The sequence below is a fragment of the Micromonospora sp. SCSIO 07396 genome, assembly GCF_053667945.1.
This window is the reverse complement of record NZ_CM132210.1, coordinates 284,724-398,590: the sequence shown is the minus strand read 5'-3', so window position 1 is coordinate 398,590 and position 113,867 is coordinate 284,724. Positions and strand designations below refer to the sequence as shown.

Annotated in this window: 101 protein-coding genes and 2 pseudogenes (2 of these 103 cut by a window edge); 47 read left to right on the top strand and 56 right to left on the bottom strand. The window is 73.9% G+C overall.

Features of this window, described 5'->3' with window-relative positions; all coding sequences use genetic code 11:
- On the top strand, positions 1 to 826 hold the 3' portion of the coding sequence (locus tag ACWCHM_RS01845; RefSeq protein WP_454221337.1) for an aminoglycoside phosphotransferase family protein. It extends 41 nt beyond the left edge of the window; the window shows 826 of its 867 coding nt (coding positions 42–867); its start codon lies beyond the left edge, outside the window; it ends in the stop codon at positions 824 to 826.
- Between the two features lie 76 nt (positions 827 to 902).
- Here the strand turns inward: ACWCHM_RS01845 and ACWCHM_RS01840 are convergent, their stop codons facing one another.
- Entirely contained in the window at positions 903 to 1,709 is an 807-nt protein-coding gene (locus ACWCHM_RS01840) for an Fpg/Nei family DNA glycosylase (protein ID WP_454221336.1), read from the bottom strand.
- Between the two features lie 219 nt (positions 1,710 to 1,928).
- On the opposite strand from ACWCHM_RS01840, the gene ACWCHM_RS01835 reads away from it, so the two are divergent.
- The 3 genes from ACWCHM_RS01835 to rocD all read left to right on the top strand — a co-directional run bounded on the left by ACWCHM_RS01835 (position 1,929) and on the right by rocD (position 5,141).
- The gene (locus ACWCHM_RS01835) at positions 1,929 to 2,759 is read left to right on the top strand and encodes a thrombospondin (protein WP_454221335.1); all 831 of its coding nucleotides are present in this window, start codon (positions 1,929 to 1,931) and stop codon (positions 2,757 to 2,759) included.
- Positions 2,760 to 3,114: 355 nt separating this feature from the next.
- Positions 3,115 to 3,930 carry a dimethylargininase gene (ddaH, locus tag ACWCHM_RS01830; protein WP_454222993.1) on the top strand — a complete coding sequence of 272 codons (816 nt, stop codon included), beginning with the start codon at positions 3,115 to 3,117 and terminating at the stop codon, positions 3,928 to 3,930.
- Complete coding sequence (gene rocD / locus ACWCHM_RS01825; RefSeq protein WP_454221334.1) at positions 3,927 to 5,141, top strand: ornithine--oxo-acid transaminase; 1,215 nt, start codon at positions 3,927 to 3,929, stop codon at positions 5,139 to 5,141. Before ddaH ends, rocD begins: the two co-directional genes overlap by 4 nt.
- A gap of 94 nt (positions 5,142 to 5,235) precedes the next feature.
- On the opposite strand, the gene ACWCHM_RS01820 is transcribed toward rocD, so the two are convergent.
- The 5 genes from ACWCHM_RS01820 to ACWCHM_RS01800 all read right to left on the bottom strand — a co-directional run bounded on the left by ACWCHM_RS01820 (position 5,236) and on the right by ACWCHM_RS01800 (position 12,687).
- Positions 5,236 to 6,387, bottom strand: a complete 1,152-nt coding sequence (locus ACWCHM_RS01820) for an FHA domain-containing protein (protein WP_204957952.1) — start codon at positions 6,385 to 6,387, stop codon at positions 5,236 to 5,238.
- A 114-nt stretch (positions 6,388 to 6,501) separates the two neighbouring features.
- On the bottom strand, positions 6,502 to 10,416 hold the full coding sequence (locus ACWCHM_RS01815) for an SCO7613 C-terminal domain-containing membrane protein (protein ID WP_454221333.1): 3,915 nt from the start codon (positions 10,414 to 10,416) through the stop codon (positions 6,502 to 6,504).
- A 48-nt stretch (positions 10,417 to 10,464) separates the two neighbouring features.
- The gene (cutA, locus tag ACWCHM_RS01810) at positions 10,465 to 10,785 is read right to left on the bottom strand and encodes a divalent-cation tolerance protein CutA (RefSeq protein ID WP_204957950.1); all 321 of its coding nucleotides are present in this window, start codon (positions 10,783 to 10,785) and stop codon (positions 10,465 to 10,467) included.
- 52 nt (positions 10,786 to 10,837) lie between these two features.
- Positions 10,838 to 11,857 (bottom strand): 1-acyl-sn-glycerol-3-phosphate acyltransferase, encoded by a 1,020-nt coding sequence (locus ACWCHM_RS01805; protein WP_454221332.1) that lies wholly within the window; start codon positions 11,855 to 11,857, stop codon positions 10,838 to 10,840.
- Positions 11,857 to 12,687, bottom strand: a complete 831-nt coding sequence (locus ACWCHM_RS01800) for a patatin-like phospholipase family protein (protein WP_454221331.1) — start codon at positions 12,685 to 12,687, stop codon at positions 11,857 to 11,859. The genes ACWCHM_RS01805 and ACWCHM_RS01800 overlap by 1 nt, the downstream gene beginning before the upstream one ends.
- 194 nt (positions 12,688 to 12,881) lie before the next feature.
- Here ACWCHM_RS01800 and ACWCHM_RS01795 point away from each other — a divergent pair, with 194 nt between their 5' ends.
- Complete coding sequence (locus ACWCHM_RS01795) at positions 12,882 to 14,561, top strand: serine/threonine-protein kinase (protein WP_454221330.1); 1,680 nt, start codon at positions 12,882 to 12,884, stop codon at positions 14,559 to 14,561.
- A gap of 28 nt (positions 14,562 to 14,589) precedes the next feature.
- Here ACWCHM_RS01795 and ACWCHM_RS01790 read toward each other — a convergent pair whose 3' ends face one another.
- The 9 genes and pseudogenes from ACWCHM_RS01790 to ACWCHM_RS01750 all read right to left on the bottom strand — a co-directional run bounded on the left by ACWCHM_RS01790 (position 14,590) and on the right by ACWCHM_RS01750 (position 23,431).
- Positions 14,590 to 15,699 carry a glycosyltransferase family 4 protein gene (locus ACWCHM_RS01790; RefSeq protein WP_372445961.1) on the bottom strand — a complete coding sequence of 370 codons (1,110 nt, stop codon included), beginning with the start codon at positions 15,697 to 15,699 and terminating at the stop codon, positions 14,590 to 14,592.
- Positions 15,700 to 15,889: 190 nt separating this feature from the next.
- Positions 15,890 to 17,503 (bottom strand): S1C family serine protease, encoded by a 1,614-nt coding sequence (locus ACWCHM_RS01785; protein ID WP_281894277.1) that lies wholly within the window; start codon positions 17,501 to 17,503, stop codon positions 15,890 to 15,892.
- A gap of 84 nt (positions 17,504 to 17,587) precedes the next feature.
- Positions 17,588 to 18,838 (bottom strand): annotated as a pseudogene (locus tag ACWCHM_RS01780) (sensor histidine kinase); the annotation flags it as partial.
- A 137-nt stretch (positions 18,839 to 18,975) separates the two neighbouring features.
- Positions 18,976 to 19,141: pseudogene (locus ACWCHM_RS01775) on the bottom strand (two-component sensor histidine kinase); the annotation flags it as partial.
- Positions 19,138 to 19,839, bottom strand: coding sequence for a response regulator transcription factor (locus ACWCHM_RS01770; RefSeq protein ID WP_204957945.1), 702 nt, complete (start codon positions 19,837 to 19,839; stop codon positions 19,138 to 19,140). The gene ACWCHM_RS01770 and the pseudogene ACWCHM_RS01775, both read right to left, overlap by 4 nt.
- Positions 19,840 to 19,948: 109 nt before the next feature.
- Positions 19,949 to 20,566, bottom strand: coding sequence for a PadR family transcriptional regulator (locus ACWCHM_RS01765; RefSeq protein ID WP_204957944.1), 618 nt, complete (start codon positions 20,564 to 20,566; stop codon positions 19,949 to 19,951).
- A complete protein-coding gene (locus tag ACWCHM_RS01760) occupies positions 20,563 to 21,393 on the bottom strand; it encodes a DUF4097 family beta strand repeat-containing protein (RefSeq protein WP_204957943.1) in 831 nt (276 codons plus the stop codon). The genes ACWCHM_RS01765 and ACWCHM_RS01760 overlap by 4 nt, the downstream gene beginning before the upstream one ends.
- 308 nt (positions 21,394 to 21,701) lie before the next feature.
- Positions 21,702 to 22,655 (bottom strand): lysophospholipid acyltransferase family protein, encoded by a 954-nt coding sequence (locus ACWCHM_RS01755; RefSeq protein WP_454221329.1) that lies wholly within the window; start codon positions 22,653 to 22,655, stop codon positions 21,702 to 21,704.
- Positions 22,652 to 23,431 (bottom strand): GNAT family N-acetyltransferase, encoded by a 780-nt coding sequence (locus tag ACWCHM_RS01750; protein WP_281894265.1) that lies wholly within the window; start codon positions 23,429 to 23,431, stop codon positions 22,652 to 22,654. The genes ACWCHM_RS01755 and ACWCHM_RS01750 overlap by 4 nt, the downstream gene beginning before the upstream one ends.
- Positions 23,432 to 23,631: 200 nt before the next feature.
- Between ACWCHM_RS01750 and ACWCHM_RS01745 the strand changes: the two genes are divergently transcribed.
- The 5 genes from ACWCHM_RS01745 to ACWCHM_RS01725 all read left to right on the top strand — a co-directional run bounded on the left by ACWCHM_RS01745 (position 23,632) and on the right by ACWCHM_RS01725 (position 30,563).
- Complete coding sequence (locus ACWCHM_RS01745; protein WP_204957940.1) at positions 23,632 to 24,297, top strand: hotdog family protein; 666 nt, start codon at positions 23,632 to 23,634, stop codon at positions 24,295 to 24,297.
- 150 nt (positions 24,298 to 24,447) lie between these two features.
- On the top strand, positions 24,448 to 25,380 hold the full coding sequence (locus ACWCHM_RS01740; RefSeq protein ID WP_454221328.1) for an ABC transporter ATP-binding protein: 933 nt from the start codon (positions 24,448 to 24,450) through the stop codon (positions 25,378 to 25,380).
- Complete coding sequence (locus ACWCHM_RS01735; RefSeq protein ID WP_454221327.1) at positions 25,377 to 26,201, top strand: ABC transporter permease; 825 nt, start codon at positions 25,377 to 25,379, stop codon at positions 26,199 to 26,201. The genes ACWCHM_RS01740 and ACWCHM_RS01735 overlap by 4 nt, the downstream gene beginning before the upstream one ends.
- A 300-nt stretch (positions 26,202 to 26,501) precedes the next feature.
- Positions 26,502 to 30,305, top strand: a complete 3,804-nt coding sequence (locus ACWCHM_RS01730; protein WP_454221326.1) for a multifunctional oxoglutarate decarboxylase/oxoglutarate dehydrogenase thiamine pyrophosphate-binding subunit/dihydrolipoyllysine-residue succinyltransferase subunit — start codon at positions 26,502 to 26,504, stop codon at positions 30,303 to 30,305.
- A gap of 78 nt (positions 30,306 to 30,383) precedes the next feature.
- The gene (locus ACWCHM_RS01725; protein WP_088645992.1) at positions 30,384 to 30,563 is read left to right on the top strand and encodes a DUF6104 family protein; all 180 of its coding nucleotides are present in this window, start codon (positions 30,384 to 30,386) and stop codon (positions 30,561 to 30,563) included.
- 51 nt (positions 30,564 to 30,614) lie between these two features.
- Here ACWCHM_RS01725 and ACWCHM_RS01720 read toward each other — a convergent pair whose 3' ends face one another.
- A complete protein-coding gene (locus tag ACWCHM_RS01720) occupies positions 30,615 to 32,825 on the bottom strand; it encodes a bifunctional polysaccharide deacetylase/glycosyltransferase family 2 protein (RefSeq protein ID WP_454221325.1) in 2,211 nt (736 codons plus the stop codon).
- On the bottom strand, positions 32,818 to 33,420 hold the full coding sequence (locus ACWCHM_RS01715) for a hypothetical protein (protein WP_454221324.1): 603 nt from the start codon (positions 33,418 to 33,420) through the stop codon (positions 32,818 to 32,820). Before ACWCHM_RS01715 ends, ACWCHM_RS01720 begins: the two co-directional genes overlap by 8 nt.
- 249 nt (positions 33,421 to 33,669) lie before the next feature.
- Between ACWCHM_RS01715 and pta the strand changes: the two genes are divergently transcribed.
- The 4 genes from pta (at position 33,670) to ACWCHM_RS01695 (ending at position 38,871) form a co-directional block, all read left to right on the top strand.
- The gene (gene pta / locus ACWCHM_RS01710; RefSeq protein WP_204957934.1) at positions 33,670 to 35,745 is read left to right on the top strand and encodes a phosphate acetyltransferase; all 2,076 of its coding nucleotides are present in this window, start codon (positions 33,670 to 33,672) and stop codon (positions 35,743 to 35,745) included.
- Positions 35,742 to 36,863, top strand: a complete 1,122-nt coding sequence (locus ACWCHM_RS01705; RefSeq protein WP_421490177.1) for an acetate/propionate family kinase — start codon at positions 35,742 to 35,744, stop codon at positions 36,861 to 36,863. The genes pta and ACWCHM_RS01705 overlap by 4 nt, the downstream gene beginning before the upstream one ends.
- Positions 36,864 to 36,951: 88 nt before the next feature.
- Positions 36,952 to 37,854, top strand: a complete 903-nt coding sequence (locus ACWCHM_RS01700) for an alpha/beta hydrolase family protein (protein WP_421490176.1) — start codon at positions 36,952 to 36,954, stop codon at positions 37,852 to 37,854.
- 39 nt (positions 37,855 to 37,893) lie between these two features.
- Positions 37,894 to 38,871: an alpha/beta hydrolase family protein gene (locus ACWCHM_RS01695; protein ID WP_454221323.1), complete on the top strand. Its 978-nt coding sequence runs from the start codon at positions 37,894 to 37,896 to the stop codon at positions 38,869 to 38,871.
- A gap of 8 nt (positions 38,872 to 38,879) precedes the next feature.
- Here ACWCHM_RS01695 and ACWCHM_RS01690 read toward each other — a convergent pair whose 3' ends face one another.
- From ACWCHM_RS01690 to ACWCHM_RS01680, 3 genes are all read right to left on the bottom strand, one after another.
- Positions 38,880 to 39,842, bottom strand: coding sequence for a zinc-binding dehydrogenase (locus ACWCHM_RS01690; protein WP_204957930.1), 963 nt, complete (start codon positions 39,840 to 39,842; stop codon positions 38,880 to 38,882).
- A gap of 64 nt (positions 39,843 to 39,906) precedes the next feature.
- Positions 39,907 to 41,085, bottom strand: a complete 1,179-nt coding sequence (locus ACWCHM_RS01685) for an NAD(P)-dependent malic enzyme (protein ID WP_454221322.1) — start codon at positions 41,083 to 41,085, stop codon at positions 39,907 to 39,909.
- Positions 41,086 to 41,232: 147 nt separating this feature from the next.
- Complete coding sequence (locus ACWCHM_RS01680) at positions 41,233 to 41,583, bottom strand: S24/S26 family peptidase (protein ID WP_372445956.1); 351 nt, start codon at positions 41,581 to 41,583, stop codon at positions 41,233 to 41,235.
- A gap of 84 nt (positions 41,584 to 41,667) precedes the next feature.
- Between ACWCHM_RS01680 and sodN the strand changes: the two genes are divergently transcribed.
- The 3 genes from sodN to ACWCHM_RS01665 all read left to right on the top strand — a co-directional run bounded on the left by sodN (position 41,668) and on the right by ACWCHM_RS01665 (position 43,033).
- Positions 41,668 to 42,072, top strand: a complete 405-nt coding sequence (gene sodN, locus ACWCHM_RS01675) for a superoxide dismutase, Ni (RefSeq protein ID WP_088645999.1) — start codon at positions 41,668 to 41,670, stop codon at positions 42,070 to 42,072.
- A 65-nt stretch (positions 42,073 to 42,137) separates the two neighbouring features.
- A complete protein-coding gene (locus ACWCHM_RS01670) occupies positions 42,138 to 42,629 on the top strand; it encodes a GNAT family N-acetyltransferase (RefSeq protein ID WP_374759999.1) in 492 nt (163 codons plus the stop codon).
- The gene (locus ACWCHM_RS01665; protein ID WP_454221321.1) at positions 42,626 to 43,033 is read left to right on the top strand and encodes an ATP-binding protein; all 408 of its coding nucleotides are present in this window, start codon (positions 42,626 to 42,628) and stop codon (positions 43,031 to 43,033) included. The genes ACWCHM_RS01670 and ACWCHM_RS01665 overlap by 4 nt, the downstream gene beginning before the upstream one ends.
- A 36-nt stretch (positions 43,034 to 43,069) precedes the next feature.
- Here the strand turns inward: ACWCHM_RS01665 and ACWCHM_RS01660 are convergent, their stop codons facing one another.
- Positions 43,070 to 43,459: a hypothetical protein gene (locus ACWCHM_RS01660; protein ID WP_204957928.1), complete on the bottom strand. Its 390-nt coding sequence runs from the start codon at positions 43,457 to 43,459 to the stop codon at positions 43,070 to 43,072.
- A 42-nt stretch (positions 43,460 to 43,501) separates the two neighbouring features.
- On the opposite strand from ACWCHM_RS01660, the gene ACWCHM_RS01655 reads away from it, so the two are divergent.
- Both ACWCHM_RS01655 and ACWCHM_RS01650 read left to right on the top strand, forming a co-directional pair.
- Positions 43,502 to 44,452, top strand: coding sequence for a diacylglycerol/lipid kinase family protein (locus tag ACWCHM_RS01655; RefSeq protein ID WP_204957927.1), 951 nt, complete (start codon positions 43,502 to 43,504; stop codon positions 44,450 to 44,452).
- Positions 44,453 to 44,897: 445 nt separating this feature from the next.
- Entirely contained in the window at positions 44,898 to 45,155 is a 258-nt protein-coding gene (locus ACWCHM_RS01650) for a WhiB family transcriptional regulator (protein ID WP_067311984.1), read from the top strand.
- A 144-nt stretch (positions 45,156 to 45,299) separates the two neighbouring features.
- On the opposite strand, the gene ACWCHM_RS01645 is transcribed toward ACWCHM_RS01650, so the two are convergent.
- Genes ACWCHM_RS01645 through ACWCHM_RS01630 form a run of 4 tightly spaced genes read right to left on the bottom strand, consistent with a single transcriptional unit; the run spans position 45,300 to position 48,773 of the window.
- Positions 45,300 to 46,076, bottom strand: a complete 777-nt coding sequence (locus ACWCHM_RS01645) for a sirohydrochlorin chelatase (RefSeq protein ID WP_239485182.1) — start codon at positions 46,074 to 46,076, stop codon at positions 45,300 to 45,302.
- A 59-nt stretch (positions 46,077 to 46,135) separates the two neighbouring features.
- Positions 46,136 to 46,900 carry a phosphoadenylyl-sulfate reductase gene (locus ACWCHM_RS01640; RefSeq protein WP_204957926.1) on the bottom strand — a complete coding sequence of 255 codons (765 nt, stop codon included), beginning with the start codon at positions 46,898 to 46,900 and terminating at the stop codon, positions 46,136 to 46,138.
- Complete coding sequence (locus ACWCHM_RS01635) at positions 46,897 to 47,055, bottom strand: IS1 family transposase (protein WP_204957925.1); 159 nt, start codon at positions 47,053 to 47,055, stop codon at positions 46,897 to 46,899. The genes ACWCHM_RS01640 and ACWCHM_RS01635 overlap by 4 nt, the downstream gene beginning before the upstream one ends.
- A complete protein-coding gene (locus ACWCHM_RS01630; RefSeq protein ID WP_204957924.1) occupies positions 47,052 to 48,773 on the bottom strand; it encodes a nitrite/sulfite reductase in 1,722 nt (573 codons plus the stop codon). The genes ACWCHM_RS01635 and ACWCHM_RS01630 overlap by 4 nt, the downstream gene beginning before the upstream one ends.
- A gap of 916 nt (positions 48,774 to 49,689) precedes the next feature.
- Here ACWCHM_RS01630 and ACWCHM_RS01625 point away from each other — a divergent pair.
- The gene (locus tag ACWCHM_RS01625) at positions 49,690 to 51,249 is read left to right on the top strand and encodes a glycosyltransferase family 39 protein (protein ID WP_454221320.1); all 1,560 of its coding nucleotides are present in this window, start codon (positions 49,690 to 49,692) and stop codon (positions 51,247 to 51,249) included.
- A 15-nt stretch (positions 51,250 to 51,264) separates the two neighbouring features.
- On the opposite strand, the gene ACWCHM_RS01620 is transcribed toward ACWCHM_RS01625, so the two are convergent.
- The 5 genes from ACWCHM_RS01620 to ACWCHM_RS01600 form a co-directional block, all read right to left on the bottom strand.
- Positions 51,265 to 52,803, bottom strand: coding sequence for a glycosyltransferase family 39 protein (locus ACWCHM_RS01620; protein WP_204957922.1), 1,539 nt, complete (start codon positions 52,801 to 52,803; stop codon positions 51,265 to 51,267).
- A complete protein-coding gene (locus tag ACWCHM_RS01615) occupies positions 52,800 to 53,798 on the bottom strand; it encodes a glycoside hydrolase family 26 protein (protein ID WP_454221319.1) in 999 nt (332 codons plus the stop codon). Before ACWCHM_RS01615 ends, ACWCHM_RS01620 begins: the two co-directional genes overlap by 4 nt.
- A complete protein-coding gene (locus tag ACWCHM_RS01610) occupies positions 53,795 to 55,447 on the bottom strand; it encodes a glycosyltransferase family 2 protein (protein WP_454221318.1) in 1,653 nt (550 codons plus the stop codon). The genes ACWCHM_RS01615 and ACWCHM_RS01610 overlap by 4 nt, the downstream gene beginning before the upstream one ends.
- Before the next feature lie 261 nt (positions 55,448 to 55,708).
- On the bottom strand, positions 55,709 to 57,232 hold the full coding sequence (locus tag ACWCHM_RS01605) for a sensor histidine kinase (protein ID WP_204957919.1): 1,524 nt from the start codon (positions 57,230 to 57,232) through the stop codon (positions 55,709 to 55,711).
- A 52-nt stretch (positions 57,233 to 57,284) separates the two neighbouring features.
- Positions 57,285 to 58,316 (bottom strand): SIS domain-containing protein, encoded by a 1,032-nt coding sequence (locus ACWCHM_RS01600; protein ID WP_454222992.1) that lies wholly within the window; start codon positions 58,314 to 58,316, stop codon positions 57,285 to 57,287.
- 189 nt (positions 58,317 to 58,505) lie between these two features.
- Between ACWCHM_RS01600 and ACWCHM_RS01595 the strand changes: the two genes are divergently transcribed.
- The gene (locus ACWCHM_RS01595; protein WP_204957918.1) at positions 58,506 to 60,347 is read left to right on the top strand and encodes a tetratricopeptide repeat protein; all 1,842 of its coding nucleotides are present in this window, start codon (positions 58,506 to 58,508) and stop codon (positions 60,345 to 60,347) included.
- A 163-nt stretch (positions 60,348 to 60,510) separates the two neighbouring features.
- Here ACWCHM_RS01595 and ACWCHM_RS01590 read toward each other — a convergent pair whose 3' ends face one another.
- Positions 60,511 to 62,100 (bottom strand): MDR family MFS transporter, encoded by a 1,590-nt coding sequence (locus tag ACWCHM_RS01590; RefSeq protein WP_454221317.1) that lies wholly within the window; start codon positions 62,098 to 62,100, stop codon positions 60,511 to 60,513.
- A 116-nt stretch (positions 62,101 to 62,216) separates the two neighbouring features.
- Between ACWCHM_RS01590 and ACWCHM_RS01585 the strand changes: the two genes are divergently transcribed.
- On the top strand, positions 62,217 to 62,783 hold the full coding sequence (locus ACWCHM_RS01585) for a TetR/AcrR family transcriptional regulator (RefSeq protein ID WP_204957916.1): 567 nt from the start codon (positions 62,217 to 62,219) through the stop codon (positions 62,781 to 62,783).
- Between the two features lie 4 nt (positions 62,784 to 62,787).
- On the opposite strand, the gene ACWCHM_RS01580 is transcribed toward ACWCHM_RS01585, so the two are convergent.
- A complete protein-coding gene (locus ACWCHM_RS01580) occupies positions 62,788 to 63,042 on the bottom strand; it encodes a flavin reductase (protein ID WP_281894213.1) in 255 nt (84 codons plus the stop codon).
- Positions 63,039 to 63,326, bottom strand: a complete 288-nt coding sequence (locus tag ACWCHM_RS01575; protein WP_454222991.1) for a hypothetical protein — start codon at positions 63,324 to 63,326, stop codon at positions 63,039 to 63,041. The genes ACWCHM_RS01580 and ACWCHM_RS01575 overlap by 4 nt, the downstream gene beginning before the upstream one ends.
- 406 nt (positions 63,327 to 63,732) lie before the next feature.
- Between ACWCHM_RS01575 and ACWCHM_RS01570 the strand changes: the two genes are divergently transcribed.
- From ACWCHM_RS01570 to ACWCHM_RS01555, 4 genes are all read left to right on the top strand, one after another.
- Positions 63,733 to 64,485, top strand: a complete 753-nt coding sequence (locus ACWCHM_RS01570; RefSeq protein WP_204957915.1) for a DUF5753 domain-containing protein — start codon at positions 63,733 to 63,735, stop codon at positions 64,483 to 64,485.
- A gap of 2 nt (positions 64,486 to 64,487) precedes the next feature.
- Positions 64,488 to 64,673, top strand: a complete 186-nt coding sequence (locus tag ACWCHM_RS01565) for a DUF397 domain-containing protein (protein WP_204957914.1) — start codon at positions 64,488 to 64,490, stop codon at positions 64,671 to 64,673.
- A 176-nt stretch (positions 64,674 to 64,849) separates the two neighbouring features.
- Positions 64,850 to 65,041 carry a DUF397 domain-containing protein gene (locus ACWCHM_RS01560; protein WP_281894210.1) on the top strand — a complete coding sequence of 64 codons (192 nt, stop codon included), beginning with the start codon at positions 64,850 to 64,852 and terminating at the stop codon, positions 65,039 to 65,041.
- Positions 65,042 to 65,153: 112 nt separating this feature from the next.
- Positions 65,154 to 65,339, top strand: coding sequence for a DUF397 domain-containing protein (locus ACWCHM_RS01555; protein ID WP_281894294.1), 186 nt, complete (start codon positions 65,154 to 65,156; stop codon positions 65,337 to 65,339).
- A gap of 180 nt (positions 65,340 to 65,519) precedes the next feature.
- On the opposite strand, the gene ACWCHM_RS01550 is transcribed toward ACWCHM_RS01555, so the two are convergent.
- A complete protein-coding gene (locus tag ACWCHM_RS01550; RefSeq protein WP_281894291.1) occupies positions 65,520 to 66,050 on the bottom strand; it encodes a GNAT family N-acetyltransferase in 531 nt (176 codons plus the stop codon).
- Positions 66,050 to 66,265 (bottom strand): biotin/lipoyl-binding carrier protein, encoded by a 216-nt coding sequence (locus ACWCHM_RS01545; protein ID WP_145921537.1) that lies wholly within the window; start codon positions 66,263 to 66,265, stop codon positions 66,050 to 66,052. Before ACWCHM_RS01545 ends, ACWCHM_RS01550 begins: the two co-directional genes overlap by 1 nt.
- 234 nt (positions 66,266 to 66,499) lie before the next feature.
- Here ACWCHM_RS01545 and ACWCHM_RS01540 point away from each other — a divergent pair, with 234 nt between their 5' ends.
- Positions 66,500 to 66,574, top strand: coding sequence for a 50S ribosomal protein bL37 (locus ACWCHM_RS01540; protein ID WP_369700219.1), 75 nt, complete (start codon positions 66,500 to 66,502; stop codon positions 66,572 to 66,574).
- A gap of 129 nt (positions 66,575 to 66,703) precedes the next feature.
- Here ACWCHM_RS01540 and rsrA read toward each other — a convergent pair whose 3' ends face one another.
- The 5 genes from rsrA to ACWCHM_RS01515 form a co-directional block, all read right to left on the bottom strand.
- Positions 66,704 to 66,991, bottom strand: a complete 288-nt coding sequence (gene rsrA / locus ACWCHM_RS01535; RefSeq protein WP_454221316.1) for a mycothiol system anti-sigma-R factor — start codon at positions 66,989 to 66,991, stop codon at positions 66,704 to 66,706.
- 1 nt (position 66,992) lies between these two features.
- A complete protein-coding gene (locus ACWCHM_RS01530; protein WP_204957910.1) occupies positions 66,993 to 67,814 on the bottom strand; it encodes a sigma-70 family RNA polymerase sigma factor in 822 nt (273 codons plus the stop codon).
- Positions 67,815 to 68,029: 215 nt separating this feature from the next.
- Positions 68,030 to 68,683, bottom strand: coding sequence for an alpha/beta hydrolase family protein (locus ACWCHM_RS01525; RefSeq protein WP_454221315.1), 654 nt, complete (start codon positions 68,681 to 68,683; stop codon positions 68,030 to 68,032).
- 32 nt (positions 68,684 to 68,715) lie between these two features.
- Positions 68,716 to 69,108: a WhiB family transcriptional regulator gene (locus tag ACWCHM_RS01520; RefSeq protein ID WP_204957908.1), complete on the bottom strand. Its 393-nt coding sequence runs from the start codon at positions 69,106 to 69,108 to the stop codon at positions 68,716 to 68,718.
- 200 nt (positions 69,109 to 69,308) lie between these two features.
- Positions 69,309 to 70,007 carry an SOS response-associated peptidase gene (locus ACWCHM_RS01515; RefSeq protein WP_454221314.1) on the bottom strand — a complete coding sequence of 233 codons (699 nt, stop codon included), beginning with the start codon at positions 70,005 to 70,007 and terminating at the stop codon, positions 69,309 to 69,311.
- A 103-nt stretch (positions 70,008 to 70,110) separates the two neighbouring features.
- Between ACWCHM_RS01515 and aroA the strand changes: the two genes are divergently transcribed.
- Both aroA and rsgA read left to right on the top strand, forming a co-directional pair.
- Positions 70,111 to 71,412 carry a 3-phosphoshikimate 1-carboxyvinyltransferase gene (gene aroA / locus ACWCHM_RS01510; protein ID WP_204957906.1) on the top strand — a complete coding sequence of 434 codons (1,302 nt, stop codon included), beginning with the start codon at positions 70,111 to 70,113 and terminating at the stop codon, positions 71,410 to 71,412.
- A 204-nt stretch (positions 71,413 to 71,616) separates the two neighbouring features.
- Positions 71,617 to 72,510, top strand: coding sequence for a ribosome small subunit-dependent GTPase A (gene rsgA, locus ACWCHM_RS01505; RefSeq protein ID WP_239484980.1), 894 nt, complete (start codon positions 71,617 to 71,619; stop codon positions 72,508 to 72,510).
- A gap of 3 nt (positions 72,511 to 72,513) precedes the next feature.
- Here the strand turns inward: rsgA and ACWCHM_RS01500 are convergent, their stop codons facing one another.
- Positions 72,514 to 73,170: a TetR/AcrR family transcriptional regulator gene (locus ACWCHM_RS01500; RefSeq protein ID WP_281894188.1), complete on the bottom strand. Its 657-nt coding sequence runs from the start codon at positions 73,168 to 73,170 to the stop codon at positions 72,514 to 72,516.
- Positions 73,171 to 73,228: 58 nt separating this feature from the next.
- On the opposite strand from ACWCHM_RS01500, the gene ACWCHM_RS01495 reads away from it, so the two are divergent.
- The 4 genes from ACWCHM_RS01495 to ACWCHM_RS01480 all read left to right on the top strand — a co-directional run bounded on the left by ACWCHM_RS01495 (position 73,229) and on the right by ACWCHM_RS01480 (position 76,822).
- Complete coding sequence (locus tag ACWCHM_RS01495) at positions 73,229 to 74,059, top strand: SDR family NAD(P)-dependent oxidoreductase (RefSeq protein ID WP_204957904.1); 831 nt, start codon at positions 73,229 to 73,231, stop codon at positions 74,057 to 74,059.
- A gap of 250 nt (positions 74,060 to 74,309) precedes the next feature.
- Positions 74,310 to 74,633, top strand: a complete 324-nt coding sequence (locus tag ACWCHM_RS01490; protein ID WP_454221313.1) for a nuclear transport factor 2 family protein — start codon at positions 74,310 to 74,312, stop codon at positions 74,631 to 74,633.
- Between the two features lie 456 nt (positions 74,634 to 75,089).
- On the top strand, positions 75,090 to 75,908 hold the full coding sequence (hisN, locus tag ACWCHM_RS01485; protein WP_454221312.1) for a histidinol-phosphatase: 819 nt from the start codon (positions 75,090 to 75,092) through the stop codon (positions 75,906 to 75,908).
- A gap of 59 nt (positions 75,909 to 75,967) precedes the next feature.
- Positions 75,968 to 76,822 (top strand): hypothetical protein, encoded by an 855-nt coding sequence (locus tag ACWCHM_RS01480; RefSeq protein WP_239485170.1) that lies wholly within the window; start codon positions 75,968 to 75,970, stop codon positions 76,820 to 76,822.
- A gap of 22 nt (positions 76,823 to 76,844) precedes the next feature.
- Here ACWCHM_RS01480 and ACWCHM_RS01475 read toward each other — a convergent pair whose 3' ends face one another.
- Entirely contained in the window at positions 76,845 to 78,167 is a 1,323-nt protein-coding gene (locus tag ACWCHM_RS01475; RefSeq protein WP_204957900.1) for a glycosyltransferase, read from the bottom strand.
- A 254-nt stretch (positions 78,168 to 78,421) separates the two neighbouring features.
- On the opposite strand from ACWCHM_RS01475, the gene ACWCHM_RS01470 reads away from it, so the two are divergent.
- Positions 78,422 to 79,345: an ATP-binding protein gene (locus ACWCHM_RS01470; RefSeq protein ID WP_454221311.1), complete on the top strand. Its 924-nt coding sequence runs from the start codon at positions 78,422 to 78,424 to the stop codon at positions 79,343 to 79,345.
- Positions 79,346 to 79,418: 73 nt separating this feature from the next.
- Positions 79,419 to 79,991, top strand: a complete 573-nt coding sequence (locus ACWCHM_RS01465) for a DUF5709 domain-containing protein (protein ID WP_204957897.1) — start codon at positions 79,419 to 79,421, stop codon at positions 79,989 to 79,991.
- Between the two features lie 26 nt (positions 79,992 to 80,017).
- On the opposite strand, the gene ACWCHM_RS01460 is transcribed toward ACWCHM_RS01465, so the two are convergent.
- Both ACWCHM_RS01460 and macS read right to left on the bottom strand, forming a co-directional pair.
- Positions 80,018 to 80,686 (bottom strand): response regulator, encoded by a 669-nt coding sequence (locus ACWCHM_RS01460; RefSeq protein ID WP_454221310.1) that lies wholly within the window; start codon positions 80,684 to 80,686, stop codon positions 80,018 to 80,020.
- The gene (gene macS, locus ACWCHM_RS01455) at positions 80,683 to 81,813 is read right to left on the bottom strand and encodes a MacS family sensor histidine kinase (protein WP_454221309.1); all 1,131 of its coding nucleotides are present in this window, start codon (positions 81,811 to 81,813) and stop codon (positions 80,683 to 80,685) included. Before macS ends, ACWCHM_RS01460 begins: the two co-directional genes overlap by 4 nt.
- Positions 81,814 to 81,933: 120 nt before the next feature.
- Here macS and ACWCHM_RS01450 point away from each other — a divergent pair, with 120 nt between their 5' ends.
- Positions 81,934 to 82,368 carry an ATP-binding protein gene (locus ACWCHM_RS01450; protein WP_204957894.1) on the top strand — a complete coding sequence of 145 codons (435 nt, stop codon included), beginning with the start codon at positions 81,934 to 81,936 and terminating at the stop codon, positions 82,366 to 82,368.
- Positions 82,369 to 82,382: 14 nt separating this feature from the next.
- Here the strand turns inward: ACWCHM_RS01450 and ACWCHM_RS01445 are convergent, their stop codons facing one another.
- A complete protein-coding gene (locus ACWCHM_RS01445; protein WP_204957893.1) occupies positions 82,383 to 83,321 on the bottom strand; it encodes a ribose-phosphate diphosphokinase in 939 nt (312 codons plus the stop codon).
- A 63-nt stretch (positions 83,322 to 83,384) separates the two neighbouring features.
- Here ACWCHM_RS01445 and glpK point away from each other — a divergent pair, with 63 nt between their 5' ends.
- From glpK to ACWCHM_RS01405, 8 genes are all read left to right on the top strand, one after another.
- The gene (gene glpK, locus ACWCHM_RS01440; RefSeq protein ID WP_204957892.1) at positions 83,385 to 84,869 is read left to right on the top strand and encodes a glycerol kinase GlpK; all 1,485 of its coding nucleotides are present in this window, start codon (positions 83,385 to 83,387) and stop codon (positions 84,867 to 84,869) included.
- A 72-nt stretch (positions 84,870 to 84,941) separates the two neighbouring features.
- On the top strand, positions 84,942 to 86,579 hold the full coding sequence (locus ACWCHM_RS01435; RefSeq protein ID WP_454221308.1) for a hypothetical protein: 1,638 nt from the start codon (positions 84,942 to 84,944) through the stop codon (positions 86,577 to 86,579).
- Positions 86,580 to 86,677: 98 nt separating this feature from the next.
- Positions 86,678 to 88,345: a right-handed parallel beta-helix repeat-containing protein gene (locus ACWCHM_RS01430; RefSeq protein ID WP_454221307.1), complete on the top strand. Its 1,668-nt coding sequence runs from the start codon at positions 86,678 to 86,680 to the stop codon at positions 88,343 to 88,345.
- A gap of 5 nt (positions 88,346 to 88,350) precedes the next feature.
- Positions 88,351 to 89,916, top strand: a complete 1,566-nt coding sequence (locus ACWCHM_RS01425) for a glycosyltransferase family 39 protein (protein ID WP_454221306.1) — start codon at positions 88,351 to 88,353, stop codon at positions 89,914 to 89,916.
- A complete protein-coding gene (locus ACWCHM_RS01420; RefSeq protein ID WP_421490158.1) occupies positions 89,913 to 91,685 on the top strand; it encodes a glycosyltransferase family 2 protein in 1,773 nt (590 codons plus the stop codon). Before ACWCHM_RS01425 ends, ACWCHM_RS01420 begins: the two co-directional genes overlap by 4 nt.
- Entirely contained in the window at positions 91,682 to 92,680 is a 999-nt protein-coding gene (locus ACWCHM_RS01415) for a glycoside hydrolase family 26 protein (protein ID WP_204957887.1), read from the top strand. Before ACWCHM_RS01420 ends, ACWCHM_RS01415 begins: the two co-directional genes overlap by 4 nt.
- Positions 92,681 to 92,791: 111 nt before the next feature.
- Positions 92,792 to 94,027, top strand: a complete 1,236-nt coding sequence (locus ACWCHM_RS01410; RefSeq protein ID WP_454221305.1) for a type VII secretion protein EccE — start codon at positions 92,792 to 92,794, stop codon at positions 94,025 to 94,027.
- Positions 94,024 to 95,133, top strand: coding sequence for a hypothetical protein (locus ACWCHM_RS01405; protein WP_454221304.1), 1,110 nt, complete (start codon positions 94,024 to 94,026; stop codon positions 95,131 to 95,133). The genes ACWCHM_RS01410 and ACWCHM_RS01405 overlap by 4 nt, the downstream gene beginning before the upstream one ends.
- Here ACWCHM_RS01405 and ACWCHM_RS01400 read toward each other — a convergent pair.
- Together ACWCHM_RS01400 and eccCa are read right to left on the bottom strand one after the other, a co-directional pair.
- Positions 95,084 to 95,842: a hypothetical protein gene (locus ACWCHM_RS01400; RefSeq protein ID WP_454221303.1), complete on the bottom strand. Its 759-nt coding sequence runs from the start codon at positions 95,840 to 95,842 to the stop codon at positions 95,084 to 95,086. The two genes, ACWCHM_RS01405 and ACWCHM_RS01400, sit on opposite strands and share 50 nt — an antisense overlap.
- 259 nt (positions 95,843 to 96,101) lie before the next feature.
- Positions 96,102 to 100,049: a type VII secretion protein EccCa gene (gene eccCa / locus ACWCHM_RS01395; protein ID WP_454221302.1), complete on the bottom strand. Its 3,948-nt coding sequence runs from the start codon at positions 100,047 to 100,049 to the stop codon at positions 96,102 to 96,104.
- Between the two features lie 185 nt (positions 100,050 to 100,234).
- Here eccCa and eccD point away from each other — a divergent pair, with 185 nt between their 5' ends.
- Entirely contained in the window at positions 100,235 to 101,644 is a 1,410-nt protein-coding gene (gene eccD, locus ACWCHM_RS01390) for a type VII secretion integral membrane protein EccD (protein WP_454221301.1), read from the top strand.
- 7 nt (positions 101,645 to 101,651) lie between these two features.
- The gene (eccB, locus tag ACWCHM_RS01385) at positions 101,652 to 103,046 is read left to right on the top strand and encodes a type VII secretion protein EccB (protein ID WP_281894317.1); all 1,395 of its coding nucleotides are present in this window, start codon (positions 101,652 to 101,654) and stop codon (positions 103,044 to 103,046) included.
- Positions 103,047 to 103,070: 24 nt separating this feature from the next.
- Here the strand turns inward: eccB and ACWCHM_RS01380 are convergent, their stop codons facing one another.
- The 3 genes from ACWCHM_RS01380 to ACWCHM_RS01370 are packed head-to-tail and all read right to left on the bottom strand — an operon-like array spanning position 103,071 to position 106,274.
- Entirely contained in the window at positions 103,071 to 104,342 is a 1,272-nt protein-coding gene (locus tag ACWCHM_RS01380; RefSeq protein ID WP_421490151.1) for a S8 family serine peptidase, read from the bottom strand.
- A gap of 19 nt (positions 104,343 to 104,361) precedes the next feature.
- Positions 104,362 to 105,342 (bottom strand): SMI1/KNR4 family protein, encoded by a 981-nt coding sequence (locus ACWCHM_RS01375; RefSeq protein ID WP_307821104.1) that lies wholly within the window; start codon positions 105,340 to 105,342, stop codon positions 104,362 to 104,364.
- Positions 105,339 to 106,274 (bottom strand): SseB family protein, encoded by a 936-nt coding sequence (locus ACWCHM_RS01370; RefSeq protein ID WP_454221300.1) that lies wholly within the window; start codon positions 106,272 to 106,274, stop codon positions 105,339 to 105,341. Before ACWCHM_RS01370 ends, ACWCHM_RS01375 begins: the two co-directional genes overlap by 4 nt.
- Before the next feature lie 128 nt (positions 106,275 to 106,402).
- Between ACWCHM_RS01370 and ACWCHM_RS01365 the strand changes: the two genes are divergently transcribed.
- Positions 106,403 to 106,873: a hypothetical protein gene (locus ACWCHM_RS01365; RefSeq protein ID WP_454221299.1), complete on the top strand. Its 471-nt coding sequence runs from the start codon at positions 106,403 to 106,405 to the stop codon at positions 106,871 to 106,873.
- Between the two features lie 20 nt (positions 106,874 to 106,893).
- Here ACWCHM_RS01365 and ACWCHM_RS01360 read toward each other — a convergent pair whose 3' ends face one another.
- The 6 genes from ACWCHM_RS01360 to ACWCHM_RS01335 form a co-directional block, all read right to left on the bottom strand.
- Positions 106,894 to 107,442 (bottom strand): hypothetical protein, encoded by a 549-nt coding sequence (locus ACWCHM_RS01360; protein WP_281894330.1) that lies wholly within the window; start codon positions 107,440 to 107,442, stop codon positions 106,894 to 106,896.
- Positions 107,439 to 107,999, bottom strand: a complete 561-nt coding sequence (locus ACWCHM_RS01355) for a hypothetical protein (protein WP_204957877.1) — start codon at positions 107,997 to 107,999, stop codon at positions 107,439 to 107,441. Before ACWCHM_RS01355 ends, ACWCHM_RS01360 begins: the two co-directional genes overlap by 4 nt.
- Positions 107,996 to 108,226 carry a hypothetical protein gene (locus ACWCHM_RS01350; RefSeq protein ID WP_204957876.1) on the bottom strand — a complete coding sequence of 77 codons (231 nt, stop codon included), beginning with the start codon at positions 108,224 to 108,226 and terminating at the stop codon, positions 107,996 to 107,998. Before ACWCHM_RS01350 ends, ACWCHM_RS01355 begins: the two co-directional genes overlap by 4 nt.
- Before the next feature lie 103 nt (positions 108,227 to 108,329).
- A complete protein-coding gene (locus ACWCHM_RS01345; RefSeq protein WP_454221298.1) occupies positions 108,330 to 108,992 on the bottom strand; it encodes a hypothetical protein in 663 nt (220 codons plus the stop codon).
- A 104-nt stretch (positions 108,993 to 109,096) separates the two neighbouring features.
- Positions 109,097 to 109,864, bottom strand: coding sequence for a hypothetical protein (locus ACWCHM_RS01340; protein ID WP_454221297.1), 768 nt, complete (start codon positions 109,862 to 109,864; stop codon positions 109,097 to 109,099).
- 2 nt (positions 109,865 to 109,866) lie between these two features.
- Positions 109,867 to 113,867: the final stretch of a WXG100-like domain-containing protein gene (locus ACWCHM_RS01335; RefSeq protein ID WP_454221296.1), read on the bottom strand. 5,866 nt of this gene lie beyond the right edge of the window; only the last 4,001 of its 9,867 coding nucleotides appear in the window; the start codon falls outside the window, past its right edge; its stop codon occupies positions 109,867 to 109,869.

Genomic DNA, 113,867 nt, shown 5'->3' with positions numbered 1-113,867 from the left:
GGAGGGGCGGGAGTGGCTGGCCACCCTGCCCCGGTGGCGGGACGAGTGCGCGCAGCAGTGGTCGCTGCGGCTCGGGCCGCCCTACCCGTACGCGTTCGCCTCGCTGGCGATGCCCGCCGACCTGCCCGACGGCACCCCGGCGGTGCTCAAGTTGCAGTATCCGGCCCCGGACAGCCGGCACGAGGCCGACGCGTTGGCGCACTGGGACGGCGAGGCGGCGGTCCGGCTGCTCGCCCACGACCCGCAGCGGCGGGCGCTGCTGGTGGAGCGGTGCCGGCCCGGTTCACCCCTGCACGAGTTGCCCGCCGACGAGGCGGTGGACGTGGTGGCCGGCCTGCTGCCCCGGCTGTGGCGGCGGGTACCCGGGCCGTTCACCCCGCTCGCCGAGGAGGCGACGGGCTGGCGGCACCGGCTGCCCGAGCAGTGGGAACGGGCCGGCCGGCCGTACGGGCGGCGGCTGGTCGACGCGGCCCTCGACCAGCTCGACCGGCTGGTCGACACCCAGGGCGAGCAGGTGCTGGTCAATCAGGACCTGCACGCCGGCAACGTGCTGCGGGCCACCCGCGAACCGTGGCTGGTGATCGACCCTAAGCCGCTGCTGGGTGAGCGGGAGTTCGCGGTGGTGCCGATCGTGCGCGGCGTCGAGCTGGGACACTCCCCGCAGGCGGTACGGCGTCGGCTGGATCGGGTCACCGGTGCGCTCGGCCTGGACCGGGACCGGGTGGCCGGCTGGACGGTCGCGCACTGCCTGGCCTGGAGCCTGGACGGCGACACGGTCTTCCCCAACCAGGTCGAGGTGGCCCGCTGGCTGGTCGACGGCGCGTAGGTGCCCCCGCCGGCACGGCCGGGCGGGCAAGTGCGGCAGGTGGCGGTACCGGCCGGTGGGCAGGGCCCACCCACGCTCAGCGTTGGCAGGTGGGGCACCAGTAGAGGTTGCGGCCGGCCAGCTCGCCCCGGCTGACCGGGCCGCCGCAGACGTGGCAGGGCGCGCCGGCGCGGCGGTAGACGTACACCTCGCCGCCGTGCCGGTCGACCCGGGCGGGGCGGCCCATCGCCTCGGGCAGGTGGGCGTCGCGGACGGTGTCGATCCGGCCGCTGCCCACCGCCCTGGTCATCAGCGCCACCAGGTCGGCCCAGAGCGCCGTCCAGCCGGCCGGGGTGAGCTGCCGGCCGGGCAGCGTCGGCCGCAGGCCGGCCCGGAACAGCGCCTCGGTCACGAAGATCAGCCCGGTGCCGGCCACCACCGACTGGTCGAGCAGCAGCGCGGCGAGCGGGGTGGGGCTGCGGCCGATCCGGGCGTACGCGCGGTCGGGGTCGGCGTCGGCGCGCAGCGGGTCCGGGCCGAGCCGGTCGCGCAGCGCCGCCACCTCGGGCGGGGTGAGCAGGTCACAGGCGGTGGGTCCGCGCAGCTCCAGCCAGTGCCGGTCGCTGGCCAGCCGCAACCGGACCTGCCCCACCGGTACGGGCGGCTCGCCGTCCCCGTCGGTGAACCTGCCGTACAGGCCCAGGTGGACGTGCAGGGTGCGCTCGTCGGCGTAGTGGTGCAGCAGGTGCTTGCCGTACGCCTCGGTGCCGTGCAGGACGGTGCCGGAGATCAGCGCGGCGCCCTCGGTGAAGCGGCCCTGTGGGCTGCCGGCGGTGACCTTGTCGCCGGCGAACAACTCGGCGTGCCGGGTCGCGAGGCGGTGGATGGTGTGTCCCTCTGGCACGGGTACCAAGGGTAGTCAGGCGTCGTGGAGCGCCGAGCTCGGGCCGGATGGGCGGTCGAGCTCTCCGGCCAGCCGACCACCGGGCTCACACCGCCCCCGCCAAGCACGCACCCCCCGACGGTCGGCGTGTGGTCGATCGACGCACGGGGTACATACCGGTCGTTCCCGCGTGGCGGCCACCGACCCTTCCGAGGCTGCACGCATCGACAAGGAGGTGTGGTGGTGAACGTTCCTTCGCTCCTGCGGCGTCGTACGGCGCAGGACAGCAACGGCGACGGGGTGGTCGACGCGCGCGACGGCCAGCCGGTGGTGACGGACCGGGACGGCGACCGGACGACGTACCGCAGCGGGTCGCCGACCGCCGACGGCCAGCGCGATGCCGACCTGCCGCGGCGCACCGCCGAGAGCCGGGCTGCCAGCGACGGCGATGCGGAGCAGCGGGCGGCGGAGCGTGCCGCGCTGGCGCGGGCGGCGACCGCCCGCAGCGCCGTCGACGGCACCCGCAGCGCCGCCGCCGCCCGGTCGACGACCGTCGACGACGAGCCGCGCACGCCGACCGACCCGATGCGGGTCCCCGACCCCGCGCCGCGTCCGGTGCCGGACCGGCCGGTCGACCGGGACCGGACGCCCGTCGCGCCGACCCCGCCCGCCGACACCCGCCCCGCCGACCGGGACCGGGTGACCACCGACGGGGCCCGCCCGGAGCCGCCGGTGGTGGCCGGACCGAAGCCGAGGACCAGCCTGCTCGCCACCCTCGGCCTGATCGTCTCGGTGGTGGGTGCGGCGTTCGTGCTCACCGGCACCCTGGCCGGGTACGGCATCGCCCTCGGCGCGCTCGGCGCGGTCTTCGCGGTGCTGGGCCTGGTCGCGACCCGGCGTCGGCACGTGGCCGGCACCACTGACGCGTTGCTCGGCGTGCTGGTCGGCCTGACCGCGGTGGTGCTGGGCGTGCTCGCCTTCACCGGCCAGTTCGACTGGCCGACCACCGACGGCGACTGGGTGGCCCGGTTCCGGGAGTGGCTTGACTCACAGTTTGTGGACCGGTTCTGAGGGCACATTTGATCTCGCCGGCGGTTCGCCGGCGATGTTGGACCAGCCGGCTCGCCGGCACCGCCCGACCAGCTCTGGTGGTTCACCAGCCGGGCACCCACTCGTTCGGGGGCAGCGGTTCGCCGCCACCGATGCGCACAGGGGCCGTCACCTCCCGCCGGGGTGGCGGCCCCTTCGCGGTTCGCCCTCACGCAACGGATCGCCGTCGCGGTCGGGTCACACGCAACGAACCACCGCCGGACGCACGGTTCGGCGGTGGTTGTCGTACGGCCGGGCCGCATACCGTTGAGCCACGGCGCCAGCCCGTGGGCCACGGAGGCCGGGCGCGCCCGACCCCGGGAGCAGGACAATGACGATGGACGCCACCAGCCAGCGCTTCCTGATGTGCCGGCCGACGTACTTCGCCGTCGACTACGCCATCAACCCGTGGATGGATCCGACCGCGCCGGTCGACGCCGCGCTGGCGATCCGGCAGTGGGAGCAGCTCCGCCGCACCTACCTCGACCTCGGCCACACCGTCGAGCTGATCGACCCGGTCCCCGGCCTGCCGGACATGGTCTTCGCCGCCAACGGTGGCACGGTCATCGGCGACCGGGCGATGGCCGTGCAGTTCCGCGACCCGCAGCGCGCCGACGAGGCCCCCGCCTACCGGGCCTGGTTCGAGGCCGCCGGCTTCGAGGTGTACGACCCGAAGCACGTCAACGAGGGCGAGGGCGACGTGCTGCTGGTCGGCGACCACCTGCTCGCCGGCACCGGGTTCCGCACCGCGCACCCCTCGCACGCCCAGTTGCAGGAGGTCTTCGGCTACCCCGTGGTCACCCTGCAACTGGTCGACCCGCGCTTCTACCACCTGGACACCGCGCTGACCGTCCTCGACGAGCGGACCGTGGCGTACCTGCCGGAGGCGTTCTCCCCCGGCAGCCGGGCGGTGCTGCGCCGACTCTTCCCGGACGCGGTCCACGCCACCATGGCCGACGCGGAGGTGCTCGGCCTCAACGCGGTCGGCGACGGCCGGCACGTGGTGCTCCCCGCACAGGCCACCGGGCTGGCCGCGCAGCTGCGCGACCGGGGCTACCAGACCATCGGTGTCGACCTGTCCGAGCTGCGCAAGGCCGGCGGCGGACCGAAGTGCTGCACGTTGCGACTCCGTCAGGGAAAGGCGAGCCAGTGATCGAGGACATGCTGCGGACCCCGTCCGCCGTGCGGGACGCGGAGCGGTACACCGCGCACAACTACCACCCGCTGCCGGTGGTGATCTCGTCGGCCGAGGGCGCCTGGCTCACCGATGTGGACGGTCGCCGCTACCTGGACTTCCTGGCCGGCTATTCGGCGCTGAACTTCGGCCACCGGCACCCGACCCTGGTCCGGGCCGCCCACGAGCAGCTCGACCGGCTCACCCTCACCAGCCGGGCGTTCATCCACGACCAGTTCGCCGACTTCTGCCGGGAGCTGGCCGCGCTCTGCGGCAAGGACCTGGTGCTGCCGATGAACACCGGCGCGGAGGCGGTGGAGACCGGCATCAAGGTGGCCCGCAAGTGGGGCTACCAGGTCAAGAAGGTCACCCCCGGGCAGGCGAACATCATCGTCGCCGACGGGAACTTCCACGGCCGGACGACCACCATCGTCAGCTTCTCCACCGACGACGACGCCCGCGCCGACTTCGGGCCGTACACGCCCGGGTTCACCGTGGTGCCCTACGGCGACCTGGCGGCGCTGGAGGCGGCGATCGACGAGAACACCGTCGCCGTGCTGCTGGAGCCGATCCAGGGCGAGCAGGGCGTGGTCCTGCCGCCGGAGGGCTACCTGCCTGGCGTACGCCGGGTCTGCACCGACCGGAACGTGCTGTTCATCGCCGACGAGATCCAGTCCGGCCTGGGCCGGACCGGGCGCACCTTCGCCTGCGACCACGAGGGCGTCGTACCGGACATGTACCTGCTGGGCAAGGCGCTCGGCGGCGGCATCGTGCCGGTCTCCGCGGTCGCCGCGGACGCCGACGTGCTCGGGGTGCTCCGGCCGGGCCAGCACGGCTCGACCTTCGGCGGCAACCCGCTCGCCTGCGCGGTCGCCACCGAGGTGGTCCGGCTGCTGGCCACCGGCGAGTTCCAGCACCGCTCCGCCGAGCTGGGCGAGCGGCTGCGCGCCGGGCTGGAGGGTCTGCTCGGCAGCGGGCTGGTGGCGGTACGGGTGCGCGGGCTGTGGGCGGGTGTCGACATCGACCCGGCGCTGATGACCGGGCGGCAGGCGTGCGAGCGGCTGATGGAGCGGGGCGTGCTGGCCAAGGACACCCACGGTTCGACCATCCGGCTGGCCCCGCCGCTGGTGATCACCTCCGACGAGATCGACCACGCGGTGGCACAGGTCGCGGCGGTGCTGGCCGGCTGAGCCTCGTGGGGACGGCGGGCGTCGGGGTCGACGCCCGCCGTGCCGGCCGCCGGTCGCGGTGAGCCGGTGACCGGCCGGTCCGGGCGACCACCGCTCAGTTGCGCGGCAGCCGCATCGCCATGGTGGGTGCCTCGGCCATCACCGACGTCGGGGTGAACGCCGCACCGGTGGGCAGTTCCCGGGCCCGGCCCACCTGCACCCCCGGGTACAGCTCCACCATGTCCGCGCCGCCGAGCACCCGGGACTGCTTCGGGGCCAGCGGGACGCGGTCGGCCTCGGTCATCGAGCCGTTCGGCCGGATGCCGGAGCCGTTGGTGCTGACGTCGGTGACGATGACCTCGCCGACGCGCAGCTCGAACCGGACGTGCGCCCGGCTGATCCAGCGCCGCGCCTCGTCGTTGAGCCACTGCCCGAGCATCACGCCCCCGGTCTCCTCGGGGGCCCGGCCGACCGTCACCGGCTCGTCCTCGGTGAGGACGAAACGGCGGCGGATCAGGCCACCGATCCGGATCGCCAGCACCTCGCTGCGCGGGCGCGGCCCGGCGTCGGAGAGCCGGGCACCGTGCCGGGGGCAGGTCGGCACGCCGTGGCGCAGGGCCGGCGGCGGCTGACCGGCCGGGGCGCGGTCCACCCGGGCCAGGTCGGCGAACGCCCCACCGCCCCCGCCACCGCCGAACAGCGCGCAGCCCGGCTCCGGGCAGCGCCACCTGCGGGCCAGCAGTTGCCCGCCGACCGGGGACCGGTCGCCCTCGACCGGGGTGTGCCCGCCGCCGACGTGTGCGACGAACGCCGGGCCGCCCGCGCCGGGCACCGGGGCGACGACCCGCCCCGGCTGTTCCACCAGCCACGGGAACCGGCCGCGCAGGCCGTCGAAGCGGACCCGGCTGACCACCGGCAGACCGAGCAGGTCGGCCACCTCCAGCATCCGGTCACCCGGGTTGTCGAGCACCTCGACCAGGCCGTCGTCGGCCCAGCGGCGGACCACCATCCGTTCGTTCGAGGTGAGGTCGGCGTCGGAGAGCAGCGCCCGGTGCACGATCGCGTAGACCGGGACACTGTCCTCGGCCAGTTCGCGGGAGAGCGCGTCGATCACCATGCCGAGCCGCAGCAGGCTGGCCGGGCGGCCACCGTCGAGATCCTGGTAGCGGATCACCTCGGCCAGGTCGAGTACGGCTCGGGCCAGGGACGGGTCGGTGCAGACCCGCCCCTCGATGGCGTCCAGCACCTTGCTGATCTCGAATCTCATCGCGCGCTCCGGAGGATGTCGTCGATCGGCCGGGCCGCCACCACCGGGCCCGGTCGGCGCCTGCCCGCCGGGGTGAACAGGCGCTGCCCTGGCACGACCCTACCGGTGCCCGGGTCAGCCCATCCGGCCCACCGCCGCGCGCAGCCGGGCCACGTCGCGCCGACGCCGCTCGTAGGTGGCGGCGAGGGTGATCAACGCCAGCCCGCCGACGGCCAGGTAGATCCAGCGGGGCAGCAGGTCCCAGCCCCGGACCAGTTCGTGCAGCGCGAGCAGGACGAGGGCACCCCCGCCGAGCACCACCGGCGCCTGCCAGCGGCGGACCGCGCCGACCAGCACCACGGCCAGGGCGGCACCGCCCAGCAGCAGCCGTCGCCACGGCTGCGGGTCGGCGGCCACCAGCACCGACACCAGGCTGGGCAGCAGAGCGGCGGCGAGCCCGGGGCCGAGGGCGAGCCAGCTGGTCAACCCGGGTCGGGCGCGCAGCGCGAGCAGGCCGGCCACCAGGGTCAACCCGGCCGCCGGCAGGGTGTACGCCTCCAGCAGCACCACCTCGCCGCTGATCAGCAGCAGCCACGCCCCGAGCAGTTCACTGCCGCCGGCCACCGCCCCGAACGCCCACCGCCGGCCGGCCGACTGGCCCGGGTACAGCACCCGCAGTGCGGCGGCGGCCCCCCAGAGCACGCAGATCACCGCCGCGTACCGGATCGCGCCGACGGTGAGCAGCAGGGCGAGCACGGCCACCGCCTGCGCGGCAACCTCCAGCGCCCGTACGGTGAACGAGCCGCGCCGGGCCAGCGCGGGTGCGCCGAGGAGCACCGCCACCGCCACCCCGAGCACCGGGAAGCCGGCGGTACGCAGCGGCAGGTCGGCGGCCAGCGGCGCGGTGAGCGCGAACCCGGTGGCCGCCGCGACGGCGGTCAGGAAGCCCAGCAGCCGTATCTCGGCCCGCCTGCCGATCGCGCCGACCACCGCCGCCGCGACCACCAGCAGGGCGAGCCCGGCCAGCGTGCCGGCCCGGGTGGCGAGCAGCCCGACCAGGCCGGCGACCGTCCACAGCAGACCGATCGGGGTGGTCACCGGCACCAGGAGCGCCCGGCCACCCCGGTGGGCCGGTGCCGGTGCGGCTCCGGGAACTGCCGGGACGGCCCCGTGGGGAACGCCCCCGCCCGGGGCGGCCACGCCCGGGGCGGCCACGCCCGGGGCGGCCACGCCCGGGGCGGCCACGCCCGGGGCGGCCACGCCCGGGGCGGCCACGCCCGGGGCGGCCACGCCCGAAACGGCCGCGCCCGGGGCGGTGGGCCGGGTCGGGCCGGTGAGCGTGGCGGTGAGCAGGGCGGCGACCCCGACGAGCAGCACCGCCGCCGGCACCACCGGCCAGGGGGCGGCCACGCCGATCAGCAGCACGGGCAGCGCCGCCGCCCCGAACGGCAGCGCGGCGACGGCCGCCCCGGACCGGTCACCGGTGTGCCGGCGGACGACCAGCGCGGCCGTACCGGCCAGGACCAGCAGCGCCGCCCCGACCGTGGGGGCACCGAGCGGACCGTCCCCGGTCGGCACCCCCGACCAGGGCCGCACCGGCCCGCCGTAGGGGGCGACGAGCGCGGCCAGGGTCACCGGCGCGGCGGCGACCAGCGCCAGGCCGGCCAGCACCGCACCGACCACCCGGCCGGGAGTGACCAACGCGGTCCGCCGGTCGGCCGGCACCAGCGCGACGACCGCGAGCGCCGCATAGAGCGCGAGCGGCTCCCCACCGGGTACGACGGTCGGCGCGACCACGGCGGCGAGCGCCAGGGCGAGCGCGGTGCCGGCGTACCCGTCGAGGTCGGGGCGGCGGCGACGCAGGGCGAGCAGCGGGACCAGCAGCAGCACGGCGGCGGCGAATCCGGCCCGCAGTTGCCACCAGGGTGGTGCCCCGGCGGCCCGCAGCGCGACCGAAGCGCCGGCCGGCACGGTGAGCAGCGCGACCGTCAGCGCGATCCCGGCGACCCGGCCCGCGACGTCGCTCGCCGGGCGGCCGGGCAGCGCCACCGCCAGCCCGGCGACCAGCACCACCCCGAGCGCCACCAGCATCCCGACCGGGGCGGCCGAGGCCACCAGCAGGCCGTGCCCGAGCAGCACCGCGGCCCCCGCCGCGCCGACCAGCACGGTCGGGGTGCGCCGGCCGCGCAGCACCGCGACCGGCAGCAGCGCCGCCCCGACGACCAGGTCGACGGCGAGGGTGGCCGGCCACGGGGTGACCGTCACCGCCGGCAGTGCCGCAGCCGTGACCACCACCGCCAGCAGTACGGTCACCGGGCGGGCCGCCCTCGGCAGCAGCAGGAGGCCGGCACCGGCGGTGAGCAGAACGACGAGCGGCAACTGCCAGCCCCAGGCGAGATCGGGCCCGGCGGCGGCGCCCTGCCAGGCGGGCAGTGACCGGTCCACCGCGAGCGCCGCCACGGCACCGGTGGCCAGCACGACGACCTGGGCCGCGCCGCCCGCGACCAAGAGTGCGCCGACCCGGGGGCCGGTACGGTGCCGAAGCGGCAGCAGCCGGACGGCACCGGCAAGGGCGGCGGCCACCAGGCCGACGGCGAGCAGCAGGAACCCGGCCCGCAGTTCCGCGACCGGCCGCAGCACCGCGACGGCCAGCAGCGGCACCAGCAGCCCGGCGGTGATCTGCCGGAACACCGCTGCTGCGGCGACCCGGGCCGCACCGGCCAGGACCAGGCCGACGAGGAGCAACGGCAGGCCGGCGAGCAGCGGCAGACCGGCGGCACGGCCCAGCGCCAACGGCACCAGGGCGCAGCTCGCGGCGACGGTCGACGCGGCACCGAAGCCGAGCCAGCCGAGCAGCAGTCCGGCGAACACGGCACCGGACGGCCCGGCGACCGGCCCCCCGCCGGCCGCCGGACCCCCGTCCGCCGGGGCGGTGGTGGTGCCCGACCCCCCGGCGGGCACCACCACCCCTCCCCCCGGACCCGCGACGGCCACGGCCGCTGCGGGTGACGCCGCTGCGGCCGGAACCGCAGCGGCGGGATCAGGCCCGGCCGGGGCCGGGGAGCGGCGGCGCAGCACGACCACCACCGCGAGGTCGAGCAGCGCCACCCCGAGGAAGGTCAGCGTCCAGCCGGTCGCCCCCGGACGGGACTGCGCCACCGTGAGCGGCAGCACCGGCTGGACCACGAGCAGCGCCGCGAACCACGGCACGGTGAGCCGGCTGAGCAGGGCGTACCCGGCGGCGATCCCGGCGCTGACGCCGGCGACCAGGGCGGCGTAGCGGGTGCCCGGCCAGTCGGCGCTGCCGAGCAGGTTCACCGACCAGGCGGCGTACCCGTCGAGGATCACCAGCAGCAGACCGACGGCGGCGAACGTCTCGGCGGTGCCGCGCAGGCCACGCCACTTCGCCACCAGCGGCACCGCCAGGGCGAGCGCGGTGAACGCGGCCAGGATCAGCGCCCGGCCGGCCACCCCCACGGTGGCCCAGGCGACGGCGGTGAAGACCACCGCCGCGGTGCCGAGCAGCAGGCCACCAAGGACGAACAGCAGCCACTGGATGGTTCTGGTGGACGTCTCCGGGCGACCCGGAACGTCCGGCCCGGCCGGCGGCACCGGACCGACGAACGCGCCAGGGGGTACCGGCGTCCCCGGGCGCACCGGCGGCGCGACCGGACCGGCCGGCACGGTGGGAAGGGCGGCCGGCGCGGCGGGACGGGCGGCCGGCGGGGCGGGACGGGCGGCCGGCGCGGCGGGAGGCGCGGCCGGCGCGGGTGGGTGGACCGCCGCGCCGACCGGGACCGGCGCGGGGATCTCCCGTCGGATGCGGGCCGCCACTTCCGCCCGTCGACGCTGCGTCGCGAGCAGCCGGGAGCCGAGCCCCTGGTACACCTGCCGGGCCTGCTCGACCTCCCGGCCGAGGGCGGCGATCTCCCGGTCCAACCGGACCACCTCGGCGGCGGGCGGGTACGGCCCGAGCCCGCAGCCGGCGCACCCACGGGTCAGCTCGGCGGGTGCTCCGCAGCGGGGGCAGGGGTAACCGGTGTTCTGCACCCGGCCATCCTGCCGGTGGGCCGCAACCGGAGGCCAGAGTGCCCGTACCTAGGTACGGGTGTTCTCGTTCACCCAGGCGGCGTACGCCGGGTCGCCGCACTGGGCCTGGGTGACCAGGATCTCGGGCACCTCGTACGGATGGCTGGCCCGGATCTGGGCGACCAGCGCCACGGCCCGGTCGGGGGCGGTCTTGAACTGCACCGACCATTCGGTGCTGGTCTCCACCCCGGCCCGCCACCAGTACGTGCTGTCGACCTGACCGCCGACCTGGGCGCAGGCGGCCAGTCGCCCGGCCACCGCGGCGGCCGCCATCAGGTCCGCGGCGGAGCGCGAGTCCACCACCGTCGTCACCACGCAGATCTGGTCCACCTGCGCACCTTACGCGGGAATGGCGGTGAACCTGTCGACCGTCACGGTGCGTTCACCCCGCCGTCACGCCGTCCCGGTTGTCGGCGATCCACCTGTCGATCCGGTCCCACCAGTCGAACAGCCAGTCGATCCGCTCCTGCCGGCCGGTCGGGACGTCCTCTGGCGGCACGGACCAGAACCGCATCACGATTCGTTTGTCCATCGGCAGTTCGCGCCACACGTCGGCGACGGTCAGCATCCGGTCCAGACCGGTGTGCGCCACGAAGATCACGCCGGCCTCCGGGGCGGCGTCCAGGGCGGCGAGCACCCCGCCTGGCTGCGGGGCGAGCACGTGCTGCATCCGCTCGGCGCGGACCGCCATCCGTTCCAGACCGAGCGCGCGCAGCTTGGCGATGGCCCGCAGCCGCCGGCCGGGGGTGAAGTTGCCGCCCTCCGGGAAGATCACGAAGGCGTCGTCGTCGTCCAGTCCGGTGGCCAGGTGACCGATCTGCCGGACCGCCGACCCCTTTCCGTCATCGGCGGCAATGAACCGGTTGGGCAGGCGGTTGAGCAGCACGTCGATCGCCGGATCCCACTGGAGCGCCTCCTTGAGCACGATCCGGGGCTCCCGCTGGAACCAGTTGACCAGGGAGTGGATCAGGATGAACGAGTCACCCGGGCCGGCGTGCCGGCAGAGCACCAGTTCCGGCCGGCCCGGCAGGGCGGTGTCCGGGTCGGTGCCGACCACGTCGATGCTCAGCCGCAGCGTCCACCGGGCCTGCCAGAACAGCACCCGCAGGAACCAGCCGGCGAGCACGTAGTGCGCCCGCTGGAAGGCAGGCGTGCGCTTCCACCTGCCGAACCCGCAGGCCAGCCAGAGCACGAAGAGGGCGACCAGCGCGGCGGCGTCCCAGACCAGGTAGACGCAGCCGATCCAGAGCAGCCGCAGCGGACGCAGCCGACCCGGCACGAACGGCGACGCGGCCAGCGCGAGCAGCGCCCAGACCGGCACCGTGGTCAGCACCATGACCGCGAGCAGGATCACCCCGGGCGCGAACAGCAGCCGGCGTACCCACCGAGGGGGCAGCGGCATCAGCGGTCCAGGTTCGCCAGATAGTGCCGGGAGGCGGTGTAGGCGCGGCTGATCCGCCGCCCCACCGCCGCCATGTCCCGGTACGCCCACGGGCTGTCGTCGCGCGGTTCCAGCCCGCCGGTCGGCAGCACGTGCACCCGTACCCCCTCGGGCAGGGCGGCCATCTCCCGGGCGAACCGGTGCCGGCGGGCGATCTCGAACGCGACCTGGGCGATCTCCCACGGCCGGCGGGGCGGCGTCAGCTCCCGTTCGATCCGCCCCACCTGGAGGACGAAGATCTGCGTCGCGCCGACGGCGACCGCCTCGCCGATCGGGATCGAGTTGACGATCCCGCCGTCTATGTAGTGCTGGCCGTCGATCTGCGCCGGCGGCAGCAGCCCCGGCACGGAGGCGGAGGCGAGCACCGCCGACACCAGGGGTCCGGTGTGGAACCAGTGTTCGGCGGCCCGCTCGATGTTGGCCGCGCAGCAGCGGAACGGCACCTTCAGGTCGGCGAAGGTGGTGTCCGCGCCCAACTCCCCCTCCAGCAGCTTGCGCAGCGGCCGGGGCGAGTGCAGATGGGTACGGGCGGCGAACCGGCGTAGTTGCCGGGCGACCGAGTCGCCGTAGACCTCGCTCGCCTCCGGGGAGGCCCAGAGCCGGACCAACCGGTCGGTGACCGCCTCGGACGGGTCGGCGGCGACCAGCGCGCCGTTGACCGCGCCGATCGAGGTGCCGAGCACGACGTCGGGGCGGATCCGGGCCCGGAACAGGGCACGCAGCATCCCCACCTCGACCGCGCCGAGCACTCCCCCGCCGCCGAGCACGAACGCCACCGGACCGCCACTCATGCCGTTCATCCTGGCACGCCACCGCCCGTGACCGTGGCGCAGCCGCTGGTCACCGCCGCACGTGCCCCGGCACCGGTGGCGGTGGGCGAACACACCACTGCGGAGGGTCATCGGGCAACTGGACAACCGTTGACAGGGGGGACACATTCCCGCAACCTGACACCACCCCGAACCCCAGGCAGGTGCGAACACTGATGGCAGCCCTGAACGCCGGTAGGTTGCTGGCCCGCAGGTACCGGCTCCTCGACAGGATCGGGGCCGGCGGGATGTCGGTGATCTGGCGGGCCCGCGACGAGGTGCTCGACCGGGTCGTCGCGGTCAAGGTGCTCGCGCCGTCGCTGGCCGCCGACGCCCGGTTCCGGGACATGGTGCGCGAGGAGGCGCGCTCGGCCGCCCAGCTGGTCCACCCGCACGTGACCGCGGTGCACGACTACGGCGAGGCGCTCGCCCCGGACGGCGAGATCACCTCGTTCGTGGTGATGGAGCTGCTCACCGGCGAGGAGTTGGAGCACCGGCTGAGCGAGGGGCCGTTGCCCTGGCCGGAGGCGGTCGAGATCGGTGCCCAGGTGGCCGAGGCGCTGGCGGCGGCGCACCGGCTCGGCATCGTGCACCGGGACATCACCCCGGCGAACGTGATGATGACCCGGGTCGGCGCGAAGGTGCTCGACTTCGGCATCGCCACCCAGGTCGGCACCCCCGACGACGACGAGGACGGCGGCACCTTCGGCACCCCGGCGTACGTCGCGCCGGAACGGTTGGACGGTGCGCCGGCCCAGCCGTCGACCGACGTCTACTCCCTCGGCGTGCTGCTCTACGAGACGCTGACCGGGCAGCCGCCGTACCTGGCGGAGACCTGGGAGCAGCTCGCCGCGGCGATCGCCGACGAGCGGCCGCCGGTGCTGGACGGCGTACCGGGGCTGCCCCCGGTGGTGGTCGATGTCTGTCTGCGCTGCCTGGCCCGGGATCCGCAGGAACGGCCGACCGCGCACCAGGTCGCCACCGCCCTGCGCGACCAGTTGCTGCCGGGTGATCCGCAGGCCGCCACGATGCTCTCCCCGACTGTCACCCTGCCCGCCGTCGCCGGGGCCGACGCCCCGGGCGACCGGCCCACCGCGCCGGTCGCCGGGACCGGCCTGGCCGCCGCCGGCGCGGCAGCGGCGGGCGGTGCCGGATCGGCGGGTGCCGCCACGGCGGGCCCCGGTGACGGCAGCGCGCCGGCCGGCCGGGCCGCGGTCGGTCGTGCGGCCGGGGCCGGGGCGACGACGGGCACCGGTACCCCGGACGCCCGGCACGCGGGCCCGGGCGGTCCGGGTGACACGGCCGCCGAACCGGAGCTGCTGCCGCCGTCGCGCCGCCCGCTGGTGGCGGTGGGGGTGCTGGTGGTGCTGACCGCGGCGGCGGTCCTTCTGCTCGCCCCGCTGCTGGAACCCGGCACCCACTCCCCGCCGGTGGCCGGGCGGACCGAGACCCCGGCGGGCGAACCGACACCGTCGCGTACCCAACCGGCGGCGGACCCCACCCCGCCACCGGCGCCCCGACGGGCCACCACCGCACCCGCACCGTCGCGTCCGCCGGCCACCACCCCGGACGGGGGCCAGGGCGGCGGCGGGTTGACCGAGGCCGCCGACCGGCTGCGCCGGCTGATCGACGACGGGGTCCGCACCGGCGAGGTCCGCGAGGACGTCGGTCTGGACCTGCGCAACGTGCTGGCGAACCTGACCCGGTCGGCCGCCGCGGGCAGCTCCGACGTGCCGGCGCAGGTGACCGCGCTCCGCGAGAAGGTCACCCGTCGCGTCGACGAGGGGGGCATCACCCAGGCGTACGGCCGGCAGCTCGACGCCGCCGTGCGGGACCTGGCCGCGACCACCGTCTGAGCCTGCGCGCCGTCGGGTCGCGCGCCCGTCAGCGGGTACGCAGCCCGACGGGCCGGCGCACGGTCGGGGCGGTGCCGAACGCGACGGACCGGTAGACCGCCTCGTAGCCGAGGGCCATCCGCCCGGTGGAGAAGTGCTCGGCCACGTGCGCGGTGCAGGCCGCCGGGTCGAGCCGGACCACCTCGCGCAGGGCCGCCGGCAACTCCCGGGCGTGGTCGCGGACCAGCCCGGTCACCCCGTCCACCACCACCTCGGGCACCGCGCCCCGGCGCAGCGCCACCACCGGCGTGCCGGTCGCCATGGCCTCCACCATCACCATGCCGAACGGCTCCTCCCACTGGATCGGCATGATCAGGCAGCGGGCGTCGACCAGCAGCCGCAGCGTCGCCTCCCGGTCGGCGTTCATCACCACGTCGACGTCGTGGCCGAGCATCGGCTGGACCACCTCGGCGAAGTACCGGCGTTCGGCGGGCTCGTTGCACTTGCCGGCCAGGGTGAGCGGGAGGCCGGCCGCCCGGCAGGCCCGGATCGCCGTGTCGGGGCCCTTGTCCGGGCTGAACCGGGCCAGCCAGAGCACCGGACCCCGGCCGGGCGCCCGCTTGACCGGCACGTCCCGGCTGTCCAGCGCGTTGTGCACCGTACCCACCCAGGGCAGGGTGGGGTTGGCCCGCCGTTGGGCGTGCGAGATGGCCACCAGGCCCACCCCGTGGTCGGTGTCGCCGAGCACCGCCCCGTACTCGCCGACCGGGTTGCCGTGCACGGTGGCCACGGTGGGCACCGCGCGGCGGCCGGCCACCAGCGGCCCGATCGTGGTGTGGTCGTGGATGACGTCGAAGTCGGCGGCGGAGACCAGCCGGTTGATCCGGGCCAGGTGGGCCAGCTCCGGCAACGACTCACCCAGCCGGTCGTACTGCAACTCGTCAATCGTGGAGACGAAGTCGGCGGTGGTGCCGTGCTGCCGGCCGGCCCCGAAGAGGGTCACCCGGTGGCCGTGCCCGACCAGCGCGTCCACCAGCCCGTGCACCACCTGCTCCAGCCCGCCGTACCCCGGTGGGGGCACCGACAGCCAGGGTGGCACGAGCATCGCGACCCGCAGTGGCGGCCCGGACGGCGGACGTTCCGACGGACGGTGGGTCACTGCCACGAATCCTCCCCCGTTGTCCCGGTCCGGCAGGCGTGTCCGGCGGGATCGGCGGCGATTTCCCCCTGGCCGGACACGCAAACGCGCCCCGGCCGGGTGGGGCCCGTCCGGGGCGCGTGCGGCGGCGGGCGGTGGAGCCAACCCCCTTGGCTCCGCCGCCCGCCGCCCGGAGGAGGCAGGTATCTGGTTACGACGTCTCGGCGAGCGTCACGGTTGCAGTCGCCTCGGCACCATTTCGCTTGTAGGTCACCTGGACCCGGTCGCCGACCTTGCCGGCCTGCACCGCACCGACCAGATCGTTGGAGTCGTTGATCACCGTGTCGCCGAACTTGGTGATCACGTCGCCGCGCTGGATGCCGGCCTTCTCGGCGGCGCTGCCCCCGGTGACGGCGGCCACCAGCGCCCCGCCGTCCTCGGCCGCGTTGACGCTGACCCCCAGGGACGGGTGGCTGATCTTCTCGCCGCGCTGGAGCTTCTCGGCGACGTCCTTGGCCTTGTTGCTCGGGATGGCGAAGCCGACCCCGATGTTGCCGGTGCTGCCCTGCCCGGCGGTGGCGATGGCGGTGTTGATGCCGATCACCTCGCCCCGGGTGTTGACCAGCGCGCCGCCGGAGTTACCCGGGTTGATCGGGGCGTCGGTCTGGAGCAGGCCGGAGATCGAGCTGGCGCCGCCCTGCGGAGACTGCTGCGGGCCGTCGCCGCTGCCGGCCTGGATGGTGCGGTCGCGGGCGCTGAGGATGCCGGCGGTCACCGAACCCTGCAGGCCGAGCGGGCTGCCCAGGGCGAGCACCTGGTCGCCCACCTGCATGGCGTCGCTGTCGCCGAACTTCGCCGCCTTGAGGTTGTCCAGGCCGCTGGTCTGGACCACCGCGAGGTCGGTCTTCGGGTCGGTGCCGCGGATCTCGGCGGGGGCGGACTTGCCGTTGGCGAACACCACCCGGACGGTCTTGCCGGAGGCGGACGCGACCACGTGGTTGTTGGTCAGCACGAAGCCGTCGGCGCTGAGGATCACACCCGACCCCTCACCGTTGTCGGTGATGATCGAGACCACGCTGTCCTGCACCGACGCCGCGATCTTCGGCAGGTCGGCGCTGTTGATCACCGGCGCGGCCGAGTAGTTGCGGGTGATGCCACCCCGGTCGCCGTCGACCGCCAGGGCGAGCGCGCCACCGGCCACGCCGGAGCCGAGCATCAGCGCGAAGACCGCCACCCCGGCTCCGACGAACTTGGCCACCTTGCCGGCCTGCGGCGCCGGGGTGGGCGTCCACGGGGTCGGCTGGCCGGGGTGCTGCGGACCGCCCTGCCCCGGGTAGCCGGCGGACGGCTGGCCCGCGCCGGGCTGACCGTAGCCGACACCTGGCTGACCGGGGTAGCCGGCCGACGGGGTGGCCGCACCCGGCTGGCCGGGACGGTGCTGGCCGGGGTAGCCACCGGCCCACCCGGACTGCTGCTGGCCGGGCTGGTAGCCGGCCGACGGGTACTGCCCCGCCGGGGCGTGGCCCGGGTAGCCGGAGGACCCGGAATAGCCGGGCCGGTACGCCTGGTCGCCGCCACCGGACGGGTACGGGGAGGACTGCGGATACCCGGCGGCGGGCGGCGCGTACGGCGACGCGGGCGGCGCGTACGCCGGTCCGGGGTTGGCCGTGCCGGCCGGCTCCCCCGCGGTGCCGGCGGCCTGACCGGGGGTGTTGGGGGTGTCGGACTCGCCGCGCGTGGCGCGGGACGGCTCGGCGGAGGGGTGCGACGGCTCGGCGTCGGAGGAAGCCGGCCGACGCTGCGGGTCGGTCTCGAACTCGGTCATGCCCCCTAGTTTTCCCCGTCGCACTGTCACCCACCTGGAACCCGCCTGGAAGTTTTCTGAAAGTCACCACGGGGTCGGTGAGGGTTACTCCGGGTCGCCGTCGACCACGGGCAGCAGGGGCAGCCGGACCCGGAAGGTGGCCCCGCCGCCCGGGGTCTCGTCCACCTCGACGGTGCCCTGGTGGGCGGTGACCAGTGCCGCGACGATGGCCAGGCCCAGTCCGGTGCTGGTGATCCCGCTGGCCCGGCGGGTCCGGGCCGCGTCGGCGCGGTAGAACCGCTCGAAGACCCGTTCGGCCTGCTCCGGGGCGAGTCCCGGCCCGGTGTCCACCACTTCCACCACTGCCGTGTTCCCGTCCTCGGAACACAACCGCAGGGTCACCGACGCCTCCGGCGGGGTGTGCGTCAACGCGTTGGTCATCAGGTTGCCGATCACCTGGCGCAGGCGGGCGTCGTCGGCGTACACCACCAGCGGGCCCGAGTTCGGGGTGATCTCCAGCTCGATGTGCCGTTCGGGGGCGACCACCCGGGCCGCCTCGACCGCCTCGGAGGCGAGCACCGGCAGCTCCACCGGGGCCAGCGACAGCGGGCGTTCCCGGTCCAGCCGGGCGAGCAGCAGCAGATCCTCCACCAGCAGCCCCATCCGGGCCGCCTCGTCCTCGATGCGGCGCAGCAGGTCGGCGGTCTGCTCGGGGGCGCGGGCCGCGCCCTGCCGGTACAGCTCGGCGAAGCCCCGGATGGTGGTCAGCGGGGTACGCAGTTCGTGCGAGGCGTCCGCGACGAACTGCCGCATCCGCTCCTCCGACCGCCGGGCGCGGGCCTCGGACGCCAGCGCGGCGTGCGCCGCGTCCCGGGCACCGGCCTCGGCCGTACGGGCCGCCATCTCCGAGGCGGCGCGGGCGGTGAAGGCGGCCTCGATCTGGGCCAGCATCGCGTTCAACGCCCGGGAGAGCCGGCCCAGCTCGGAGGTGGCGCACTCCTGCCCCTCCTCCGGGTCGGGCACCCGGCGGGTCAGGTCACCACCGGCGATCGCGGCGGCCGTCCGTTCGATCTCCACCAGCGGTTTCAGGCTGGTCCGCACGATGGCCGCGCCGATCGAGGCGAGCAGGATCAGCACCGCCCCGCCGACCAGCATGTCTATCCAGATCAACCGCTTGACGGCCAGGTCGACGTCGGTGAGGTGCTGCCCGACGGCGAGCACCCGGCCGTCGGAGAGTTCCCGGTAGAGCATCCGCCACCGTTCCCGGCCGTCCTGGGACCGGACCGTGAACGGTTCGCCCTCGTCGGCCCGGAAACCGGGCAGGTCAGCCGGGACCGGAGGAAGGTCGTCCGGTTCGAGCGCCGGATCGTACCCGATGAACCGGGAGGTGTCCTCGTCGGCGAGCGCGACGACGTAGTCGGTGGGCAGCGCGGCCTTGACCCGTCCGCTCTCCAGGTCCGGCAGCGCCCGGCCGACCTGGACGCTGGCCGACTGCAGCTCGCCGTCGACCTGCCCGATCAGGTACTCCCGCAGGAAGTACGTGGTGAGCGAGCTGATCACCACGAGGGCGACGGCGACCAGGGTGAGTACCGCCGCGACCAGCTTGACCCGTAGCGGAACGCTCCGGATCCGTCCCTTCGCCTCGTCGAGCGGGCTCACGCCGCCGGCTTGCGCAGGACGTAGCCCACGCCGCGCAGGGTGTGGATCAGACGGGGCTGGGTGTTGTCGACCTTGCGGCGCAGGTAGGAGATGTAGGACTCGACGATGTTGTCGTCGCCCCGGAAGTCGTAGTTCCACACGTGGTCGAGGATCTGCGCCTTGGACAGCACCCGGTTGGCGTTGAGCATCAGGTACCGCAGCAGCTTGAACTCGGTCGGCGAGAGCTGCACCCGCTGGCCGGCCCGGTGCACCTCGTGGGTCTCCTCGTCCAGCTCCAGGTCGGCGAAGGTGAGCCGGGAGGGGGCGTGCTCGCCGGTGGCCGTACGCCGCAGCACCGCCCGGATCCGGGCGGTCAGCTCCTCCAGGCTGAACGGCTTGGTGACGTAGTCGTCGCCGCCCAGGGTGAGCCCACGGATCTTGTCGTCGGTGGCGTCCCGGGCGGTCAGGAACACCACCGGGGTACGCGTGCCGCCCTCGCGCAGCATCCGGATGACCTCGAAGCCGTCCAGGTCGGGCAGCATCACGTCGAGCACCACCAGGTCGGGACGGTGGTCCTTGGCCGCGTTCAGGGCCGCGCTGCCACTGGTGGCGGTCGCCACGTCGAACCCCGCGAAGCGGAGGCTGGCGGAGAGCAGTTCGAGGATGTTGGGGTCGTCCTCGACGACGAGCAGTCGCGCCTCGGTCTGGGTAGCGGCCATGCTGGCCATCATCCGTGACGTCGCTGCGCCGGCGCTGGACGGTTCCTGCAAAAAACCTGTGAAGCCGTCCACGCCGGCCGGGGTGACGGTCGGTGCCCGGCGGTGGCCGTCACCGCAGCAGCCGACGCAACCCGTCCAACGCACCGTCGAGCACCCGGATCGCCGTGCGCAGCTGGGTGTCGCTGAGCCGGCCGGCCCGGACCAGGGCCCCGACCTCGACGGTGAACTCGGCCAGCCGCTTGTCGAACTCGGCCAGCAGGGGCGGGCCGCCGGTGGTGGGGGTCGCCGGGCCGGGCGGGCCGGAGGCGGCCGGACGGTCCCAGCGGGTCTGCCGGGTCTGCCGGGTGGCCTCGCGCAGCTCCCGTTTGAGGTCACGCACCGAGCCGCGTACCTCGGTCTGGATCTCCCCGGCCAGCGCGGAGAGATCCTGCACCGAGGCCGAGATGTCGGATTCCAGGGCGGTCAGCTCGTCGGCACGCTGCCGCAGCTCGGCCCGGCCCCCCTCGGTGATCTCGTAGACCTTGCGGCCACCGGCGGCGGTGTGGGTGACCAGCCCGTCGGCCTCCAGCCGTTGCAGCCGGGGGTAGATGGTGCCGGCGCTGGGGGCGTACAGGCCGAGGAAGCGCTCCTCCAGCAGCCGGATCAGCTCGTAGCCGTGCTTGGGGCCGTCGTCGAGCAACCGGAGCAGGTAGAGCCGCAGCCGCCCGTGACTGAACACGGCGGTCACGGCAGCTCCTCCTGGTCGGCGTCCACCGGCCGGGCGAGCAGCGCGATGCTGCCGGAGGTCGCGGACACCCAGAGCTTACCCGCGCCCGCGCCGAGCACTCCGTGGCTGTCCTTGACCGGTCCGACGCCGACCCCGCCACTGACCTGGGGGAAACCGCTGGTGATCCGGCCCGAGGTGGTGTGCAGGTGGACGGCGAGGTCGCTGTCCTCGCGGACCCGTACGGTGATCGGCCCGGAGATGGTGGTGAGCCGGATGTCGCTGTGCCGGGGATTGTCCAGGTCGCAGGTGATCGCTCCGGAGACGGTGGTGGCGTGCACCCGGCCGGCCGCGCTGTCGGCGAGGGTCACCTCGCCGGAGACCGTGTTCAGCAGGAGGTCGCCGGTGACGCCGAGCGCCTCGACCGGGCCGGAGACGATTCGCGCGTCGGTGCGCCCGGCCAGGCCCATCAGGGTGATCTGCCCGGAGGTGACGTCCACCGTGGTGTCGTGGGACAGCCCGGAGGCGACCAGCGTGCCGTCGACCAGGTGCAGGTCGGCCAGGGTCCCGGTGGGGACGGCGATGGACACCTCGGCCCGGAACCGGCGGCCGAGCTGACCGAGCCACCAGAGGAACCCGGGCCGGCGGGGTGGCCGCTCGTGCCCGATCCGCAGGACGCCGTCGCGGTGCTCGACGATGACCGGCCGGCTGCTGACCCGGGTGACGTCGACCCGGGCCGGGCCGTCGGTGCCGACCACGTTGAGCCGCCCGGTGATCAGGCGTACGTCGAGCCGGGTGACCGGGCCCTCGACGGCGATCCGTTGTGGTCTGTCGAGCTTCCAGCTGGCCATGACGTCTCCCTCCGGGGGCCACGGCCGACGGCCGCGCCACTGCACGGAGGAAGCGTAACGCGATACATCGCGATAGAACAAGACTGTCGCGACCAACGCCGAAGGGACCTCCCGACACGCTGCCGGGTGGTCCCTTGCGTGTTTCTGCGGGCAGCCTGATCCGGAGTCGGCGGGGGAGCTTCACTCCGGCGACGGGTATTCCTGTCCGTCATATTTATGCCACAGCGTCATACCTTCCTCCCTCGGTAAGTAGATCCGTCGGGGTCACCTCGCGTAACGGAGTGGGAAGGGCCGCCTCCGGCGGTCCCTCAGGCGGCCAGGCCGAGCCCCGCCCCGGCGGCCACCGGGCCGGGCACGGCCACCGGGCCCGGCACGGCCACCGGGCCCGGCACGGCCACCGGGCCGACGGCAGCCAGGGTGGGACGGCTGACGACCGGGCGGGGCGGCAGCAGGTGCACTGCCGACTCGGCGGCACGGGCCAGCACCCGGCGGTCCGCGCCGGGGACCGGGTGCAGGGCGGCGGTCACCGCGACATCGACGACCAGGTCGCGGGCGGCCAGCACCCTGCGTACCGAGCGCCACAGCGTCTCGTCGCCGAGGAAGGCGGCGGTGGTGGTCGTCGCCCCGGTGGCAGCAGAGCGGTAACTGATCCGCACCGGCACGACGGGGGCGCCGGCGTCGACCGCCGCCTGGAAGACCGCCGGCCGGAAGCCCCGCCGGGGCCGACAGTCGGCCGGCGGGACGACGCCGCACCAGGTCGTACCCTCGGGAAAGACCGCGACCGGGTGACCGGCGCGCAGGGTGGCCGCGAGCCGGGCCACCGTGCCCGGCAGGTCCCGGGGCCGCGACCGGTCGACGAAGACCGCGCCACCGGCGCGCGCCAGCAGCCCCAGCACCGGCCAGTTCCGCACCTCCCGCTTGGCCAGCAGCCGGGCCGGCGCGACCGCCAGCACCGCGAGCACGTCCAGCCAGGAGACATGGTTGGCGACCAGCAGCGCCCGTCGTCGGGGCAGCCGCCCACGCACCACCAGCCGTACCCCGAGCACCCCGGCGGTCCGCCGGGCCCAGGCCCGCAGCACCGCCGCCCGCCGCGCCACCGGCAGCACCGGCAGCAGTACGGCCATGCCGGCCCCGGCCAGCAGCATCCCGAGTACGCCCAGCAGCCGGGCCACCTGCCGCACCGGCGACGCCCCGGCCCGCCCCTCCCCCGGCAGGCAGTCCGGCCCGCAGCCGGCGGTCGGTCGCCACAACTCGGCGCTCACCGGGCCTGCCCGCCCAGGAAGTGCCGGCGGTAGCGCGGGTTCATCCGGTCCAACGAGAACAGCAGGTAGAAGTCGGCACAGCGGAAGTCCGGGTCGTACGCCGGTTCCCCGGCGATCCACGCGCCGAGCCGCAGGTAGCCGCGGACCAGCGGAGGGATCAGCGCCCGCCCGGCGGGGTCCCCGGTGGCCGACTCCGGTGCCACCGCGCCCGGCTCGGCGAACCACGGCCGCAGCGGGCGGACCCGCATCAGCGGGGGTGCGAGGTGCCCCGCCCGGCCCAGCGCCCACGTCTCGGCGACGGCACGACCCCCGTCGCCGACCGGCACCGAGGCGCAGCCGCCCAGCCAGTTCACCCCGCGCAGGTGCAGGTAGCGGGTCAGTCCCGCCCACATCAGGTTGAGCACCGCGCCGGTGCGGTGCTCCGGGTGCACGCAGGAACGACCGGTCTCGACCAGCAGGTCGCGCAGCGGGTCGAGCGGGGTCAGGTCGAACTCGCCGGCGGCGTACCGGCGGTCGGTGCGTCCGGGGGGCAGCAGCCGGTAGGTGCCGACCACCGCGCCGGTGCGCTCCTCGCGGACGATCAGGTGGTCGCAGTGCACGTCGAGGTCGTCGGTGTCCAGCCCGGCGGCACCCGGGCGCAGGGTCGCGCCGAGTTCGGTGGCGAACACCTCGTGGCGCAGGCGTTGCGCGGCCGCGACCTGGGTCGGGTCGTCGGCGATCAGCAGGGTGTATCCACTGGTCGTCAGGGGTGCGCCAGCGGCATGCAGAACAGCCATGGGACCTGTGTAGGTGCCCCGGGTTGCCGGGCTCCCGGGGACGGGTGTCGATCCGGTGAACGCCTGCCGGCGGGACCGGGCCCGGTGTGACCGGGGTGGCCTACGGGGCCGGCGGGGCGGTTGGGTGGCATGGCCGGCGCGTGCGAGGCTGCCTGCGGGCGCCCGGTGGTCGGTCCGGGCCGACGACCGGCGGAGGGGCGATGATCATCGAAGCGCGGTACCAGGGGCCGGCCGGCACGGGCAACGGCGGCTGGAGCGCGGGGATCTTCGCCGGGGCGTACGGCGTGGACGGTCCGGTCGAGGTGACGTTGCGTCGTCCGCCGCCGCTGGACACCCCGCTCACCCTCGCCGACGGCGACGTGCTCGACCCCGACGGCCGGCTGGTCGCCGAGGTACGCCCGGCCGGCACCCCGCCCGCCCCGGTGCCCCCGGTGGATCCGGCGACCGCACGGGCCGCCTCGGCCGGCTACCCGGGGCTGGTGGACCACCCCTTTCCCGGCTGCTACGTCTGCGGCCCGGAGCACCCGGACGGCCTGCGGATCCACCCCGGGCGGCTGCCCGACGGCCGGACCGCCGCGCCGTGGCGGACGCCCGCGCGGGTGACCGCACCGACGGTGTGGGCGGCGCTGGACTGTCCCGGGGGCTGGGCGGTGATCGCCCCGGGCCGGCCGTACGTGCTGGGCCGGCTCGCCGTCACGCTGGACGCGCTGCCCGAGCCGGGCGGGGAGTACGTGGTCACCGGGGCGGTGGACACCGTCGAGGGACGCCTGGCGGTGGTGCGTACCAGCCTCTACGACGGCGTCGGTGGGCTGCTGGCCCGGGCCCGCGCCACCTGGGTCGCGCTGCCTGCCGAGCCTCGTCCCTGAGGACGACCCGCTCCTGCCTGAGTCGGAGCATGACCTACCGACCGGGACTGATGGCGTAGCTTGACCTGACCAGCAAGGCTGGCAGCGGCGCATTCCGCAACGGCGTCGCAGATCGCGGTGCCCCGCGCGCCGCCGCACGGGAGGAGAACGATGTCCGACGGGCAGTGGAGCCCCAGCACCGGCCAGATCGTCGTGTCCGGTTTGACCAAGCAGTACAAGAACGTACGGGCTGTCGACAACCTGTCCTTCTCGGTCGAGTCCGGTCGGGTGACCGGCTTCCTCGGCCCGAACGGGGCAGGCAAGACGACCACCCTGCGGATGCTGCTGAACCTGGTCACCCCGAGCGGTGGCACGGCGACCATCGGCGGCCGGCGGTACGCCGACCTGACCGACCCGCTGCGGCACGTGGGCGCGGTGCTGGAGGCGTCAAGCGCGCACAGGGGCCGCACCGGCATCAACCATCTGCGGGTGATCTGCGCGGCGGCCGGCCTGCCCCGCAGCCGGGCCGACGAGGCGCTGGCCCTGGTCGGGCTCACCCCGGCGGCGAAGCGCAAGTTCAAGGGCTACTCGCTGGGCATGAAGCAGCGGCTCGGCATCGCCGCCGCGATGCTCGGCAACCCCCAGGTGCTGATCCTCGACGAGCCGGCCAACGGTCTGGACCCGGAGGGCATCCGCTGGATGCGTGGCTTCCTCAAGGGGCTGGCCCACGAGGGGCGTACCGTGCTGGTCTCCAGCCACCTGCTGTCCGAGATGCAACTCCTCGCCGACGACGTGGTGATCATCGCGGCAGGCAAGCTGATCCGGCAGGGGCCGGTGGAGCAGGTGCTCGGCTCGATGGCGCAGGGCGGCCGGGTACGGGTGCGCACCCCGCAGGCCGAGGAGCTGACCGTGGCGCTGCGTGAGCAGTCGGCGACGGTGGAGACCGACGAGCACGGCGTACTGCTGGTCAGCGGGGTGGACGCGCCGGTGATCGGGCGGGTCGCGCTGGCCGCCAAGGTCGAGCTGCACGAACTGACCCCGGAACGACCCGACCTGGAACGGGTGTTCCTGGAGCTGACGGCCGGGAAGGCGGGCATCCGATGAACCTGGTCCGATCCGAGCTGTTGAAGATCCGTACCACCAGCACCTGGTGGATCTTCGGGCTGATCACGGTGCCGCTGTGGGCGCTCACCGCCCTGATCAACTGGTTGCAGACCGACGCGCTGGCCAGCAATGACTTCGGCGACGTGCCGGCCGACCAGGCCGACCAGATCCAGGCCGTGCAGTCGGTGGACAGCCTGGCCGCCAACGTCTACACCAACGGCCAGTTCTTCGGTCTGATGATCGTGATGCTGCTCGGCATCATCGTGGTGACCAGCGAGTTCTTCCACCAGACGGTCACCACGACCTTCCTCACCGTGCCGCACCGCACGGCGGTGATGCTGGCCAAGCTGGCCGCCGCGGCCGTGCTGGCCGTGCTGTTCTGGCTGGTCACCACCGTGTTCAACCTGGCCTTCGGGGCACTGGTGATGAACAGCGTCGACCTGGGCTCGCAGCTGGGCAACGGCGCGGTCTGGCGGGCCACCGCGCTCAACGGCCTGGCGTACCTGCTCTGGTCGGTGCTCGGCGTCGGGATCGGGGTGCTGATCCGCAGCCAGATCGGCGCCACGGTCACCGGCATCCTGCTCTACCTGGGCGGGGCGGTCGGCGCGGCCATCGCGATCAACATCCTGGCCGCCCGCTGGGGTGACTGGATCAACGACCTCCAGGTGCTGGTGCCGTCGCTGGCGTCGTCGCTGATGGTCAGCGGTACCGAGATCCCGGGCAACCCGCCGCGCTGGGCGGGTGCGGTGGTCCTCATCGGCTACGCGGTGGTGGCCGGCGCCATCGGCACGCTCACCATGCGGCGACGGGACATCTCCTGACCCGACCGGTTCTCCGGCCCGGCCCGGCGCGACGACCCGTCGCGCCGGGCCGGCGTCGTTCCCGGGCGGTCCGGCCGGGGCGACGCTCCGCCGGCACCCGCTCCGGTACGGAGTCGGCGGAACACGAAGAGCTGATTGACTTTCGACATCTTCTGTGAAACCGCCCACCCCTTGGAGGTGGAAATGCCTATCGTATTTGCACGGCGTAGCCTGGGAGCCGTCTCCCGTCCACGCGTACGTACGGACGACGGCGGACACCGCGTGACACACAAACCCGCGTGAAAGAGGCGATTACCGGCCGTGTCGACCCAGCAGACTTCGCAGGAGAACCCACTGGCGGGTTTCGGCCCGAACGAGTGGATCGTCGAGGAGATGTACCAGCGCTACCTCGCCGACCCGTCGAGCGTCGACTCGGCCTGGCACGACTTCTTCGCCGACTACCGACCCACGCCCGGCACGGCGACCCCGCGCCCGGCTGACGGCAGGGCCGCGACGCCGGACCAGGCCGGGCAGCAGGAGCCGGCCGCCCCCGCCGCGACCGGGTCCACCGCGAAGGCGACGACGACCGACGCCGAGCCGCCCGCCACGAAGCCGGCCACCGTCACCAGGTCGGCGACCACCGCGAAGCCGGCGACCAGCGCCAAGTCGGCCACCGCGGCGAAGCCGGCCACCGCGAAGCCCGCCACCAGGTCCGCCACGAAGCCGGCGGCCACCGAGAAGGCCGCCGCGCCGAAGGCGCCGACGGCCAGCGCCGCCGGCACCACGCCGCTGCGCGGGGTCGCCGCCCGGATCGTGCAGAACATGGACGCCTCGCTGTCCGTGCCGACCGCCACCAGCGTGCGCGCGGTCCCGGCCAAGCTGCTGGTCGACAACCGCATCGTGATCAACAACCACCTCGCCCGGGGGCGCGGCGGCAAGGTCAGCTTCACCCACCTGATCGGGTACGCGCTGGTCCGGGCCGTGGTCGAGCACCCGGAGCTGAACAACTCGTACGCCGAGGTCGACGGCAAGCCGGCGATGGTCCGCCCGGAGCACGTCAACCTGGGCATCGCCATCGACCTGACCAAGCCCGACGGCACCCGCAACCTGGTGGTGCCGTCCATCAAGGGCTGCGAGCAGATGGACTTCAGGCAGTTCTGGCAGGCGTACGAGGACGTGGTCCGGCGGGCCCGCCGCAACGAGCTGACCATGGAGGACCACTCCGGCACGACGATCTCGCTGACCAACCCCGGCGGCATCGGCACGGTGCACTCGATCCCCCGGTTGATGCAGGGGCAGAGCGCGATCATCGGGGTCGGCGCGATGGAGTACCCCGCGCCGTACCAGGGGATGAGCGAGGCCACCCTGGCCGAACTGGCGGTCAGCAAGATCATCACGCTGACCAGTACGTACGACCACCGGATCATCCAGGGCGCGCAGTCCGGCGAGTTCCTCAAGGTGATGCACGAGCTGATGCTCGGTGAGCGCGGCTTCTACGACGAGATCTTCACCTCGCTGCGCATCCCGTACGAGCCGGTGCGCTGGGTGCGGGACGTGGCCGTCGACTCCGAAGGCCAGATCAACAAGACCGCGCGGGTGCACGAGCTGATCCACGCCTACCGGGTCCGGGGCCACCTGATGGCCGACACCGACCCGCTGGAGTTCACCATCCGCAAGCACCCCGACCTGGACGTCCTCCAGCACGGGCTGACCCTGTGGGACCTCGACCGCACCTTCCCGGTCAACGGCTTCGCCGGCAAGCAGCGGATGAAGCTGCGCGAGATCCTCGGCGTGCTGCGTGACTCGTACTGCCGTCGGCTCGGCATCGAGTACATGCACATCCAGGACCCGGAAGAGCGCCGCTGGATCCAGGAGCGGATCGAGCGCCGCTACGAGAAGCCGGCCGCCGACGAGCAGAAGCACGTGCTCAACCGGCTCAACGCCGCCGAGGCGTTCGAGACCTTCCTGCAGACCAAGTACGTCGGCCAGAAGCGGTTCTCGCTGGAGGGCGGCGAGTCGCTGATCCCGCTGCTCGGCGAGGTGCTGGAGGCGTCCGCCGAGGACGGGCTGGACGAGGTCGTCATCGGCATGGCGCACCGGGGCCGGCTCAACGTGCTGGCCAACATCGTCGGCAAGCCGTACGAGAAGATCTTCTCGGAGTTCGAGGGGCACCTCGACCCGCGGTCCACCCAGGGCTCCGGCGACGTGAAGTACCACCTGGGCCAGAACGGCAAGTTCACCACCCCGGACGGCGACCACTCGGTCAAGGTGTCGGTGGTGGCCAACCCGTCGCACCTGGAGGCGGTGGACCCGGTGCTGGAGGGCATCGTCCGGGCCAAGCAGGACCGGATCGACCTCAAGCTGGAGGGTTACACCGTGCTGCCGCTGGCGGTGCACGGTGACGCCGCGTTCGCCGGCCAGGGGGTCGTCGCCGAGACGCTCAACCTGTCCCAGCTGCGCGGTTACCGCACCGGCGGCACCGTGCACGTGGTGGTCAACAACCAGGTCGGGTTCACCACCGCCCCGGAGTACAGCCGTTCCAGCCTCTACAGCACCGACGTGGCCCGGATGATCCAGGCACCGATCTTCCACGTCAACGGCGACGACCCGGAGACCGTGGTCCGGGTGGCCCGGCTGGCCTTCGAGTACCGGCAGGCGTTCAACAAGGACGTCGTGATCGACATGGTCTGCTACCGGCGGCGCGGGCACAACGAGGGCGACGACCCGTCGATGTCCAACCCCCAGATGTACAAGATCATCGACTCGAAGCGGTCGGTCCGCAAGCTCTACACCGAGGAGCTGATCGGCCGGGGCGACATCACCGTCGAGGACGCCGAGGAGCTGCTGCGCGACTACCAGGCGCAGCTGGAGCGGGTCTTCAAGGCCACCCGGGACGCCGCCACCACCCCGCGCCAGGCCGGCCGGCCCAGCCGCGCGGAGGAGCCGGAGCCGCAGGTGCAGACCGCCACGGACGCCGCCGTGATCAAGGCCATCGGCGAGGCGCACGTCAACCTGCCCGAGGGCTTCACCCCGCACAAGCGGATCCAGCAGTTGCTCGACCGGCGGGCCAAGATGTCCGTCGAGGGCAACATCGACTGGGGGTACGGCGAGATCATCGCGTTCGGTGCGCTGCTGCACGACGGGATCACCGTCCGGCTCGCCGGCCAGGACTCCCGCCGGGGCACCTTCGTCCAGCGGCACGCCTCGATCGTCGACGCCAAGACCGGCGAGGACCACCTGCCGCTCAAGTCGCTCACCGCCGACGGCGAGCGGTCCCGGTTCTTCGTGCACGACTCGCTGCTGAGCGAGTACGCCGCGATGGGCTTCGAGTACGGCTACTCGGTGGAGAACGTCAACGCGCTGGTCGCCTGGGAGGCCCAGTTCGGCGACTTCGTCAACGGCGCCCAGTCGGTGATCGACGAGTTCATCTCCTCCGGCGAGGTGAAGTGGGGCCAGCGTTCCGCGGTCACCCTGCTGCTGCCGCACGGGCACGAGGGGCAGGGCCCGGACCACACCTCCGGCCGCCCGGAGCGGTTCCTGCAGATGTGCGCCGAGGACAACATGCGGGTGGCCATCCCGACCACCCCGGCGAACTACTTCCACCTGCTGCGCCGCCAGGCCCTGTCGCCCAAGCGCAAGCCGCTGGTGGTGTTCACGCCGAAGTCGCTGCTGCGGCACAAGCTCTGCGTCAGCCCGGTGGAGGACTTCACCACCGGCACCTTCGCCCCGGTGCTGGCCGACACCGCCGCACCGGCCCCGGAGCAGGTCAAGCGGGTGCTGCTCTGCTCGGGCAAGGTCTACTACGACCTCTTCTCCGCCCGGCAGGAACGCGGCGTCACCGACACCGCGATCGTCCGGATCGAGCAGCTCTACCCGCTGCCGGTGCAGGAGATCCGGGACGCGCTGGCGGCGTACCCGAACGCGGAGGACTTCGCCTGGGTGCAGGAGGAGCCGGCCAACCAGGGGGCGTGGAGCTTCGTCGCGCTCAACCTGCTGGAGCACCTGGCCGACGTCCGGCTGCGCCGCATCTCCCGCCCCGCCGCCGCCGCACCGGCGGTCGGCTCGGCCAAGATGCACGAGGTGGAGCAGACCGCGCTGATCGACGCGGCCCTCCCCCGCCCCTGACCCGACCCGTCACGACCCATCCGGCCCGCCCCCTGTCAGGGGGCGGGCCGGGCCCGTCAGCAAGGAACGAGGAACCCGGTGTACTTCACCGATCGTGGCATCGAGGAACTGGTACAGCGGCGCGGCGACGAGCAGGTCACCCTGGAGTGGCTGGGCGAGCGGCTGCGCGACTTCGTCGACCTCAACCCCGAGTTCGAGACGCCCGTCGAGCGGTTCGCCACCTGGCTGGCCCGCCTCGACGACCTCGACGAGGACTGATCGGGGGCGGCGGACGCGTACCCGCACGGCCGCCCCGCACCCCGGAGGCGGTCAGCGGTTGCGCACCGCCGGTTCCAGGCCGGTACGCCGCAGCTTCTGCCAGCCCAGTCGGCCGCCGGTCAACGCGGTGACCACCGCCTGCACCATCACCAGGTACATCAGCTGCCGGTAGACGAACTGTTGCAGGGGCAGCACCCACAGCACGCCGAGCTTCTCCCGGTCCAGCCGGAACGCCACCACGGCGGTGAGGGTCTGTACGCCGAGCATGACCAGCCAGGCGACCGCCGTGGCCCGGCGGTCGAGGAAGAACAGGCCGTACAGGGCCAGCAGGTCGATCACCGGTGCGAGCAGCGGCAGCAGCACCCCGAAGAGGCTGAGGAAGAACAGGCAGCGCCTGGTGAACCGGCCGGACGCGCCCCGGTCGAGCACCGAGCGCCGGTGCTTCCACATCGCCTGCATGGTGCCGTAGCTCCACCGGTAGCGCTGTTTCCAGAGCTGTCCCATGGTCGCCGGGGCCTCCGTCCAGGCGCGGGCGGTCTCCTCGTAGACCACCTTCCAGCCGGCCCGGCCCAGGGCGATGGTGATGTCGGTGTCCTCGGCCAGGGTGTCGTCGGTCATCCCCCCGGCGTAGCGCAGCGCCTCCCGCCGGAACCCGCCGATCGCGCCCGGCACGGTGGACATGCAGCGCAGCGTCTCGTAGAGCCGCCGGTCGAGGTTGAACCCGATGACGTACTCGATGTGCTGCCACTTGGCGATCAGGCTGCGCCGGTTGCCGACCTTGACGTTGCCGGCCACCGCGCCGACCCGCGGGTCGGCGAAAGGCTGCACCAGCCGGCGGACGGCGTCGGGCTCGAAGACGGTGTCCCCGTCGACCATCACGATCAGGTCGTGCCGGGCCAGCGCCAGGCCGGTGTTCAGGGCGCTGGGCTTGCCGCCGTTGGGTTTGCGCACCACCCGCACGTTGGGCAGGCCGAGCGCGTCGACGATGTCGGCGGTGCCGTCGGTGGAGCCGTCGTCGACGACGATCACCTCGATCCCGCCGGGATGGTCGCCGCCGGCCAGCGAGCGGACCGCCGCGGCGATCCCCTCCTTCTCGTTGTACGCCGGGACGATCACCGAGACCGGGTCGGTGACCGGCGGGCCCCAGCTCCAGTCCCTGGCCCGCCGCCGTCGGGCGTGCCGCCCGGCCAGCACGAACAACACCAGGGTACGACCCACGGTGAGCACGCCGACGACGACGAAGAGCACACCGAACACGGTGAGCGTGCTGTCGGCGCCCTGGACCGCCCAGATCAGCATCCGGCCGCGCCACCGTTCCCCGGTGCCGGCGGGGGTGTCGGCGTCCATCCGGTGGTCGACCCCGGCGGCGGCGAAGGCGAGGTTCAGCCCCTCGGTCGCGGTGACGAACCGGTACCCCCGTTCCTTCATCATCGGGATGAACCGGTCAAGGGCCGCGACGGTCTGTGACCGGTCACCGCCGGCGTCGTGCCAGAGGGTGACCGCACCGGCGTCCCCGTCGGGGGCGGCGTTCTCGACGATCCGGTCCACTCCGGGCAGCGACCAGTCCTGGCTGTCGGTGTCGTTGAGGAAGGTCAGGTAGCCCAGGTCACCGGCGGCGGTGACCACCGGCCAGTCCCGGTTGTCGATCGCGCCCGGGTGCGACGAGTACGGGAAGCGCACCAGCGAGGTCCGCATCCCGGTGGCACCGGCCACGGCGAGCTGGGTCTGGGCGTACTCCAGGCGTTGCCGCCACGACGGCAGCTCGGCGAGGTCGGGGTGGGTGAAGGTGTGCACGCCGAGCTGGTGTCCACCGGCGGTCAGCTCGCGGGCCACCTCGGGGTGCCGGGCGACCTGCGAGCCGAGCACGAAGAACGTGCCCTTGACCTGGTGGGCGTCCAGGACCTTGAGCACCTCGCGGGTCCAGACCGGGTCCGGGCCGTCGTCGAAGGTCAGCGCGATGGTGCGCGGTGGCAGCCGGTAGGAGCGGACCAGCTCGCTGCTGGCGCTGATGATCGGTCCGCCGGTCACCACCGAGGTGGGCACCTCCCGCTGCCCGGCGACGCTGTCCCGGCGGTCCGGGGCGAAGGAGGCGTTGGCGTACGCGCCGACCAGCAGCACACCGGCCAGCAGCGCGAGCACCGTGCCCAGCAGGATTCCGCTCGGCTGCGGCACCGGCCGACGCCGCCGGGTCGGGCCGGGTGCGCGGCGACGGGTCGGCCCGGGGACACGCCGGCGGGTGGTCGGGCCGGCCGGCTCAACCATCGACGCGGACGCCCTCGGCGTCGCCGGGGAGCGGATCGGGCAGGACGGGCGGCTCGTCGGTGGGCGTCGGCGGGTTCGGCGTCGTGGCCGGCGGCGTCGACCGGGTCGGCCGGGGCGACGCCGTGGCGGTGGCCGGGCTGCGGCTCGGCGACCGGCTGGCGCTCGGCGACGGCGAGGGGCTGGCGCTGCCGCCGGTGGCGGACGGGGTGACCGGGGCGACGGCCGGCCCGCTCCCCCGGGGTGACCGGGGGGCGGCGGTCGGTGCCACGATGCCCGTGGTCGGGGTGGGGGCGGCCGGGGTGGTGGTGGCCGTCCGGGTCGGCGCGGACCGCTCGGGCTGCGCGACCTCGTCGACGAAGGGGAGCACCGAGTGCGGGGCGATGCCGCCGACGAAGCTGACCCCGACCAGCCCGGAGTAGATCAGGACCACCGCCCCCAGGGCGTACGCGAGCCAGCGCAGCCGGGAGTGGCGTCGGCCGCTGGGGTCGACGAAGACGGGGACGGGCGGGGGCACGGCGGCGATCAACGCGGTGGGGTCGTCGGTCGGGCCGGCGGTGCGGTCGAGCACCACGGTCGGCCCATCGACTACCGTCACGCCATCGATACAATGTGGATCGGCAGCCGATCGAACACCGAGCGCGCCCACGGTCTTCGATCCCTCGGGAGGCGCATTTCTCCTGCTCAGGCGGTCGCCAGTCATGGGATGCGAGTTTAGGCACGAGGATCACTCAGCTTCCAGCTCGTCCCACGAATGAGACTCGGGTCGCACCGGCGGGCACCTGCCGGCGACGGTTCAGGGCGAAGGTCCCGGGCGGGACGCGACGTGATCTCCTAGGGTGGTGCCGTGGCCCGCAGCGTCTACCTGACCAGCGTGGGGTCCGGCGGGGGTAAGTCGACCATCGCCCTCGGCCTCGCGGAACTCCTCTCCCGGCAGGTCGAACGGATCGGCGTGTTCCGGCCGCTGGTCTCCGACGCCGGCCCCGACCCGATCCTCGCCCTGCTGCACGACCGCTACCGGATCGACCTGCCCGGGGCCGACCTGACCGGCGCGACGTACGCCGAGGCCGCAGCCCTGGTCGCCGACGGCCGGCGCGAGGAGCTGATCTCCCGGATCGTCGAGCGCTACCGGGCGGTGGAACGGCGCTGCCCGGCGGTGATCGTGGTGGGCAGCGACTTCGCCGACGGCGGGGACACCGCCGGGCCCCGTGAACTGGCGTTCAACGCCCGGTTGGCCACCGAGTTCGGCAGCGTGGTGGTGCCCGTGGTGGACGGCTTCGGGCAGCAGCCGGAGGCGGTCACGGCGGCGGCGCGGGGGGCCTACCACGATCTGGCCGACCTGGGCGCGACGGTGCTGGCGGTGATCGCCAACCGGGTGACCGGGGCGCTGACCCTGCCCGAGCTGCCGGTCCCCGCGTACGCCATCCCGGAGGTGCCGAGCGTGTCCGCGCCGACGGTGGCCGAGGTGGCGGCGGCGCTCGACGCCACCCTGTTGGCCGGCGACGACGCCGCCCTCGGCCGGGACGTGCTCGACTACGTGGTCGGCGCGGCGCACGTGCCGACCCTGCTCGACCACCTCACCGAGGGGGCCCTGGTGATCACCCCGGGTGACCGGGCCGACCTGCTGGTCGCGGCGGCCACCGCGCACGTCGCCGGGCAGGTCTCGCTCGCCGGGGTGGTGCTCACCCTCGGCGAACAGCCCGACCCCCGGGCGATGCGCCTGGTCGAACGGCTCAACACCGGCTTCGCCGTGCTCTCGGTGACCAGCGACAGCTACGACACGGTCGAGGCGTCCAGCCACATCGAGGGCCGGCCCGGCCCGGCCAACCCGCGCAAGGTGGAGGCCGCGCTCGGCGCGTTCGAGGGCCACGTCGACACCGTCGACCTGGCCCGCCGGCTGCGGGTCAGCCGCTCCGAGCGGGTCACCCCGCTGATGTTCGAGTACGACCTGATCGACCGGGCCCGCGCCGACCGCCGCCGGCTGGTGCTGCCCGAGGGCACCGACGAGCGCATCCTGCGGGCCACCGAGATCCTGCTCCGCCGGGGGGTGGCCGAACTGACCCTGCTCGGCCGCCCCGACGAGGTGGCCCGCCGCACCCGCGAGCTGGGCATCGACCTGGGCGGCGCGGAGGTGGTCGACCCGGCCGGCAGCGCCTGGCGGGACGAGTTCGCCACCCGGTACGCGAAGCTGCGCGCCCACCGGGGCGTCACCGTCGAGCTGGCGCACGACATCGTGGCCCAACCCAACTACTTCGGCACCATGATGGTGGCCACCGGACACGCCGACGGGATGGTCTCCGGGGCCACCCACACCACGGCCGCCACCATCCGCCCCGCCTTCGAGATCATCCGTACCGTGCCGGGCGTCTCGGTGGCGTCGAGCGTGTTCTTCATGCTGCTCGCCGACCGGGTGCTGGTCTACGGCGACTGCGCGGTCAACCCCGACCCGGACGCCGCCCAGCTCGCCGACATCGCCATCTCCTCGGCCGACACGGCGGCCCGGTTCGGCATCGAACCCCGGGTGGCGATGCTGTCCTACTCGACCGGGGACTCCGGCGCGGGCGCCGACGTGGAGAAGGTCGCCGCCGCCACCAGGCTGGTCCGCGAGCGCCGGCCCGACCTGCTGGTCGAGGGGCCGATCCAGTACGACGCGGCGATCGACCCGCAGGTCGCGGCGACGAAGCTGCCGAGCAGCACGGTCGCCGGCCGGGCCACCGTGTTCATCTTCCCGGACCTCAACACCGGCAACAACACGTACAAGGCGGTGCAGCGGTCGGCGGGGGCGGTGGCCGTCGGCCCGGTGATGCAGGGCCTGCGCCGACCGGTCAACGACCTGTCCCGGGGTGCGAAGGTCGCCGACATCGTCAACACGGTGGCGATCACCGCCATCCAGGCGGCCGGATCGTCGGAGGAGGGGTCGTGACCGACCGGGTGCTGGTGCTCAACTGCGGGTCGTCGTCGGTGAAGTACCGGCTCTACGCCGGGGAGTCGAGCGTCGACTCCGGCACCGTGGAGCGGGTCGGCGAGCCGGGTGGCGGCCCGCCCGACCACGCCACCGCCGTCCGGGACGTCCTCGGCCGGCTCGACCTGACCGGGCTGACCGCGGTGGGGCACCGGGTGGTGCACGGCGGCCGGCGGTTCAGCGCGCCGGTGCGGATCGACGACGCGGTCGTCGCCGCGATCGGGGAGCTGGTGCCGCTGGCACCGCTGCACAACCCGGCCAACCTGGCCGGCATCGCGGTCACCCGGGAACTGCTGCCGGACGTCGCCCAGGTGGCGGTCTTCGACACCGCCTTCCACCACACCCTGCCCGAGTCCGCCGCCACGTACGCCATCGACCTGGACACCGCCCGCCGGCACGACATCCGCCGGTACGGCTTCCACGGCACCTCGCACGCGTACGTGTCGCGGCGCACCGCGGAGCTGCTCGACCGGCCGTACGACCGGCTGCGCACGATCAGCCTGCACCTGGGCAACGGGGCGAGCGCCTGCGCGGTGGACGGCGGACGCAGCGTGGCCACCTCGATGGGGATGTCGCCGCTGGAGGGGCTGGTGATGGGCACCCGCAGCGGGGACCTCGACCCGACGGTGATCTTCCACCTGCGCCGGGAGGGTGGGATGGGCGTCGACGAGATCGACGACCTGCTCAACCACCGCAGCGGCCTGCTCGGGCTGACCGGGGCCAACGACATGCGGGAGGTGCAGTCCCGCCGGGCCGCCGGGGATCCCGCCGCCGTCCTCGCCTTCGACGTCTACTGCCGGCGGATCACCGGCTACGTCGGGGCGTACCACGCGCTGCTCGGCGGGGCGGATGCGATCACCTTCACCGCCGGGGTGGGCGAGCACTCCCCCGAGGTGCGGGCCGCCGCCCTGGCCGGGCTGGACCGGCTCGGCATCACCGTCGACCCGGAGCGCAACGCCGGCACCGGTGACCGGGTGATCTCCCCGGCCGGTGCGGCGGTCAGCGTCTGCGTGATCGGCACCGACGAGGAACGGGAGATCGCCAGGCAGACCCGGGCCGTGCTGGCCGACGCCCGCTGAGCGGTGGAGGGCGCACCGACCGGGGTGGCGGCCGGCGTCGTCCGGACGGCCGGGTCGGACCGGGCCGCCGACCACCTACCGTGCACTCATGGGGGTGAGGTGGCTGTGCGCCGTGGTGCTGGCCGCGCTGCTCGCCGGTTGTGCCCCGGCCACCGCCGCCACCGACGCACCGCCACCGACGCCGGCCCGGCCCGCCCCGGCGCAGGCCCTGCCGGTCGCGGTGCGGACGCTCACCGTCGACCCGACCGGGCCGCGCCCGCTGCCGGTGACGATCTGGTACCCGGCCGAGCGGGGCCGGGTCGCCCCGGGCCGGTTCCCGGTGGTGCTGCACAGCCACGGCCTGTTCAGCCTTCCCGAGCTGCACGCCGCGCTGGCCGTCCGGTGGGCCGCCGCCGGTTTCGTGGTGGCCGCGCCGACCTACCCGCACACCAACCGGCGGGCGGCCCGGTTCAGCCGCGCCGACGTCCGCAACCAGCCCGCCGACGGCTGGCGGGTGATCAGGCACCTGGTCCGCCTGGACGCCCGCGCCGGTGACCCGCTCGCCGGGCACCTGGACGTCGGCCGGTTCGCGGCGACCGGGCACTCGGCGGGCGGCTTCACCACCGCCGGCATGTTCACCTCCGGGCACCCGGCCCGGCTGCGCTCCGGCGTGATCATCGCCGGAGGCGGGTTGGCCGGCGCGTTCGCCGGACCGGCCGCCCCGCTGCTGTTCGTGCACGGCACCGCCGACCCGGTGGTGCCGCTGACCGTCGGCCGGGCCGGCTACCGGCGGGCGTCCGGTCCGAAGGCGTTCCTCAGCGTGCTCGGCCAGGGGCACGGCGAATACCTCACCCCGGGCCGGCCGGGCTTCGACCAGGTGTTCGCCACCGTCACCGACTTCCTCCGCTGGACCCTCTACGACGACCGGGAGGCCGGCCGCCGGCTGCGTGCCGACGCCACCCGCCCCGGGGTCACCACCCTCGACGACCGGTTGGCCGCCGCCGGGCCGTAGCCGCCCGGGCCACCGCGACGGGCGGGCACAATCGTTCTCATGTTCCGTCGTCGTGTCCCGGCCCTGCTGACCGTCGCCCTGCTCACCGCCGGCCTCGTCGGCTGCTCGGCGGCTGCGCCCGAGCGCCCCGCCGCCCCGGCACCGACGCCGCAGGCGAGCACGCCGGGGGCCGCCATGCCGGCACCGCGCGTGCCCGCCGGGACCGCGCCGACGCAGGCGTTCGCGGTAGGCGTACGGCAGCTCGCGCTGAACCGGGGCGGCGACCGCCCGCTGCCGGTGACCCTGTGGTACCCGGCCCGGGGCAGCTCCGGTGGGGCGGCGCAGCGCGACGCCACCGTGGCGGCCGGACGCTTCCCGGTGGTGGCGTTCAGCCACGGCCTCGACGGGCGCCCCACCGACTACCGGGCGCTGACCACCCGCTGGGCGGCGGCCGGTTTCGTGGTGGCCGCGCCGATGTTCCCGCACACCGGCAAGGGCACCGACGGCAGCGTCCTGGACGTGCTCAACCAGCCCGCCGACGTGTCGTACGTGCTGGACAAGGTGCTGGCGCTGGACGCGAAGGCGGGTGATCCGCTGCGCGGCCGGCTGGCCACCGACCGGGTGGCCGCGGCCGGGCACTCGGCCGGCGGGGTGACCACCATCGGCCTGTTCACCACCGGCCGGGACGAGCGGCTGCGCGCCGGGGTGGTCCTCGCCGGGACCGGGCTGGGCGTGGGCACCGCCTTCGCGGGGGCCGCCGCCCCGCAGCTCTTCGTGCACGGCCGGGCCGACGAGGTGGTCGACTACGCCGCCGGCAAGGCCGTCTACGACGCGGTGCCGTGGCCCAAGGCGATGCTCAGCCTGACCCGGGGCGACCACGGCCGGGTCCTGCTCGGTGACGACACCGCCCTGGGGGTGGTCGCCGACACCACCATCGAGTTCCTCCGCTGGACGCTCTACGGCGACGCGGCGGCCCGGGACCGGCTGCCCGCCTCGGCCACCCGGGGCGACGTCGCCACCCTCGACGACCGCCTCTGAGCCACGGGTCAGGCGGTGTGGTCGACCACGACCTTGCCGAAGACCTCGCCGGAGTGCAGCCGGGCGAAGGCGTCGGCCACCCGGCTGAACGGGACCACGCTGTCCACCACCGGGCGCACCTCGTGCTCGGCGCAGAACGCGAGCAGCTCGGTCAGCTCGTCCGGGGTGCCCATCGAGGTGCCGAGGATCTCCAGCTGCATGGCGAAGACCCGGCGCAGGTTGACCGGCGGCAGGTGACCCGAGGTCGCGCCGGCGACCACGATCCGGGCCATCGGGGCGGCCGACTTCAACGAGTGGTCGAAGGTGGCCGCGCCCACCGTCTCGATCACCACGTCGACCCGCTCCGGCAGCCGGGCACCGGGTTCCAGCGCGGTCGCCCCCAGCGCGGCGATGCGGTCCCGCTTGGCGGCGTCGCGGCTGGTGGCGTACACCCGCTTGCCCAGTGCCAGGCCGAGCGCGACGGCGGCGGTGGCGACCCCGCCGCCGGCCCCCTGCACCAGCACCGCCTCGCCGTCGGCGATCCGGCCCCGGGTGGTGAGCATCCGCCAGGCGGTGAGCCAGGCGGTCGGCAGGCAGGCCGCGTCGGTCGCCGACAGGCCGGTCGGCAGCGGCAGCAGGTTCATCCGGGGTACGGCCACCCGCTCGGCCAGGGTGCCCTGGTAGTGCTCGGAGAGGATGGAGACGCCGCGCGGGTCGCCGGGGGTGGGCAGCACCGGGTAGATGACCACCTCGTTGCCGTCCGGGTCGGTGCCGGCCGCGTCGCAGCCGAGGATCATCGGCAGTTGCCCGTCGGCGAGCCCCACCCCGCGCAGCGACCACAGGTCGTGGTGGTTGAGCGAGCTGGCCCGCACCTGCACCGTCACCCAGTCGTCGTCGAGGTGGGCGGGCTCGGGACGGTCGCCGACGGCGAGCGCGGCGAGCGGGTTGTCGGCGTCGAACCGGGAGGCATAGGCGGCACGCATGATCCGCACCGTAACAGCGGAACGATCGTTCAAGAAGGGTCCGGGCCGGCCGGCCCGGACCCTTCCCACCCGCTCAGGCGCGGGCGACGCCGTCGTGCCGGGCCGCCTGGGCCACCGCCTCGGCCACCGCCGGGGCGACCCGGGGGTCGAGCGGGGACGGCACGATGGCGTCCGGGGTGAGCGCCCCGTCGACCACCCCGGCGATCGCGTCGGCGGCGGCCACCTTCATCCCGTCGGTGATCCGGGTGGCGCGGGCGTCCAGCGCGCCCCGGAACACCCCGGGGAAGGCGAGCACGTTGTTGATCTGGTTGGGGTAGTCGCTGCGCCCGGTGGCGACCACCGCCACGTGCCGGGCGGCGACCTCCGGGTCCACCTCGGGGGTGGGGTTGGCCAGCGCGAAGACGATGCCGCCCGGGGCCATCCCGGCGACCGCCGCCTCGGGGATCCGCCCGCCGGAGACGCCGATCAGCACGTCCGCGCCGCGCAGCGCCTCGGTGACGTCACCGCGCCGCCCCTGCGCGTTGGTGGTCGCGGCGAGGTGCGCCTTGGTCTCGGTCAGGTCGTCGCGGTGCCGGCCGATGACGCCCCTGGAGTCGCAGACCACCACCTGTTCGGGGTCCACTCCCCCGGCGACGAGCATGTGGGTGACCGCGACCCCGGCCGCGCCGGCCCCGCTGACCGTCACCCGCAGGTCGCCGAGCTTGCGGTTCAGCAGGCTGGCCGCGTTGCGCAGCGCGGCCAGCACCACGATCGCGGTGCCGTGCTGGTCGTCGTGGAAGACCGGGATGGGCAGCGCCTCGTCGAGCCGCCGCTCCACCTCGAAGCAGCGTGGGGCGCTGATGTCCTCCAGGTTGATCCCGCCGAACGAGGGGGCGAGGGCCCGGACCGTCGCCACGATCTCGTCGACGTCCTGGGTGTCCAGACAGACCGGCACCGCGTCGACGCCGGCGAACTGCTTGAACAGCACCGCCTTGCCCTCCATCACCGGCAGCGCCGCGCGCGGGCCGATGTTGCCGAGGCCGAGCACGGCGGAGCCGTCGGTGACCACGGCGACGGTGTGCGACACCCAGGTGTAGTCGTCGACCAGGGCGGGGTCGGCGGCGATCGCCTCGCACACCCGGGCCACCCCCGGGGTGTACGCGAGCGAGAGGTCCTCGCGGCTGGTCAGCGGGACGGTCGAGGCGACGGCGAGCTTGCCGCCGAGGTGCAGTCGGAAGACGGGATCGGCGGGATCCACGGTGGACGCAGACATGGTGACTCCAGGATCTGTCGAGCAGACGGAGCGGCCGGCGCGAGGGCGCGAGGTGAGGCGGAGCGGCGACACGCGGTACGCGGTACGGGGGTCACCCGGGCACCCCCCGAGCATAGTCAGGCCACCGGTACCGGGTTGTGAGGAGGGTCATATCGGTGCGGCGGCCAGCCGACCGGGGCGGGGCCAGTAGCGGAACACCACCCGGCCCAGCACGTCGGCCACCCCGTACGTCCGGGAGTCGTCGGTGACCAGCGCGTTGTCGCCGTGCAGCCACCACCCGCCGTCCTGCGGGCGCACGGCGCGCTTGACCACCAACAGGTCCGGTCGGCTGCGGAACACCGCCACCACCACGTCGCCGGGGCGGACCGGCCGGCCGCCCCGGCGGACCAGCAGCGCGTCGCCGTGGCGCAGGGTGGGTGACATCGAGGGCCCGGCCACGCCGACGGCGGTGAACGGGGCACCCGACCAAAGGATGGGACCGGAGCCGCCGACCGTCACAAGGTTTCCCCTCCGCCCCTGCCGGGGACGTCCTCAGGAGTAATGTCGGCTCGGATCATCGCAAACATCCCATGGAGGAACCTGATGCGACTTCCCCGCATCCTTTCGCCACGTGTGACCGCCAGCGCACACTGTGACCTGCCGTGCGGCGTGTACGACCCGGCGCAGGCCCGGATCGAGGCCGAGTCGGTCAAAATGATCTGCGAGAAGTACCAGGCGAACACGGACCCCGAGTTCCGCACCCGGGCGATCCTGATCAAGGAGCAGCGCGCCGACCTGGTCAAGCACCACCTGTGGGTGCTCTGGACCGACTACTTCAAGCCGCCGCACTTCGAGAAGTACCCGCACCTGCACCAGCTGTTCAACGAGGCCACCAAGGCGGCCGGCGCGGCCGGCGCCAAGGGGGCGACCGACCCGGCCAAGGCCGACGAGCTGCTCCAGAAGATCGACGAGATCTCCAAGATCTTCTGGGAGACCAAGCAGGCGTGAGCCTGCCCGTCACGGCACCGACGATCCGGCCGGCACGTCCCGCAGACGTGCCGGCCGTCGTCGCCATGGTGCACGAGTTGGCCGACTACGAGCAGGCCGCCGATCGGTGCGGGCTGACCCCGGCGCAGCTCGACACCGCCCTGTTCGGGCCGGCCCCGGCGCTGTTCGGGCACGTCGCGGTGGACGACGACGACCAGCCGGTCGGCTTCGCGCTGTGGTTCCTCAACTTCTCCACCTGGGCCGGTGTGCACGGCATCTACCTGGAGGACCTGTACGTCCGCCCCGCGTACCGGGGCACCGGCACCGGCCGGGCGCTGCTCGCCACCCTCGCCGGGATCTGCGTGGAACGCGGCTACCGGCGGCTGGAGTGGTGGATGCTCGACTGGAATCCGGCCGCCCGGTTCTACGCCTCGATCGGGGCCGAGCCGATGACCGAGTGGGTGCCCTACCGGCTCGACGGGGCGGCGCTGCACGGTCTCGCCGCCGAAGGGGTGACGTCGGCCACGCGGGTGTCCGCCGGGCCGGGTAGAGTCCCGGACCGGGGGGATGAGGCGTGACTCAACTGACCGGCCAGCCAGCGACCGACGACGACGTCGTGCACCTCACCGTGCCCGCCGACGGCGGCTACCTGGGCGTGCTGCGCACCGCGACGGCGGGGCTCGCGGCCCGTCTCCAGTTCGCGCTCGACGAGATCGAGGACCTTCGCATCGCGGTCGACGAGGCGTGCGCGATGCTGCTCGCCATCGCCACCCGCGACGCCGAGTTGGAGTGCCAGTTCTCGGTCACCGAGGACGCGCTGACCGTCGAGGTGACGGTGCCGACCGTGCGCGGCGCGGCACTGCCCGGGGAGTCCTCGTTCGCCTGGAAGGTGCTCACCGCGCTGACCACGGCGGCGGCGGCGGAGTCGACCCAGGGCCGGGCCACCATCTCGCTGCTGACCCGCCGTTCCGCCGGCTACTGACCGGGGCGCGTCACCGCGTCCCGGCCGGGGCGTGGGTCAGCCGAAGCCCAGCGCGCGGGTGGTCGGCGGGCTGACCAGCAACGCGCAGACGCCCACCCCGAGCGCCATCAGGGGCACGCCGAGCCAGCCCAGCCCGCCGGAGATCATGAACCAGCCGACCGGCAGCAGCATCAGCTCCAGCACCATCGCCGGGGCGCGGGCACCGGCCCGGCGGCGGGCCAGTGCCCCGCCCAACGCCCAGAGCGCGACCGCGCCCGCGATGGCGAACCCGGTCACGAAGAGTGCCGAGACCAGGTCGGTCGTGGTCGCGGTGAGGTCGGCCCAGACCAGCCAGCCGGCGAGCAGCGCCAGGGCGACGGCCTCGCCCCGCAGCAGGCGTACCGCCCAGCGCAGGGTGTCGGGAACCGGCGCGGAGTCGATCGTCACGCGGGCCACGATACCCCCGTCCCATCACGTAAAGTGCCGGCCATGCGGGCCGTCCTGGTGGTCAATCCGAAGGCCACCACCACCAGCGAACGCAGCCGGGACGTGCTGGTCCGGGCGTTGCGCAGCCAAGTAGACCTGTCGGTGCGGTACACCCGACGCCGGGGTCACGCCACCGACCTGGCCCGGGAGGCCGCCCAGGAGGGCGTCGACCTGGTGGTCACCCTGGGTGGCGACGGCACGGTCAACGAGGTGGTCAACGGCCTGATGACCGCCGATCCCCCGACGATCCGCACCGGTGGCTCCCCGGCCGAGCGGCTGCCGGCGCTGGCCACGGTGCCGGGCGGCTCGACGAACGTCTTCGCCCGCGCGCTCGGATTGCCCCGGGAGTGGGCCGACGGCACCAGCATGATCCTGGAGGCGCTGCGGCTGGGCCGGTCCCGCACGATCGGGCTGGGCCGGGCCGACGACCGCTACTTCACCTTCTGCGCCGGCTTCGGGTTGGACGCGGCGGTGATCCACCGGGTGGAGCAGGCCCGGCGGCGGGGGCGGGTCTCCTCACCCGCGCTCTACTTCCGTTCCACCCTGAGTCACTACTTCCTCGGCTCCGACAGGCGGCATCCGGCGATCAGCCTGGAGCGGCCGGGCGAGCCGGCCGAGGGCGAGCTGGCCACGGTGATCATCCAGAACACCGCGCCGTGGACGTACCTCGGCGACCGGGAGGTCAACCCGAACCCGGAGGCGTCGTTCGATCTCGGGCTGGACGTGCTGGCGATGCGTCAGCTCCGCGTTGCCAGCACGACACGGACGGTGACCCAGTTCCTGTCCCGGGACCCCGATCCGCGTGGCAAGCAGGTGCTCCGATTGCACGATCTGGAGGAGTTCACGCTGGTCTCGGCCCGCCCGCAGGCCTTCCAGCTGGACGGGGACTACCTTGGCGAGCGACACAAAGTCAGATTCTCCTCCGTTTCCGGCGCACTGAGAGTAATCTGCTAGGTCTCGGGTAACGCCCTAGGTCGAGCGGTCGGGTACACCGCGCGGCGCGGTGGCCGCCACACCGAGGAGGAGTGCCGGAAATGTCAGCAATGTCACGCGGACTGTACTATATTGATCCTCGACTGTGGTACGCCGGGTAGCAGGGAACCCTGGAAACCAGACAAAAGGGTCGTGAGCTTGCTCACCGAGCGGAGTTTTTCCGAGCGTCACCCCTTGACATCGCGTTCGTTCGTGAAAGTATTCACAAGCGAACTTGAGTTACCGGGACATTGCCTGGATATGCTCGGCCGGTTGAGCAGTTCCAGCAGGACCAGGCGCCAAAAACGAGTCTGCTCACGCATTGCCGAATAGTCGAACGCGAACCGTGACGACCGGCAACGCGGACGGATATAAGAAAAGCACCAGCGTTAACTGCCATCCATCCAGAATGAGGAGTGTTGCCGCCATGGACTGGCGTCACAATGCCGTCTGCCGCGACGAGGACCCGGAGCTGTTCTTCCCGATCGGGACGTCCGGCCCTGCTGTCCTGCAGGTCGAGCAGGCCAAGGCCGTCTGCCGGCGCTGCTCCGTGACCGACCAGTGCCTCCAGTGGGCACTGGAGTCCGGTCAGGACGCCGGCGTCTGGGGCGGGATGAGCGAAGAGGAGCGCCGCGCGGTCAAGCGCCGTGGCGGTCTCCGGGTGCTGCGCGCTCACTCCGCCTGAAAAAAAATCGATCACACACGCTGTTCGCCCCGGCCGGGTCCGCCCGCCGGGGCGTTCTGCTGTCCGCACTCCGCGTGATCAGAATTCGTCAATGTATTGTGGCGAGACAATTACTGAGGGTAGTTAAGCTGTGAGTGACCCCGGTCACCCGTCACCCGACGTGTCGACCCGACGCAGCACCAGATCCACCAGATCCGGGGAGTCGTTCAACGGGGCGCTGACCGCCACCGCCCCGGCCCGCTGCGCCGCCGCCACCACCGCGTCGTGGAACAACCCCGGGGCGAGGAAGTACGCCACCACCGCCACCTGTGGCGCACCGGCCGCCCGCAGCCGGGTCACCGCCACGTCGGTCGTCGGCGGGGCCGCCGACGCGTACGCCACCGTGCAGGGCACCCCGAATCCGGCGGAGAGAGCGGCGGCGACCCGCCCCACCGACCCCCGCGCCCGCGCGTCCCGGGTGCCCGCCGCCGCCAGCACCAACGCGTCCACCGGCCCCGGCCGCGCCTGCGCCAGCCGGCTACCCAGCCCGGCCAGCAGACCCGCGTCCACCGTCCCGTCGGCCGGCCCGAGCACGTCGGTGACCCGTACCGTCAGCCCGGGAGCGGCCTGCCGGGCCGCCGCCACCGCCGCCGGAACGTCCACCCGCCGGTGGTACGCGGCGGTGAGCAGCAGGGGCACCACGACCGCCGTGCGGTGACCGTCGGCGGCCAGCCCCCGCAGCACCTCCGTCGGCCCCGGATCGGTGTGGTCGAGCCAACTGGGCAGCACCGGCGTACCGGGACGGGCGGCACCGACGGCACGGGCCAGCGCCCGGGTCGCCGCCGCCGCCCGGGGGTCGCGGCTGCCGTGCGCCACCAGCACCACCGGCACGCCCGCGTCGGCCCGCCCCGACCGCGCCGGGGCCGCACCGGCCGGGCGCAGCGCAGCGGCGGCGGGTCCGGGTGACGCCGCGCCGGGCGTCGGGGCGTGCTCCGGCCCGGTCAGACGTGCAGGCCGCACTCGGTCTTCTCGAACATGGCCCAGCGGCCGGCCCGGGGGTCCTCCCCCGCCTTGGTCCGACGGGTGCACGGCCAGCAGCCGACCGAGCCGTAGCCCCGGCTGAGCAGCTCGTTGACCGGGATGTCGTAGCGGGAGATGTAGGAGTCCACGTCGGCCTGGGACCAGGCGGCGATCGGGTTCACCTTCACCTTGCCGCGTCGCGGGTCGAACGTCACCACAGGCGTGTTCGCCCGGGTCGGCGACTCGTCCCGACGCAGCCCGGCGGCCCACGCGTCGTACCCGGACAGGGCGCGCTCCAGCGGCTCGACCTTGCGCAGCTGGCAGCAGTCGTCCGGGGAGCGGTTGAACAGCCGGGGGCCGTACTCGCCATCCTGCTGGCCGACGGTCTGCCGGGGCCGGATCGAGCGCACGTTCACCGGCAGCCGGCGGGCCACCTCGTCGCGGACCCGCAGCGTCTCCGGGAAGTGCAGGCCGGTGTCCAGGAAGATCACGTCCACCCCGGGGGCGACCCGGGACACCAGGTGGGCCAGCACCGCGTCGGCCATCGAGCTGGTCACGCAGAACCGGTCGCCGAAGGTGTCGGCCGCCCACCTGGCGATCTCCAACGCCGGGGCACCCTCCAGCTCGCGGCCGGCCCGCTCGGCAAGTGCCCGCAGCTCGGCCGGCTCACGCCGGGCCGGGTCGGTCGTCCTCGGGCCACCGGGACCGACCAGACCCAGACCGGTGGCGGAGAGCAGCCCGGTCACCGGGTCACCGCCCGACTCAGCAGGCCGTTGAACTTGACGGTGAAGACCCGGGCGCAGGCGTGGCACTCCCAGACGCCGTGGCCGGCCTCGTTCGGCCGCAGGTCCTCCTCGCCGCAGTACGGGCAGTGCAGCGGCACGGATCGGGTTTCACTCATCGGAGTTCCTCCTCGTCGACCCTGATCACCCAGTTGGCGAACGTCTCGCCCTCGGTCCGGCCGGCCAGGTAGCGGCGGGCCAGTCGTTCCACGTACTCGGGAAGCTCGTCGGCGGTGGTCTTCAGGCCGCGCAGCTTGCGGCCGAACCCGGCGGTCTGGCCCTGGGCCATGCCCAGCCCGCCGCCGAGGTGCACCTGGAAACCCTCCACCTGCCGGCCGTCCGGGCCCACCACCAGCTGCCCCTTGAGGCCGATGTCGGCGACCTGGGTGCGGGCGCAGGCGTTCGGGCAGCCGTTGATGTGGATGGAGATGTCCGCGTCGAAGTCGCGCAGCCGCTCCTCCAGCCGGGCCACCAGTTCCTCGCCGCGCGCCTTGGTCTCGACGATGGCCAGCTTGCAGAACTCGATGCCGGTGCAGGCCATGGTGCCGCGCCGCCAGGCCGACGGCCGGGCCTCCAGGCCGATCCCGCGCAGCTCGTCGACCAGGGACTCCGTCCGCGCCGGCGGCACGTCCAGCACCAGCAGCTTCTGGTACGGCGTGAGCCGCACCCGGCCGCTGCCGTGCGCCTCGACCACGTCGGCGAGCTTGGCCAGCTGACCGCCGGAGACCCGCCCGACCACCGGGGCGGCCCCGACGTAGTTGAGCCCGTCACGCTGGCGGTGCACGCCGATGTGGTCGACCGGCTTGTCGGGCAGCTGCGGGGCGGGGCCGTCGAGCAGGGTACGCCCCAGGTACTCCTTCTCCAGCACCTCGCGGAACTTCTCCACGCCCCAGTCGGCGACCAGGAACTTCAACCGGGCCCGGTTACGCAGCCGGCGGTAGCCGTAGTCGCGGAAGATGCCGACCACCCCCGCCCAGACGTCAGGCACCTCGGCCAGCGGCACCCAGACGCCGAGCCGCTTGGCCAACATCGGGTTGGTGGACAGGCCGCCGCCGACCCAGACGTCGAAACCGGGGCCGTGCTCCGGGTGCTCGACCCCGAGGAAGGCGATGTCGTTCGCCTCGTACGGGGTGTCGACCAGCCACGAGATCGTGGTCTTGAACTTCCGGGGCAGGTTCGAGTACGCCTTGTCGCCGACGTACCGGCTGACGATCTCGTCGAGCGCGGGCGTCGGGTCGAGCACCTCGTCCTCGGCCACCCCGGCGACCGGGCTGCCCAGCACGATCCGGGGGCAGTCGCCGCACGCCTCGGTGGTCTGCAGGCCCACCGACTCCAGCCGACGCCAGATCTCCGGCATGTCCTCGACCCGGATCCAGTGGTACTGGATGTTCTGCCGGTCGGTGATGTCGGCGGTGTCCCGGGCGAACTCGCGGGAGATGTCGGCGATCACCCGGAGCTGGGCCAGCGAGAGCTGACCGCCGTCGACCCGGACCCGGAGCATGAAGAACTCGTCCTCCAGCTCGTGCGGCTCCAGCACGGCGGTGCGCCCGCCGTCGATGCCGGCCTTACGCTGGGTGTAGAGGCCCCACCAGCGGAATCGGCCCCGCAGGTCCTGTGGGTCGATCGAGGCGAACCCGCCGTGGGCGTAGATGTTCTCGATCCGGGCCCGGACGTTCAGCGGGTCGTCGTCCTTCTTGATCCGCTCGTTGGGGTTGAGCGGCTCGCGGTGGCCGAGCGCCCACTGTCCCTCTCCACGGGGGCGGCGGGGGGCACGGGTGGCGGGAACGGCGGTGGCCGTCGGGGTCCCGGGACGGGCCGGGGTGCTGCTGACCGCCATCGCGGCGTCCTCCGTTGTCTCTGCGGTGCCTCGGGGGGAGCGCGAACGCGGCGACGGCCGGCCCTGGAAGGGCCGAGGACAACGGTGTCGGAACGGCCGGCGCAGAATACGCGCCCGAGACGGATGGGTCGGGCGTCGTCAGTGGGCCGGACAGATCGCGCTGCGCACGCGGCCGTAGTCGACGTGGCGACGTGCCACGAAGCGGCGGACGACAGCGGCGGTCATGCAGCCATGCTCCCACACCCTGCGGAAACCGGCCAAGAACCGCGTGCCGCATCCCACATCACGGGCCGCATCCCCACCGTCACCCTGCCCGGTCCCACCCCGCGGCACGGCCGGGCAGTGGGCGCGAACAGCGGTGTCCGGCCCGGTGCGACGCCGCAGTATCGGCCCCTCGGCCCGGCCCGACCACCTCGCCCATACCTTCCTCGCGCCCTTTCGAGCTGATGACGACAACGAATCGCGGCCCCGTCCAGCGGAACCGCAGGACGGGGCCGAAGGGTACGACGCGTTCGACTCCTTGCCACCGGATCGGGCACCACGAGTTGCCACCGGATCAGGCACCACGAGCCGACGCCGGCCGCGCGGACGGCACCGAGCCGGCGAGGTACCCGGGTGGGTGTGCCGAGCACGGACAGCCGCTGACGGACAGGTCGATGCCGGTGGGCAGGCATGGCCGATCGTCGCCAGGTCGTCGAGCGAGTGAATCGTTTACGAGATCAGCTCGAAAGGACGCGAAACCACTCCTCCCACCCGGCCGGAGGCCTGGTCGCCGCCAGCTCCGGCGGCATCGTCGGGTCCGGTGTGGGACCCTCGACCCGTGGGCGCGATGTCCGGAAAGAGGCATTCGGGTGGGCCGGCTGGTGCGCACCCGCGTCCGCACCCGGGACCCGTGGGAAGGTCACGGCCGGGGCCGGTGGCAGGTTTCCGGGCGGTCTTCCTGCGCCCCGACCGGTGGCCGGCGGGGTGGGTGGTCTGGGCGGTTCCGCTGCTGGTCACCCTGGTCGCCGGCTGCTCGGGAATCAACCGGGCCCAACCCTGGCGGGACGAACTGGCCACCTGGAGCGCGGCCACCCGTCCGGTCGGGGACCTGTTCCGGCTCACCCGGACCGTCGACGCGGCGACGGGGGCGTACTACCTGGTGGTGCACGGCTGGACCGGGGTGTTCGGCGACTCCGTGGCGGCGCTGCGACTGCCCTCGGTGCTGGCGATGGCGGGCGCGGCCGGCCTCACCGGCGTACTCGGGCGGCGGTTGTTCGGGGTGTCTGCCGGCCTGCTCGCCGGCCTGCTCTTCGCGGTCCTGCCGGGCACCTCCCGTTACGCGCAGGAGGCCCGGCCCTACGCGCTGGTGACCCTGCTCGCCGTGCTGGCCACCGTGCTGCTGGTCCGCGCGCTGGACGGTCCCGGCCGGCTGCGCTGGGCCGGCTACGCGGCGGCCGTCGCCGGGCTCGGCCTGGCCCACCTGCTCGCCCTGGGCCTGCTCGCCGCGCATGCCGTGGCGGTGCTGACCTTCGCGGCCTGGGGTCCGCCCAGCAGCGGCGTCACCCGCGAGTCGTGGGGACGGCGGCTGCGGGGGTGGCTGCTGGCCGTGTCGGCCGCCCTGGTGGTGCTGACCCCGCTGCTGGTCACGGCGCAGCGGCAGCGGTCCCACCAGCTCGACTGGGTCACCGCGGCCCGGCTGGCGGATCTGGCGGCCCTGCCGGGTGCACTGGCGCACAGCGGTGTGGTGGGGGGTGTGCTGGTCGGGCTCGCCGCGCTCGGGGCGACCCGCTCGGGGTGGCGGGGCCTGCTGCCGGGCCTCTGCGTGCTGCTGCCGGTGCTGCTGATCTTCGTCGCCGCGCTGGCCGTGCCCCTCTGGGTGCCCCGGTACCTGTTCTTCACGGTGCCCTTCGCCTGCCTGCTCGCCGGCACCGCCCTGGCCGGCCCCGCACCGCCGACGGGCCCGACACGGACCCGACCGGCGGGAGCCCGACCGGTCCGGGCGGGGCTGGCGGTGGTGGCGCTCGCCGCGCTGCTCGGGCTGCCCGACCAGGCGGCGGTACGGCACAGCCACGGCTGGCCGCGCAGCGCGACGGTCGACTACCGGGGGGCGGCGGCGGTGATCGCCGCCGGCCAGCGACCCGGCGACGCGGTGGTCTACTCCCCCCGCGACGGGTGGCTCTTCCTCGACCTCGGCATCGACTACCACCTGCCCCGGATCACCGGTGACCGGGCCGGCGACGGGCCCCGGCCCCGGGACGTGCTGGTCGCCCAGGGGCGGCGGGCGCGGGCTGACCTGTGGGTCCGCGAGTGCGACCGGCCCGCCGGCTGCCTGGCCGGCGTGGACCGGGTCTGGCTGGTGGTCGCCGGGCGGCACGACGATCCGCTCGCCGCGGTGCCCGGCGACAAGGGCGATGCCCTGCGGGCCGGGTTCACCGTCGAGCAGGCCCACCCCCGGCCGGGGGTGACGGTGGCGCTGCTCGTCCGTCGGCGTTGACCACACCCACCCCGGTCAGGCCGGTTTGCGTTCCAGCAGGACCACCCGGACCCGGTCGAACCGCTCGACGTGCCGGATCAGGAAGCGCTGCCGCAGCAGCGCCTCCCGGGCCGGCGGCAGCCCGGCCAGCGGGTCGTTGAGGTGACCGGTCTCCACCAGCCAGATCCGCCTGGTGTCCCCGAGGCAGGGCAGCGGTTCCCGGCACTCGCGGGCGGTCAGCCAACCGGTCTGCCGGGCCGGTACGGCCACGAAGACGTCCCGGGGGTGCGTCTGGTCGCGCAGGCCGTAGTCGGTGGCCTTGCGGGCCACGTCGCTGGAGCCACCGAACCCGTCGTTGTAGGCGACCCCGTCGCCCGGTTTGACCTGGCTGCCCAGGTAGCGGACCGCGTCGAGGTAGCGGGGCTGCCCGTCGGCCTCATTGGAGCGCACCCGCTCCTGGGCCGGCCAGGTCTGCCAGGCCAGCACCGGCAGCAGCACCAACGCCCCGGCCAGCCAGGCCGCCGGCAACCGTTCCCGGGTGGCCAGCCGCGCGGTGCGGCAGACTGCGAACGCGGCGAGCAGCGCCCACGCGGGGACGGTGAACAGGAAGTACCGGGCCAGGAACAGGTGCACCACGCTGAACGTCAGGTAACCGGCGACCGGGGGCAGCACGGCCCAGATCAGCAGCATCAGCACGGTGTTCCGCCACTGCCGGCCGGCGACCGCCACCGCAAGGACGGCGAGCGCCGCGACCAGCGCCAACGCGGCCGTGGTGCCGGTCAGGTTCGCCAGGAAACGGAGCACCGCGTCGCCGTCGTTCTCGACCCAGGAGATCTGGCCGGACTGCCGGCTGCCGAGGATCAGCACCGGGAGGACGAACAGCCCGGCGATGCCGGTGGACGCCGCCCACCGCCACCGGGGTTCCTCGCCGGGCACCGACCGCCACAGGTGGAACAGGTGCGCGAGCACCACCAGCAGCGCGACGAAGTGCAGCCAGCCGACCAGCACCAGCAGCACGCCGTACGCCCACCAGCGGCTCCGGGTCGGCCGGTCCACCGCGCGGAGGAAGAGCCAGGTGGCCGCGACCGCCGCCAGGGTGACCAGGGCGTACGACCGGGCCTCCTGGGCGTACCGGGAGACGGTGGGCAGCAGGGCGAAGACCAGGCCGGCCAGCACCCCGACCGGGGTGTCGAAGAGTCGCCGCCCGATCAGGGCGACCAGCCCGGCGGTGAGCCCGACCGCGAGCACCGAGGGCAGCCGCAGGGCGGTCGTCGAGTCCCCGGTCAGCGTGGTCAGCACCGACATGATCACGTAGTAGCCGGCGTGCACCAGGTCGATGTTGCCGACCAGCATCCGGAACTGCTCGACCGACAGCGACGTGACGTGCCAGGTGACCAGTTCGTCGTTCCACAGGTCCCGGGCGTCCAGCCGCCACCAGCCGAGGCCGAGCGCGACGACGGTCGGCAGCAGCGCCCACCAGCCGCCGCCCCGGCCCGCCGCCCGCCGGGGTGCGGCGTGGCCGGTGACCTCCGCCGGGTCGGCCTGCCCGGTCCACTGGATCGCCGGCGCGGTCACTTCACGGTCCTGATGTCGAAGCCGAAGGTGTCCTTGGCGGCGGCCCGGCGGAACGCGCGCAGGGCGGCGTCGTCCCGGTCGATGTTCCACTTCCCGGAGCCGTTGATGTTGAAGTAGGCCACCCCGAGGAGGTCCCCACGCTTGGCCACGTTGGTGAGCAGGTCGGTGATCTGGGCCGGTCGCCGGCTGCCCGGTTCGGCCCCGGTCTCCACGATCAGCAGCGGACGCCTGGTGAACGTGCGGATCTCGGTGATGGTGGGCACGAAGAGGTCCCGGAACGTCTTGGGGCCCCGGTTGGTGTAGTAGCCGTCCATGCCGACCCAGTCGACGTAGGCGTCCCCGGGGTAGAGCGCCCGGATGCTGACCTTGCGCAGGTAGTTGACGACGTTCGGGGTCCACGTCCAGATCACGTTGGTGGCGCCCTGCTGGGTGAAGATGTCGTGCAGGTGCCGCCAGGCGGCGACGTACTCGGCGGCCCTGGTCTGCTTGGTGCCCCAGGAGTACCAGTGCCCGTTCATCTCGTGGGCGAAGGTGAGGGCGATCGGCAGGTTCAGGGTGCGTACGGCGGTGGCGAACTCCTTGACGTACGCGTCGTGCTTGCCGGCGGCGATGTCCCGCAGCGGCACGTCGTACGGTTCCCAGCGGATCACCGCCAGCGCGCCGTAGTTGTGCAGCTCACGGACCTCGCTGGCGGCGAACCTGTCGTCGAAGCTCTCGAAGATCGCCACCAGGTTGGGGGTCTTGCCGGTCTCCTCGGCAAAGGCGCGGACCCGCGCCATCTCGGCACCACCGGTCACGGTGACACCGAGGTACCTGCCCTTCGGTGACTTCAGCGCGGTGACGTCGTACGCCGGGATCTGTTCCTCGGTGGCGGCGGCGCCGCCCGGCCCGGCGGCGGACCCGGCGACCGTGATGTCGACCCGGCGCAGCACGGCGAACTCGGTGAACGCCAGCGCGACCACCAGCAGGAAGGTGACCAGGTACTTCGTCCTCACCTGACGACCTCGACGTCGCGTTCCGGGTCGACCAGCAGCGCCTGCCCGACGACGGCGAGGTAGAAGACCGCGCTGAGCAGGGCCGGTACGAAGATCCACGGTTCGGGTTCGACGAGCATCCGCCAGCCGGCGACGCCGGCCCAGACCAGGCCGGTGCCGGCGGTCCACACCTTCATGCCGGTCCACAGCCGTCGGGTCTTGCTCTTCTTGGCGGTGCCGCCGGTAGGCTGCCAGCCCATCCGCCGGCCCCGGACGATGTCGATGACGGCGAAGGCGTGCGCCCAGCCGTAGATCATCTTGACGGTCCAGCTCTCCAGGCCGTACCGGTTGCGGTGCCAGAGCGGGAAGATGATCAGGTTGTAGACCACGCTGGGCAGGATCAGCAGGTAGTTGGCGATCGCGATCTGGTGCGCGAACACGGTGAGCATCAGCACCGGGATGACCGGCGCGACGAAGGTGAACAGCCCGGTGTGCAGGTAGTAGCAGAAGCCGGAGAGGTAGCTGAGCCGGGCCCGCAGCCGCAGTTTCGTCGACCAGAACTTCCGCGACCCGAGCAGGCTCATCGAGCCGGCGCACCAGCGGTACTGCTGGGTGAAGAACGAGTCCACGTCCGACGGGCAGAGCCCGGCGGCCAGCACGACCGGGATGTAGCGCAGGTTCCACCCTTTCATCCGCAGGTCGAAGCCGGTGTGCACGTCCTCGGAGTGCTCGATGAGGGTGGACCCGCCGATGGAGAACAGCGCGTCGCGGCGGTAGACGGCGCAGCTGCCCACGCAGATCGCCGAGTCGTGGGCCTGCCGGGACACCTGCACCGACCGGTAGAACAGCTCCTGCACCGCCCCGGCCCCGCGCTCCACCCAGGTCTGCCCCAGGTGCACCCGGAAGTACTGCGGCGACTGCACGATGCCCGCGTTCGGCTCGGCGTCGAACCAGGGCAGCATCTGGTCGAGCATGTCCTTACGCGGGACGAAGTCGGCGTCCAGGACCAGGATGAAGTCGCTCATCGTGCGTTCGAAGGCGTACCGCATGTTGCCGGCCTTCTTGAACCAGCCCCGGTTGGGTCGTCGCTGGTAGACGAAGCCGAAGGCGAGCGCCATCCGTTCCATCGCCTCGTTGGGCGAGTCGTCGAGCACGTAGACGGTGACCTCGCCCCGGTAGTGGCTGCCCATCGCCCGCACGTGCTCCCAGGTGTTGCGCAGCACGTGCGCGGGTTCGCCGCAGACCGGCAGGAACACGTCGACGCTGGGGTGGCGGGCCGGCCGCCAGGTGCGTACCAGTTCCTGGTGGCGGGCCAGGTCGAAGCCCGGGGTGAACAGGTTGACCGCGAGCGAGACGAGGTAGTAGACGACGGTGAAGAACAGCAGCGGGGCGAGCAGCCACAGCCACGGGGCGAGCCGGACGAAGAGCAGTTGGCTGGTGATCAGGCAGCCGAAGCTGACCAGCGACGGCACCATCAGGGCGGCCAGTCGCCGCTTGCGGTAGGAGAGCATCTCGGCGTCCGTCGGCGGCAACGGCACCGGGGCGTACGCGGGCCGGTGCGGCGCGTCGGCGTCCCTGCGCGGGGTCCACTTCGACACCTGCCGCGGCACCCGGAACTCGGCGGTGGGCGACAGCACCGCGGCCGGATCGACCGCAGGCGGTGAGGTCATCGCTTTCGTCTCCCCCGCTCGCCGGGCCGCACGGTCTTCCCGGCAGTGCGAGCGGGATGGGTCGCCGGACGCGTCCAGGAAGCCGGGCACGGTGAACTGGCCGTGGCTGCTTGATGGTGAAGCTAGAAAACTATTCAGTCGGCTGCAAGGTGTCAATGCCGATGAATCGACCTAAAGCCTCACCAGGCCGCAGATCCTGCGTCACGCTACTCACATTCACCCGAACGTCACCGGCGGGAAACCGGTGCGTCGCCGACCGGCTCAGCCCTTCGCCAGCGGCAGCACCAGCACCGCCTCGGTCCCACCGGTCGGGCCGGGACGCAGCTCGATGCTGCCCCGCAACTCCCCGGTCACCAGGGCCCGGACGATCTGCAACCCGAGCCGCCCGCCCCGGTCGGCGTCGAACTCGGCAGGCAGCCCGCGCCCGTTGTCGGTCACCGAGACGTGCAACTGCTTGCGCTGCCGGTGCGCCGAGACGACCACCTCGGGCCGGGTCTCCGGCTCCACCACCTCGTCGCCCTCCTCGGCCGGCGGGAAGCCGTGCTCGACGGCGTTGAGCAGCAACTCGTTGAGCACCATCACCAGCGAGGTGGCGATCTCGGCGGGTAGCACCCCGAAGCTGCCGGTCCGCCGCATCCCGACGCTCACCTCGGTCGCGGCCACCTCGGTCGCCGCGCTCGCCACCCGGTCGACGATGCCGTCGAACTCGACCGCCTCGTCGCTGGACATGGAGAGCGTCTCGTGCACCAGGGCGATGGAGGCGACCCGGCGTACCGACTCCTCCAGGGCGACCCGGGCCTCCGGCATCGACACCCGGCGGGCCTGCAGGCGCAGCAGCGCGGCGACGGTCTGCAGGTTGTTCTTCACCCGGTGGTGGATCTCCCGGATGGTGGCGTCCTTGGTGATCAGGGCCCGGTCGCGGCGGCGTACCTCGGTGATGTCGCGGACCAGGACCAGCGCGCCGATCGGCACCCCGGCGGGCATCAGCGGCAGGGCCCGGGTGAGCATCGTCGCCCCCCGGGCGTCGATCTCCCGCCGGGGCGGGCCCTCGCCGCGCAGCGCGGCGAGGATGCCGTTGGCCGCCTCGGTGCCGTCGAGCGGGTCGCTGGCCAGGCGGCGGTGCAGCTTCGCCAGGTCCTCGCCCACCAGGTGGGAGGCGTACCCCAGCCGGCGGTACGCCGACTGCGCGTTCGGGCTGGCGTAGGTGACCTTGCCACCGGCGTCGAGCCGGACCAGCCCGTCGCCGACCCGGGGCGCGGAGGTGGTCTCGCCCGGGTGCCGGGGCGGCGGGAAGGTGCCGTCGGCGATCATCTGGGCCAGGTCGTCGGCGGTGGTGAGGTAGTTCAGCTCCAGCTGGCTGGGGGTGCGGGCGGTGGACAGGTTGGTGTCCCGACCGACCACCGCGATCACCTCGCCGGCCTCCCCGTCGGCGGTGCGCAGCCGGACCGGGATCGCCTCGTGCCGGGCCGGCACGTCGCCGTACCAGACCGGGTCGCCCTCCCGCCAGATCCGGCCCTGCCGGTAGGCGACCTCCAGGTGGGCCACCTCCGGGCCGCCCACGATCCGGCCCACCTGATCGTCCAGGTAGGCGGTCGGGGCGGTCGTCGGGCGGACCTGGGCGACGCAGAGGAACGTGCCGTCGGCGTCCACCGGCACCCACAGCAGCAGGTCGGCGAAGGACAGGTCGGACAGCAGCTGCCAGTCCCCGGCGATCCGGTGCAGGTGGTCGATGTCGGCCGGGCGGAGCTGGGTGTGCTCCTCGGCGAGGTCGCGCAGCGTGGACACGAGACACAGCGTGCCACGCCCACCCGGACGCCGTCGCGCTGGCCGGCCCGGGTCACATCGTCGCGGTGACCTTCTTCAGTCCGCGCGGGGCGTCCGGGTCCTCACCCCGGGCCAGCGCCAGGGCGAGGGCGAGGCGCTGCAACGGCAGGATGTCCAGCAGCGGGGCGTACCGCTCGTCGACCTCGGGCACGGCCAGCCGGGTGACCCCCTCGACCTCGGCCGAGCCCACCACCACCACGTCGGCGCGGCGCTCGCCGAGGCGGGGCAGCACCTCGCCCATGGACCGGCCGCCGGGGCCGGAGCCGACCACGGCCAGCACCGGCACGTCCGGGTCGGTCATCGCGAGCGGGCCGTGCAGCAGGTCGGCCCCGGAGAAGGCCAGCGCCGGCAGGTAGGAGGTCTCCATCAGCTTCAGTGCCGCCTCCCGGGCGGTCGGGTAGGCGTACCCCCGGCCGGTGGTGACGAGTTGGCCGGCGAACCGGTAGCGCGGGGCGAGCCGGGTCGGGGTGTCGTCGGCGAGGGTGCGTTCGGCCAGCTCGGGGAGGCGTTCCAGGGCGGCCCGCTGGTCGGCCGGCAGCACGCCGTCACCGGCCCGGACGCCCTCCACCAGCAGCAGCAGGGCGAGCAGTTCGGCGGTGTACGTCTTGGTGGCGGCGACCGCCCGCTCGTGCCCGGCGGCGATGTCGATGCCCAGCTCGGCGGTCCGGGCCAGCGGCGAGTCGGGGGCGTTGGTGACCGCCAGGGTGAGCGCGCCGGCCTCGCGGGCGGTGCGCAGCACCTCGGTCAGGTCGGGTGAGCCGCCGCTCTGGCTGACCCCGACGACGAGCGCGTCGGAGAGGTCGGGGCGGGCCCCGTAGACGGTGACCGCGCTGGGCGAGGCGAGCCCGGCGGGCAGCCCGAGCCGGATCTCGGTCAGGTACGCCCCGTAGAGGGCGGCGTGGTCGGAGGTGCCCCGGGCGGTGAAGACCACGTGCCGGGGGCGGCGTTCCGCGACGGCCGCCGCGACCCGGGCGATCGCCCCGGCGTGCTCGGTGGAGAGCAGCCGCGCGTAACCGGCCGGCTGCTCGGCGATGTCGGCGGCCATCCCGGCCCCTGGCTGCGTCACGGAAACTCCCCTCGCTGCGCGATCGCCGCGCGTTTCATGTTCAGTCTTGCACGATTCTGTCGCTGAGGACAATCCAGCGCGCACTAATGAGCAGAAGATCGGCACCGGTTGCCGGTATCCCCTACGCTTGCCCAGCCCTGGCAACCCCCCTGCTAGTGAGAGGCCGACGTGTCGGAGGAGCCACCCGCGCTGACCGCGGCCGAGGAACTCGCCCTCGCCCGGCTCGCGCTCGACGAGGGCGACCTGGCCCACGCCGCCGACCACCTCGCCGCCGCCCTGGTGCTGGCACCGACCCTGCCCGACACGCACGAGACGCTCACCCGGATCGCCGCCGCCTCGGGCGGCGACCTCGACCTCTTCCCGCTCGGCCAGCGGGCACACGTCGGGGCGGTGGTCGCCCGCGCCCACCTGCTCGCCGCCGCCGGCCGCCCGGCCGAAGGGCTCGACCTGCTGGTCGCCGCCACCGGCCACGCCCCCGGCGTCGACTGGGCCGGGGTGCCCTGGGTCACCGCCCCCGAACTGGCCCAACGGCTCGACCCGGACCGCTGCGCCCGGATCCTGATGCAGGTCTGCGCCGCGGTGCCCGACCCGGTCCCCCGCGCCGGGCGGACGCCCCTGCTGCCGTACCTCACCCTGGCCCGGCACGCGGTCGCCGCGCACCCCCGGCACGCGCTGCTGCTCGGCGCGGCGTCCGCGCTGGCCCGGCGGCTCGGCGAGGTCACCCTCGCGGTCACCTGGGCCAGCCGAGGGGTACGCGAGACGCCGTCCAAACTCGGCGAGGTCTGGCTCGGGTACGCCTACCGCAGCGCCGGACGGACCCGCGACGCCCTGGCCGCGCTGGAACGGGCCGTCGGACACGACCCCGACGACCTGGCCGTCTATGCCGACATCGCCGGCACGCTGGCCGACCACGGCCGGCTCGACGAGGCCCTCGGCTGGACCGACCGGGCGCTGGCCCGCGACCCGGCCTTCGACTGTGCGGTGCACACCGCGCACCGGCTGCGGTTCCTGCGCGACGGTGACGTGGCGCACCTGGTCGACCTCGCCGACTTCACCCGGGACCACCCGGACGACAGCCACGAGCACACCGACCTCGCCGAGTCCTGCCGGGGACGCCCCTGGCTGGGGCAGGTCACCCCGGCGACCGGCGCGATGGTCGACGCGCTGCGCCGCGCGCTCGCCGCCGACGGTTTCCCCGACGCGGCGGTCCACCTGACCACCCCGGAACCGCCGAGCGCGATGCGTACGGTCGCCGCCGCCGTGCCCGGCCTGCACGTCGAGGTGACCGGGGTGGCCGAGCCGGACCCCCGCGAGCCACGTCGGGACACCGGCTACCGGCTCTGGCGTTACGAGGGCACCACTGCCGCACCGGCCCTGCCGGCGCCGTCCCCGGTCGCCGCCGAGCGGGTACGCCACCTGGCCCACCCCGCCTGGCCGCACCCACCTGCCGCGTACGACGCGGCGGTCGGGCTGGCCACCCTGGAGCTGGCCGACCTGCTGGGTCTGCTGGTGCACCCGCCCGACGCGCCGCCGACCGCGCTGGGCCGGGTGCTCACCGGTCAGGACCCGTCGCTGTGGGTGCGTTGTGTGCAGGTCTGGGCCTGCCTGGGCCTGCTGCATCACCGCACCGACGAGCCGTGGGCGACCTCGACCCGTCGCCGGGTGCTGGTGGAGCTGATCTGGGGCGTGGAGGACTGGATCACCGAGGCGGCGCTGTTCGCCCTGGTCACCGCCGCCTGGGTGGACCCGGAGGTACGCCCCGACGTGGCCGGCCTGGTGGCCGAGCGGCTCGCCGACGTGGCGACGGTCGCGCAGGGCCGGCCGGTGCCGATCGCCGTCTCCCTGGCCCATCTGGCGTTGGTCGCCCCGGCCGTCGACCCGGACACCACCGCGCTGGCCCACCGGCTGCTCGCCACCCCGGCCCGCCTCCGCCGGACCGGTCGGCTGGCCCGCGCCTGGCGTCGCCTCGCCGCCCTGGTCCGCCGCCACCCCGGCCCCCGCCCAGCTTGATCGACTCACCGGGGCCGAGGTAGCGGTATCCGAGCCGGTTAATGCCGCAACATCGGCCCAAGCGAGTCGATCACGGAGGCGGGCACGACGGAGGCGGGCACTACGGGCGCGGCCGGCCCGTACCCCTGGCGGGGGACGGACCGGCCGCGACGAACGGGACGGGTCAGGAGACCGGGGCCTTGCCGAGGGCGACCTCGGCCCGCTCCTCGCCGGTGGCCTCCGGCGGCGGGACGGCGTTCGCCGTGCGCAGCGGGATCTCCCGGATGAACCAGGCGAGCACCGGCACCGCGATCGTAATGATCATCGCCCAGAAGAAGACGTGCGAGATGGCGTCGGAGAGCCCACCGAGGACCACCTCGCGCGCCTGCGCCGGCAGTTCCTTGAGCTTCGTCAGGTCCATCCCCCGCCCCTCACCGGTGCCACCGGCGAACGCGCTGCCGGCCGGCGAGTCGGCGAGCCGGTTGGCGAAGATCGCCCCGAACAGTGAGATGCCGAACGAACCACCGATGGAGCGGAAGAAGGTGGCCGCGCCGCTGGCCGCGCCGAGGTCCTTCTGCTCCACGCTGTTCTGCGCGATCAGCATCGAGGTCTGCATCAGGAAGCCCATGCCGGCGCCGAGGACCAGCATGTAGAGCGAGGACTCCAGCTTGCCGGTGTCGACCTCCAGCCGGGACAGCAGCGCCATGCCGGCGGCCATCACCACGCCGCCGACGATCGGGAACATCCGGTAGCGCCCGGTCTTGGTGATGGCCCGCCCGACCACCAGCGACACCACCAGCATGCCGAACATCAGCGGGAGCAGGAGCAGGCCGCTGTTGGTGGCCGAGGCGCCCTGCACGGTCTGCTGGTAGAGCGGCAGGAAGTTCATCGCGCCGAACATGGCGAAGCCGAGCAGGAAGCCGATCACCGAGATCAGCGCGAAGTTGCGGTTGGCGAAGAGGCCGAGCGGCAGGATCGGCTCGACGACCCGCCGTTCGACGAGGCCGAAGGCCACCAGGCTGACCAGGGCCAGCGCGGCGAGGCCGAGGATCTGCGCGGAGACCCAGTCGTACTCGTTGCCGCCCCAGGTGGTGACCAGGACGATCGCGGTGATGCCGACGGACAGCAGCGCCGCACCCAGCCAGTCGATCCGGTGCTCGGTACGGTACTTCGGCAGGTGCATGCTGGTGGCCAGGATCAGCAGCGCGAGCCCACCGAGCGGCAGGTTGACGTAGAACGCCCAGCGCCAGGAGAGGTTGTCGGTGATGAAGCCGCCGACCAGCGGGCCGGCGACCATGGCGATCGCCATGATGCCGGCGATCATGCCCTGGTAGCGGCCCCGCTCACGCGGCGGGACCAGGTCGCCGATGATCGCCATCACGCCGACCATCAGGCCGCCGGCGCCGAGCCCCTGCACGGCCCGGAAGGCGATCAGCTCGACCATCCCGTTGCCGGTGCCGCCGAGCAGCGCCGAACCGGACATCCCGCACAGCGCCGATCCGATCAGGAAGACGACCACCGAGGTCAGGAAGATCGCCTTGCGCCCGTAGAGGTCACCGAGCTTGCCCCAGATCGGGGTGGAGACGGTGGTGCCCAGCACGTACGCGGTGACCACCCAGGTGAAGTGGTTGACGCCGCCGAACTCGCTGACGATCCGGGGCAACGCGGTGCTGACGATCATGTTGTCGAGCATCGCGAGCATCATCGCGATCATGAGGCCGAACAGCACCACCCGGATGTTGGGTTTCGCCCTCGCCTGGGTTTCCTGAGTCATGGGTAAGCTCCCCCGGAGATCTGTCGCACTTACTTGCCGCCCGGCTAGTCACCTTACTAGCCGCACGGTAAGTTGGTGAGCGGGACCCCGTCAAGCGAGTTGGGTGGTAGGTACAGGTGAGCCAGAGCACAGGCGGCACGCGTGAGCGCATCCAGGCCGTCGCCCTGGAGCTCTTCACCGAGCAGGGTTACGAGAAGACGTCGCTGCGCGAGATCGCCGAGCGGCTCGGGGTGACCAAGGCCGCCCTCTACTACCACTTCAAGAGCAAGGAAGAGATCGTCAACAGCTACGTCGAGGACCGGTTGCACCGGATGGACGAGCTGATCGGCTGGGCCCGCGACCAACCCGCCAGCCGGGCCACCCGGCGGGAACTGGTCAGCCAGTACGCCGACACGATGTTCGCCCCCGGACAGTCCGTGGTGATGCGGTTCTTCGAACAGAACCAGACAGTGCTCAAGAGCCTCGTCGCCGGCCAGCAGATGCGTGAGCGGATGTTCCGCCTGGCCGACGCGATCTGCCAGGGCGACGACTCACCCCGGGCCCAACTGCGGGCGACGCTCGTCCTGTTCGCCGTACACAGCAGCTGGTTCGCCGTCCGGACGCCGGACATCACCGACGACGAACGTAAGAAGATCGCCCTTGAGGTGGCCGACGAACTGCTGGCCGGCATCGAGGAGAGCTGACCGGTCAGTCGGCGGGCGGGCGGGCCCAGGTGAGGAAGCGGTCGGTCACGTCGACCGGGCGACCGCCGTCCAGAGACGCGAGGTGGTCCTCCGCTTCCGCTTTCCAGCCCGCGAGCAGCGTCAGCAGCCGGGGCCGGTCGTCGGCGTACGTCGCGAGCAGTGCGAGCTTCGCCTCCCCGCAGGGCCACGGGTGCGCGTCCACCCGGCACAGCCAGGTCGGGGGCAGGGGCGTGTGCCGCCCCGGGATCGCACCGGTCACGAGGTCGGCACCTTTCGCGGAACCGGCCTGCGGACTGCCGGCCTGCGGGCCACCGGCCGGGGGGCCGGGGCCTTCAGGTGCCCGGCACCGGCAGGCTTGAGGAACAGGGTCCGCCGGGAGACCGCGTCGCCTGCGGCGTCGAGCACGTACGCGTCGATCCACACCCACCCGTCGTACGTGTGCCAGTCGGTCAACACCCGGATGACCCGGACCGTGATCGGCCTGACGAACTGCACGCTGGCCGCGCGGGACAGGCGCAGCACGTCGCCGGAGTGAATCAGCAGCGGGGTCACCGCGCGGGCCTCCGCTCCCGCCAACGGCGCTCGGGAGTGACGTTCGCCAGACGGCCGGGCCCCCGCCACGGTGGGACGACCGGCCCGATCGGACCCGGTAGGTACGGGCGCGCGGGCGGCGGGTCGGCGGCCGGCTCCGGGCGCGGCGCTGGTGGAGGATCGGTGGGCTTCGGCTTGTCGGGCACAGCACTCCCCTGACGTCGTGGCGTTGGAAGGGGACCGCCTCCCACCCCTCCGAAGGAGGCGGCCCCCGCAGCGGACGCGACCGGCGGTGTCCACTCCGGCCGGCAGCGTCGCTCTACGCACGACTCTCGCAGGCAGTTGCGGAGCGAACACACTGCGTTGCAAAATGCAGATGGACGTTCGGAACGTTCGGGCAGAACGTTGGAGGGACGGGATGAATCTCGCGGTCAAAGAGGCGATGGCAGAGAAGGGTGAGACCGCCGAGAGCCTTGCAGCTCGGATAGGGGTTGATCCGAAGACGGCCGCGAAGTGGGCGAGCCACGGACGTATCCCGCAGACGCGTCACCGCGCTCAGGTCGCTTCGATCCTCGGGCGGGACGTTCTCGACCTCTGGCCCGACGTGGTGAAACGCCGTGAGCCGGTGTGGTTCCGGAGGTGGGCCGACATCGAACGTGAGGCGGTCGCACTCCGGGGGTTTCAACTCGCCTGGGTGCCGGGTCTACTTCAGACCGAGGCGTACGCGCGGGCGACGCTCGCGGGTGAAGCGCTGACGCCGGACGAGGTCGACGATCTGGCGACGGCACGTATCGCGCGGGCCGCCGTGCTGCACAAACCGAGGGGGCCGCTCTTCGTCGCCATCATGGACGAGATCGCGTTGCGCCGGATCGCACCCGAGATCATGCCTGCGCAGCTCGCCCACCTGATCGAGTGCGCACGGCTCGACAGCGTGCAGCTCCACGTGGTGCCCGCATCGGCCGGGGTGTACGCGGGCCTGGGTGGACCGTTCACTGTGGCCGAATTGAACGACGGAAGACGCGTCGGCCACGTCGACAGCCAGGCTCGCGCGCAGATCATCGATCAGCCTGCGGACGTTGCTACGCTGGAACGACGGTGGGCACGCATCGTAGGCAAAGCCCTACCCACAGCGCAGTCCGTAGACCTCATCCGGAGATTGGCAGAGGCATGAACATGACCAGCGCGCAGTGGCGCAAGAGCACGAAGAGCGGGAACAACGGTGGTGACTGCGTCGAGGTGGCCGACAACCTGCCCGGCGTCGTGCTGGTGCGGGACACCAAGAACCGCGACGGCGGGACGCTGACGTTCACTCCTGGCGCGTGGCGTGGGTTCGTCAGCTTCGCGAAGGCATCCCGCTAAACAGGGCGGTGGCCCCCGGCCGGACGGCACACGGGTAGCGCACCAAGACAGTCCGGCCAGGGCGCAGATCACCGACGATGCCACCGAAATTGCAAGCCTCGAACGTAAGGCGCGCGTTGTCGGCGAGGCCCTCCCCCGGCACAGTCTCTCGACCTCGTGAGGAAAGTGGCAGCGACATGGACATCACCGGCGCGCAGTGGCACAAGAGCACCAAGAGCGGCAGCAACGGCGGGGCATGTGTCGAGGTTGCCGACAACCTGCCCGGCGTCGTATTCGTACGGGACACCAAGGACCGCGACGGCGCAACGCTGACCTTTACTCCCAGCGCGTGGCGTGGGTTCGTGACCTTCGCGAAGGCATCCCGCTAAACAAAGCGGTGGGCCCCCGGCCGGACGGCACGCGGGTGGGCGCACACCGTCGGCGAGGCCCTACCGGGGCACAGTCTCTCGACCTCGTGAGGAAAGTGGCAGCGACATGGACATGACCGGCGCGCAGTGGCGCAAGAGCACCAGGAGCGGGGACAACGGCGGCAACTGCGTCGAGGTGGCCGACAACCTGCCCGGCATCGTCCTCGTACGGGACACCAAGGACCGCGACGGCGGAACCCTGACGTTCACTCCCGGCGCGTGGCGCGGGTTCGTGACCTTCGCGAAGGCATCCCGCTAGACAACGCGGTGGGCCCCCGGCCGGGGGCCGCCTGCCGTCCGGGGCCACCGGGACACGGCGACGCCCGCCGGGCCTGGCGTGACCAGGGGTGCGACGCCGGGTGACAGGCCCGGCGGCGGGCGGGTCGGTGCCACCCGGTCAGACCGGGCCGGGCGGGTCGGGCGGGTCGGTACGACCCGGTCAGGACGGGCCGGCGGGCAGGGCCATCCGCAGGGCGAGCAGGTCGACGCCGGGCAGCGGCGACCAGTCCCGCTCCGGGGTACGCACGAAGCCCAGCCCCGCGTACAGCCGGTGGGCGGCGTCGGCGAGCCCGCTGCGGACGCAGATGACCATCGCCGAGCAACCCTGCTCCACCGCCCGGGACAGGCAGGCCCGGACCAGTGTCACGCCCACCCCCCGCCCCTGGGCGGCCGGGTCCACCGCCAGCATCCGGAACTCCGCCTCGCCCGGCCGGGACAGCTCCGCGTACGGGCTGCCGGGCAGCACGTAGGTGACCGAACCGAGGACCGCGCCGGTGGCCCCGTCGACGGCGACCAGGATCTCACCGTGCTCGGCCCGGCCGGCCACGTCGGCCAGCACCTCGCCGTAGCCGTTCTCGCCCTTGAGCTGACCGTCGGCCTCGTAGGCGGCGACGGTCAACCGGGCCACCGCCGGGAACTCGGCCGGCACGGCCCGCCGGACCAGCAGCCCGGTCGACCGGTCGCCGGGGATCAACCGATCACCGCGATCAGGTCACCGTCCTGCACCACGTCGCCCTCGTTGACGGCGAGCTGCTCGACCACCCCGTCGGACTCGGCGACGACCGGGATCTCCATCTTCATCGACTCCAGGATCACCAGGGTGTCCCCCTCGGAGACGGTGTCCCCGGTCGACGCGACGACCTTCCACACGTTGGCCACCATCTCGGCGCGGATCTCCTCGGCCATCACGGCCCTCCCTCTCCACCGGGTGTGTCTGCGTCGGTATCCAATCACGGACCGACCCCGCGTGGGCGGAGAGCGCCACGCGCGCCCCGGCGTACCGCTGCCGCCCCGGCGCACGACGGCGCACGCCGGCCGCACTAGCATCATCAGGTCGGACCCGACGCCGGGAGGCCGGTGGCGTGCACCGGCGTCGCGGGTCAACCGCAGCAGGGTCGGACCCATCACGAGGAGGTCAGCATGGCGAAGAAGGCCCGTAAGAAGAAGGCCCGTAAGAAGAGCGGCGCGAACCACGGCAAGCGCCCCAACTCCTGAGCCGTTGCGGCGGGTGACCGCCACGACGTCAGGTCCGGCCGCGTGCCGGACGCACCGGTGGCCCGGGTCGACTCGACCCGGGCCACCGTCGTGTGTCCGTCTCGTCCACGGCGGGTCCGCTGTGCGGTGTCACTCGGCGAGTTCGCGGGAGTCGCTGGGCTCGAAGACCACCAGCTCGGTGAGGCGTACCCGCAGCCGCTCGCGCAGCTTGTCGGGGGCGGTCTCGTTGCCGCAGCACCGGGCCACCAGCGCCCGCACCTCCTGCTCGATGCCGTACTCGCGCAGGCACGGTCCGCACTCGTCCAGGTGGTGGCGGATCAGCGAGCGGCGCTCGTCGGCGCACTCCAGGTCGAGGTAGAGGTAGACCTCCGCGAGCACTTCCCGGCAGTCCGTCTCGTGCGGTTCTCCACAGCTCACGTCACACCTCCCGGCCGGCAGTGGCGGTGGTCGAACCCTTCGCGGGCTGCGCGGCGCTGAAACCGCGCTCCGCGGCGTACCGCTCCAGCAGCTTGCGCAGGTTACGACGCCCACGGTGCAACCGGGACATCACGGTGCCGATCGGCGTGCCCATGATGTCGGCGACCTCCTTGTACGAGAAGCCCTCGACATCGGTCAGGTAGACCGCCAGGCGGAACTCCTCAGGCAGCTGCTGGAGGGCCTCCTTGACGTCGGTGTCCGGCAGCCGGTCCAACGCCTCGGTCTCCGCCGACCGCAACCCGCTGGAGGTGTGCGACTCGGCCTCGGCGAGCTGCCAGTCGGTGATCTCCTCGGTGGGCGCCTGGATGGGCTGGCGCTGCCGCTTGCGGTAGGAGTTGATGTAGGTGTTGGTCAGGATCCGGTAGAGCCAGGCCTTCAGGTTGGTGCCCTGCTCGAACTGGTGGAAGGCGGCGTACGCCTTCAGGTACGTCTCCTGGACCAGATCCTCGGCGTCGGCCGGGTTGCGGGTCATCCGCAGCCCGGCGGCGTAGAGCTGATCGACGAAGGGCATCGCGTCCCGCTCGAAGCGGGCCCTGCGCTCGTCCGTCTTCTCGGTGGTCAACCGCACATCCCCTCGCGTCGGATGCTGTCCCGCCGAGGATACGCGGACGGACCGGTCCGCAGCTTCGGTTCTGCCGGGTGTGCCCGCGCTCACCACCCGGGGGCCGGTTTCCACCGCCGGCCAGTCCGGACCGTCGAGCAGCCGCCTGAGCTGCCGTGCGTCCCGATCGTCCCGTTCCCGGTTCCGTGTCTCGGTCGGCACCGGTCACCCCCCTCGCCAGATTCCTCGTCCGGGAGTCGTAACACCCGACCGACTGCCGCACATTCCGCCGGCCCCCGCTCCTGGTCCCGGCCCACCGGTCGGCTACCGGAGGACTGGGACCAGGAAGGGCCTGGGAGGGACGGTCCCGACCACCCGAACCGGAAGGTCGACACCACCGGATGCAACGAGGGGTCCGCCGGGGCGGAAACGGGTGGTCAGCGCGGCGAACCGGCCCGGGACGCGACCGGTGGACGCGGTCCGCGGGCCCACCTGTGGGTACGCAGCCAGGCGAGCACCGCGGCGGCCACCCCGGCCGGGTCCTGACGCAGGTCGTGACGTTCGCCACGGCGCACCTCCACCTGCACCGTCCCGGCGGCGACGGGCAGCCCGAACGGGTCCCGGTCGCCGTTGACCACCAGCGTCGGCAGGCCGGTCACCAGTTCGTCGGCCCGGGACCGCTCCGGGCGGCCGGGCAGGTGCAGCGGAAAGGCCAGGGCGACCACCCCGGCCGCCCCCACCGGGCCGGCCGTCCGGCAGGCCACCCGGGCGCCGCTGGACCGCCCACCGACCAGCAACGGCAGGTCGGGGTGCCGACGGCGCAGCACGGCCAGCACCGCCGTCCACGCCTCGTCCAGGTGCCCGGCCGGGGCCGGGGCCCGCCGGCCGGCCACCCGGTAGGGCTGGGTCACCCGGGCCACCAGCACCCCGGCGTCGCGGGCGGCGTCGCGCACCGCCAGCAGGTCCGGCGCGTCCACCGAGCCGCCAGCCCCGTGGCCGAGCACCAGCAGGGACGTCGGCGGGCCGGTCGGCCGGTCGGTGTCGACCCGGGCCGGGCCGCGCGGGGTGTCGAGCTGCGTGGAGCGGGGCATCAGGCCATTCTGCGCCGTGGCCGGCGGCGTGCTCAGCTCAACGGCACCAGGGTGAGCAACCGGTCGCGGACCGGCGGACCGGCGTCGGCGGCCGTGCCGGAATCGGTCCCGACCTCGCCCCGCCAGGCGACCAGCATGGCCCGGCGCTCGCGGGGCGTCGTGCCGCCCCACACGCCGTGGGTGTCGCCCACCTCCAACGCCCAGGCCAGGCAGGAACCCTGCACGTCGCAACTGCGGCAGAGCGCGATTGCCGCGTCGGCCGGTTCGTTGGGTGCCGGAAAGAACGTCTCCGGATCCACACTCTGACAGGTGCCCCTGGTCCGCCAGGCATCGTCGGAACGGCGATCCCGCAACGCCCGGAGCAGTCGCGGATCTCGTCGTGCGGCGGCCACCTCGTGCGGTCGGGGCATACGTGCCCGGGTCATCACACCCACCTCCCCCGTGGGACCGGCAAGATCGACGGGCGTCGTTCGCACCGCGCGAGGACGCTCCCAGTGCCAGCGCTGTGTTGTATCGCACTGTCGGCTACGGAGACAAGGGGTCTGCCGGAAAGATGGCAAAAGATCCGAGCGACGTTTCACCCGGAACTCTGGCAATTCGTACGCGCCAATGTCACCTATCGCGATCAGAACAGTGCGCTCTCCCCGTGGGAGCGTTCCCCGTCCGGCGACACCCGGGCGGTCAACTCCGGACCGTCGTTGCGCACGTCGCCCACCGCCGTACCGACCGGACGGATCTCCAGCCCGGCGAGCCACTCCACCGGCGGCGGGACCAGCAGCGCCGCCGGATCGTCGGCCGGGGCGAGCCACTCGGCCCACCGGTCGGGCGGCAGCAGCAGCGGCATCCGGTCGTGCACCTCGGCCAGCTCACCCACCGCCGCCGTGGTCAGCACGCTGAACGTGAGCGTCGTCTCCCACCGGGACCAGATCCCGGCCAACGCCAGCACCGAGCCGTCCCGCGGGGTCATGAAGTAGGGCTGCTTGCCACCGCCGGCCCGGCGCACCCACTCGTACCAGCCGTCGGCCGGGACCAGGCAGCGCCGGCGGGCGAACGGCAGGGCGTACGCCCGGCTGGTGGCGACGGTCTCGGCCCGCGCGTTGATCATGCGGGCCGCCCCGGCGGCCGACTTCGCCCAGTGCGGCACCAACCCCCAGCGGCCCACCGAGAGCGCCCGCCCCCGCTCCGGATCGACCCGCACCACGGGCACCCGGTCGGTCGGCGCGACGTTGTGGTCCGGCCGGACCCCGCCGTCGGTGTCGTCGTACGACTCGAAGACCGCGCTCAGGTCGCCGGCACTCCGGGTCGTCGCGTACCTGCCGCACATGACGCCTACGCTAACCCCCCACGCCGCCGCCGGCTGTCCCGCCCACCGGGAGTCGACCCGTCGGCGGTCCCGCACGACGCCGCCGGGTTGGCAGAATGTGACCGTGGGAAACCTGACCGCCACCCGTCCGCAACAGCCCTGGGCCGCACCGACCGCCACCGCCCCGGTCACCGCCGCCCTGCGCCTACCCGGCTCCAAGTCGATGACCGCACGGGCCCTGGTGCTCAGCGCGCTGGCCGGTGGCCCGTCGACGCTGCACGGGCCGCTGCGCGCCCGCGACACCGAACTCATGGCGGGCGGGCTGCGGGCGATGGGCGCCCACGTCTCGGTCTCCGACGACGACCGCTGGCTGGTCCGGCCGCACCGGCTGGTCGGCCCGGCCCACGTCGACGTCGGGCTCGCCGGCACGGTGATGCGGTTCGTCCCGCCGGTCGCCGGGCTCACCGAAGGGCGGGTCACCTTCGACGGCGACCCGCAGGCCCGGGTCCGGCCGCTCGGCCCGCTGATCGGCGCGCTGCGCTCGCTCGGCGTCCGGATCGACGCCCCGGAGACCGGCAGCCTGCCCCTGGTGGTGCAGGGCGTCGGCCGGGTCACCGGTGGCGAGGTGGTGATCGACGCCTCCGCGTCCAGCCAGCTCGTCTCCGGTCTGCTGCTCGCCGGGGCACGCTTCGACCGGGGCGTGGTGGTCCGGCACCAGGGCCCGCCGGTGCCCTCCGCGCCGCACCTGCGGATGACGGTGCAGATGCTGCGCGCCGCCGGGGCGGCCGTCGACGACACCGTCGACGACGTCTGGGTGGTCGAGCCGGGGCCGCTCGCCGGCCGGGGCTGGGAGATCGAACCCGACCTCTCCGGCGCGGTCCCCTTCTTCGCCGCCGCCATGGTCACCGGCGGCGAGGTGACGTTGCAGGGCTGGCCGCACAACAGCGTCCAACCGGTCGAGCAGCTCCGCTCGCTGCTGGACCGGATGGGCGGCGAGGTCACCCTGACCACCGCCGGGCTGACCGTGCGGGGCACCGGCACCGTGCACGGCCTGACCGCCGACCTGTCCGACGTCAGCGAGTTGACCCCGGCGCTGACCGCGCTCGCCATGCTCGCCGACTCGCCGTCGACGTTCACCGGCATCGGGCACATCCGGGGGCACGAGACCGACCGGATCGCCGCGCTGGCCCGCGAGTTCACCGGGCTCGGCGCCGACCTGACCGAGACCGCCGACGGGCTGGAGATCCGGCCCCGACCGCTGCGCGGAGGCCCCTTCCGCACCTACGCCGACCACCGGATGGCGCACGCCGCCGCGGTGGCCGGGCTCGCCGTCGGAGGCATCGAGGTGGACGACGTCGCGTGCACCTCGAAGACCATGCCGGAGTTCCCGGCACTATGGTCGGCGTTGGTGACCGGCAAGAGCTGACGGCGGAGGGGGCAGGTCCTGGCGACCAAGCGACGGGAGTACGACGAGGACGACGTACGGGTCCGGCCCGGCCGGTCCTCACGTCCGCGTACCCGGACCCGCCCCCGGCACGACGACGCGGTCGACGGGTTCGTCATCGCCGTCGACCGGGGCCGCTACACCTGCGTCCTCCCCGACGCCCCGGACGGCGCGGCCGTCACCGCGATGCGGGCCCGTGAACTCGGCCGCAAGTCGGTGGTGGTCGGCGACCGGGTGAGCCTGGTCGGTGACGTCTCCGGCGCGGACGGGGCGCTGGCCCGGATCGTCCGGATCGCCGAGCGGCGCTCGGTGCTGCGGCGCACCGCCGACGACGACGAGAACACCGCCGAGGGACGGCTGGAACGGGTGGTGGTCGCCAACGCCGACCAACTGGTGATCGTCAGCGCGCTGGCCGACCCACCGCCCCGGACCGGCTTCATCGACAGGTGCCTGGTCGCCGCGTACGACGCCGACATCGAGCCGTTGCTCTGCCTGACCAAGGCCGACCTGGCCGGCCCGGAACAGGTGGTCGGCTACTACACCGAGCTGGAACTGCCGTACGTGCTGGTCCGGCCCGACTCCGACCTCGACGCGCTGCGCGCCCTGCTCGCCGGCCGGGTGTCGGTGTTGGTGGGGCACTCCGGGGTGGGCAAGTCGACGCTGGTCAACCGGCTGGTGCCGGACGCCCTGCGGGCGGTCGGCGTGGTCAGCGCCATCGGCCGGGGCCGGCACACCTCCACCAGCGCGGTGGCGCTGCGACTGCCGCGTACCCCCGACGGCGACGGTGACCCGGGCTGGATCGTGGACACCCCGGGCATCCGCAGCTTCGGGCTGGCCCACGTCTCGGCCGAGAGCCTGCTGCACGGCTTCCCCGACCTGGTCGAGGGGACGGTGGACTGCCCACCCAACTGCCCGCACACCCCGGACGAGGCGGACTGCGCGCTGGACGCCTGGGTGGCCGCCGGCAAGGCCGACCAGCGCCGGCTGGCCTCGTACCGTCGGCTGCTGGCCTCCCGGGCCGGCGAGGGCGATCCCCGCGAGGTGGAGCGCAACCCCGGCGATCCGCTGGCCGGCTCCTGACACCTAGCGGGCCAGGCGGTCCAGCAGCTCGTCGAGCAGCGCCCGTTCGCCAGGGGTGAGGTCGCCCGGGTCGTCGCCGACCAGTGCGCGCAACGTCAGTGCGGCGCTCGCCCGGGTGGCGGGCGCATCGGCGGAGGGGGTGTGCAGGACCCCGGCCAGCGCGGCCTCGCGGACGCGTTCGGACAGCCCGAAGTCCGGCTCCGGCTGGCTGATCAAGGTGAGCGTGATGCCGACGTTGGCGGCGAGCACCTGTTCGGCGGCGTCGGCCGCCGGCACCTTGAGCATGCCCTGGACGGCGGCGCCGGTGAGCCGCTCGCGCAGCGCGGCGTGCGCGGGAGCGGTCACGGCGCACGGCCTTCCCGGTTCGGCCCGGCCGTAGAGCAGCCCGTAGAACGACGGGTGCTCCAGCCCGAACCGTACGTGGCGGTCCCAGCCCTCCCGCAGGTCGCCCAGCGGGTCGCCGGAACTCTCGACCGCCGTGTACTGGGTGAAGCCGTGGTTGGCCACGGCGTCGATCAGGCCCTGCTTGCTGCCGAAGTGGTGGTAGAGCGTCGGGGCCTGCACCCCGGCGCGTTCGCACACCGCCCTCGTGGACACCGTGCCGCCGCTCTCCAGCAACTCCGCCGTGGCGAGCAGGAGGCGATCCCGTGCGTTCTGCATGGTTGCTACAGTAGCGCATGTAGCGCTACATTGGCCGCTATAGCGAAAGGAGAAGTCCATGCGAACGTGGTTCATCACCGGGGGGACGCCAGGAGGGTTCGGCCTGTTCTATGCCGAAGCCGCACTGAACCAGGGCGACCAGGTGGCGGTGACCTCCCGTCGCCCCTCCGAACTGCGAGAATGGGCCGAACCGTACGGTGCCCGGGTGCTCGTACTCCCGCTCGACGTCACCGATGCCGAGCAGGTGCGGGCGGCGGTCCGCACGACGGAGGAACGGTTCGGCGGGATCGACGTACTGGTCAACAACGCGGGCCGGGGCTGGTTCGGCTCCATCGAGGGCGCCCCCGACGAGACGATCCGCCGCACGTTCGACCTCAACCTGTTCGCCGTGGTCGAGGTGATCCGCGCGGTCCTGCCCGGCATGCGGGCCCGCGGCGGCGGCTGGATCGTGAACATGTCGTCGGTGGCGGGCCTCGTCGGCGCACCGGGATTCGGCTACTACTCGGCGGCGAAGTTCGCCCTCGAAGGGCTGTCCGAGACGCTGCGCCACGAAGTCGAACAGTTCGGGGTACGCGTGCTCCTCGTGGAACCGGGAGCATTCCGCACCAACGCCTTCGCCGGCTTCCAGGACGAACCCGTCAACGAGACCGTCGACGCCTACGTGCCGCTGGTCGAGGGCGTCAAGGCGGCGTTCGTGGACCACAACGGCAGGCAGGAGGGCGATCCCGAACGCGGCGTCCAAGCCGTGATCGGCGCGCTGGCCGCACCCGTCCCGCCGCACCGGATCGTGCTCGGCAACTCCGGCTACGACGCCGTCGTCGCGATGCACGAGAACGCCCTCACGGAGCTGCGCGCGAACGAGAAGCTCTCGCGCTCGGCGGACTTCTGAGCCTGCCGACCGGACCTCCCGACCCGGCGGGCCTCCCGACCCGGCGAGCCTTCCGACCCGGCGAGCCTTCCGACCTGGCAGGTCTCCCGACCTGGCGGGCCTTCGCCGACCGTCATCCCGAACCTGAACTGATCACCATGCTGCACGGCCCATGGCGGGACGGCACCCGCAGCATCACCGTGCCGCCGAGCCGCCACCGGAACACGGGACGCACCCGCGCCCCGGCACCCGAGAAGATCTGGAGAGCACAATGGACACTGTCCACCTTCCCCAGGCCGTCGAGAACTTCGTCGCGGCCACCAACGCCCACGACCCGAACGCCCTGGCCGCGGTCTTCGCCGACGGGGCCACCGTGCACGACGACGGGACGGCCTACACCGGCGAGTCCGCCATCCGCGAGTGGATCCAGGTGCACCTGATCAACCCGAAGATCGTGATCACGCCGACCTCGTTCGCCGGCGACCGGCTGGTGGCCTCCGGGGACGGGGAGTTCCCCGGCGGGCCCCTGTCCTTCGCGTTCGTGTTCGGCATCCAGCACGACCAGGTCACCAACCTCGCGATCACCCCCGTCTGACCCCTCCCCGACCACAGCCGCCCCGCCCTTCCCAGCCCCCTCCCGCACCCCCGCCCCTCCACCACCCCCCTCCAGCACCCCCTCACCGTCCCTTCCCCCTCCACCGCCCCCTCCATCGCCCCCTCCGGCCGCACCGCCCGCCTCGCCGCCCAACCCGGCCCGGCGCTCCACCCCGCCACCCATGCCTCGCCTCCCGCCTGCCCCGCCTCGGGCCTCGCCGCCCCGCCTCGCTGCCCCGGCCTCCTCTCCCGCCCCGGTGATCAAGAGGTTTGCGTCAGTTGATCAAGAGGTTTACGTCAAGTTGAAGATCAAATTTGACGCAAACCTCTTGATCACCGGGGCGGGCAAGCGGGTGGGGGGAGGTTGGGGGGAGAGAGGGGGAGGAGGGGAGGTGGGGTGGGGTGGGGTGGGGTGGGGTGGGGTGGGGTGGGGTGGGGTGGAAGGTAGGGTTTCGGGGTGACGGGGTATGTGGGGGATATTGATCTTGCTCATCGGCTTGCGGATGCGGCCGACGCCATCTCGATGGACCGGTTCCGGGCGCTGGATCTGCGGGTGGCGGCGAAACCGGACCTGACCCCCGTCTCCGACGCAGACACCTCAGTCGAGCGGGAGATCCGGGCGCTGCTGGCCGCCCACCGGCCGGACGACGGGCTGCTCGGCGAGGAGTACGGCGAGCAGCCGGCCACCGGCCCGCACGACCGGCGGTGGGTGATCGACCCGATCGACGGCACCAAGAACTTCGTCCGGGGTGTGCCGGTGTGGGCCACCCTGATCGCCCTGCTGGAGGGGGACCGGCCGGTGGTCGGGCTGGTCTCCGCCCCGGCGCTCGGCAGGCGCTGGTGGGGTGCCGACGGCGTGGGGGCGTACGCCGGGCGCGACGCCGCCTCCGGTGAACCGATCGGGGTCTCCGGGGTCCGCGACCTCGCCGACGCCAGCTTCTGCTATTCGTCGCTGACCGGGTGGGAGGCGGCCGGCCGGCTGGACGCGGTGCTCCAGTTGATGCGCGACACCTGGCGCAGCCGCGCCTACGGCGACTTCTACGGCTACATGCTGCTGGCCGAGGGGGCACTGGACGTGATGGTGGAGCCGGAACTGTCACTGTGGGACGTGGCCGCCCTGGTGCCGATCGTGACCGCCGCCGGTGGCACCATGACCACGTTGGAGGGTGCTCCCGCCCCTGGTGGGACGGCATCCAGCGAGATCAGCGCGATCGCCACCAACGGGCCGCTGCACACCGAGGTGCTGTCCCGGCTGGGTCGGCCAACCGCGCGCTGAACGCACCGGCACTCTATTCTCGCCTGGTGGTGTCCTCCGGCTGGTGCTTCCTCGCGGCGATGATCGTCGCGTACGGCTTCGCCAACATGCTCCAGTCGGTCGCCGCCGCCCGGACCACCGTGCACCACACCTTCGACCCGGGGCTGCTGCTGCGGCTGGCCGGGCACCGGACGTACCTGATCGGGCTGCTCTGCCAGGTGACCGGCTTCGTGCTGGCCTTCCTGGCCCGGCGCGACCTGCCGCTGTTCCTGGTGCAGGCGAGCGTGGCGGCGGGCCTGGGGGTGACCGCCCTGCTGGGGGTGGTGGTGCTCAAGTGGCGGCTACCGGCCGCCGAGGTGGCGCTGCTGGTGCTGCTCTTCGCCGGGATCACCGCGCTGGTGCTCTCCGCCCAGCCGGCTCCCTCCAAGGGGCTCGGCACCGCCGGTCTGGTCGCCCTGGCGATGGCGCTCGGCGGGATCGGCCTGCTCGGCTTCTTCGCGGTACGCCTGCACGGGGCGCCCGGTTCGGTGGCGCTCGGCTCCCTGGCCGGGCTGGCGTTCTCCGCCGCCGCGGTGGCCGCCCGGCCGTTGGCCTCCGCACCGTCGGCCGAGGAGTTCGTCCGTGACCCGCTGCTCTACCTGCTGATCGCCCATTCGCTGGTGGGTCAGCTGCTGCTCGGCCTGGCGATGCAGCGGGGCTCCACGACGGCCGCCGTCGCCGCGATGGACGCCGCCGGGGCGGTGCCCGCCGCGATCGTCGGCCTGCTGCTGCTCAACGACAAGATCTGGCCGGGCCGGGAGTGGCTGGCTGCGGTCGGCTTCCTGATCACCCTCGCCTCGGTGATCGGGCTCACCCGGTACGCCGCACCCCAGCACCACCACGCGGTGGCCCGCACCCGGGAACGCGCCATGGTCGGCGCGGCCCCCCGCGCCTGACCGGTCGGCGGTCGGGGCGCGGTCAGACGCCGACCGGGCCGGTGGTCGTGGTGGTCGTCCCCGTGACCGGCGTCTCGACCTCCACCCCCACGGTGGCGTCCGGGCCGGCCGACGGATCGACCTCGACGTCCACCGGCACCGTCTCGGGCACCTCGACCGGGGTACGCCGACCCACCACCCGCTCGTAGAGCCGTTCCAGCGCGCCGGCCGTCCGCTCCCAGGTGTAGCTGCACCGCACCCGGTCCACCGCGGCGTGCCCGTAGGCGAACCGGCCCGCGTTGTCGGCGAGCAGCCGGCGCAGCGTCATGCCCAGCGTGCGGACGTCACCGGGGGGCACCAGCCGGCCGGTGACCTCGTCGACCACCGCGTCGGCGATGCCGCCCACGGCGTAGCCGACCACCGGCACCCCGCAGGCCATCGCCTCCAACGACACCCGCCCGGCCGAGGAGTAGTGCGGGGTGCAGGCGACCACGTCGGCCGAGCGGTACCAGGTGGCGAGTTGGTCGTGCGGCACCGCCCCGACCAGGGTGACCTGGTCGGCGACCCCGGTGCGCTCGGCCAGCTCGCGCAGCCGCCGGGCCTCCGCGTGGGTGGCCAGCTGGTCCGCCGGCGGCCCGCCGGCGATCACCAGTTCCGCGTCGCCGACCAGCCGCATCGCCCGGATCAGGTCGTCCTGGCCGTGTCCGGGGGACAGCCCGCCGACGGAGAGGATGCGGGCCCGCTGGTCGCGGGGGGCGGCCTCGCCGTCGGGGTGGAACCGTTCGACGTCCACCCCGGTCGGCACCATCGCCACCGAGGAGCGTTGCAGCCCCATCCGGGTCAGCTCGTCGACCTCGTCGTTGCACTGGGCGACGGCGACGTCCACCGCCCGGGTGAGCGCGCGCTCCAGCGGGATGCGTTCGCCGGGGCCGTCGTACTGGCGGCCGAGGTGGCGGCGCTGCTCGACGCCGAGCGAGTGGAAGGTCTGCACCACCGGGATGTCCGTTTCCCGGACCGCGTGCGCGGCGGCCAGGCCCCCGATCCAGTAGTGCCCGTGCACCACCTGCGGGGTCCACTCCCCCGTCCACCGGTCGGCCAGCCAGCGGCCGAACTCGGGCACGTACGGGACCAGGTCGCCGGTGGCGGTGGGCTGTGCCGGGCCGACGGGCACCCGTTCCACCAGGTACCCGTCGATCTCGACGCTCGCCGGCAGGGCCGGGTCGTCGCGGCGCTCGTACACCCGGACGTCGTGGCCGCGCCCGGCCAGCTCGCCGGCGACCCGAGCGACGTGCTCGTGGGTGCCGACGGGCGGTCCTTCCGCGTGCCGGGACGACCCGGCGTGCGCGCAGACGAGGCCGACGCGCATGGTGCACCTCCATGCGATCTGCAAGGGATGGTCTCCGGTCAGAGCGTCCCATTAACCGGGGCCCCACGAGCCGAAACCTCGCAGATCGGAAGCGGTCAGCGGGTCGATGGACCGGCTGTGGGGCGGCCCACACCGACCCGGGCCGGGGCGGGCCTGACCCGGGGTGAACCGTGGCTCACCTGAGTGGTCCGGATGATCAGTGGCTGCGCGGCGGCATGACCCGGCCCGACCCGGGGTACCGGGCGGAGATGCCGATGACCCGTACCCCCGCCGTCGCCGCCGTGGTGAATGCCGGCGTCACCGGCGGCGTCGACACCACCCCCCACGCCGTGCCGCGCCCGGCCCGGCGTCGCCGCGACGACGACCCGGCCCACCCGGGCCGGTCGGGCGCGACCGCGATGAGCCGCGCCGACCTGCCGACCCCCGGAACGGTCCGGCACCCCGGGACCGGATGCCAGGTGGTGGCTGACGAGTCCTCCGCGCTGGTCCGACTGGCCGGGACGCTGGGGCCGGTCGACGTCGACCGGGTCCGCGACGCGCTGCTCACCCGGCTCGTCGACCGGCCCGGTCCGATCCTGGTCGACGTGGCCGGGCTGCGCGGCGCAGGGCCCGCCGTCGGGCAACTGCTGACCGGGGTACGCCGGGCGGTACGCGACTGGCCCGCCGCCGACCTGCTGGTGGTCGACCCGACCGGGGCGGTCGCCGAGCGGGACGCGACGGAGCTGGCGGTCTACCCGACCCTGGACGCGGCGACCGCGGCCCTGGCCCGTACGCCGATGGCGGCGGTGCTGACCGAGGAGCTGACGCCGGCGGTCGGGGCGGCCCGGTGGGTGCGGGAACTGGTGACCGACGGGTGTGCCCGGTGGGGCGTGCCGGAGCTGGCCGAACCCGCCTGCATAGCGGCCACCGAGCTGGTCAACAACGTGGTGGCGCACGCGTCGACCCCGATGACGCTGCGGTTGGCCGCGCAGGGCGACACGGTGCACCTGGCGGTGCGCGACCACTCCCGGCGGCAGCCCCGCTACGGGGGGCTGGCCCCGCTCACCTCGGCCGGCGGCCGGGGGCTGCTGCTGATCGACACGGTGGCCCGGCGCTGGGGCAGCACCCTGCTCCCGGACGGCAAGGTGATCTGGTGTGTGCTGCACACCGAGGACGAGTCACACTGGCACCACGACTGATTGGTGCCCTTTCGTCCTGATCCGGGGAGCGGGACCCGGTTACCCGGGCCATGCCAGTGGGTAGTGCTCAGCCATGCGCGACGACGAGTTCCCGACCCCCGTGTCCGACCCCGAGGCGCTCGGCCTGCCCGACACCGCCGACGACGACTCGACCGCCGACGACGACGTGCTGACCGGCCGGGAGGCCGACGGCCCCGACCCGGCCCAGCTGCCCGGCGACCGTACCCCGGTGGCCGTCGACCACTTCGGCACCACCGCCGACGAGCAGCTCGACGGCGAGTCGCTGGACTACAAACTCGACCGCGAGCAGTACGAACGGCGGGCCGACGACCCGCTGGCCGGGCCGGTCGACCCGGACATCGCCGCCGAGGCGGAGAACGAGGAGGCCGCCGCGCAGGCCCAGCTCGACGCCGACGTGCTCGACCCGGGCCCCACCTCGGACCCGAACTCCCCGGTCTCGCTCTACGACCACGGTCAGCTCGGCACGGTCGCCGACGCGCAGGTGGGCCGGCTGGTCGAACCGGACGAGGGGGCCCGCACCGACCAGGAGACCGACAGCATCGCCTACGACGCGGGCGCGGCCGGCGGCGGCGCGAGCGCCGAGGAACTGGCCGTCCACGAGACCCGGCCGCCGGACGCGCACTGACCCCCGGTCGTCCGGGCCCGCACCGCTCAGTCGTCCAGGCCCCGCTCGATCGCGTAGCGGGTCAGCTCCACCCGGTTGTGCAGTTGGAGCTTGCCGAGCGTGTTCTGCACGTGGTTCTGCACGGTGCGGTGCGACAGCCCGAGCCGGCCGGCGATCTGCTTGTAGGACAGCCCCTTAGCCACCAGCCGCAGCACCTCGGTCTCCCGTTCGGTGAGCCGGGGTGCCGCGCCGGGCCCCTCGTCGCCCGTCCCACCGGCCGGCGGGTCCGCGGCGAGCCGCCGGTACTCGCCCAGCACCAGCCCGGCCAGGCCCGGGGTGAACACCGGCTCACCGGCCGCCGTCCGGCGCACCGCGTCCAGGAACTCCGCCGGAGCCGCCGACTTCAGCAGGTAGCCGGTGGCCCCGGCCTTCACCGCGTCCAGCACGCCCTGCTGCTCGCCGCTGGCCGACAGCATCAGCACCCGGACCCGGGGCAACGCATCCCGCAGGCCCTGGATCACCTCCACCCCGGAGATATCCGGCAGTTGCAGGTCGAGCACCACCACGTCGGGGCGGGCGGCGGCGGCCACCCGGACCGCCTGGCGTCCCTCCCCGCTGGTCGCCACCACCAGGTGCCCGGCCTCGGTGAGGTCCCGGGCCACCCCCTCCCGCCACATCGGGTGGTCGTCGACCACCATCACCCGTACCCCGGTCATCGGCTCCTCCTCGACACCATCAGTTCGATCTCGGTGCCCTCCCCCGGCGTCGAGATGATCCGCACCTCGCCGCCGAGGTCGGTCATCCGTCCCCGGATGGCCTGCGCCACTCCCAGCCGACCCTGCCGGGCCGCCTCCACCAGCCGCCCCTCCGGGATGCCCGGCCCGGCGTCACGCACCGACACGGTCACCGTGTCGCCCTCGTCCTCGACCAGCACCCAGGCCCGCCCGTCGGCGTGCCGCCGCACGTTGTCCAGGGCCGCCGCCGTCGCGGCAGCCACCTCCCGGGCCACCGACGCGGGCAGCGGCACCGGGGTCGCCGGGGCGGAGACCTGCACCGTCGCCGAGGCGTACCCGGACAGCAGGGACCGCAGGTCGATCTCGCCGACCGGGTCGGCGGGGGACGCCGGCGGGGTTCCGGAGATCAAGGCGCGTAACGCCAGCTCCTGCTGGCCGGCGAGCCGGGCAAGCTCCCCGGCCTCCCCGTCGAGGTGCGCGCCGCGCCGCTGGACCAGGGACAGCACCTGCAGCACCGAGTCGTGGATGTCCCGGGCCAGCCGTTCCCGTTCCCGGGTCGCCGCCTCCAGCTCCACCGCCCGCTGCAACCGTTCCTCGGTGCTCACCGCCAGCCGGGCCACGTGCCCCACCACCGCCCCGGCGAGCAACAGCAGGATCGCCCCGGTCAGCGAGGACGGGCCGATCCGGCCCCGGGTGGCGAGGTCCGTGCCGCCGACCAGCAGCGCGGCCATGGTGCCGCGCCGCCGGCCGCCGGAGACCGCCCAGGCCAACACCGGCCCGGCCAGCCACGCCACGGCCAGGGCGGGCACCCCGGCGGCCAGCGCCGGGCGTCCCACCACCCACGGCGTGACCGCCAGGATCGCCAGGACCACGCCGAGGTCGGCCAGGAGCAGCGGCCAGCGCCGGTTGGCCGGCCGGGCGTACCCGACCGCCGTCACCCCGGACCAGGCCAGCATCACCAGCAGTACGCCGCCCGCGGCGACCGGGTGGGCGTACCGGCCGGCGTCGCGCAGGACCAGCAGGCCGACGTACGCCAGCGAGGCGAACCGGAAGACCGCGACGGACCGCCACAGCGGGTCGGCGAAACCTCCCGGCGGGGACGACGGCATGGCCGCCACGATGCCACAGTCCCAGGTCAGCCGGCCGGGCCGGTCCGTGCGGGCCGGAGAACCCTGACGTACGGTAGAAATAGCGTGAAAAACTCCGAGATCGCTGTCGGGACAGGGCCCATGACGAACGCAGAGCTTCCCACACCGCGTACGGTGGTGCCCATCGAACCTTCCCTTCTCATCGCCGAGGCGTTCGACCAGGCACAGGTGACCGAGCTGAGACACTCGGTCAGCTCCTGCGCGCACGCCGCCGGCCTGGCCGGGCAGCGGCTCGACGACTTCGTGCTGGCGGTCAACGAGCTGATCACCAACGCGGTCCGGCACGGCGGCGGCCGGGGCTGGCTGCGGCTCTGGCGACGCCCCGGCGAGCTGGTCTGCGAGGTCTCCGACCACGGCACCGGCATCAGCGAGCAGCGGCTCGACGACCACAGCCGGCCCGCCCCGGACACCGCCGGCGGCTGGGGGCTCTGGCTGGCCCGGGAACTCAGCGACGCGATGGAGGTCGAGAGCGGCGCGGCCGGCACCACCGTGCGGATCAGCGCCGCCGCCGGCTGACCCGCCGGATCGGGTCAGCCGAACAGGGCGCTCACCGACTCGCCGTTGTGGATCCGGCGCATCGCCTCGGCCAGCGCCGGGGCCACCGAGAGCACCGTCAGCTCCGGCACCCGCTTGTCCTGCGGGATCGGCACGGTGTTGGTGCAGACGATCTCGCGTACCCCGTCGACGGCGGCGAGCCGGGTCAGCGCGCCGCTGGAGAACAGGCCGTGCGTGCAGGCCAACCGGATCGACCGGACCTTGCGTTCGTGCAGGTGGCCGATCAGCTCCACCACCGTGCTGCCCTTGGCGATCTCGTCGTCCAGCACGATCACGTCCCGGTCGGCCACCTCACCGATCACCGTGCTGATGGTGACCCGGTCGTCGCTGAACCGCTGCTTCGCCCCGGCCGCGACCGGGGTGCCGAGCATCCGGGCGAACGCCGCCGCCTCCTTCGCGTTGCCCAGGTCCGGCGAGACCACCACCGTGTTGCCCAGGTCGCGCCCCCGGAAGTGGGCGGCCAGTTCCCGCAGCGCGTGCAGGTGGTCGACCGGGACGCTGAAGAAGCCGTGCACCTGCGGTGAGTGCAGGGTCATCGCCAGCACGCGGTGCGCGCCGGCCGAGGTGAGCAGGTCGGCCACCAGCCGGGCCCCGATGGAGATGCGCGGGGCGTCCTTCTTGTCCGACCGGGCGTACGCGTAGTGCGGCAGGACCACGGTGATCCGCCCCGCCGACGCGCCCCGGGCGGCGTCGATCATGAGCAGCAGCTCCACCAGGTTCTCCTGCACCGGCGGCACCAGCGGCTGGATCAGGAAGACGTCCCGCTCCCGGCAGTTCGCCTGCAACTGCACCTCGAGGCAGTCGTTGGCGAACCGGGACACCCGCACCGGGTGCAGCGGCACCCCCAGGTGGGCGCAGATCTCGGCGGCGAGGTCGGGATGGGCGGTTCCACTGAACACGGCGATGTCGCGCACGTCTGGAGATCGTACGGACCCGTGCCGGTTCTCCCGTCGACCCGGGCCCGGTACGGTGCCGAAATGACCGGAGAGTACGTCGCCGCCATCGACCAGGGCACCACCTCGTCGCGGTGCATCGTCTTCGACCGGGCCGGTGGGATCGTCGCCGTCGCCCAACGCGAGCACCGGCAGATCTTCCCCCGACCCGGCTGGGTCGAACACGACGCCGAGGAGATCTGGGCCAACGTCGAACGGGTGGTCCGCGACGCGCTGGCCGACGCCGGCACCGGCCCGGACGGGTTGGCCGCCGTCGGCATCACCAACCAGCGGGAGACCACCGTGGTCTGGGACCGGGCCACCGGCCGGCCGGTGGCCAACGCCGTCGTCTGGCAGGACACCCGTACCGGTCCGCTGCTGCGCGAGCTGGCCGAGTCGTACGGCGAGGAACGGCTGCGCGCCCGTACCGGGCTCACCCTGGCCACCTACTTCGCCGGCCCGAAGCTGCGCTGGCTGCTGGACAACGTCGACGGGCTGCGGGAACGCGCCGAACGGGGCGAGGTGCTGTTCGGCACGATGGACAGCTGGCTGATCTGGAAGCTGACCGGCCGGCACGTCACCGACGTCACCAACGCCAGCCGGACCATGCTGATGGGCCTGGAGACCCTCGACTGGGACCCGGAGCTGCTCGACGCACTGCGCATCCCGGCCGCGATGCTGCCGCAGATCCGCAGCTCGGCGGAGGTCTACGGGACGGCCCACGGGGTGCTCGACGGGGTGCCGGTGGCCAGCGCGCTGGGCGACCAGCAGGCGGCCCTGTTCGGGCAGACCTGCTTCCAGCCCGGCGAGGCGAAGTGCACCTACGGCACCGGGAGTTTCCTGCTGCTCAACACCGGGGCCAGCCCGGTGCCGTCCAGTCACGGCCTGCTGACCACGGTGGCCTACCGGATCGACGGCCAGCCGGCCGCGTACGCCCTGGAGGGGGCGATCGCGGTGACCGGGTCGCTGGTGCAGTGGCTGCGGGACAACCTCGGGTTGATCTCCTCGGCCGCCGAGGTCGAGGAGCTGGCCGCCACCGTGGACGACAACGGGGGCTGTTACGTGGTGCCCGCCTTCTCCGGACTGTTCGCGCCGCACTGGCGCAGCGACGCCCGGGGGGTGATCGCCGGGCTGACCGGCTACATCACCAAGGGGCACCTGGCGCGGGCGGCGTTGGAGGCGTCGGCCTGGCAGACCCGCGAGGTGGTCGACGCGATGAACGCCGACTCCGACGTGGCGCTGCGCCGGTTGCGGGTGGACGGTGGGATGACCGCCAACGGCCTGCTGATGCAGTTCCTCGCCGACGTGCTGGCGGTGCCGGTGGTGCGCTCCCGGATCACCGAGACCACCTGCCTCGGCGCGGCGTACGCGGCCGGCCTGGCGGTCGGCTTCTGGCCCGACCTGGCCACCCTGCGCGCCCAGTGGCGCTCCGACGCGCAGTGGGAGTCCCGGATGGACCCGGCGCACCGGGAGCGGGAACTGGGCCGGTGGCGCAAGGCGGTCGCCCGCACGCTCGACTGGGTCGACTGACTCCGGTCGGCGGCCCGCCGGTCGGTCGGTCCCCGTCGTACCGACCGATACGATCAGTCGGGGGGATGCCACATGCAGACAGTCGGTCCATATGCGCTGCACCGCAGGCTCAGCTCGTGCGAGTTGGGCGAGGTCTGGGCCGCACGGGACGCCGCCGAGCGGCCGTTCACCGTGGCCGTGCTCGCGCCGGCCGCCGCCGAGGGCGGCTGGCGGGAGGCGTTCGCGGCGGCGGCCAACACGCTGGCCCGTTCCGACGGCCTGCCGATCACCGGGGCCAACCACACCGGCCCGGTGCCCTGGGTGGCCTGCGCCGCCGAGCAGGGCGCCGGGGCCGCACACGTCTTCCTAGCGCTGGGGCAGCGCCTCGTCCCGGCCGGGGAGCCCCCGGCCGGTGGCCCTCCGGCCGGACCGTCGGGCGCGCCCGCCCCGGCGCACCGGCCGACCGCCGGGGCACCCGCCACCGGGACGCCGCTCGCCGGGGCACCCGCCGCCGGGACGACGGCCGCCGCAGCCGGGGCGGCCGGGACACCGGCACCGGACGGGCACCGCACCGACGGACCGGCGGGCCCGACCCGGCCGGGGGTGCCCACCTCGTCGACCGGCTCCGCCCCGTCAGCCGGGGCTGTCGCCTCGCCCGGGCCTGCTTCCTCGGCCGGGCCTGCTTCACCCGCCGGGCCTGCGGCGGTCACCGGCGGTACGGTGCCGCCGGCTGTCGCACCCCGCCCGACCGCCCCGACCCACCCGACGCCCCCGCACCCGACCGCCCCGCCGCAGGCCAGCCCGCCGCAGCGCGCACCGCAGCAGGCCGGACCCCACCGGGTGGCCCCGCAGCAGGCCGGTCCGCATCCGGCACCCCCGCGCCAGGTGACCCCGCCGCAGGTCGGCCCGCACCAGATGGCCCGGCAGCAGGCAGGCCCACAGCAGGCGGTGCCGCAGCGGGTGGGACCGCCGTACCCGCCGACGCCCCTGGCGGCACCGTTCCCGCCGGCACCGTTCCCGCCGGTTGCGGGCCCGGCGCGCGGACGGGGTCGGGCCGTGCTGTGGTCGGTCCTGGTGGCCCTGCTCGCGGCGACGCTCGGGGCGACCGGCGGCTACCTCGTCGCCGCCCGGACGGCCGACGGGCCGGCCAGCGTCGCCGCGCCGGCCTCCGCGACCCCGAGCGTCGACCTGGGGCTGCCGGGCACGCCGCCGCGCCGGCCGGGGGTGGAACCGCCGGTCGGCGGCGGCTGGCCCGCCGGAGCGCCCACCTTCGCCGGCACCGAGCCGACCCGGGAGATCACCGGCCTGGCCGGGGTCGACTTCAGCTTCCGGGTGCCCACCGGCTGGAGCTGCACCGAAGCCGCCCGCACCAGCGGTTCGGCGCACTACCGGTGCGGCGTACCGGCCGCCGACGGGTCGATCATCGGTGGCGACCTGGTCGTCAGGCAGTGCCCCCGGCTCTGCACCGACGAGCGCCGCACCGCGCTGCGCCGGCAGGAGGAGGCATGGGGGTTGCAGTGGATCCGCAGCGGCGAGTTCACCACCTGGGCGGAGACCGCCCGGGTGGACGGTGCGCCACGCTACGGACTGGTCTACCTCTCCTACTGGCGCAGCGTCCCGGAGGACGCGATCGACAGGCAACTGGTGTTGCGGATGACCGCGCCCCCGGACCGCGCGGACGAGGTGCGCAAGGTGGCCGCCTCGGTGCGCGAGGCCACCTTCACCATCTGACGCGGGGGCGAGACCACCCCCGCCCGCCCGGTACCCTTCGACCGGACGTCGACGACGAACCGGTCCGTCCTTCCACGACCGAGCGGGGCCATGTGCGCATGCTGACTGTCTCCCCTGACCGAGCCGGGGCCTGTCCGACCATCACGGACGCGTTGGAGATCGCGCCGGACGACGCGGTCGTCTCGATCGCCCCCGGCGTCTACCCCGAATCGCTCCGGCTCGACGGCCGGCGGGTCCGGCTGGTGGCCGCCGGCGAGCCGGGCTCGGTCATCGTGGACGGTCGCGCCGCCGGACGGCCGACGGTGGCCTGCACCGGCGGCGAGGTGCTGTTGCAGGGGCTGGTCGTGCAGGGCGGCGACTACCCGGCGGTGGAGGCGGTCGGCGGTCGGCTGCGCATGGAGAAGTGCCAGGCCAGCGCCGGGTACGCGGCAGCCGTGTCGGTACGCGACGGGGCCCGGATCGAGGCCGTCGAGGTCACCGTCACCGGCGGCCAGCACGGGCTGGTCGTCTCCGACGCGGGCGGCACGGTCGAGCAGTGCGAGATCCGCGACGTCACCGACGACGGGATCATCGTGCGGCTCGGTGCCGACCCGACCATCCGCAACTGCACCGTCGTCGCCGCCGGCTTCCGGGGCGTGTACGTCTACCAGGCGGCCCGGCCCACCATCGAACGCTGCGACATCTCCGGCACCGGCGACGCCGGCATCGTGGTCGCGTTGCAGAGCAGCCCCACCATCGTGGACTGCTGGGTGCACGACACCCGGGGCGTCGGCATCGACGTCGGCCGGGGCTGTGGCGGCACGATCGAGGGCAGCCGCACCGAGCAGACCGCCACCCCCGGCGTCCGGATCGCCGAAGGGGCCGGCACCGTGTTCCGGGCGGCGGAGGCGGGCGGGCGGCCGATGGCCGGGGTGAGCGCGGGCGGCGGGACGGTCGGCCAGGACGAGCGGAGGGTCGAGGAACTCCTCGCCGAGCTCGACTCGATGATCGGCCTGGCCGGGGTGAAGGCCGAGGTGCGCTCGCTGATCGACGAGATCCAGGTCAACGAGTGGCGACGCGACGCCGGCCTGCCGGTGGGCGCGGTCAGCCACCACCTGATCTTCACGGGCGCGCCGGGCACCGGCAAGACGACGGTGGCCCGGGTCTACGGGCAGTTGCTCAAGGCCCTCGGGGTGCTGCCCAACGGCCAGTTCCGGGAGGTCTCCCGGCGGGACCTGGTCGGCCAGTACATCGGGCACACCGCCGAGAAGACCTCGTCGGTGTTCACCGAGGCGCTGGGCGGGGTGCTGTTCATCGACGAGGCGTACACCCTCTCCCGGGCCGGGGGTGCCGGCGGCGACTTCGGCCAGGAGGCGATCGACACCCTGGTCAAGCTGATGGAGGACCACCGGGACCAAGTGGCGGTGATCGTCGCCGGGTACACCACCGAGATGGCCGCCTTCCTCGACGCCAACTCCGGGCTGGCGTCCCGGTTCGCCAAGACGCTGGAGTTCGAGAACTACAGCCCGGTCCAGTTGGTCGACATCGTCGGCCGGATCGCCCGCACCGACGAGTACCTGCTCGCCGACGGGCTGACCGACGGGCTGCTGGAGTGGTTCGGCCAGATCGAGCGGGACCAGAACTTCGGCAACGCCCGGGAGGCGCGCAAGCTGCTGGAGGGGATGCGCAAGGCGCAGTCCGGGCGGCTGCGCGCGCTGGGCCGGATGCCGAGCCGGGACGACCTGCGCACCCTCGTCCTGGACGACCTGCTCGCCGCCACCCGGTGACCGGGATGTCGCCCACCGGGGGCACCGGAGCCCGCAGCGACGCGCCGACCGCCCTGATCGTCCGGGTCCGGGACGCGCCACCCGAGCCGGCCGCCCCGTGGCGGCCCACCGAGGCCGACCAGCCGGCCCCGCCGGAGCCCCTGGACGCGCCCTGGCTGCGTCACCTGGCCCGGCTGCTGCCGATGGTGCTCGTCGCCGTCCTCGGCGGGATCGGGGTGAACCGGCCCGGCCTGTGGGAGGACGAGCTGGCCACCTGGGGCATGGTCACCGTCGGGTTCGACGACTTCGTGGCGGTGCTGCGCAACGTCGACGCCTCCATCGGCCCGTACTACCTCCTGCTGCGCGGCTGGGTGGCGCTGGCCGGCAGCTCCGACGTCGCGCTGCGGGTGCCGTCGCTGCTGGCCATGACGGCGGCGGCCGGCCTGGTCGCCGCGATCGGCCTGCGGATCGGCGGGCTTCGGGTCGGGCTGGTGGCCGGCCTGCTGTTCGCGGTGCTGCCGACCACCTCCCGGTACGCGCAGGAGGCCCGGCCGTACGCGTTCGCGGTGTGCGCCGCGGCGCTGGCCACCCTGCTGCTGGTCCGGCTGCTGGACCGGCCCCGGTTCCTGCGCTACACGGGATACTCGGCCGTGGTGGCGTTGCTGGGGCTGATGCACCTGGTGGGCCTGCTGCTGCTCGCCGCGCACGCGCTGGTCGCCTGGCGGGGGGCGCAGCGCCGGCGCGGCTTCTTCGGTTGGCTCGGTGCGGCGGCGGTCGGTGTGCTGCCGGTCCTGCCCGTGCTCTGGTTCGGTAGGCAGCAGACCGCCACGCAGATCAACTGGATTCCGCCGGTCACCCTGGACCGGCTGGTCGACACGCCTGAGGCGCTGTTCGGCGGGCCGCTGCTCGCCGGCGCGGTGCTCGCCCTGGCCTTCCTCGGCATGTCGATGCGCCAGCGATCGGCGGTGGCCACCGCCTGGCTGGTGTTGCCCACCGCCGGTCTGCTGGCCGCCGCCCAGCTCACCCCGCTCTGGTTGCCGCGCTACCTGCTGTTCACGGTGCCGGCCTGGGCGCTGGTCGCCTCGCTGGCGTTGCGGCGCAGTTCACTGCTGCGGGGCACCGCCGCGATGCTGGCGATCGGGCTGCTCGGCATCCCGGTGCAGGTCGAGATCCGCGGCGTCACCGGCCACAGCCAGGGCACCAAGGACATCGCCGCCGTGCTGCGGGCGCACGCGCGCCCCGGCGACACCCTGGTGTACGGCCCGTTCGACGCCGGTGACCAGCGCACCAGCCGGGACGCGGTGAACCGGTACGTCGACGAGAGCTGGCGACCCCGGGACGTGCTGATGACCGTACCGGCCCGTAGGCAGGGCACCCTGGGCGCGCGGGAGTGCGCCGACCGGGACGTACCGGTGTGTCTGGGGCGTCCGGAGCGGGTGTGGGTCGTCCGCAAGGGGGCGTTCGACGACCCGGTGCAGCGGATCGGCGCGGCGAAGGAGGCCGCGCTCAAGCCGTACGCCGTCGAGCGCACCTGGCGGGTCCGGGGCTTCAGCATCGGGCTGCTGGTGCGCAAGTCGGAGGCGGGGAAGTGAGCCCCCGGGCCGGCGCGGGCCGCACCGACGAGACGACGGAGTTCCACCGTCAGGTGCCGCCGCCCCGCCCCGCCCCGACGGCGCCCCCGCCCTCCCGCGGCCCGGCGACGGTGCCGACACGCCGGGGCCCGGCGACGGTGCCGACCCCGCGCGGGCCGGCCGCGGCACCGAATCCGGTGGGGCCGGCGGCGCGGGAGGTGGTGGCTCCGGCGGCGCTGGGTCGACCGGCGACGGTGGACCCGTCCCTGCCGCTGCCGCCTGACGACGACGAGAAGGCCGCCTACCGGCACCGTCGGCTGCCGGTGCTGATGGTCGCCTCGTTCGTCAGCTTCACCGGGCTGCTCACCAGCCAGTTGCTCTTCGTCCGGATGGCGCCCTGGCTGTTGGCGCTGCTGCCGTTGTTCGGCTTCACCGTCCTCTACTACCTGATCTCGGCGACGGTGAACATCGGCACGCCCGGGTTCGACCTGGACCGGCACCGCCGGCTGGTCCGCGACTTCCGCCCGCCCGTGCACCCGTCGGTGGACGTGTTCCTGCCGGTCTGCGGCGAGGCGACCGAGGTGCTGCGCAACACCTGGGAGCACGTCAGCCGGATGGTCGACCACTACCGGGGCCGGGTGCACGTCTACGTGCTCGACGACTCGGCGACCGACGAGCGGGAGGCGATGGCGCTCGCCTTCGGCTTCGTCTACCAGCGCCGCCCCAACCGGGGCTGGTACAAGAAGGCCGGCAACATGCGGTACGCGTACCAACGCACGCTGGGCGAGCACATCCTGGTGCTGGACGCCGACTTCACCCCCCGGCACGACATGCTCGACGAGATGGTGCCCTACCTGGCCGCCGAGCCGGACCTCGGGATCGTGCAGTCCCCGCAGTACTTCCGGGTGCACGCCGGCCAGGGCTGGCTGGAGCGCGGGGCCGGGGCGGTGCAGGAGCTGTTCTACCGGATGGTGCAGGTGTCCCGGCAGCACCACGAGGCGGCGATCTGCGTCGGCAGTTGTGCGCTCTACCGCCGGGAGGCGCTCGACGCGATCGGCGGTTCCACCCTGATCGAGCACTCGGAGGACGTACACACCGGGTTCGACATGCGGCGGCGCGGCTGGCGGCTGCGCTACCTGCCGGTGCCGTTGGCCACCGGGCTGTGCCCGGCCGACGTCAGCTCGTTCTTCACCCAGCAGTACCGCTGGTGTGCCGGCTCGATGAGCCTGCTCGGGTCGACGAAGTTCTGGAACACCCGGATGCGGCTGCGCACCCGGCTGTCGTACCTCTCCGGGTTCTGCTACTACCTGCACACCGCGCTGTTCACCTTCGTCGGGCCGCTGGTGCCGATCGTGCTGCTGGCCTGGTTCCCGCAGTCGGTGGCCCCGGCCAACTACCTGTGGATCGTGCCCAGCCTGGTCTACAACCTGGTGGTCTTCCCGCTGTGGCACCGGTGCGCCTACCGGGTGGAGGCGTGGACCGTGAAGATGATCTACGGCTGGTCGCACGCCTTCGCCATCTGGGACCTGCTGCGCGGGCAGAGCATGGGCTGGCAGCCCACCGGCGGCACGGGACGCAAGAACAGGACGGGTCGACTGTGGTGGGGAATGGCCGTCTGCACGGCGGGCAGCGGAGCACTGTGGACCGGTCTGGCCGCCCACCGGATGATCACCGACGACCTGTGGACCTTCGCGCCGGCCTTCCTCGGTGGCGCGTTCTACCTGGCCGTCGCGTTGCAGGCGCTGCTGGTGAAGCCGGCGCGGGACATCCGTCCGGAGCGTTCCCGGTGACCTCCCGTCAGCTGTTCACCATCGTCACGATGTTCGTGATCGGGGTGTTCGGCTACGCCGCGCTCGCACCCAGCCCGGCCAGCCGTCCGGCCCGGTTCGCCACCGAACCCAGCGCGTCGCCCTCCCCCACCGGCCCGCCCCCGGCGTACGACGTCCGCCCGCTGGTCCAGCCGCAGGGCCGCTACCTGGGGGTGGCGCTCAGCGGCGCACCGCAGGACATGAGCCGGGTCGACCGCTTCGCCGACCTGGTCGGCAGCAAACCCAACATCATCACCATCTACGAGAGCTTCGACGACGAGTTCGCCGCCGCCGAGGTCCGCCGGGTCCACCGGTACGGCGCACTGCCGATCGTCCGTTGGGAACCGTTCAAGGCGAAACTGAAGGACATCGCCGCCGGGCGGCACGACCCGTACCTGGTGGAGTTCGCCGTCGCGGTACGCCGGCTCAACCTGCCGGTGGCGCTCACCATCGCGCACGAGATGAACGGCCACTGGTACTCCTGGGGCGCGCACGACAACACCGCCAAGGAGTTCGTCGCCGCCTGGCGGCACATCCACGCCGTCTTCGCCCGCGCCGACGCCACGAACGTGATCTGGACGTGGACCCCGAACGTGGTCAACCCGGTCCCGTCGGTGAAGCTCGCCCCGCTCTACCCCGGTGACGCGTACGTGGACTGGGTCGGCATCGACGGCTACTTCACCAGGCGCGGCGAGCAGACCTTCGACGACCTGTTCGGCCCCACCATCACCCAGGTCCGGAAGTTCACCGCCCGGCCACTGCTGATCGTGGAGACCGGGTCCGAACCGGGCGCGATGCGTCGCCGGGCGGTCGACGAACTCTTCACCGCCATCCGCAAACGCCCCGACCTGCTCGGGTTCGTCTACTTCAACCAGAAGGGCTCCGGCGACTGGGTGATCGACTCGGACCGGCCGGCGCTCGCCGCGTACCGGTCCGGCGCGGCGGCCGACCCCCGGACCGGCTTCCGGGTCGGCTGACCCCGGGCCGCCGACCCACGGGCCCCGGGGCGCTGCGGCGGGTTCCTATGATGAGGGCGGCCTGCCGTGGGCGGGCCAACACGGGTCGATGCGTCTGGGGGGCAGCCGGAGATGACCGGAGCACCACGGCCGGCACGCGCCACACTCCGGCCGGACGACCCCGCCGCCCGCGTGCACCTGGCACCCCGCCGCCGGCCCGGCCGGATCGGCGAACTGCACGTGCTGCAACTGCTCCTGCTGGAGGCGGTGCTGCTCGGCGTCCTCGCCAGTGGACTGTTCGGGATGCCGGTGCTGGTCGTCGCCGCGCTGTGCGGCGTACTCCTGCTGACCGTGGTGTTCCTGCGCTCGCGGGGCCGCTGGTGGCTGGAGCGGCGGGCCCTGGCCCGGCAGCAGCGGCGACGGGCCGCCGCGCCGGTCCCGGTCGCCGCCGACCCGGGATTGGACGCCCTGCAACGACTCGCGCCCGGCCTGTCGGTGGGCACCGTGGCGATGGCCGACGGCACCCGGATCGGGGTGGCCCGCGACGACGCCGGCTGGTTCGCGGTGGCCGCCGTCGACGGCTCCGGGCCGACCGGCGACGCGCCGGCCGGCCTGCCGCTGGACGTGCTGGCCACCGCGCTGGCCGAGTCCGGCCAGCCGGGCACCGTGCTCCAGGTGGTGACCAGCACCGTGCCGGCCGGCGGTCCGACCGGCGACCCGACGGCCCCCGCCCGGGAGTCCTACCGGCAGTTGCTGGCCGACCTCGGCGGCACCCCCGTCCCGGCCGGGCGGGCGACCTGGGTGGCGGTCCGGCTGGACGCCCGCGCGCTCGCCGAGGCGGTCGGCGACTACGCGGTCGACCTGGGCGTCGCCCCCTCGGTGGTGGCCGCGCTGGCCCGGCAGACCGGCAGGTCGCTGCGCCGCAGCGGGGTCGAACACCGGCTGTTGGACGCGCACGGCCTGCTCGCCGCCGTCGGCCGGTCCTGCGGCTTCACCCCCGGCCTCCCGGCCGGTGCCGCCGGAGTGCGTGAGGAGTGGTCGGCGTGGCACTGCGGCCCGATCGCGCACCGCTCGTTCTGGATCCGCCGCTGGCCGCCCGTCGACCGGGCGGCGGCCATGCTCGGCTGGCTGGAGACGCTGCCGGCGTCGCTGGTGACGGTGTCGTTGACGGTGGCCACGAACGGGCCGGGTGAGGATCTCGACCTGCGCGGCCTGGTCCGGGTGACCGGGCCGGCGGAGCTGCTGCCGCAGCTGTGCGGGCCGGCGGTCGACGGGGTACGACAGGCCGGCGGGGAACTCTTCCCGCTCGACGGCGAACACGGCCCGGCGGTGTACGCGTCGGCACCGACGGGAGGTGGCGCGGGATGACCGGCCCTGGTGACGAACGGCATACGGCGGTGCCGGCCACCTTCGGCACCTCCCCCGACCAGCCGGCCGGACCGTACCGCGACCCGGTGGGTGGGCCGTACCCGCAGGGGCCGGCGGTGGCCGGGGGGCACCCGGGCGGGGCGGTCGCCTCGGCCGCCGTACCGCCGCCGGTGGCCGCACCACCGGGCACCGCGCCGCCTGTCGGCACGGACGCGCCGGTGCTGGGCACGTCCCGCACCCGGGTCGACGCGGACGCCGACGCGACAGGCGTCGCCGCCGCGACCGCGCTGGCCACCGCCGACCCGCTGACCCGGGCCCTGGCCAGTCCGCTGGCCGCCCCGGAGAGCCATCCGTCCGCTCCCCCCGGCCCACCGCCGGCCCACCTCCCCGGGGTCGGCGACGCCTCCGGTCGGGGCGGGCCGTCCGGTCGGCTGCCCCGGCTGCGGATCGGCACCCACGCGGTCTCCCCGGCGGCGCTCGCCCGGCTCAGCCCGAGCCCGCTCCCGGCCGGTCTGGTGCTCGGCGCGGACCGCCGTCGGGCGGCGGTCACCATCCGGTTGTTCCGCCCGGAACCGACCCGGGTCGTCCTGGTCGGCGGGGTGTGGGCGGGTCAGCTCGTCGCCTTCCGGGCGCTGGCCCTCGGTGCCCGGGTCGTCGTGGTCACCGCCGACCCGGGAACCTGGACCGGGTTCGGCCCGGCAGCGCTCGGCCGGGCCGCCGACCGGGTCGAGGTACGCGTCGACGGCCGCCCGGTGCCCGCCGCCGGCACCGCCGGGCAGCCCACCCTGATCGTGCGCGACCTACCGCCGCACGCGCCCGGATCGACCATCCCGGGCCCGTGGCAGGCCGAACTGACCGTGCTGCGGCGGCTCGATGCCGGCACCGCCCCCGCCCTGCGCGACAGCGACCTCTGCGTGCTGCAACGACTCTCCGCCGACGAGTCCGTGACCGCGCAGCAGGCGCTGCGGCTGCCCCCGGACAGCGGCCGGTTCCTGCGGGTGATGGCCGACGACATGCTCACCCTGGTCGGCGGCGGCGCGGACCGGCACCTGTGGATCAGTCAGACCCCGGTCGAGCAGCACCTGCTGGGCGTGCCGCGGCGCTGACGAGCAGCCGCGCGAGGCGCTTCTTCCGGCCGTTCTCGCGGACGATCCAGGCCACGTCGCCGTCGTCGACGGCGGCCAGCGCCCGGAACGCCGGCAGGCCACCGGCCGGATCGGCGGCCACGGCGACACTCCAGCAGTAGCCCAACGCCTGACGCAGGGCCCGGACGTCGTCGTCGCGACGCTTGTCGGCCGGCAGCGCGGCCAGGCCCGCCGTCGCCCGTCCGCACAGGGCGACGGCGCGGGCGGCGGCCTCCGCAGCGGTCAGCAGGCGCGGTTCGCACACGGCCGCGACGGCCGCCCGCCGGACCAGCGGGTGCGGGTCCCCGACCCAGGCCGTGCCGAGGTCGAGCAGGCGGGGCAGGTCGGCGTCGCCGAGCCGCTGCAACGCCAGGGCCACCGCCTCGCGTACCCGCCAGCGGGGGTCGGTCGCGTGCCCGTGCAGGCGCGCCTCGATCCGGGTCCGGGTCCGGGCCGGCGGACCGTCGGCCAGCAGCCGACCGAGGCCCAGCACGCCGCAGAAGACCAGGTACTCGTCGTCGGTGGCGAGCAGGCTGTCGAACGTGTCGGGCCCGCCCTCGTCGGCGACGGCCTGGGCGAGTTCGAGGTTGGCGCGCGGCCCCGGCAACCCCGAACGCTCCCGCAGGTACGCCGGCCAGCGCGCCGGCCCGCCCGCCCGCAACTCGGCCCGGTACTGGTCACGGCGGCTCACCAGCGCAGCGTAACCCGCCTGATTCCCACGCGGAGTCGCCCCGACACGCGGACCCTCGGGTGGGCAGGTCCCGCCCGTCACCCAAACCACTCGTGGTGCTGGGATCCGATGCGCAGGCAAAGCTGAGACGAATGCACGAGAGGCCCGCATCAGCGGGCCTCAAGGCGGGCGCGGGAGCCCGGCGGGCGTCCTGCACCATCCAGGCTAGCAGGCAGTTCCGGTCCTCGGGAGCAGAACCGACCGTCGGACCGACGGCCCGCTACGTCGGGGGCACCAGCGGGAGCTGGACCAGTTGGGCACCGTGCCGGCGGGTGAACAGCCAGCCCCGGCCGGGCGGCAGCCGCTGCGGCTTGACGGTGCCGAACAGCGCGCCCTCCTCACGCGGACCGGACATCATGATGCCCGGGGAGGCGAGTTCCCTGATCCGCCCGATCACCGGGTCGAACATGGCCCGCCCGGCACCGCCGATCCGTCGGGTCAGCACCAGGTGCAGGCCGATGTCGCGGGCCTGCGGCAGGTACTCCAGCAGCGGCGCGAGCGGGTTGACCGCCGCCCCGGCCACCAGGTCGTAGTCGTCGACCAGCAGGTAGAGTTCCGGACCCTTCCACCAGCTCCGGTCGCGTAGCTGCTCGGCGGTGACGTCCCGCCCCGGCAACCGCTCCCCCATCACCGTGGCCACCTGCTTGACCAGGTCGGCGGTGACCTGCGGGGAGGTGCCGTAACCGATCAGGTGCTCGGACTCCACCGCGCCGAGCAGGCTGCGCCGGAAGTCGACCAGGATGATCCGGGCCGCCGCCGGGTCGTTGCCCTCGACGATGCCGCGGGCCAGCCCGCGCAGGAACGTGCTCTTGCCGCACTCCACGTCCCCGAAGAGCAGCAGGTGCGGTTCGGCGGTGAAGTCGAGGCGTACCGGCTGGAGGTCGGTCTCGGCGATGCCGATCGGGATCAGGCCGCCCTGCGCGGCGGGCAGCGCCGCGTAGGGCAGCTCGGCGGGGAGCAGCCGGACGGCCGGGGCACCCGCCGACGTCCAGTGCTGCTGCACCCGCTTGACCAGGTCGGCCAGCGCGTCCGGCAGGTCGTCGACCACCGGCCGGCCGTCGAGGCGGGGCAGGCCGGCGAGGAAGTGCAGGCCGTCAGGGGTCAACCCGTGGCCGTGCTGTTCCGGCACGTTCACCGCGGCCCGCCGGTTGATCACCGAGTCGGCCGGCTCGCCGAGGCGCAGCTCCACCTTCGCACCGAACATGTCCCGCACCGCGGGCCGGACGTCCATCCACCTGCTGGTGGCGGCCAGGAGGTGGATGCCGTAGCCGAGACCCCGGTTCGCCAGCTCGGTGACCAGGGGCTCCAGGTCCTCGAACTCGGCCCGCAGCGCCGCCCAGCCGTCCACCACCAGGAACACGTCGCCGAACGGGTCCTCGGGGAACCGGCCCTCGCGGCGGGCCCGCCGGTAGGCCGCCGCACCCTCCACCGCGTGCGCGGTGAACAACGCGTCCCGGGCCTGCATCAGCCCGTGCAGCTCGGCGATGGTGCGGCGGACCTTGTCCACCTCGCGCCGGCTGGCCACCCCGCCGACGTGCGGCAGGCCGGCCAGCGCGGCCAGGGTGCCGCCGCCGAAGTCGAGGCAGTAGAACTGCGCCTCGCGCGGGGTGTTGCCCAGGGCCAGGCTGGTGACCAGGGTACGCAGCAGGTTGCTCTTGCCGGTCTGCGGCGCACCCACCACCATCACATTGCCGGCCGCCCCGGCCAGGTCCAACCAGAGCGGGTCGCGGCGCTGCTCCAACGGCTTGTCGACGATGCCGGCCACGCCGTGCAGCGCGCCGTGCCGGTCCTCGGCGGCGATGGTCAGGCCGCGCACCGGGGACACCTGCACCGGTGGCAGCAGCGCGTCGAGGGTCGGCGGCTCCTCCAGCGGCGGCAACCAGACCTGGTGGGCGGCCGGCCCGCGCCCCTGCATCCGGGCCACCAGCACGTCGAGCAGGCTCTCCCCGACGTGCTCGTCGACCGGGGCCTGCGTCGGCTCGTCAGGCGCGTCGTCGGTGGCCAGCGGAACGTAGTCGGTGGTGTAGTCGCGGACCGGGTCGATCAGCCGACCGCCGACGGTGGGCACCCCGCCGTGCTGCCGGACCGCCCCCGAGACGTACGCGGCCTTGAACCGGACCAGCCCCTCGGTGCCGGCCTTGAGGTAGCCGTGCCCCGGTGAGCGGGGCAGCTCGTAGGCGTCGGCCACCCCGAGCACCGCCCGGGACTCCATCGAGGAGAACGTGCGCAACCCGAGCCGGTACGACAGGTGCGTCTCCAGGCCGCGCAGCCGCCCCTCCTCCAGCCGCTGCGAGGCCAGCAGCAGGTGCATGCCCAGCGACCGGCCCACCCGGCCGATCTGCACGAACATGTCGATGAAGTCCGGTCGGGCGCTGAGCAGCTCGCTGAACTCGTCCACCACGATCAGCAGGCTGGGCAGCGGGGCGAGCGGCACCCCGGCCGCGCGGGCCCGCTCGTAGTCGCGCTGCGAGGCGTAGTTGCCGGCCCGGCGCAGCAGCTCCTGCCGGCGGGTGATCTCGCCCTGGATCGCGCCGAGCATCCGGTCGACCAGGAACAGCTCGTCGGCCAGGTTGGTGATCACGGCGCTGGTGTGCGGCAGCCGGTCCAGCGCGGCGAACGTCGCGCCGCCCTTGAAGTCGACCAGCACCAGGTTGAGGATCTCCGGGCTGTGCGTGACGGTCAGCGCCAGCACCAGCGTCCGCAGCAGCTCGCTCTTGCCGGAGCCGGTCGCGCCGACGAGCAGCCCGTGCGGCCCCATCCCCTCCTGGGCTGACTCCTTGAGATCCAGCTCGATCGGCCGGCCGTTCTCGTTGACCCCGATCGGCACCCGCAGCCGGCTGCGGTTGGGCCGGCTGCCCCACGCGTCGGTCAGGTCCAGCTCGTAGGGGTCGCCGAGGCCGAGCAGGTCGGCCAGGCCCAGATCGGTGGCGACGGCCGGCTGGTCGGCGTACGAGGCGGCGGAGAGCCGCAGCGGCGACAACTCCCGGGCCAGCACCTCGGCCCGCGCCGGGTCGAGCGTGTCGGCCCGGCCGACCCGGGTGGCACCGTCCATCGTGGTGCCCGAGATGGTGCCGTCGTCGGCGACGTCGAGCACCACCGAGGTCTCGTCGAGCAGGCGCGGCGGCCGGCCGGTGAGGTCGAGCAGGGTCACCCCGGCGACGCCGCCCTCGGTCAGCAGGTGGTCGGAGCCGGCGACCTGCCCGCCGTCGACCACCACCAGCACGTACGGCGTGACCGCCGCCGTCGCCGTCGGTTCGAAGCGGGGCCGGTTGGCCAGCACGTCGACGAGCATCGCCTCCAGCGCCACCACGGTCGGGGCGAACAGCCGGATCGGGCCCACCGCGTCCAGCTTGGTCGGATGCTGGGCGTGCGGCAGCCACTTCGCCCACTCCCAGCCGGCCCGCCGGTCCGGGTCGACGCAGAGCGCGACCAGCAGGTCGTCGGGGGCGTGGAAGGTGGTCAGCTGGGCCACCACCGCGCGGACCAGCCCCCGTACGGCGTCGTCGGCACCGCGCAGGTAGACGTGGGAGAAGTCGCGCAGGGCGATCGCCACCGGCAGGTCGGGCACCACCGAGTAGGTGGCGACGAACCGGCGCAGCGCCACCGCGCACAGCGGCTCCAACTCGTCCACCGGGCGGGTCTGCGGTGGGATCAGCGGGGTGGCGACCTCCTGCGGGCCGAGCCCGATGCGAACCACGCTGAAGTCGGCGTCACCCCGGCGACGTTCCCACAGCCGGCCACTGGTCACCGTGGACCAGAGCGAGTCCGGGTCGGGGTGCCGGTAGTGGATGGCCTCCCGCTGCTGGCGTACGGTCGCGCGGACCTGGGCGCGTAGCTGGGCGAGACGGCGCATGTACTGGCGGCGGGCCTCGATCATCTCGCGTTTGCCGGGCCCGGTCTGGTTGACCGCCATTACAGCGATCATGCCGAGGATGGAGATCCCGTACATGCCACCGACCACATAGGTCATCACGCCGCCGCGCTGCATGCCCATCATCAGGCCCATCGCCGCGGCACCCGCCGCCATCGGCAGGATCATCAGCATCCGGGTCCAGCCCCGGCCACCGGCAGCCGGCACCTCGGGCGGCGGGTCGAGGAGCACCTCACCGGTCGGCAGCGGGGGCGCCGGCCGGCGGGGTGGACGCTTGACGACCACCAACGACGACATCTCCCCCGTACCTCCCACCACGTAGGTCTCCGGCGGCCCACTCTATCGACCGGTCGCCCCTGGCAGGGACCGCCGTCCGCGCTCGGACGGCCACCCGGCGGGCGGTGCGACCGTGCTACCTTGACCGCCGCGGAAGGCCCAGGAGGCAACCGCGCGGACGCGTGGCACACGGGGAGGTGACCAGCGTGACGGCCCCGGGCGGTCTCAGTCTGGCCAGGGTGACCATCGCCGCCCCCCAGCGGCGGATGGACGTGGCGTTGCCCAACGGCATGCTCGTCGGGGAACTCCTGCCGCACCTGCTCCGGCACGCCGGGGAGGGCCTCGGCGACGCCGGCGAACAGCAGGGCGGGTGGGTGTTGCGCCGGGCCACCGGCACCCTGCTGGAGGCCACCCGCAACCTCGCCGTGCAGGGCGTCCGCGACGGCGAGCTGCTGCACCTCACGCCCGGCCGCGACGAGTGGCCCGAGCTGGCGTACGACGACGTGGTCGAGGTGATCGCCAGCGGCGCGCGGCGGACCGGTCGATCCTGGAGCGACGACGCGACCCGGCGGGCCGGGCTGGCGGTCACCGCCGCCCTGCTCGGGTTCGGCCTGGTCGCGTTGACCGCGGTCGGCGCGCCGTGGCGTACCCCGGGGATGCTGGCGCTGGGGGTCGCGGCGTTGCTGGCGGTCGTCGGGCCGGTGCTGTCGCGGGCCGTGCCCGACGCCACCGCCGGGGCCGTGGTGGCCGCCGCCGGCCTGCCCTACGCGCTGCTCGGCGGGGCGCTGCTCGGCGCACCGGACGACGCCCGGCTGGTCGACCTGGGGGCACCGAGCCTGCTGCTCGGCTCCGCCGCGCTGCTGGTCTTCGGCATCGTCGGCTACGCGGCGGTCGGTGGGGTGCAGCGGCTGTTCATGGCCGGGGCGGCGGCCGGGCTCACCGGCGTGCTGGCCGCGCTGCTCTGCTACGGCGGGGTCTCCCCCGCCGGCTCGGCGGCGGCGACGCTGACCACGGTGATCGGGCTGCTGCCCGGCTATCCGCTGATCGCCGGCTGGTTGGGCAGGCTGCCGGTGCCGGAACTGCCCGACCGGCCGGAGGAGATCCTCAAGGACCGGCCGGTGCCCGAGCGGGCGAAGGTCTTCGTGACCGTTGCGCGGGCCACCGAACTGCTCACCGGGATGCTGCTGTCCGCCTCGGTCTGCGGCGCGCTGGCCATCGCGTTCCTGCTGACCGCTGACCGTACCCCGGCCGGCGCGCTGCTGGCGCTCTGCGGTGCCGGCGCGCTGCTGTTGCGGGGGCGGCTCTTCCCCACCGCCGCGCAGCGGGTGCCGCTGCTGGTCAGCGGCCTGCTGGGGTTGTCGGCGCTGGCGGTCGCCGCGCTGTTGGGCACCGCACCGGGTGGTGGCCGGGTGCTCGTCTGGCTCGGGGTGGTCGCCGCGGCGGCGCTGACCCTGGTCACCGGGCTGGTCTACAGTCGACGCCGGCCGTCGCCCTACCTGGGTCGGGCCGCCGACCTCGCCGACGTGCTCGCCATCATGGCGCTGATCCCACTGGCCTGCGCGGTCATCGGCCTGTTCGGGGCGATCCGGGGGATGTTCGCCTCGATCGGCGGGTGAGACGACGATGACGACGCGACGGGACCAGCTCCAGTCGTACCAGTTCATGACCCAGCGGGTGATGTCCGCGTTCGTGATGCGCGAGACCGACCCGCAGCAGTCGCCGCTGCGTCGGGGCATCGGCGCGCTCTTCGGCGGGCTGATGGTCGCCGTCCTGGTCGCCGCCGGGGTCGGCATCTACGGGCTGCTCACCAAGGTCGGCGGGAACAGTTGGCGGCAGCCCGGCGCGGTGGTGGTCGAGAAGGAGAGCGGCGCGACCTACATCTACCTGGATGGCCGGCTGCACCCGACGCTCAACTACGCGTCGGCGCTGCTGGCCGCCGGCCGCCCCGGCACCCCGGTGGTACGCGTCTCCGCCAGCACCCTCGGCACGGTGCCGCGCGGGGTGACGATGGGCATCCCGAACGCGCCCGCCTCGCTGCCGGCCGCGAACCGGCGGGCCGGCCTGCCGTGGACGGTCTGCTCCACCCCGATGACCGACGACACCGGCCGCACCACCGACACGGTGACCCTGGCGTTGGCCGCCCGGCCGGCCGGTGGGCAGGGCGTCGGCGACGACGGGCTGCTCGTCAAGGACGCCACGCTGGGCATGAACTACCTGGTCTGGCACGGCCGCCGGCACCTTGTGCAGGGTTCCCGGGTGGTCGTTCCCGCCCTGTTCGGGGCGGTCACCCCGACCCCCGTCGGCACCGCCTGGCTGAACGCGCTGCCCGCCGGGGTGGACCTCGCCGCGCTGCCCGTCGCCGACCGGGGGGACCCGTCCCGGGAGGTGTCCGGGCGGCGCAACGGCGACGTGCTGGTCACGCAGACCGCTTCCGGCCCGCAGCACTACCTGGTGCTCGCCGACGGGGTCGCCCCGATCACCCCGGTGCAGCAGGCCATCCAGACCGGCCAGTCGGGGCGGCAACCCGTCCCGGTCGCCGTCTCCGACGTCACGTCGCTGCCCAAGAGCCAGCGGGTCCCCCGCCCGCCGGACCGGGGCCAGCCGCCCGCCACCCCGCCGAAGCTGCTCGGCCCCGAGCCGGGGCAGCAGATCTGCGCCGTCACCGCCGACGCCGGCACCCCGCCGGAGTTGACCGTGGGCGGCACCCTGCCCGACGCGGACCGGGCCGCGCCGACCGGTTCCGTGTCCCCCGACGGCATCCCGCTGGCCGACCGGATCGCCGCCCCCGCCGGCCGGGTCACCGTGCTGCGCCTGCTCGGCAGCCCCGGCGCGTACAGCATCGTCACCGACCTGGGCATCCGCTACCCGGTGCCGTCCGCCGAGGCGTTGCGCCTGCTCGGCTACCCGGCCCAGGGGGCGCTGACGGTGCCGCCGAGCCTGACCATGCTGGTCCCGACCGGCCCCACCCTGGACCCGCTGGCCGCGGTCCGACCCGCGCCGATCACCACCGGCGGCTGACCGCCGACCGTCCGCCGTGATGGGTCAGCGGCCGGGTGTCGGATCGTCGAAGAGCTGCACCGGCGGGCCGGGTTCGGTCGGCGGCGTCGACCGGGCGGGTGCCGGCGCGACGGCCGCCCGCCACCGGCGACGCCGCACCCGGGGCAGGGTCAGCGCGACGGCGCACACCACCAGCACGGTGGCCAGGGCGAGCGCGGCACCGGCCAGGGCGATCCGTCGGCTCTCCCGTACCGCCGGGTCGGGCCGGTCGTCGGCGGGCCGGAACCGGGGCAGCGGGGCCGGCCGGGCCTGCGGCAGCAACTGGTCGTTGACCGCCCCGTACGGGTTGACCGTGCCGTGGCCGTACTCGGTGCGGTCGGCACCGGGGACCGCCGTCACGGTCAACAGCCTGACCAGTTCGCTGCGCGGCGTTCCGGACCGTTTGGCGAGGGTCAGCGCCCCCGCACCGGCCACGAACCCGCAGGCCAGTGCGGTGCCGTCGGCGGCCTCGACCAGTCCGGTGCCGCGCTGGGTGGTGGTCACCGCCACGCCCGGCGCGACCAGGTCCAGGTACGGCCCGTACTGCGACTTCGGCCAGCGCCGCCCGTCCGGGCCGATCGCCCCGACGGCGAGCACCTCCGGGTAGCCAGCCGGGTAGGACACCGGGTTGCCGTCGGAGCCCCGGTCACCGCTGGCGGCCACCACCAGGACGCCCCGGTCGACGGCCCGCCGCACCGACGTCCGCAGGGTCGCGGCGTCCCGGTCGGCGGCCACGGTCACCGCGACCACCCGGGCACCCCGGTCGACCGCCCAGTCGATGCCCCGGGCGAGCACCGCCGGGTCGACCGGGGCGGCCCCGAACGCCAGGTCGTCGACCACCCGTACCGGCAGCACCCGGGCGCTCGGCGCGAGGCCCGCGAACGGCGACCCGTCGGCCTGCCGGGCGACGATCAGCCCGGCCACCCGGGTGCCCTGCCCGGTGCAGTCGGTGTCGGCCGGGCCGCTGCCCCGGACCGCGTCGAAGCCGCTGCCGACCCGCCCCCGCAACTGCGGGTGGTCGGCGTCCACCCCGGAGCCGAGCACCGCGACGGTGATCCCGGCCCCCTGGCTGAACGGCCACACCTGCTCCGGGGCGAGCACCTGCTGCGCCCAGGACGGCGTGCCGACCTGCCCACCGGCCGGCGCGCACGCCGGTGCCGCCGGGGCGGGCCGCACCGGGCCGGCCAGGGTCGCGGCGACGAGCCCGACGACGAGCCCGCCCGCCGCCTGACGCACCAGGCCGGCCGCCGTCATCCGCCGTCGCCGGTATCCCGTCATGTGTTCCTCCGTCCCCGTCTCACGCTGCGGGCCGGCGGCGGGCGGGCGGCAGCGCCGACCCGGTCCGCCCGTCGTCGACCCGACCGACCAGGCCGCCGGTCACCGCGCCGACGGCCAGGTCACGCAGCGACCCGGGCACCGCCCGCAGGTCGTGCCAGAAGACGCCGAAGCTGTCGGCGCAGCGGTGCAGCAGCCGGTCGCCCACGTCGGCGGCGGTGTCGTCGTCGCGGGCCCGGGGATCGTCGTCGTCCCAGTACCAGACCGACCCCTCGTCGCCGCCGGCGACCCGCACGGCGAGCAGGCCGCCCTGCACGTGCCCGACGGCCAGCCAGTCGGCGGTGAACCGGTCGGTGAACCAGGCGTTGGCGTGGCACAGGTCCTGCATCCAGTCGGCCCGTGCCACCCCGAACAGCGGCTGGTCGACCACGAACCCGAACCGGGGGTGCACGGCCGGCCAGTCCGGCCAGCCGCCGTTGGTGCGGGCCAGGAAGTCCCGGTAGCCGGCCGGGAGGGCGAAGCCGAGCCGCTGCTCGACGCGGGTCACCGCCTGCGGGGTGAGCCGTTGCGCGAACCGCAGCGGCGGCGGGGTGACGGAGTCCACCGGCAGGCCGCGTCGGCGGTGGTCGGCGTCGCCGGTGCTCACCCCGCCCAGGTGCCGCAGCGCCGCGTGCAGTTCCGCCGGCACCAGCGCGAGCCGCCGGCTGCGCGGCAGGTGCGCCCAGACCCACCCCGCCGGGGTACGTCCCGACGCCTGCGGATCGGCCGGGTCGGGCACCGCCAGGTTGGCGGTGAGCACGTCCAGCACCCGGGCCTCGTCCACCCCGATGCCGGGCGGCAGCGGCGGCAGCTCGACCACCGCCCGCGCGTACGGCGTCCAGTCGGGAAAGCCGTACGGGTCGACCGGCACGCCCTGCCGGTAGCGGACCCGCAGCATCGGCGCGACCGGGTGGGCCACCCCGAAGGCGTACCGGGCTGCGGGGATCGGCCCGCCCCCGCTCACCGGTCCCCCCCGTCCGGGCCGGGGACGGTCTCGTCGGGGGTGGGCCAGAGCAGCAGGAACGGGACCTGGTCGGCGGGGACGGTGACACCGGCCGGGGAGTCCGGGTCGACGGCCAGGGCGTGCCCCGGCGGCCAGACGGTGAGCAGGGCGGTCATCGTGGCCCGCAGGCTCGGCGTGCCGTCCGGGTAGGCCCGCGCGAAACGTTCCGGGGCGGTGAACACCTCGATCACCGGCGACTCCCCCGCGCCGACCGCCCGCCACGGAAAATCCGGGTCGACCAGCCGGGCCGGGTCGGGCACCGGGGCGGCGGTGGGGAGCACCACCAGCGCGTCGAGCAGCGCGTCCAGGTAGCCGACGGAGTCACCATGCTCGGCCGCGTCGAGCAACAGCGCGGCGGTGTCCGGCTCGGGCGCCGGGCGCGGGGCGGGGGCCGGTGGGGCGATCGCGGCAGCCGGGTCGTCCGGCCCGTCGGCGGTTGCGGCGGCGATCTCGTCGTCGGCCGCCGCCTCGGCCAGCTCGGTGAGCAGTTCCGCCCCGGCGGGCACGGTCAGCTCGCCGGCCGCCGCCGCCCGGACCGCCTCCACCGGCAGGTACGCGTCCAGCGGGGTGCCCGGGTTGACCGCCAGCCGCCAGCCGGCCACCGGCCACCGCTCGCACAGCTCGTCGTACCCGGTCACGGTGTACGCGTCGGCGACCCCGGCGACCTGCGGCGCCATCGCCTCCAGCGAGGTGAACACGGGCAGGAACGGCGCTCCGAAAAGGTCCATCGTGACGAACCGCTGGCCGCCGTCGGCCCGGTCGTCGTCGCGCACCTGCGGCAGGAACAGCTCGGCCCGGGTGAGGATGCGGAAGAACCCGGTGCGGTCGTCGTCGCGGGCCGCGCGCAGCAACGCCCGTTCGGTGTCGTTGGCCGGCTGCCACGACTCGTCCACGACGGGTCTCCCTCCCTGCCCGGTGTCGACCTGAGCCTAGCGATGTCCCGGCGGCGGGCGGGACCCGCAACGGGCGCACGCTAGGCTACGGGCCGGTCGCCGTCCGCCCACGTTCCGCAGGAGGTTCCATGCGACGTGTCGTCGCGGTCGCCGCCCTGGCCGCCACTGTGGCCGGTTGTTCCGCCGGTCCGTCGCCCGCCCCGGCACCGGCCCCGGTGGACCACGTGGTCACGCTCACCGTCGAGGTGGTCGGCGGCGGGGGTGGGCTGTTCGGAATGGCGGTCACCTGGGGACACAGCAGGGTGGAGACACAGTCCGCCACCAGCCTGACCTGGGCCTGGTCCCACGCGGTGACGCTGCGTTATCCGGACGTCGAACGGGTGTGGGTGTCGGCGACGCCGCAGGTCCGCCCGGGGGTCGACGAACGGTTGGCGTACGCCGGCGGGCCACCGACGTTGCACTGCACGATCCTGTTCGGCGACCGGCTCGTGCAGGACCAGAGCAGCATCTCCCCGACGTGCGAGGCGAACCTGTCGGCCAGCCCACCGGCCGGCCGGGCCCCCGCCCCCGGGCAGCGGTCGGGCGGCACCGCCGACTGACCGCGGCCACCCCCGACGGTTCAGCCCAGCCGGCGCAGCGCCCCGACGTACGCCGACCGCACCGCGACCAGCCGGCCGGCCCGGAACCGGCCCGGCTCCCGCTGGTAGACCGTGCGGCCCAGCGCCGTCCAGACCGCGGTGAACGGCACCCGGGCACCGCCGGGCGGCACGAACTTCACCACCTCGTCGAGCGCGGCGACGGCGGCGGTCAGCCGGGACCGGCACCGCTGCCGGTCCGCCTCCGGCAGGGTGTGCGCCCCGGCCGGCACCCCCCGGGCGTGGTGCCCGGCCACCCACAGCCACTCCCCGGCGTCGATCAGCCGGGACGGCTCCGGGCCGCCGTACCGGAAGCTCTCCTCGACCTCGACGGGCCCGGCGGGCAGCCGGAACAGGAACTCGCGGGCCGTGCCGCATCCCTGGCACGCGCCGGTGTAGCGGCGGGCCAGGTCACCGTCGGGCAGGGTGAGCACGGTGGAGGCGCGCGGGAACCGCCCCTGCCCGCAGCCGCACGGTTGCAGGTCCATGTAGAGGTGGGCCTCGTGGAGGGACCGCGCGGCCAACGGGATCACGACGGGCTCCACGGCATGTGGTCCAGGTGGAAGTCCCGCACGACCTCGATGCGGCGGCGGCGGAACCGTCCCGGTTCCCGGTGGTAGACAGTCCGTCCCCGGGTCGACCAGAACGCCGCCTCGGGCACCGCATCGCCGCCGTCGGGCAGGAACTTGTGGACCTCCTCCAGGGCGGCCACGGCCGTCCAGCGCAGGTCCGCCGCCTCGGCGTCGTCACCCTCCCGTTCGGCCACCTCCGCCGCCTGGCCGCACCAGTCGGCGACGAGCAGCCACTCACCGGGGTCGAGCAGGGCGGACGGCTGCGGACCGCCGAACCGGGTGGTGGGGTGCGGCCCGGCATCGGCGGGCGTCGTCCGTCCGTCGGGCAGGGCGAAGACGAACTCGCGCTGCTCCTGGCACTCGGCGCAGCGGCCGGAGTACCGGTAGGCCGGTCGGCTCCCCTGCGCCGTCGCCGTCCCGGTCCAGGCGGCCTCCATCGACCCGCACCGGCCACACGGATGCAGCTCCAGGTAGAGGTCGGCCTCGTCCCGGCTCCGGACGGCGGGCAGCAGGCTCATTCCGCGTCCCGGTAGTGGCCGGTGTCCGGGTCGAGACCCATGATCTCCCGGGCCTGGCGCATGTACTCGCGCTGCGCCTGTGCCGACGGCGACCGGCGCTGCGCCGAGTCGGCACCCTCGGGGGTGAAGTCGACGTCGTCCACCCGGTGTGTGGCCTGCCACCGGGCGTGCAGGTCGGCCAGCTCCCGCAGCCGGCGTTGCCGTTCCGGATCGACGTTCATCGCCATCGGGTCACCTCCGGACACCGGCCGCCGGTGGGCGAACCGCTCGCCCGGACCAGCGACCGTGCTTGGTCTCTCCTGGCCGGTACGTCGCACGCGGCACCACCCGTCACGGCAGCGGACGCTCCACCCGCTCGGCGACGGTCTCCCGGGCCCAGGTCGCCGCCCGGTCCGGCCCGCCCGTCACCGTCCACCGGTACACATCGACCGCGGAGCGGATCTCCAACAGGTAATGGTTGTGCGAGAAGAACCGCAGAGTCCAGCCCCCGTCCGGGTCCGGCGCGAACGTCGGGGGCGTCACCGCCGGAGCGTCCGGCACCGCCAGCACCCGGGTGAAGTGGTCGGGGTCACGGACCAGCCAACCGGCACGGGTGCCCTCGGTCACCGAGAACGGGCATACCACCGGGCCGTCGATCTCCCACGCCGAGTACAGCTCACCGAGCAGCTCCGCGTAGGCCAGCGGGTCCAGCCCGACGCCCACCCGGCGACCCAGTTCACCCATCACCTCGGGCCGGTTGAGATGCAGCGTCCCGCCCGACGCGGTGAGGAGCAGGGCATGGGTGACGAAGATCGGCTGTCGCGCGGCCACCACCCGGACCGCGTCGGCCACCCACTCCTCGTCGGCGACCGCCCACCGCGCCGGGCGGGCCAGGTAGCGGAAGCGGGCGGTCCGCACGGTCACCGACTCCGGACCGACCCACACCCGCTCGGTGGATTCGCCCGGCGCCAGCACGTACCGCTGGAGCGCCTCGGTCGTCCGCTCCGTGTCCACCAGCAACCTCCCCGTCACGGCCGTCGGCGCACGTCATCCTGCCACAGCGACGCACCCGGCCGTCCCGGTCGGGCGTCGGAACGGGCCCGCTGCGGCTGCCGGTGTCATCCGGCGACCGGGCCGGACGGTCCAGGCGTCCACAGCAGGGCCGCGCCCGCCAGCGCCGCCCGCTGGTACGGCGGCAGTGGTTCACCTGCCCAGAACGTCTCCACCTGCGGCGTCTCCTCGTCCTCCTCGGCGAGGGCGCGCTGGGCATCGTAGGTGATGTCCCAGGCCCGCATCCCAGGGCTCAACTCGGCGAGGCAGACCCGCCGTTCCACCGGTGAGCCGTCGACCGCCGACCGCCACGCCCGCCAGATACCCCGGACACCGGGATGACGGGAAACACTCACCACGAACCGGGTGTCGGGCCAGTCGGTCAGCTCGTAGGCCAGATCGGCGAGGTGACCGAGCCGGGCCGGCAACCGGGTGAGGTCCTCCGGGTCACCACCGGTCAGGTCCAACGGGTTCGGCAGCCGGTTCCCGGCGCGCTCGACAACCGCTGTCCGCGCCGGCAGGAAACGGAAGGCGTCCGCCGACGGCGTCTGCTCGGAGACCGGCACCTCGGCGTACAACTGGGGTTCACCCCCCGGCACATCCAGCGTGCGCAGGATACGGCCCAGCAGTTCCCGGTCCGCAGCGGAGATCGGTACGGCGTACTGCACCGTCGCCACCGACACCGCGTCCGGAAGGTGCCGCAGATCCCCGTCGCCGAGGAGCTTACGCAGCTGGGTCACCACTTCGTCAGGGAACCGCCCCGCCAACCGCAACAGCATGCGGTGTACGGCGGCGAAGAGGTCGTCCGCCTCATCCCATACAGGACTGTCGATCACTGTCAGATCTCTTCCATGATGATTATCGTGCAGTTGTCCTGGAACTCGGCAGGCAACCGGGCCCGTACCTGTTCCTCAAGGTCAGGATCGGACGTGCGACGCATCCGCGAGCGTGGGGGGAAGACCGCCTCCTCATCGACGGCGAAGGACGAGAACACCGATATGTCGCGGGCCTGCTGCCCGGTGAGCCGGTAGACCACCAGGATCCTCCCGCCCGAGGCAGGGTTCTCGGCCATGAACCGTACCGCCACGTCGAGGCGACGACTGACGCTGAGGAACTCCCGCGCCCTACCGGTCGGCAGCCACGAGTTGCCGTAGATCGGGGAGTACACCGGGGTGATCCAGTCACCCCGATAGGCGACCACCGGCCGGTCCGGACTACCGACGGCGGGCAACTGCATCATCGCGTCGTGCACCATGTCAGCGTGCCACCGCACCTCGTCGAACAACCGGGGTGACACCGAGCGGAGCCGGCCGGTGAGGTCGTCCCAGGCCCTGTCGAGCGCCTGGGCGGCCCGGACCCGCTCGACGGTGCTCTGGGCGCCCGGCTGGGCCCGCGCCTGCTGCCTGGCCGCCGTCATGCGCCGTTGCGCCTGCACCCACCGCGCGGCCGGGTCACTGAGCGGCGAGCGTACGGTGAGGTGACCCGCCCCCTCGTGCACCACCGCACGGAGCAGCAACGGCAACGGCAACGCCTTGGTGCCGGCAGCGACAGCGCCCAGGTAGTTCCGGACGAGTTCGTCGACCTTCCGGTCGAACACCTCCCTCGTCGGCCGCTCCGCCACCCCTGCGGTGAACAGGTGGGTACGGATCACGTTGTTGATCAGGTAGTGGCTGTGTCGGGTGTAGACGGCCAGCGCCATGACGTGGGGCTTCGACAGCCGCTGACCCAGACTGCGCACGGCTGCGGTGTCGGCCGGGTCGATGCCGTTGCGCCGCAGCCAACCGGCGAGGTCGGCGTCCCGCACCTGACCGCTCTCCAGTTGGGGCCACAGCCGGTCCGCGATCGCCGGGACCTTGTGCTGGGTCTCCGAGAAACCCTGCGGGTCGACGGCATGATCCAGGTAACGGGCCTCGTGGGGGAAGAGCCCGTCCACCGTCACCTCGGCCCGCAGCGTGGGCAGGTCGACGTCGGGCAGGCTGCGGTAGAGGTCCACCGCCGTCAGGCGGGTGTCGGGCGGGCGCAGCTCCACCCGCTTGACACCGGCGATCTCCGCTCCGCGCAGGATCTCGAAGAGCGAATGGTCCCGGGCCGGCAGCATCCAGCCCATCAGGCCGCTCAGGAACCGCTCGGTCTGCCGGCCGTCGAGCCCCACGAACCGGGCGGCGGTGAGCATCCGGGCGGTGGTGCCGGAGACCCCGTCGATGACCGGGAAGCCGTCCCGACCCACCCAGCGGGCCCACGGCCCATGGTCGGTGTCGTGCGCGGTCACCCCCTCACGCCACGGCAGCAGGCTGTCGTCACCGAGCGGAGCGCCGGACCTCTCCCTGTTCACCTGGTCGACGTAGGCCCGTTCGAGCCGACCGAGCGGAGTCCCCAGCCGGGCATAGTGGTCGGGGGTGTTGGCCAGTGCCAACTGTTCGTCATCCGAGCGGGGCCGGCGGGGGGACTGACTCGCCGTCATCTCGGCCAGGTCCCGGATGCCGTGCTCCGAGTTCCGCGCCACGTTGCCGGTGGCGAAGAAGTCCCGGCCGAACTTCAGCCTGTCCCGCAGCGGGTCCGGCAGCAACCGGTTCACCGTACCGTCGAGCAGGTCCCCCATCCGACGGACCGCCGCCACGTCGACGCCCGCGTCCCGGGCCTGCTCCCACCGGCCCCCGTCGAGCACCGACAGCAGCACGTGGGAAAGGGTGTACGGGCTCTTCCAGTTGCAGTAGGCCGCGTTGTAGAAGGCGGTCATCGTCTCCCGGAGGTTACCCTCGGCGAGCAGCCGATCGAAGCTCACCGAGGTGCCCACCTGACCGGCGCTGTCGGGCGCGTCGTCCCGGAAGAAGGCGCTCTCCACCCGGGCGACCACCTCGGCGCGGGTCTCCCCCGGGTGCGCCGGCCCGGTCAGTGCCACCAGGATGTCACGCATCCGGGTCAGCGCCGTCCGTACCGTGTCCTGCACCTGCGGGTCGCGGAAATAGCGCGCCCCCAACCGCTGCTCGAACCGGGTCGCCTCCGTGGACCAGCGGGGATCGTGCAGGAACCGCGCGAACTCGAACGGCACCCGACTGACCCGGGCCGGATAGGTCGCCGGAGCCAGGTCTCCCGTGGGCTTCGACGGGTGGACCTCCGGCGGCAGCACATCGCCGTCGCGGGCACGCCCCGGCGGGCCGCCGCCGGAGGGACCGGCACGCTCGTCCGGTGGGCCCGCCCGGCCCAGCAGCGCGTCCCGGCCGGCGTCGCCGATCCGCCCGTCGAGCAGCCGCAGCCGGGCCGCCGACCCCGGATCGTCCGGACGCAGGCCGAGATGGTCGCGCAGGGCCCGCAGTTCGACGCGGGCGTACGTCGCCTGCGCCGGGTCGCGCAGCAGGTCGGCCAGCACCTCCACCTCGGCCAGCCGGCCCAGGTCGTGCGGGCTGGGACCGATGCCGTCGGCCAGCACACCCGGGGTGAGAGCGTCCGGCGCGAACGGGTCCAGCCCACCGGCGGCCCGCTGCCTGATCGCCGCCAGCTCGGCCGCCTCGTGGGCGACGGCCCGCGCCACGTTGACGTCGGCAGCCCGGTCGGACAGCTCGATCCGCCAGCCGCCCCCCTCCGGTGGCACGGTGCCGTGCGGCAGGTCCCGGCCGTCCGCGTCGACCGGCACCGACCGGGCCACCGCGCCGTCGGGCAGGGCGTCCGCCGGCACGGCGGTCAGGTCCAGCCGTACGCCACGCAGCGTGCCGTCCGCCGGCAACCGGTCGATCAGCAGGCGCAACGCCTCGTCGCCGAGTCGACGTACCAGTTCCGGCGCAGCCACCTCCCGGCCGTACCCGTGGAACTGCGCGTCGGGCACCCGGGCGGCGGTGACCGGCGCAGGGCCGTCCCCACGGAGCAGCCCGTGGATCGCCGACGGGTCGGGCACCCGGGGCAGCCCGGCGGTGTACGCCGACCGGGGGTGCAACGGACCGGTGTCACTGATCGACTTGACGCCCTTCCAGTCGGCGCCGAGCAGGGCCCGCTTGCCGATCCAGGAGGCGTCCCGCCCCCGGTGGTGCTCCCCCCAGCCGGCCTGGCTGATCTCGAACGGCGTCGGGTACCGGCCGCTGCCGAAGGGGTGGCTGCGGGCCCGGTCCAGGATCTCCCGTCCCGCCTCCCGCTGCCGGTACGCCTCGGTGAGCACCTGCTCCGGTTCGCTGGTGCCGTAGCGTTCCCGGAGCCGGTCGACGTCGACGGGGTCGTCGCCGTCGGCCGCCCGCCGGGCCAGCGCGATGTCGACGTCCACCGCACGCAGCTCATCTCGGAGCCGGTCGAGCACGCCCTCGGCCCGGTGCCCGGTGTTCGGCGCCCAGTCGAATCCGTCGCGCGCCCACGCGTACCCGCCGACGGTGGAGGCGGCGTGCACCTCGACCCGTTCGACGCCTGAGTACCGGTACCAGTCGGTGAGATGGCCGTTCCACTCCCGGGCGAAGCCCTGACCCTGGACCCGTTCGCTGAGCTTCAGCGAGACGTGTTCGACGAACAGGCTGCCGTCGTGGTCACGGTGGAAGGACCGCACCACCCGACCGACGGGCACGCCGTCCGGATCGTGCACGGCGGCCCGGACGACGACCTCGTCGCGGTGCACACTGACGCTGTACGGATCGTCTAGTTCCACCCGGACGCGCAGCCCGGCGAACTCGCGTCCGTCGAGCTGGTCGGCGAACTCCCGGCGGACGGCGTCACCCCAGGCGTCGGCCTCCTCCCGGCTGGCGGGGATCAGCTCGTCGAGCGACGGACGCCGGTCCTCCCGCCGCCACGGCGGGTCGGACCACATCTCGTCGTTGCGGGTGGGCTCCCGCCCGTTGGCAGGTGTCTCCCCGTCCGCCTGCGGCA

Excerpts from the sequence above, each read along its gene's own strand:
- ddaH (WP_454222993.1), top strand. The coding sequence starts at position 3,115 with ATGGACGCCACCAGCCAGCGCTTCCTGATGTGCCGGCCGACGTACTTC.
- ACWCHM_RS01820 (WP_204957952.1), bottom strand. The coding sequence starts at position 6,387 with ATGAGATTCGAGATCAGCAAGGTGCTGGACGCCATCGAGGGGCGGGTC.
- ACWCHM_RS01805 (WP_454221332.1), bottom strand. The coding sequence starts at position 11,857 with ATGCCGCTGCCCCCTCGGTGGGTACGCCGGCTGCTGTTCGCGCCCGGG.
- ACWCHM_RS01800 (WP_454221331.1), bottom strand. The coding sequence starts at position 12,687 with ATGAGTGGCGGTCCGGTGGCGTTCGTGCTCGGCGGCGGGGGAGTGCTC.
- ACWCHM_RS01795 (WP_454221330.1), top strand. The coding sequence starts at position 12,882 with ATGGCAGCCCTGAACGCCGGTAGGTTGCTGGCCCGCAGGTACCGGCTC.
- ACWCHM_RS01785 (WP_281894277.1), bottom strand. The coding sequence starts at position 17,503 with ATGACCGAGTTCGAGACCGACCCGCAGCGTCGGCCGGCTTCCTCCGAC.
- ACWCHM_RS01770 (WP_204957945.1), bottom strand. The coding sequence starts at position 19,839 with ATGGCCGCTACCCAGACCGAGGCGCGACTGCTCGTCGTCGAGGACGAC.
- ACWCHM_RS01760 (WP_204957943.1), bottom strand. The coding sequence starts at position 21,393 with ATGGCCAGCTGGAAGCTCGACAGACCACAACGGATCGCCGTCGAGGGC.
- ACWCHM_RS01750 (WP_281894265.1), bottom strand. The coding sequence starts at position 23,431 with ATGGCTGTTCTGCATGCCGCTGGCGCACCCCTGACGACCAGTGGATAC.
- ACWCHM_RS01745 (WP_204957940.1), top strand. The coding sequence starts at position 23,632 with ATGATCATCGAAGCGCGGTACCAGGGGCCGGCCGGCACGGGCAACGGC.
- ACWCHM_RS01740 (WP_454221328.1), top strand. The coding sequence starts at position 24,448 with ATGTCCGACGGGCAGTGGAGCCCCAGCACCGGCCAGATCGTCGTGTCC.
- ACWCHM_RS01735 (WP_454221327.1), top strand. The coding sequence starts at position 25,377 with ATGAACCTGGTCCGATCCGAGCTGTTGAAGATCCGTACCACCAGCACC.
- ACWCHM_RS01720 (WP_454221325.1), bottom strand. The coding sequence starts at position 32,825 with ATGGTTGAGCCGGCCGGCCCGACCACCCGCCGGCGTGTCCCCGGGCCG.
- ACWCHM_RS01700 (WP_421490176.1), top strand. The coding sequence starts at position 36,952 with ATGGGGGTGAGGTGGCTGTGCGCCGTGGTGCTGGCCGCGCTGCTCGCC.
- ACWCHM_RS01695 (WP_454221323.1), top strand. The coding sequence starts at position 37,894 with ATGTTCCGTCGTCGTGTCCCGGCCCTGCTGACCGTCGCCCTGCTCACC.
- ACWCHM_RS01685 (WP_454221322.1), bottom strand. The coding sequence starts at position 41,085 with ATGTCTGCGTCCACCGTGGATCCCGCCGATCCCGTCTTCCGACTGCAC.
- sodN (WP_088645999.1), top strand. The coding sequence starts at position 41,668 with ATGCGACTTCCCCGCATCCTTTCGCCACGTGTGACCGCCAGCGCACAC.
- ACWCHM_RS01670 (WP_374759999.1), top strand. The coding sequence starts at position 42,138 with ATGGTGCACGAGTTGGCCGACTACGAGCAGGCCGCCGATCGGTGCGGG.
- ACWCHM_RS01655 (WP_204957927.1), top strand. The coding sequence starts at position 43,502 with ATGCGGGCCGTCCTGGTGGTCAATCCGAAGGCCACCACCACCAGCGAA.
- ACWCHM_RS01650 (WP_067311984.1), top strand. The coding sequence starts at position 44,898 with ATGGACTGGCGTCACAATGCCGTCTGCCGCGACGAGGACCCGGAGCTG.
- ACWCHM_RS01635 (WP_204957925.1), bottom strand. The coding sequence starts at position 47,055 with ATGAGTGAAACCCGATCCGTGCCGCTGCACTGCCCGTACTGCGGCGAG.
- ACWCHM_RS01630 (WP_204957924.1), bottom strand. The coding sequence starts at position 48,773 with ATGGCGGTCAGCAGCACCCCGGCCCGTCCCGGGACCCCGACGGCCACC.
- ACWCHM_RS01610 (WP_454221318.1), bottom strand. The coding sequence starts at position 55,447 with ATGACCTCACCGCCTGCGGTCGATCCGGCCGCGGTGCTGTCGCCCACC.
- ACWCHM_RS01600 (WP_454222992.1), bottom strand. The coding sequence starts at position 58,316 with ATGGCCGCCGACATCGCCGAGCAGCCGGCCGGTTACGCGCGGCTGCTC.
- ACWCHM_RS01590 (WP_454221317.1), bottom strand. The coding sequence starts at position 62,100 with ATGACTCAGGAAACCCAGGCGAGGGCGAAACCCAACATCCGGGTGGTG.
- ACWCHM_RS01570 (WP_204957915.1), top strand. The coding sequence starts at position 63,733 with ATGAATCTCGCGGTCAAAGAGGCGATGGCAGAGAAGGGTGAGACCGCC.
- ACWCHM_RS01565 (WP_204957914.1), top strand. The coding sequence starts at position 64,488 with ATGACCAGCGCGCAGTGGCGCAAGAGCACGAAGAGCGGGAACAACGGT.
- ACWCHM_RS01560 (WP_281894210.1), top strand. The coding sequence starts at position 64,850 with ATGGACATCACCGGCGCGCAGTGGCACAAGAGCACCAAGAGCGGCAGC.
- ACWCHM_RS01555 (WP_281894294.1), top strand. The coding sequence starts at position 65,154 with ATGACCGGCGCGCAGTGGCGCAAGAGCACCAGGAGCGGGGACAACGGC.
- ACWCHM_RS01545 (WP_145921537.1), bottom strand. The coding sequence starts at position 66,265 with ATGGCCGAGGAGATCCGCGCCGAGATGGTGGCCAACGTGTGGAAGGTC.
- ACWCHM_RS01525 (WP_454221315.1), bottom strand. The coding sequence starts at position 68,683 with ATGCCCCGCTCCACGCAGCTCGACACCCCGCGCGGCCCGGCCCGGGTC.
- ACWCHM_RS01520 (WP_204957908.1), bottom strand. The coding sequence starts at position 69,108 with ATGACCCGGGCACGTATGCCCCGACCGCACGAGGTGGCCGCCGCACGA.
- ACWCHM_RS01515 (WP_454221314.1), bottom strand. The coding sequence starts at position 70,007 with ATGTGCGGCAGGTACGCGACGACCCGGAGTGCCGGCGACCTGAGCGCG.
- rsgA (WP_239484980.1), top strand. The coding sequence starts at position 71,617 with ATGCGGGCCCGTGAACTCGGCCGCAAGTCGGTGGTGGTCGGCGACCGG.
- ACWCHM_RS01500 (WP_281894188.1), bottom strand. The coding sequence starts at position 73,170 with ATGCAGAACGCACGGGATCGCCTCCTGCTCGCCACGGCGGAGTTGCTG.
- ACWCHM_RS01495 (WP_204957904.1), top strand. The coding sequence starts at position 73,229 with ATGCGAACGTGGTTCATCACCGGGGGGACGCCAGGAGGGTTCGGCCTG.
- ACWCHM_RS01490 (WP_454221313.1), top strand. The coding sequence starts at position 74,310 with ATGGACACTGTCCACCTTCCCCAGGCCGTCGAGAACTTCGTCGCGGCC.
- ACWCHM_RS01480 (WP_239485170.1), top strand. The coding sequence starts at position 75,968 with ATGATCGTCGCGTACGGCTTCGCCAACATGCTCCAGTCGGTCGCCGCC.
- ACWCHM_RS01475 (WP_204957900.1), bottom strand. The coding sequence starts at position 78,167 with ATGCGCGTCGGCCTCGTCTGCGCGCACGCCGGGTCGTCCCGGCACGCG.
- ACWCHM_RS01470 (WP_454221311.1), top strand. The coding sequence starts at position 78,422 with ATGACCCGTACCCCCGCCGTCGCCGCCGTGGTGAATGCCGGCGTCACC.
- ACWCHM_RS01465 (WP_204957897.1), top strand. The coding sequence starts at position 79,419 with ATGCGCGACGACGAGTTCCCGACCCCCGTGTCCGACCCCGAGGCGCTC.
- ACWCHM_RS01460 (WP_454221310.1), bottom strand. The coding sequence starts at position 80,686 with ATGACCGGGGTACGGGTGATGGTGGTCGACGACCACCCGATGTGGCGG.
- macS (WP_454221309.1), bottom strand. The coding sequence starts at position 81,813 with ATGCCGTCGTCCCCGCCGGGAGGTTTCGCCGACCCGCTGTGGCGGTCC.
- ACWCHM_RS01450 (WP_204957894.1), top strand. The coding sequence starts at position 81,934 with ATGACGAACGCAGAGCTTCCCACACCGCGTACGGTGGTGCCCATCGAA.
- glpK (WP_204957892.1), top strand. The coding sequence starts at position 83,385 with ATGACCGGAGAGTACGTCGCCGCCATCGACCAGGGCACCACCTCGTCG.
- ACWCHM_RS01435 (WP_454221308.1), top strand. The coding sequence starts at position 84,942 with ATGCAGACAGTCGGTCCATATGCGCTGCACCGCAGGCTCAGCTCGTGC.
- ACWCHM_RS01430 (WP_454221307.1), top strand. The coding sequence starts at position 86,678 with ATGCTGACTGTCTCCCCTGACCGAGCCGGGGCCTGTCCGACCATCACG.
- ACWCHM_RS01425 (WP_454221306.1), top strand. The coding sequence starts at position 88,351 with ATGTCGCCCACCGGGGGCACCGGAGCCCGCAGCGACGCGCCGACCGCC.
- ACWCHM_RS01410 (WP_454221305.1), top strand. The coding sequence starts at position 92,792 with ATGACCGGAGCACCACGGCCGGCACGCGCCACACTCCGGCCGGACGAC.
- ACWCHM_RS01405 (WP_454221304.1), top strand. The coding sequence starts at position 94,024 with ATGACCGGCCCTGGTGACGAACGGCATACGGCGGTGCCGGCCACCTTC.
- eccCa (WP_454221302.1), bottom strand. The coding sequence starts at position 100,049 with ATGTCGTCGTTGGTGGTCGTCAAGCGTCCACCCCGCCGGCCGGCGCCC.
- eccB (WP_281894317.1), top strand. The coding sequence starts at position 101,652 with ATGACGACGCGACGGGACCAGCTCCAGTCGTACCAGTTCATGACCCAG.
- ACWCHM_RS01380 (WP_421490151.1), bottom strand. The coding sequence starts at position 104,342 with ATGACGGGATACCGGCGACGGCGGATGACGGCGGCCGGCCTGGTGCGT.
- ACWCHM_RS01365 (WP_454221299.1), top strand. The coding sequence starts at position 106,403 with ATGCGACGTGTCGTCGCGGTCGCCGCCCTGGCCGCCACTGTGGCCGGT.
- ACWCHM_RS01355 (WP_204957877.1), bottom strand. The coding sequence starts at position 107,999 with ATGAGCCTGCTGCCCGCCGTCCGGAGCCGGGACGAGGCCGACCTCTAC.
- ACWCHM_RS01350 (WP_204957876.1), bottom strand. The coding sequence starts at position 108,226 with ATGGCGATGAACGTCGATCCGGAACGGCAACGCCGGCTGCGGGAGCTG.